Source organism: Kitasatospora sp. NPDC032121, assembly GCF_055580145.1.
Genome location: NZ_JBVILX010000004.1, coordinates 11,399 through 126,741, shown reverse-complemented (window position 1 = coordinate 126,741; position 115,343 = coordinate 11,399). Strand labels below are relative to the sequence as shown.

The 115,343-nt window shown below is 72.7% G+C and carries 88 protein-coding genes and 1 riboswitch (1 of these 89 cut by a window edge); of the genes, 53 read left to right on the top strand and 35 right to left on the bottom strand.

All coding sequences use genetic code 11. From position 1 onward, the window contains the following. The 3 genes from ACZ5OX_RS14555 to ACZ5OX_RS14545 form a co-directional block, all read left to right on the top strand. Positions 1-698, top strand: the 3' portion of a protein-coding gene (locus ACZ5OX_RS14555; RefSeq protein ID WP_465630200.1) for a 3-hydroxyacyl-CoA dehydrogenase family protein. The gene continues 172 nt to the left of window position 1, outside the view; the window shows 698 of its 870 coding nt (coding positions 173-870); its start codon lies off the left edge, out of view; the stop codon is at positions 696-698. Positions 699-1,051: 353 nt separating this feature from the next. Then, a complete protein-coding gene (locus tag ACZ5OX_RS14550) occupies positions 1,052-1,381 on the top strand; it encodes an STAS domain-containing protein (RefSeq protein ID WP_449791594.1) in 330 nt (109 codons plus the stop codon). Between the two features lie 248 nt (positions 1,382-1,629). Further along, positions 1,630-3,900: an ATP-binding protein gene (locus ACZ5OX_RS14545; RefSeq protein WP_465630199.1), complete on the top strand. Its 2,271-nt coding sequence runs from the start codon at positions 1,630-1,632 to the stop codon at positions 3,898-3,900. Positions 3,901-3,904: 4 nt separating this feature from the next. Here ACZ5OX_RS14545 and nucS read toward each other — a convergent pair whose 3' ends face one another. Continuing rightward, positions 3,905-4,564, bottom strand: a complete 660-nt coding sequence (gene nucS, locus ACZ5OX_RS14540; RefSeq protein ID WP_030057515.1) for an endonuclease NucS — start codon at positions 4,562-4,564, stop codon at positions 3,905-3,907. Positions 4,565-5,045: 481 nt separating this feature from the next. On the opposite strand from nucS, the gene ACZ5OX_RS14535 reads away from it, so the two are divergent. Continuing rightward, the gene (locus tag ACZ5OX_RS14535; RefSeq protein WP_392873067.1) at positions 5,046-5,438 is read left to right on the top strand and encodes an SCO5389 family protein; all 393 of its coding nucleotides are present in this window, start codon (positions 5,046-5,048) and stop codon (positions 5,436-5,438) included. An 82-nt stretch (positions 5,439-5,520) separates the two neighbouring features. Here ACZ5OX_RS14535 and ACZ5OX_RS14530 read toward each other — a convergent pair whose 3' ends face one another. Further along, a complete protein-coding gene (locus ACZ5OX_RS14530) occupies positions 5,521-6,813 on the bottom strand; it encodes an LLM class flavin-dependent oxidoreductase (protein ID WP_465630198.1) in 1,293 nt (430 codons plus the stop codon). Positions 6,814-7,042: 229 nt separating this feature from the next. Here ACZ5OX_RS14530 and ACZ5OX_RS14525 point away from each other — a divergent pair, with 229 nt between their 5' ends. Then, positions 7,043-7,366, top strand: a complete 324-nt coding sequence (locus ACZ5OX_RS14525; RefSeq protein ID WP_465630197.1) for an ATP/GTP-binding protein — start codon at positions 7,043-7,045, stop codon at positions 7,364-7,366. A 37-nt stretch (positions 7,367-7,403) separates the two neighbouring features. On the opposite strand, the gene ACZ5OX_RS14520 is transcribed toward ACZ5OX_RS14525, so the two are convergent. Both ACZ5OX_RS14520 and ACZ5OX_RS14515 read right to left on the bottom strand, forming a co-directional pair. Further along, positions 7,404-8,171 carry an ABC transporter permease gene (locus ACZ5OX_RS14520; protein ID WP_465630196.1) on the bottom strand — a complete coding sequence of 256 codons (768 nt, stop codon included), beginning with the start codon at positions 8,169-8,171 and terminating at the stop codon, positions 7,404-7,406. 1 nt (position 8,172) lies between these two features. Continuing rightward, positions 8,173-9,177: an ABC transporter ATP-binding protein gene (locus ACZ5OX_RS14515; RefSeq protein ID WP_465630195.1), complete on the bottom strand. Its 1,005-nt coding sequence runs from the start codon at positions 9,175-9,177 to the stop codon at positions 8,173-8,175. Between the two features lie 93 nt (positions 9,178-9,270). On the opposite strand from ACZ5OX_RS14515, the gene ACZ5OX_RS14510 reads away from it, so the two are divergent. Both ACZ5OX_RS14510 and ACZ5OX_RS14505 read left to right on the top strand, forming a co-directional pair. After that, on the top strand, positions 9,271-10,068 hold the full coding sequence (locus ACZ5OX_RS14510) for an alpha/beta fold hydrolase (protein ID WP_465630194.1): 798 nt from the start codon (positions 9,271-9,273) through the stop codon (positions 10,066-10,068). Further along, the gene (locus tag ACZ5OX_RS14505; protein WP_449791599.1) at positions 10,065-10,385 is read left to right on the top strand and encodes a hypothetical protein; all 321 of its coding nucleotides are present in this window, start codon (positions 10,065-10,067) and stop codon (positions 10,383-10,385) included. Before ACZ5OX_RS14510 ends, ACZ5OX_RS14505 begins: the two co-directional genes overlap by 4 nt. Positions 10,386-10,494: 109 nt before the next feature. Here the strand turns inward: ACZ5OX_RS14505 and ACZ5OX_RS14500 are convergent, their stop codons facing one another. From ACZ5OX_RS14500 to mce, 3 genes are all read right to left on the bottom strand, one after another. Further along, on the bottom strand, positions 10,495-11,424 hold the full coding sequence (locus ACZ5OX_RS14500) for a coiled-coil domain-containing protein (protein WP_316526249.1): 930 nt from the start codon (positions 11,422-11,424) through the stop codon (positions 10,495-10,497). Positions 11,425-11,541: 117 nt separating this feature from the next. After that, positions 11,542-16,530 carry a hypothetical protein gene (locus tag ACZ5OX_RS14495; RefSeq protein ID WP_465630193.1) on the bottom strand — a complete coding sequence of 1,663 codons (4,989 nt, stop codon included), beginning with the start codon at positions 16,528-16,530 and terminating at the stop codon, positions 11,542-11,544. A gap of 509 nt (positions 16,531-17,039) precedes the next feature. Next, positions 17,040-17,480, bottom strand: a complete 441-nt coding sequence (gene mce / locus ACZ5OX_RS14490) for a methylmalonyl-CoA epimerase (RefSeq protein ID WP_392873046.1) — start codon at positions 17,478-17,480, stop codon at positions 17,040-17,042. A 254-nt stretch (positions 17,481-17,734) separates the two neighbouring features. On the opposite strand from mce, the gene ACZ5OX_RS14485 reads away from it, so the two are divergent. Continuing rightward, on the top strand, positions 17,735-18,928 hold the full coding sequence (locus ACZ5OX_RS14485) for an acetyl-CoA C-acetyltransferase (RefSeq protein ID WP_449807443.1): 1,194 nt from the start codon (positions 17,735-17,737) through the stop codon (positions 18,926-18,928). Between the two features lie 91 nt (positions 18,929-19,019). Next, on the top strand, positions 19,020-19,976 hold the full coding sequence (meaB, locus tag ACZ5OX_RS14480; RefSeq protein WP_465630192.1) for a methylmalonyl Co-A mutase-associated GTPase MeaB: 957 nt from the start codon (positions 19,020-19,022) through the stop codon (positions 19,974-19,976). Between the two features lie 384 nt (positions 19,977-20,360). Here meaB and ACZ5OX_RS14475 read toward each other — a convergent pair whose 3' ends face one another. The 5 genes from ACZ5OX_RS14475 to ACZ5OX_RS14455 form a co-directional block, all read right to left on the bottom strand. Next, positions 20,361-20,876 (bottom strand): MarR family winged helix-turn-helix transcriptional regulator, encoded by a 516-nt coding sequence (locus ACZ5OX_RS14475; protein ID WP_465630191.1) that lies wholly within the window; start codon positions 20,874-20,876, stop codon positions 20,361-20,363. Positions 20,877-20,916: 40 nt separating this feature from the next. After that, positions 20,917-21,729 carry an AIM24 family protein gene (locus ACZ5OX_RS14470; protein WP_465630388.1) on the bottom strand — a complete coding sequence of 271 codons (813 nt, stop codon included), beginning with the start codon at positions 21,727-21,729 and terminating at the stop codon, positions 20,917-20,919. Positions 21,730-21,959: 230 nt separating this feature from the next. Beyond that, the gene (locus ACZ5OX_RS14465; protein ID WP_465630190.1) at positions 21,960-22,610 is read right to left on the bottom strand and encodes an AIM24 family protein; all 651 of its coding nucleotides are present in this window, start codon (positions 22,608-22,610) and stop codon (positions 21,960-21,962) included. Further along, a complete protein-coding gene (locus tag ACZ5OX_RS14460) occupies positions 22,610-23,248 on the bottom strand; it encodes an AIM24 family protein (RefSeq protein WP_402401147.1) in 639 nt (212 codons plus the stop codon). Before ACZ5OX_RS14460 ends, ACZ5OX_RS14465 begins: the two co-directional genes overlap by 1 nt. Before the next feature lie 128 nt (positions 23,249-23,376). Further along, the gene (locus tag ACZ5OX_RS14455) at positions 23,377-24,174 is read right to left on the bottom strand and encodes a DUF2127 domain-containing protein (RefSeq protein ID WP_449791712.1); all 798 of its coding nucleotides are present in this window, start codon (positions 24,172-24,174) and stop codon (positions 23,377-23,379) included. A 266-nt stretch (positions 24,175-24,440) separates the two neighbouring features. Between ACZ5OX_RS14455 and ACZ5OX_RS14450 the strand changes: the two genes are divergently transcribed. Continuing rightward, positions 24,441-24,752 (top strand): DUF3817 domain-containing protein, encoded by a 312-nt coding sequence (locus ACZ5OX_RS14450; protein ID WP_449791713.1) that lies wholly within the window; start codon positions 24,441-24,443, stop codon positions 24,750-24,752. A 91-nt stretch (positions 24,753-24,843) separates the two neighbouring features. On the opposite strand, the gene ACZ5OX_RS14445 is transcribed toward ACZ5OX_RS14450, so the two are convergent. Together ACZ5OX_RS14445 and ACZ5OX_RS14440 are read right to left on the bottom strand one after the other, a co-directional pair. Further along, positions 24,844-26,469, bottom strand: a complete 1,626-nt coding sequence (locus tag ACZ5OX_RS14445; protein ID WP_465630189.1) for a M4 family metallopeptidase — start codon at positions 26,467-26,469, stop codon at positions 24,844-24,846. Between the two features lie 463 nt (positions 26,470-26,932). Further along, positions 26,933-28,561 carry a M4 family metallopeptidase gene (locus tag ACZ5OX_RS14440; protein ID WP_465630188.1) on the bottom strand — a complete coding sequence of 543 codons (1,629 nt, stop codon included), beginning with the start codon at positions 28,559-28,561 and terminating at the stop codon, positions 26,933-26,935. Between the two features lie 500 nt (positions 28,562-29,061). Here ACZ5OX_RS14440 and ACZ5OX_RS14435 point away from each other — a divergent pair, with 500 nt between their 5' ends. The 3 genes from ACZ5OX_RS14435 (at position 29,062) to ACZ5OX_RS14425 (ending at position 31,985) form a co-directional block, all read left to right on the top strand. Then, positions 29,062-29,598 (top strand): MarR family winged helix-turn-helix transcriptional regulator, encoded by a 537-nt coding sequence (locus tag ACZ5OX_RS14435; RefSeq protein ID WP_465630187.1) that lies wholly within the window; start codon positions 29,062-29,064, stop codon positions 29,596-29,598. 76 nt (positions 29,599-29,674) lie between these two features. Beyond that, positions 29,675-30,016, top strand: a complete 342-nt coding sequence (locus tag ACZ5OX_RS14430; protein WP_392873015.1) for a DUF3817 domain-containing protein — start codon at positions 29,675-29,677, stop codon at positions 30,014-30,016. Positions 30,017-30,299: 283 nt separating this feature from the next. After that, positions 30,300-31,985, top strand: coding sequence for an acyl-CoA mutase large subunit family protein (locus tag ACZ5OX_RS14425; protein ID WP_465630186.1), 1,686 nt, complete (start codon positions 30,300-30,302; stop codon positions 31,983-31,985). Between the two features lie 90 nt (positions 31,986-32,075). Here ACZ5OX_RS14425 and ACZ5OX_RS14420 read toward each other — a convergent pair whose 3' ends face one another. Next, positions 32,076-32,717, bottom strand: a complete 642-nt coding sequence (locus tag ACZ5OX_RS14420) for a TetR/AcrR family transcriptional regulator (protein ID WP_465630387.1) — start codon at positions 32,715-32,717, stop codon at positions 32,076-32,078. Positions 32,718-33,145: 428 nt separating this feature from the next. On the opposite strand from ACZ5OX_RS14420, the gene ACZ5OX_RS14415 reads away from it, so the two are divergent. From ACZ5OX_RS14415 to ACZ5OX_RS14400, 4 genes are all read left to right on the top strand, one after another. Then, positions 33,146-34,147 carry a tetratricopeptide repeat protein gene (locus tag ACZ5OX_RS14415; protein WP_465630185.1) on the top strand — a complete coding sequence of 334 codons (1,002 nt, stop codon included), beginning with the start codon at positions 33,146-33,148 and terminating at the stop codon, positions 34,145-34,147. A gap of 732 nt (positions 34,148-34,879) precedes the next feature. Next, positions 34,880-35,542 carry a DUF6230 family protein gene (locus ACZ5OX_RS14410; protein WP_402401122.1) on the top strand — a complete coding sequence of 221 codons (663 nt, stop codon included), beginning with the start codon at positions 34,880-34,882 and terminating at the stop codon, positions 35,540-35,542. A gap of 133 nt (positions 35,543-35,675) precedes the next feature. Further along, positions 35,676-36,302 (top strand): DUF6114 domain-containing protein, encoded by a 627-nt coding sequence (locus ACZ5OX_RS14405; RefSeq protein WP_465630184.1) that lies wholly within the window; start codon positions 35,676-35,678, stop codon positions 36,300-36,302. Continuing rightward, complete coding sequence (locus ACZ5OX_RS14400) at positions 36,299-37,759, top strand: hypothetical protein (protein WP_465630183.1); 1,461 nt, start codon at positions 36,299-36,301, stop codon at positions 37,757-37,759. The genes ACZ5OX_RS14405 and ACZ5OX_RS14400 overlap by 4 nt, the downstream gene beginning before the upstream one ends. A 94-nt stretch (positions 37,760-37,853) precedes the next feature. Here ACZ5OX_RS14400 and pyk read toward each other — a convergent pair whose 3' ends face one another. The 7 genes from pyk to ACZ5OX_RS14365 all read right to left on the bottom strand — a co-directional run bounded on the left by pyk (position 37,854) and on the right by ACZ5OX_RS14365 (position 51,040). After that, entirely contained in the window at positions 37,854-39,281 is a 1,428-nt protein-coding gene (gene pyk, locus ACZ5OX_RS14395) for a pyruvate kinase (RefSeq protein WP_449791722.1), read from the bottom strand. A 94-nt stretch (positions 39,282-39,375) separates the two neighbouring features. Next, positions 39,376-40,599 (bottom strand): acetate kinase, encoded by a 1,224-nt coding sequence (locus ACZ5OX_RS14390; protein ID WP_465630182.1) that lies wholly within the window; start codon positions 40,597-40,599, stop codon positions 39,376-39,378. 150 nt (positions 40,600-40,749) lie between these two features. Then, positions 40,750-42,879: a phosphate acetyltransferase gene (pta, locus tag ACZ5OX_RS14385; RefSeq protein WP_465630181.1), complete on the bottom strand. Its 2,130-nt coding sequence runs from the start codon at positions 42,877-42,879 to the stop codon at positions 40,750-40,752. Between the two features lie 167 nt (positions 42,880-43,046). After that, a complete protein-coding gene (gene glgB, locus ACZ5OX_RS14380; RefSeq protein WP_465630180.1) occupies positions 43,047-45,476 on the bottom strand; it encodes a 1,4-alpha-glucan branching enzyme in 2,430 nt (809 codons plus the stop codon). Between the two features lie 155 nt (positions 45,477-45,631). Beyond that, a complete protein-coding gene (locus ACZ5OX_RS14375; RefSeq protein WP_465630179.1) occupies positions 45,632-47,113 on the bottom strand; it encodes a maltokinase N-terminal cap-like domain-containing protein in 1,482 nt (493 codons plus the stop codon). A gap of 250 nt (positions 47,114-47,363) precedes the next feature. Beyond that, complete coding sequence (gene treS / locus ACZ5OX_RS14370) at positions 47,364-49,088, bottom strand: maltose alpha-D-glucosyltransferase (protein ID WP_449807435.1); 1,725 nt, start codon at positions 49,086-49,088, stop codon at positions 47,364-47,366. Continuing rightward, positions 49,085-51,040, bottom strand: coding sequence for an alpha-1,4-glucan--maltose-1-phosphate maltosyltransferase (locus ACZ5OX_RS14365; protein ID WP_465630178.1), 1,956 nt, complete (start codon positions 51,038-51,040; stop codon positions 49,085-49,087). Before ACZ5OX_RS14365 ends, treS begins: the two co-directional genes overlap by 4 nt. A gap of 1,030 nt (positions 51,041-52,070) precedes the next feature. On the opposite strand from ACZ5OX_RS14365, the gene glgP reads away from it, so the two are divergent. Continuing rightward, on the top strand, positions 52,071-54,749 hold the full coding sequence (glgP, locus tag ACZ5OX_RS14360; RefSeq protein WP_465630177.1) for an alpha-glucan family phosphorylase: 2,679 nt from the start codon (positions 52,071-52,073) through the stop codon (positions 54,747-54,749). 190 nt (positions 54,750-54,939) lie between these two features. On the opposite strand, the gene ACZ5OX_RS14355 is transcribed toward glgP, so the two are convergent. Beyond that, positions 54,940-56,787: an ABC transporter ATP-binding protein gene (locus tag ACZ5OX_RS14355; RefSeq protein WP_465630176.1), complete on the bottom strand. Its 1,848-nt coding sequence runs from the start codon at positions 56,785-56,787 to the stop codon at positions 54,940-54,942. After that, on the bottom strand, positions 56,784-58,643 hold the full coding sequence (locus tag ACZ5OX_RS14350) for an ABC transporter ATP-binding protein (RefSeq protein WP_465630175.1): 1,860 nt from the start codon (positions 58,641-58,643) through the stop codon (positions 56,784-56,786). Before ACZ5OX_RS14350 ends, ACZ5OX_RS14355 begins: the two co-directional genes overlap by 4 nt. Before the next feature lie 232 nt (positions 58,644-58,875). Here ACZ5OX_RS14350 and ACZ5OX_RS14345 point away from each other — a divergent pair, with 232 nt between their 5' ends. After that, positions 58,876-60,303, top strand: coding sequence for a family 2B encapsulin nanocompartment shell protein (locus tag ACZ5OX_RS14345; protein WP_465630174.1), 1,428 nt, complete (start codon positions 58,876-58,878; stop codon positions 60,301-60,303). Positions 60,304-60,306: 3 nt separating this feature from the next. On the opposite strand, the gene glgX is transcribed toward ACZ5OX_RS14345, so the two are convergent. Next, positions 60,307-62,484, bottom strand: a complete 2,178-nt coding sequence (gene glgX, locus ACZ5OX_RS14340; RefSeq protein ID WP_465630173.1) for a glycogen debranching protein GlgX — start codon at positions 62,482-62,484, stop codon at positions 60,307-60,309. 180 nt (positions 62,485-62,664) lie between these two features. Between glgX and ACZ5OX_RS14335 the strand changes: the two genes are divergently transcribed. The 4 genes from ACZ5OX_RS14335 (at position 62,665) to ACZ5OX_RS14320 (ending at position 67,472) form a co-directional block, all read left to right on the top strand. Further along, complete coding sequence (locus ACZ5OX_RS14335) at positions 62,665-63,900, top strand: L,D-transpeptidase (protein ID WP_465630172.1); 1,236 nt, start codon at positions 62,665-62,667, stop codon at positions 63,898-63,900. A 173-nt stretch (positions 63,901-64,073) separates the two neighbouring features. Then, the gene (locus tag ACZ5OX_RS14330) at positions 64,074-65,324 is read left to right on the top strand and encodes a L,D-transpeptidase (protein WP_449791734.1); all 1,251 of its coding nucleotides are present in this window, start codon (positions 64,074-64,076) and stop codon (positions 65,322-65,324) included. Positions 65,325-65,532: 208 nt separating this feature from the next. Beyond that, on the top strand, positions 65,533-66,774 hold the full coding sequence (locus ACZ5OX_RS14325) for a L,D-transpeptidase (protein ID WP_465630171.1): 1,242 nt from the start codon (positions 65,533-65,535) through the stop codon (positions 66,772-66,774). Positions 66,775-66,974: 200 nt separating this feature from the next. Beyond that, a complete protein-coding gene (locus ACZ5OX_RS14320; RefSeq protein WP_465630170.1) occupies positions 66,975-67,472 on the top strand; it encodes an ATP-binding protein in 498 nt (165 codons plus the stop codon). Between the two features lie 320 nt (positions 67,473-67,792). Here ACZ5OX_RS14320 and ACZ5OX_RS14315 read toward each other — a convergent pair whose 3' ends face one another. Both ACZ5OX_RS14315 and ACZ5OX_RS14310 read right to left on the bottom strand, forming a co-directional pair. Then, positions 67,793-67,918 (bottom strand): hypothetical protein, encoded by a 126-nt coding sequence (locus ACZ5OX_RS14315; RefSeq protein WP_465630169.1) that lies wholly within the window; start codon positions 67,916-67,918, stop codon positions 67,793-67,795. Between the two features lie 72 nt (positions 67,919-67,990). Continuing rightward, positions 67,991-69,241 carry a chymotrypsin family serine protease gene (locus ACZ5OX_RS14310; protein WP_465630168.1) on the bottom strand — a complete coding sequence of 417 codons (1,251 nt, stop codon included), beginning with the start codon at positions 69,239-69,241 and terminating at the stop codon, positions 67,991-67,993. A gap of 479 nt (positions 69,242-69,720) precedes the next feature. Between ACZ5OX_RS14310 and ACZ5OX_RS14305 the strand changes: the two genes are divergently transcribed. Then, positions 69,721-70,581, top strand: a complete 861-nt coding sequence (locus ACZ5OX_RS14305; RefSeq protein WP_465630167.1) for a DMT family transporter — start codon at positions 69,721-69,723, stop codon at positions 70,579-70,581. Positions 70,582-70,675: 94 nt separating this feature from the next. Beyond that, positions 70,676-71,449, top strand: a complete 774-nt coding sequence (locus ACZ5OX_RS14300) for a class I SAM-dependent methyltransferase (protein WP_465630166.1) — start codon at positions 70,676-70,678, stop codon at positions 71,447-71,449. A gap of 55 nt (positions 71,450-71,504) precedes the next feature. Here ACZ5OX_RS14300 and ACZ5OX_RS14295 read toward each other — a convergent pair whose 3' ends face one another. Beyond that, a complete protein-coding gene (locus ACZ5OX_RS14295; RefSeq protein WP_465630165.1) occupies positions 71,505-71,687 on the bottom strand; it encodes a hypothetical protein in 183 nt (60 codons plus the stop codon). 57 nt (positions 71,688-71,744) lie between these two features. Beyond that, positions 71,745-72,485: a TetR/AcrR family transcriptional regulator gene (locus ACZ5OX_RS14290; protein ID WP_465630164.1), complete on the bottom strand. Its 741-nt coding sequence runs from the start codon at positions 72,483-72,485 to the stop codon at positions 71,745-71,747. Between the two features lie 145 nt (positions 72,486-72,630). On the opposite strand from ACZ5OX_RS14290, the gene ACZ5OX_RS14285 reads away from it, so the two are divergent. After that, the gene (locus ACZ5OX_RS14285; protein ID WP_465630163.1) at positions 72,631-73,224 is read left to right on the top strand and encodes an NADPH-dependent FMN reductase; all 594 of its coding nucleotides are present in this window, start codon (positions 72,631-72,633) and stop codon (positions 73,222-73,224) included. A 109-nt stretch (positions 73,225-73,333) separates the two neighbouring features. Here ACZ5OX_RS14285 and ACZ5OX_RS14280 read toward each other — a convergent pair whose 3' ends face one another. The 4 genes from ACZ5OX_RS14280 to gcvT form a co-directional block, all read right to left on the bottom strand. After that, positions 73,334-74,701, bottom strand: a complete 1,368-nt coding sequence (locus ACZ5OX_RS14280) for an L-serine ammonia-lyase (RefSeq protein WP_465630162.1) — start codon at positions 74,699-74,701, stop codon at positions 73,334-73,336. 170 nt (positions 74,702-74,871) lie between these two features. Continuing rightward, positions 74,872-76,152, bottom strand: coding sequence for a serine hydroxymethyltransferase (glyA, locus tag ACZ5OX_RS14275; RefSeq protein WP_449791747.1), 1,281 nt, complete (start codon positions 76,150-76,152; stop codon positions 74,872-74,874). A 78-nt stretch (positions 76,153-76,230) separates the two neighbouring features. Further along, the gene (gcvH, locus tag ACZ5OX_RS14270; RefSeq protein WP_449791748.1) at positions 76,231-76,605 is read right to left on the bottom strand and encodes a glycine cleavage system protein GcvH; all 375 of its coding nucleotides are present in this window, start codon (positions 76,603-76,605) and stop codon (positions 76,231-76,233) included. 100 nt (positions 76,606-76,705) lie between these two features. Continuing rightward, complete coding sequence (gene gcvT, locus ACZ5OX_RS14265) at positions 76,706-77,827, bottom strand: glycine cleavage system aminomethyltransferase GcvT (RefSeq protein WP_465630161.1); 1,122 nt, start codon at positions 77,825-77,827, stop codon at positions 76,706-76,708. Between the two features lie 230 nt (positions 77,828-78,057). After that, positions 78,058-78,159, bottom strand: a riboswitch (glycine riboswitch). Between the two features lie 305 nt (positions 78,160-78,464). Here gcvT and ACZ5OX_RS14260 point away from each other — a divergent pair. The 8 genes from ACZ5OX_RS14260 to ACZ5OX_RS14225 all read left to right on the top strand — a co-directional run bounded on the left by ACZ5OX_RS14260 (position 78,465) and on the right by ACZ5OX_RS14225 (position 87,687). After that, on the top strand, positions 78,465-79,268 hold the full coding sequence (locus ACZ5OX_RS14260; RefSeq protein ID WP_449807426.1) for an enhanced serine sensitivity protein SseB C-terminal domain-containing protein: 804 nt from the start codon (positions 78,465-78,467) through the stop codon (positions 79,266-79,268). A gap of 117 nt (positions 79,269-79,385) precedes the next feature. Further along, positions 79,386-80,309 (top strand): enhanced serine sensitivity protein SseB C-terminal domain-containing protein, encoded by a 924-nt coding sequence (locus ACZ5OX_RS14255; protein WP_402401025.1) that lies wholly within the window; start codon positions 79,386-79,388, stop codon positions 80,307-80,309. Between the two features lie 445 nt (positions 80,310-80,754). Continuing rightward, positions 80,755-81,744 (top strand): ABC transporter permease, encoded by a 990-nt coding sequence (locus ACZ5OX_RS14250; RefSeq protein ID WP_449791752.1) that lies wholly within the window; start codon positions 80,755-80,757, stop codon positions 81,742-81,744. Between the two features lie 90 nt (positions 81,745-81,834). Further along, complete coding sequence (locus ACZ5OX_RS14245; protein WP_465630160.1) at positions 81,835-83,598, top strand: ABC transporter substrate-binding protein; 1,764 nt, start codon at positions 81,835-81,837, stop codon at positions 83,596-83,598. Positions 83,599-83,696: 98 nt separating this feature from the next. Further along, positions 83,697-84,707 (top strand): ABC transporter permease, encoded by a 1,011-nt coding sequence (locus tag ACZ5OX_RS14240; protein WP_449791754.1) that lies wholly within the window; start codon positions 83,697-83,699, stop codon positions 84,705-84,707. After that, positions 84,704-85,774, top strand: a complete 1,071-nt coding sequence (locus ACZ5OX_RS14235) for an ABC transporter ATP-binding protein (RefSeq protein WP_465630159.1) — start codon at positions 84,704-84,706, stop codon at positions 85,772-85,774. Before ACZ5OX_RS14240 ends, ACZ5OX_RS14235 begins: the two co-directional genes overlap by 4 nt. A 34-nt stretch (positions 85,775-85,808) precedes the next feature. Next, positions 85,809-86,855, top strand: a complete 1,047-nt coding sequence (locus ACZ5OX_RS14230) for an ABC transporter ATP-binding protein (RefSeq protein WP_449791756.1) — start codon at positions 85,809-85,811, stop codon at positions 86,853-86,855. Between the two features lie 172 nt (positions 86,856-87,027). Then, positions 87,028-87,687 carry a trimeric intracellular cation channel family protein gene (locus ACZ5OX_RS14225; protein WP_449791757.1) on the top strand — a complete coding sequence of 220 codons (660 nt, stop codon included), beginning with the start codon at positions 87,028-87,030 and terminating at the stop codon, positions 87,685-87,687. Here ACZ5OX_RS14225 and ACZ5OX_RS14220 read toward each other — a convergent pair. Beyond that, positions 87,593-88,360 (bottom strand): IclR family transcriptional regulator, encoded by a 768-nt coding sequence (locus tag ACZ5OX_RS14220; protein WP_465630158.1) that lies wholly within the window; start codon positions 88,358-88,360, stop codon positions 87,593-87,595. The genes ACZ5OX_RS14225 and ACZ5OX_RS14220 overlap by 95 nt on opposite strands. A 215-nt stretch (positions 88,361-88,575) precedes the next feature. On the opposite strand from ACZ5OX_RS14220, the gene ACZ5OX_RS14215 reads away from it, so the two are divergent. Together ACZ5OX_RS14215 and mnmA are read left to right on the top strand one after the other, a co-directional pair. After that, the gene (locus ACZ5OX_RS14215; protein WP_465630157.1) at positions 88,576-89,757 is read left to right on the top strand and encodes a cysteine desulfurase family protein; all 1,182 of its coding nucleotides are present in this window, start codon (positions 88,576-88,578) and stop codon (positions 89,755-89,757) included. A gap of 35 nt (positions 89,758-89,792) precedes the next feature. Then, positions 89,793-90,929 carry a tRNA 2-thiouridine(34) synthase MnmA gene (gene mnmA, locus ACZ5OX_RS14210; RefSeq protein WP_392872879.1) on the top strand — a complete coding sequence of 379 codons (1,137 nt, stop codon included), beginning with the start codon at positions 89,793-89,795 and terminating at the stop codon, positions 90,927-90,929. Here mnmA and ACZ5OX_RS14205 read toward each other — a convergent pair. Beyond that, on the bottom strand, positions 90,919-91,182 hold the full coding sequence (locus tag ACZ5OX_RS14205) for a hypothetical protein (protein WP_465630156.1): 264 nt from the start codon (positions 91,180-91,182) through the stop codon (positions 90,919-90,921). The genes mnmA and ACZ5OX_RS14205 overlap by 11 nt on opposite strands. Positions 91,183-91,243: 61 nt before the next feature. Between ACZ5OX_RS14205 and ACZ5OX_RS14200 the strand changes: the two genes are divergently transcribed. The 17 genes from ACZ5OX_RS14200 to serA all read left to right on the top strand — a co-directional run bounded on the left by ACZ5OX_RS14200 (position 91,244) and on the right by serA (position 115,240). Next, positions 91,244-91,684 (top strand): NUDIX hydrolase, encoded by a 441-nt coding sequence (locus tag ACZ5OX_RS14200; protein WP_465630155.1) that lies wholly within the window; start codon positions 91,244-91,246, stop codon positions 91,682-91,684. An 84-nt stretch (positions 91,685-91,768) separates the two neighbouring features. After that, positions 91,769-92,293 carry an LOG family protein gene (locus ACZ5OX_RS14195; protein WP_465630154.1) on the top strand — a complete coding sequence of 175 codons (525 nt, stop codon included), beginning with the start codon at positions 91,769-91,771 and terminating at the stop codon, positions 92,291-92,293. Positions 92,294-92,306: 13 nt separating this feature from the next. Continuing rightward, the gene (locus tag ACZ5OX_RS14190) at positions 92,307-92,996 is read left to right on the top strand and encodes an SDR family oxidoreductase (protein ID WP_465630153.1); all 690 of its coding nucleotides are present in this window, start codon (positions 92,307-92,309) and stop codon (positions 92,994-92,996) included. A gap of 77 nt (positions 92,997-93,073) precedes the next feature. After that, on the top strand, positions 93,074-94,084 hold the full coding sequence (locus tag ACZ5OX_RS14185) for a methionine synthase (protein ID WP_465630152.1): 1,011 nt from the start codon (positions 93,074-93,076) through the stop codon (positions 94,082-94,084). Between the two features lie 18 nt (positions 94,085-94,102). Next, positions 94,103-96,391: an NAD-dependent DNA ligase LigA gene (ligA, locus tag ACZ5OX_RS14180; RefSeq protein WP_465630151.1), complete on the top strand. Its 2,289-nt coding sequence runs from the start codon at positions 94,103-94,105 to the stop codon at positions 96,389-96,391. A 322-nt stretch (positions 96,392-96,713) separates the two neighbouring features. After that, positions 96,714-98,534, top strand: a complete 1,821-nt coding sequence (locus ACZ5OX_RS14175) for a putative bifunctional diguanylate cyclase/phosphodiesterase (protein WP_465630150.1) — start codon at positions 96,714-96,716, stop codon at positions 98,532-98,534. A 249-nt stretch (positions 98,535-98,783) separates the two neighbouring features. Beyond that, entirely contained in the window at positions 98,784-99,080 is a 297-nt protein-coding gene (gatC, locus tag ACZ5OX_RS14170) for an Asp-tRNA(Asn)/Glu-tRNA(Gln) amidotransferase subunit GatC (protein ID WP_030057414.1), read from the top strand. A 5-nt stretch (positions 99,081-99,085) separates the two neighbouring features. Next, on the top strand, positions 99,086-100,579 hold the full coding sequence (gene gatA, locus ACZ5OX_RS14165; protein ID WP_392872847.1) for an Asp-tRNA(Asn)/Glu-tRNA(Gln) amidotransferase subunit GatA: 1,494 nt from the start codon (positions 99,086-99,088) through the stop codon (positions 100,577-100,579). After that, positions 100,576-100,836: a hypothetical protein gene (locus tag ACZ5OX_RS14160; protein WP_465630149.1), complete on the top strand. Its 261-nt coding sequence runs from the start codon at positions 100,576-100,578 to the stop codon at positions 100,834-100,836. The genes gatA and ACZ5OX_RS14160 overlap by 4 nt, the downstream gene beginning before the upstream one ends. Positions 100,837-100,919: 83 nt before the next feature. Next, positions 100,920-102,428, top strand: a complete 1,509-nt coding sequence (gene gatB / locus ACZ5OX_RS14155) for an Asp-tRNA(Asn)/Glu-tRNA(Gln) amidotransferase subunit GatB (RefSeq protein WP_449793138.1) — start codon at positions 100,920-100,922, stop codon at positions 102,426-102,428. Positions 102,429-102,687: 259 nt separating this feature from the next. Next, on the top strand, positions 102,688-102,846 hold the full coding sequence (locus ACZ5OX_RS14150; protein ID WP_158077676.1) for a hypothetical protein: 159 nt from the start codon (positions 102,688-102,690) through the stop codon (positions 102,844-102,846). 152 nt (positions 102,847-102,998) lie between these two features. Continuing rightward, positions 102,999-106,034, top strand: coding sequence for a helix-turn-helix transcriptional regulator (locus tag ACZ5OX_RS14145; protein WP_465630148.1), 3,036 nt, complete (start codon positions 102,999-103,001; stop codon positions 106,032-106,034). Between the two features lie 496 nt (positions 106,035-106,530). After that, a complete protein-coding gene (locus ACZ5OX_RS14140; RefSeq protein ID WP_465630386.1) occupies positions 106,531-109,482 on the top strand; it encodes a putative bifunctional diguanylate cyclase/phosphodiesterase in 2,952 nt (983 codons plus the stop codon). Between the two features lie 329 nt (positions 109,483-109,811). Next, positions 109,812-111,665: an acetolactate synthase large subunit gene (locus tag ACZ5OX_RS14135; RefSeq protein ID WP_449810245.1), complete on the top strand. Its 1,854-nt coding sequence runs from the start codon at positions 109,812-109,814 to the stop codon at positions 111,663-111,665. A gap of 85 nt (positions 111,666-111,750) precedes the next feature. Next, the gene (ilvN, locus tag ACZ5OX_RS14130) at positions 111,751-112,275 is read left to right on the top strand and encodes an acetolactate synthase small subunit (RefSeq protein WP_049657946.1); all 525 of its coding nucleotides are present in this window, start codon (positions 111,751-111,753) and stop codon (positions 112,273-112,275) included. A gap of 153 nt (positions 112,276-112,428) precedes the next feature. Further along, positions 112,429-113,427 carry a ketol-acid reductoisomerase gene (ilvC, locus tag ACZ5OX_RS14125; protein WP_449793135.1) on the top strand — a complete coding sequence of 333 codons (999 nt, stop codon included), beginning with the start codon at positions 112,429-112,431 and terminating at the stop codon, positions 113,425-113,427. Between the two features lie 232 nt (positions 113,428-113,659). After that, complete coding sequence (gene serA, locus ACZ5OX_RS14120; RefSeq protein ID WP_465630147.1) at positions 113,660-115,240, top strand: phosphoglycerate dehydrogenase; 1,581 nt, start codon at positions 113,660-113,662, stop codon at positions 115,238-115,240. Positions 115,241-115,343 lie beyond the last annotated feature (103 nt).

The following is a 115,343-nucleotide window of genomic DNA, read 5'->3' as shown; positions in this document are numbered from 1 at the left end:
CCAAGGGGAAGCTGAGCGCCGAGGACGCCGAGGCCGCGCTGGGCCGGATCACCACCACCACCGACCTGGGCGCCGTCGCCGAGGCCGACATCGTGGTCGAGGCCGTGTTCGAGAAGATGGAGGTCAAGGAGGGCGTCTTCCGGGAGCTCGACAAGCTCGCCAAGGACGGCGCCGTGCTGGCCTCCAACACCTCCGCCATCCCGATCACCCGGATCGCCGCCGCCACCGAGCGCCCGGAGTCGGTCGTCGGCGTCCACTTCTTCTCGCCGGTGCCGATGATGAAGCTGGTCGAGCTGGTCCGCGGCTACAAGACCAGCGACGAGACGCTGGCCGCCGCCCGCGCCTTCGCCGAGGGCGTCGGCAAGGAGGTCGTGGTGGTCAACCGCGACGTGGCCGGCTTCGTGACCACCCGCCTGATCACCGCGCTGGTCGTCGAGGCCGTCAAGCTGTACGAGTCGGGCGTGGCCACCGCCGAGGACATCGACACCGCCTGCCGGCTCGGTTTCGGCCACGCGATGGGCCCGCTCCAGACCGCCGACCTGACGGGCGTGGACATCCTGCTGCACGCCGCCCGCAACATCTACACCGAGACCCAGGACGAGAAGTTCGCCGCGCCGGAGATCATGGCCCGCATGGTCACCGCCGGTGACCTGGGCCGCAAGAGCGGCCGCGGCTTCTACCCGTACGAGGGCAAGTGAGCCTGCCGGGCTGAACGGCCGCCGGGCCGTGCGACCGGAGCGTCGTACGGCCCGCTCCACCGGGCCGGGTGAGTTTCCTCACGCCGGGTGCCGCAGACGGGTGATTTGGGCGGGAATCGAGCGTAGGTGTGGGGACGACCTGCGTATATTCCCTCGGACGGGTGAAGTTGCTTCAGATCTGGCCGGAACCAGCAACCTGTGGAGCCGGTTCACCGTCAGATGAAGGAACCCGGCATTCCGCCCGGGTCCGGGTGTGGGGCTGCGGCCCGCCCGGATGCACCCCCCGCTCCCGCACCCGGTACGGCCGGGGCGGGCCCGCCCCGCACCAGGCCGTCCAGGCGAAGGAGGAGAGCATGCGCATCACCGGCGACCACACGGCGCTGGCCATCGAAGGCCGCCTCGACGTGCGCACCGCCGCCGACGCGCGGGCCCGGCTGCACCAGGCGGTGGACGGCGGCCTCGGCGACCTCGTGCTCGACCTCGCCCGGCTGGAGTTCTGGGACGCCACCGGGCTCGGCGTGATCATGGGCACCCACCGGCGGGCCGGCCGGATCGGCCGCCGGCTGGTGCTGCGCTCCGTCCCGGCCCAACTCCAGCGGCTGCTGGTGGCCACCAAGCTGCACCGCATCCTGACCGTCGACGGCGTGACCGGCGTCGCCGAGGCGCACGGGATCGCGCTCTAGCCGCTCCGGCGCCGCGCGCCGGACCGCGCGCCCCCGCACCCCCGGGCCCCACCCGCGCAACGTCCCTGGTCAGCGCTACCGGCCGGTCGTACGCCGCGGACCGTCCTGCACGGGCGGGTCCGAATGTGCAAGAGTCTGCCCGTCAGAAGACGGCCGCCGGGGCTGCCTCCAGCCCGGCCGCGGCCGCTACCGGGACGTCAGCCGGGCGGCGCGGGGCGCCGACGGCCGAGCACGATGCGGAGCAGAACGTGGCACAGCCATCCGGGGACTTCCGGCAGGACGCCGTCCGCACCCGTGGCGGCGAACTGGTCTCCGGCGGCCTGCTGGTTGGCGTCGGTGCCCCGGACGGCTCCGAGGCCCGGCCCTGCCCCGCGGAGTGGCGGCCGCACCCGCGCCGGATCGAACGCAGCGAGCCCGCCCGCGGCCCGGTCGGCGGCGTCGGCCGCGCGGTCGGCCCGCTCGCGCTCGGCGCCGGGCCCGCCGACCTGCCGCTGCTGGACCGCGAGGCCGACATCGCCGAACTGCTCGGCCTGCTCGCCGAGGGCCGGTCGATACGCCTGGTCGGCCAGGCCGGCTCGGGCCGCAGCGCACTGCTGTCGGCCGTCGCCGAGGCCGCCGCCGACCTCGCCCCCGGAGGTGTGGTGCAGCTCTGCGGCCACCGCCGGACCGTCCCCGACCTGCTCCAGGACCTCTTCACGGCCACCCACCACGCCCCCGGCTACCGCCCCGACCCCGGGCAGCTGGCCGCCCACCTCGCCGAGGTCGGCGCGATCGTGGTGATCGACGCCGCCGAGCCCTCCGGCGCCGAGCTGGAGCAGCTGCTCGCCGCCGCCCCCGGCTGCGCCTTCCTGATCTCCGCCGCCCCGGACGGCCCGCCGCTGCCCGCCGGCTCCCGGCTCCAGGACCACCTGGTGGCCGGGCTCTCCCGCTCCGCCTGCCTCGCCCTCACCGCCCGGCTGGCCGGGCGGCCGCTGGACGTCGACGAGAAGGCCTGGGCGGTGGACCTCTGGTTCGAGTCCGAGGGCCTGCCGCTGCGCTTCGTCCAGGCCGCCGCGCTGCTGCGCCAGCGGGACCTCGCGGTGGACGCGCTGGTCGCCGCCGAGGACGACCGGATGGACGTCTTCGGAGCCGTCGAGGAGCCCGCCCACGACCAGGACCCGGCGATCCGGGAGAACGCGCTGCGCCGCACCGTCCCGCTGCCCTCGGTGGCGCAGACCGCCTCGCCCGCGGTCCGGCTCGCCGAGGGGTTGAGCGAGCCCGCCCAGGCCGTGCTGCGCCTGGCCGTGGCGCTCGGCGGCGAGTGCCCCACCGCGCCGCACCTGCCGGCGCTGATCGACGTCGGACAGGGCGAGGCCGCCCTCGCCGAACTCACCGACGCCGGACTGGCGGTGTCCATCGGCGGGCACCACCGGCTGACCGCCGGCGCGCTCGACCTGCTCGCCCCGCACTGGCCGCCCCGCGGCTGCGTCGACGGCGCCGCCCGGCACTTCGCCTGGTGGGTCGGGCACAGCTCGGTGACGCTGGAGCAGATCGCCGCCGAGGCGGAGGTGATGATCGGCGTGCTGCTCGCCGACCGCACCGCCGGGCGGCACGACGCGGTGGTCCGGCTCGCCCGCGCGGCGGCGCCCGCGCTGGCGCTGGCGCTGCGCTGGGGCGCCTGGGAGCGGGTGCTCCAGCTCGGTCTGGAGGCGGCCCGCCGCACCGGTTCGGCGGTCGACCAGGCCTGGTTCCACCACGAGGCGGGCGTGCACGCGATCTGCGTCCAGCAGCCCTCCCGGGCCGTCGCCGAACTGGAGACCGCGCTCACCCTGCGGAACACGGCGGGTGAGCAGCGCGGGGTGGCGGCCGCGCGCCGGATGCTCGACCTGCTGCGCGCCGACGGTCGGCAGCTGCCCGCCGCCGCGCCCGCGGCGGCGCCCGGCCGCGCCCCGGTGATCCGCAAGATCGCGGCCCGGGTGCCGGCCGGCCTGAAGTCCAGTCGGCGGCGCCGGGCGGCGGTGCTCTCCACGGCGGTGCTGACCCTGGGGGTGCTCGGCACGGCGGTGGCGATGAGCTTCAGCGGGCCGGAGGAGGTCAAGGGGAACGATCCGCACACCAGCCGGCCGGACCGCGGCAGCGGCAGCGAGGACCCGCCGTTCCCGCAGTCCTCCGGCAGCGCCGGGCCGGGGACGACCGGTGCCGGGCCGGGCAGCCCGGCGGGGCAGGTCGGCAGCCCGGAGCCGTCCGCGAGCGGCAGCGCCTCGCACTCGCCGAGCGCCTCGCCGACGAGGAAGCCGAGCTCCTCGCCGAGCGCGGGCGAGTCCCAGCCCGCGCAGCAGCCGCAGCCGCCCGCACCGGGCCAGCCGCAGCCGCCGGCCCCGCAGCCGGGTCAGTCCCAGTCGACCGGAGGGCCGTCGCAGCCGACGGAGCCGAGCCGCAGCCCGTCCTCCTCGCCGTCCACCCCGACGTCGCCTGTCACGTCGGGATCGCCGACGACCCCGGGCGGGACGACCAGTCCGGCCGCCCCGGGACCGTCCTGAGCGGTCAGAACAGCTTGAGCTTGTCGTCGTCGATGCCGCGCAGCTCGTCGTAGTCCAGCACCACGCAGCCGATGCCGCGGTCGGTGGCCAGGACGCGGGCCTGCGGCTTGATCTCCTGCGCGGCGAAGACGCCCTTGACCGGGGCCAGCAGCGGGTCCCGGTTGAGGAGTTCGAGGTAGCGGGTGAGCTGCTCGACGCCGTCGATCTCGCCGCGGCGCTTGATCTCGACGGCCACCGTGGCGCCGTCGGAGTCGCGGCAGAGGATGTCGACCGGGCCGATCGCGGTGGGGTACTCGCGGCGGATCAGCGACCAGCCGGCACCGAGCACCTCCATCCGGTCCGCGAGCAGCTCCTGGAGGTGTGCCTCCACGCCGTCCTTGATCAGGCCCGGGTCGACCCCGAGCTCGTGGGACGAGTCGTGCAGCACCTCCTCCAGCGTGATGATGAGCTTCTCGCCGGCCTTGTTCTCCACCGTCCAGACCCCGTCGGCCTCCTTGAGGGCGCACGGCGGGGACATCCAGTTGAGCGGCTTGTAGGCGCGGTCGTCGGCGTGGATGCTGACGCTGCCGTCGGCCTTGACCAGGATCAGCCTGGTGGCGGAGGGCAGATGGGCGGAGAGCCGACCGGCATAGTCGACTGAGCAGCGGGCAATTACGAGACGCACGGTCGACCACGCTAGCCCACCGGGGCCAGTTGATGCGATTCCGCGACGGCAGGGTGAAGAAGGCGCGAACCCGTCCACCATGGAGGGCCTGTGGTCCCGCTCCCCGCCCGTCGAGGTCTGGCGCCGCCCCCTTAGGGTCGCTACGGTGTGTGACGGCACGCTCGCGGGATCGCTGTCAACGGGGATGGAGACTTCAGATGAACGACCCGACGGGATCCGGCCAATCCCGTGCAGCGCAACATATTTCCGAAGCAATCCGCAGGAATGACCGGCCTGTCGCGCCGTTGACTGCCACGCTGTTCTGAGCGCGTTCGGTGTCCAGGACGTCACGTCCCGTGCTGCCGCCGCTGTCGCGAAGGTGCCGGAAACCCCTGTCCCTCGGTGTTCCGGACGTCCCGCGCGAATCAGCCACCCTCACTGTGAGCTTGACCTACGCACGACCACCCGGGCGCCGCGCGGGTGGACCGCGAGAGGAGAATCCATGTCGCTCGACGTCTCACCGGCCCTGCTCGAGAAGGCCGAGCGGGGCGAGGTCGACGAGCGGGAATTCGTCGACTGCGTCCGCGTCTCGCTGCCGTACGCCTGGGACCTGATCAGCTCGTTGGTCGCCCAGGCGAAGGTCGACGGCACCGACTTCGCCGACAACCAGGTACCGCCCCCCAGCGAGAAGGCCCGGGGCCAGCTGCTGCGCGCCCTCGCAAGCGACGCCATCCGGGGCGCCCTCCAGCGCCACTTCGGGGTCCGGCTGGCGTTCCAGAACTGTCACCGGGTGGCGGTGTTCCTGCCGTCGGAGGCCAACGAGGCGCGGTACGACCGCTTCACCTCGGTCCGGGAGCAGCTGCTCAACCAGTCCGAGGAACTGCGGGACTGCTGAGCCCCCGGCCGTACCGCGCCGCGGCGCCGGCCGCCCCGTCCCCGGGTGTGGGGGAGGGGCGGCGGTCCGGCCCGGACGGGACCTAGCCGAGCTGCGGCAGCACCTCGGAGCCGAGCCGGGCGATGTTGCGCAGGGTCGCCTCCTGGTCGCCGCTGCCCTCGGCGAGCAGGGCGAAGCGCCGGATGCCGGTGCGCTCGGTGGTGGCCAGCAGCCGGTCGGCGCACTGCCGCGGGGTGCCCACCGCGTGCAGGTCGCAGAGCAGTTCGGTGTACTGGCGCGGGTCGCGCATCTTGCGCTCGCGGCCGTCCACGGTGCGGTGCGCGCCGAGCCCGTACTCGAACCAGCCCGGCATCGCGTTCAGCAGGGTGGAGCGGGCCGCCGCGGCGCGGTCGTCGACCTGGGCCACCCCGGCCGCGACGTGCTGACGGCCGACCCGTCGCAGCTGCTCCTCACTGCGCCCGGCGGCCAGCCAGGCGGTCCGGTACAGCTCCAGCATCCGCAGCTTGTCGTCGTCCCCGGAGTGCATGCCGAGCAGCATCGGCAGGCCTCGCTCGGCGGCCAGCCGCACCCCGCCCGGTGAGGTGCAGGCGACCACCACGGGCGGGCCGGCCACCGGCCGTCCGTCGGCGGTGAGTTCCTCGCCGAGGCCCTCGTCGTCCCGGCGCTGGCGCGGGAAGCGCACCGGGCCGGACCGCTCGCCCAGGCCGAGCCAGCTGACCAGGCCCGGCCGTCGCAGCGGCTCGGTGGCCCGGGGCACCACGGCGACCTCGGGGAAGGCGAACTGCGGGCCGTCCGCGCCCACCCGGGCGCAGCGCAGCCAGCGCAGCAGCAGGTCCAGCCGCTCCGGGAACCCGGTCTCGAAGGCGTCCACGCCGCCACCGAACACGTCCAGGTCGATCCACGGCCCGCCGCGGCCCACTCCGAGCGTGAACCGTCCCCCGGAGGTGAGGTGCAGCAGCGCGGCCTGCTCGCCGAGCCCCACCGGGTGGCGGGTGGAGAGCACGCTGACCGCGGTACCGACGCCGATCCGGCGGGTGCGGCCGAGCAGCATCGCGGCCAGCGTGGCGGCGTCCGGGCACACCCCGTACGGCACGAAGTGGTGCTCGGCCAGCCAGACGCTGTCCAGGCCCGAGCGTTCGGCCTCGACGGCCGCGCTGACGGTGCGCTCCAGCACCTCGCCGTGGTCCTGTCCGGGGAACTGCGCGGACAGCAGGAACAGGCCGACCCGGACCGGACCGGTGGACGGCGGCACCGCGCCCGCCCGCAGGGTCGCCGGCAGCGGCTCGCCCGCGACGGCCGTCACCGGGGGGACGGAGGTCAGCGTCGGGCCGGGGGCGGGCCGACCGCTCTCGGCGCGGGCGCTGGTCTTGCTCATCGTTGGTCCTCCTCGGGTGCGCGCAGGGTCTGCGGGCCCCGCCTTCTCCCCTTGTGGGTATCCGATGTCATGTGCCAATGGCACGCGGAACCCTGGATTTCCCCGATGATCGGGTGGATCTCGGCAAAAACGCCGGAGTACCGGACAGAGCCGTGGTAGGAGCGGCGATGGGGTAGCCCGATCGGCCGTAGGCTGGACGACCCAGGCCCAGGAGGAGAGGGAGTCCGCCGTGTCGCCGCGCCGCAACCGGATCAAGAGCGCCGCCCCCCACGAGAGTGCGGAGCCGACCGCCCCGCTCGGCGGTTCGCTGCGCCGTACCGAGACCTACCAGGGCGACGAGTGGGTGGTCCAGACGGTCGCCGGGACGGCGGGGCGGTTCTACCGCTGCCCGGGCTGCGACCAGGAGATCCCGCCGGGGATGGGCCACGTGGTGGCCTGGCCGACGCACGGCGCGGGGGTGGACGACCGGCGGCACTGGCACCGGGCCTGCTGGGGGGCGCGGGAGCGCCGGGCCTCCAACCTGCTGCGGGGCCGCGGCGCTCCGCGGTACTGACGGCCCGCCGGGGGGCCGCCGCGCGTCGCGGGGCCGGCTACGCGTCGCGCTTCTTGAGCACCAGCACGCCGCCGACCAGGGCCGCCGCCGTCCAGGCGAGGCAGATCAGGAAGCCGGCCCACGGCCCGTACGGCTGGCCCTGCTGCTCGTACACCAGCGTCATCCGGGAGCCCGCGTAGTCGGGGAAGTAGTGGGCCAGGGTCTTGACCTTCGGCACCGCCGAGAGGATCGGCGAGAGCAGGAAGAAGAACGGCACCAGCACGCCGAGCGCGAGCGTCTGGTTGTGCAGCATGGTGGTGACGCCCGCCGCGAACAGGCAGAGCATCGTCAGGTACAGCGCGGCGCCGAACACCGCGCGCAGCACGTTCGGCTCGCCGATCGCGGTGGAGTGCGAGCCGAGCAGCGCCTGGCCGGCGAAGAAGGTGACGAAGGCCGTCAGCACCGAGACCGCCAGCGCGAGCGCGCCGAGCACCACCAGCTTGCCGGCGAGCAGGGTGGCGCGCTGAGGGACGGCGGCCAGGGTGAGCCGGATCATGCCGCTGCTGTACTCGTTGCCGATCGCCAGCACGCCGAACACGATGATCACCAGTTCGCCGAGCACGATGCCGGAGAAGGCGGTGCTGGTGGGGTCGAACGGGTTGGGGTCGTGCCGTCGGAACTCGGTGAAGTTGTCGTTGGTGAGCAGCGACAGCAGCGCGCCGACGCCGACCGTGACGACGAAGGTCAGCGCGAGCGTCCAGAGCGTCGAGCGGACGGTGCGGATCTTCGTCCACTCGGAGCGCAGGACCGCGGGGAAGGACGCCATCTCAGATCTCCTCCTGCCGTGCCGTGGTGGTCTGCCGGGCGCCGTCCGCCTTCCAGCCGGCGCCCCACTCGGCGGGCGCGCCGGCCGCGTCCCGGCCGGGCCCCTCGCCCGCGTGGTACTCCACCGCGTCGGCCGTCATCTGCATGAAGGCGTCCTCCAGCGAGGCCTGCTGCGGGCTGAGCTCGTGCAGCACCACGCCGTGCCCGGCGAACAGCTCGCCGAGGTGCGCGATGTCCCCGTCGACCACCTCGTAGGAGCCGTCCGGGCCCGGTTCGTGCGGCAGGCCGGCCCCGGCCAGGACGTCGAGCAGCCGTTGGGGCTCCGGGCCGCGCAGTCGTACGGCGGAGCGGGAGTTGCGCCGGATGAACTCCGGCATCGGCAGATCGGCGAGCAGGCGGCCCCGGCCGATGACCACCAGGTGGTCGGCGGTGACGGCCATCTCGCTCATCAGGTGGGAGGAGACGAAGACCGTGCGGCCCTCGGCGGCGAGGCGCTTCATCAGGTTGCGGACCCAGAGGATGCCCTCCGGGTCCAGGCCGTTGACCGGCTCGTCGAACATGATGATCTCCGGGTCGCCGAGCAGGGCGGAGGCGATGCCCAGGCGCTGGCCCATGCCGAGCGAGAAGCCGCGGGCCCGTTTGCGGGCGACCGGGGTGAGGCCGACCAGGGCGAGCACCTCGTCCACCCGGCGCTCGGGGATGCGGTTGCTCTGGGCGAGCCAGAGCAGGTGGTCGCGGGCGGTGCGGCCGGGGTGGACGGCCTTGGCCTCCAGCAGCGCGCCGATGTACTTGAGCGGCTCGCTGAGCTGGCCGTAGTGCCTGCCGTCGATGGTGACCCGCCCGGCGGTCGGGCGGTCGAGGTCGAGGATCATGCGCATCGTGGTGGACTTGCCGGCGCCGTTGGGGCCGAGGAAGCCGGTCACCACGCCCTGGGGGACCCGGAAGCTGAGGCGGTCCACCGCAAGGGTCTTGCCGTAACGTTTTGTCAGCTCGTGCAGCTCGATCATTCGTGCTCCCTCAGTTCCTTGCCAGGCTAGGACAAAGGGGGTATCGCGGCCCGCTGAGTGGGCCCGCCGGGCGTGCCGGAATAGGTTGGGCGCATGACCCAGAGTCCCTCCGCAGTGTCGGTCCGCGAGAGCGGTACCGGAACACCACTCGTGCTGTTGCACGCCTTTCCGTTGAACGCCTCGATGTGGTCCTCCCAACTGGACGAGCTGCCCGGGCTGACCGGGGACGAAGTGCGCGTGCTCGCCCCCGACCAGCGGGGGTTCGGCGGCACCGCGCTGGGGAGCGACGAGCCCTCGCTGGACCTGGTCGCGGACGACCTCGCCCTGCTGCTGGACGCGGCCGGGATCGAGCGCGCGGTGGTCGGCGGGCTCTCCATGGGCGGCTACGTGGCGCTGGCCTTCGCCCGCCGCCACCCCGGCCGGCTGTCCGGCCTGCTGCTGGCCAACACCCGGGCCACCGCCGACACCGACGCCGTACGGGCCAACCGGGAGCGGATCGCCGCCGCCGTCACCGCGCGGGACAGCGTGCAGCTGCTGCTGGACGAGCAGGTCGCGGCCGGGCAGCTCGGCCCGGACTCGCAGCACCTGGTGGAGCGGGTGCAGGAGCTGGTCGCCGCCGCGCCGCCGGCCGCCGTCGCCTGGGCCCAGCGGGCCATGGCGGCCCGCCCGGACGCCCTGGACGTGCTGGCCGGCCTGCGGGTGCCGGTCTCGATCGTGGCGGGCGCCCAGGACGCCCTGGTGGCGGCGGAGGAGGCCGAGGCGATGCTGCGGGCCAGGCCGGACGCCGAACTGACCGTCCTGCCGGGGGTGGGCCACCTGAGCGCCCTGGAGGCGCCCGGGGCCTTCGACGCCGTCGTGCGCGCCCTGCTCGCCCGGGTGGCCGTCGGATGAGCCAGGAGAGCCAGGACTCGGCGGCCTGGGACTTCTCGGCACTGGAGGTGACCGGCCGGATGCCCGTGACCAACCGGGGCGAGGGGCTGGTGGAGCTGACGCTGGAACCGCTCGGCGAGGACTACTGGATGCGCCCGGGGGAGACCTTCATCGTCACCTCGTACGGCGACTACGGGCCCGGGCACCCCTTCGAGGTGCAGTACTGGCCGGACTCGGTGTCGGTCTGGTGCACCTCCTGGTTCGGCACCGTCTCCGACGACGAGGGCAACCAGCTCAGCAGCGGGTACCAGCGGCCGGACGGCGCCTACCCCAGGTGAGGGCCCCGGCCCGACGGGCCCGGCAGAGCCGGCGGCGATGACGGCGCGAAAGCCGACGGGCCCTCACCCGCGGGGGTGAGGGCCCGTCGTGCCGTTCGGCCGGTGTGCGTCAGCGCGACTGCTGGGCGGGCACGCCCATGGTGTCGTCGGTCGGCAGCGAGGCGGCGGCCACGGCCGCGCCGGTCAGCGTGGCCAGCATCTCGCGGACGTTGGTCAGCTGGGCGTTGATGCTGTCGCGGCGGTTGGTGAGCGCCGCCAGCTCGCGCTCCGATTCGCTGCGGATCCGGTCGGCCTTGGCGTTGGCGTCGGCCACGATGTCCTCGGACTGGCGCTGGGCCGTCTCGACGGTCTGGCGGGCGCGGCGCTCGGCGTCGGTGCGCAGCTTCTCGGCCTCCAGGCGCAGCTGCTCGGCCCGGTGCTCGATCTCGGCCAGGCGCTTCTCGGCCTTGGCCTGACGGGCGGCCAGGTCGCGCTCGGACTGCTCGCGGCGCTTGGCCAGGTTGGTCTCGAACTCCAGCGCGGCCTGGGCGGCCTTGGTGCGGGTGTCCTCGAAGAGGGCGTCCGCCTCCTCGCGCTTGTTCTGGGCGTCCTTGTTGGCCTCGGCGCGCAGCTGGGCGGCGTCGCTCTTGGACTTGTCGACGATCCGCAGCCCCTCGTCCTCCGCCTTGGCCTTGCGGTCCTTGGCGTAGTTCTCGGCCTCGGTGCGGACCTGCTGGGCGGCGGCCTCGGCGAGCTCGCGGTGCTGCTCGGCGGCGCGGTGCGCCTCGTCGCGCAGGTCCTTGGCCTCCTCCTCGGCGAGTCGCAGGATCTTCTCGACCCGGGCGCCGAGGCCGGCGTAGGAGGGCTCCTGCTCCACGACCGCCGCCTGGGCGGACTGGGTCTCCAGGTGGAGCTCCTCGATGCGCTTCTCCAGCGCGCTGATCCGGGTCAAGGCACTGTCACGGTCGGCCACCAGCTTGGTGATCCGCTCGTCGACCTGGGCGCGCTCGTACCCACGGCGCACCAGGTCGAAGCCGTGAGGGGAGTGACTGTCGCTCATGGGGTTCTGGGCTTCCTGTCGTCAAACCGCTGAGGTGGTTGAGGGAATCCTGACACGGTACCGGAGTGTCGACGGCGATACGCCGTTCTCTCACGGACAATGACCGCCAATGTCCGCTCAATCGGGTGGTGAGCTCTTGGAGCGATTGCCACCCGCCCGGGGGGAGCCAACTCCGGCACCGGCCTTGGCGCCCCCGTCCTTCTTGTTGCTGCCCCCGTTGGCCTGGGCGACCGGTGACGGCGCCTCGAACGCCTCCAGGGCGGACAGGACGTCCTGGACCCTGGAGATCTCGGTGTTGATGTCCTTGCGGCGGCGCACCAGTTCGTCCAGCTCGCGGCGGCCCTCGTCGGTGACCCGCTTCGCCTCGGCCTTCGCCTCGGCGAGCAGCCGCTCGGCCTCCGCCTTCGCCAGTTCGATCTGCTCGTCCGCGGCCTCGTCGGCCTCCCGCAGCCTCTTCTCCGCCTCGGCGGCGGCCCGGTCCAGCCGCTCCTCGGCCTCCGCCTCCGAGGACCGCAGCTTGGCCTCGGCCTTCTCGATGAGCGACTCGGCCCGGTCGGTGGAGGTCGCGAGCTTGGTCTCCGCCTCCTTCAGCAGGCCCTCGGCCTTGCGGACGGCGGACAGCCGGACCTTGCTGGCCTCCGCGGAGGCCTCCGAGGTCAGCTCGGCCGCGCGGTCCTCGGCCGCGGCGACCAGGGCCGCCGCGCGGTCCTCGGCCTCGGCGACGGTGGACACCGCCTGCTCCTCGGCCTCGGTCAGCTGCTCCTGAGCGGCCGTCACCAGCGCGTCCACCCGCTCGCCGGCCGACTTCATGGCCGCCGCGTTCTCCTTGCGGGCGCGCTCGTGCAGGGCCTCGACCTCGGCGTCGGTGCGCTCGCGCAGCTCCTCGGCGCGCTCGCGGATCGCCGTCGCGTCCCGGCGGGCCTCGGCGAGCAGGGCGTCCGCGTCGGAACGGCCCTTCTCGACCGCGGCCTGACCGGCCGCCTCGCCCGCGGCGACCAGCCGGTCGGCCTCCTTGCGGGCGGCGGCCACCATCGCGTCCGCCTGCTCCTCGGCGGCGGCGGTGGTCGCCAGCGCCGTGGTCTGGGCGTCCTCGCCGAGTGCCTCGGCGTCCGCGAAGGCCTTCTCCAGGACGGACTTGGCCTGGTCGCGGGTGGCCTTGTCGAACTGCTCGGCGGCCTCCCGGGTCTGCGCGTCGTAGGCGTCGGCGCGGGAGTGGGTGGCGGAGTCGTACTCGTCGGCCAGGGTGCGGGTGGCGAGGGCGTACTCGTCGGCCTCGGCGCGCAGGCCGGCGGACAGCTCCTCGGCGTCGGCGATGCTGCGGGCACCCTGGGCCTCGGCCTCGGCCACCGTACGGGCGGCCTGTGCCTCGGCGTCGGCGCGCAGCTGCTCGGCGGCCTCCTGGGCGGCGCGCAGCTCGGCCTCGGCGTCCGCGCGCAGCTGCTCGTCGTAGGCCAGGGCCTCGGCGCGCTGCCGGCCGAGCTCGTTCTCGGCGGCCTCCCGCTCGGCGGCCAGCTCCAGCTCGGTCTGCTCGCGCAGGGCGGTGGTCTCGGCCTCGGTACGGGCCCGCAGGTCGGCGGTCTCGCGGTCGACGAGCTCGCGCTGCTCGGCGGCCTCGCGCTCGACCAGGGCGCGCAGCTCGGCGGCGTACGCGTCGGCGGCCTCGCGCTGCTCGGTGGTCTCGCGCTCGGCGAGGACGCGCAGCTCGGTGGCGTCCTGCTCGGCGGCCTCGCGGACCTCGGCGGCCTCCTCCTCGGCGGCGGCCTTGAGCGCGGCGATCTGCTCGGCGGCGGCCTCGTGCATGCCGGCCACCGACTGGCGGACCTCGGCGGCCTCCTCCTCGGCGACGGCCACCAGCTCGGCGCCCTCGGCCTTGGCGGCGGCGATCAGCTCGGCGCGGTCGGCCTTGGCCTGCTCCAGCTCGGCGGTCGCCTCGGCCCGGATGCCGTCGGCGGTGGCGCGGGCCTCGGACAGCTCGCGGCCGGCCTCGGCCCGGACGGTCGAGGCCTGTTCGTTGGCCAGGGCCAGCTCGGCGGCGGCCTTCTCGCGGGTGGCCTTGGCGTCCTTGACGGCCTCGGCGCGGCGCTGCTCGGCGGTGGCCTCGGCGCGCTCCAGCACCTCGTCGGCGGCGGTGTGCTGCTCGGTCGCGTAGGCGTCGGCCTGCTCGCGGGTTTCGGCGGCGTACGTGTCGGCGGCGGTGCGCTGTTCGCCGGCGTAGGCCTCGGCGGCCTCGCGGACCTCGGCGGCGTACGTGTTCGCCGCCTCGCGGACCTCGGCGGCGTGCTTGTTTGCCGCCTCGCGGACCTCGGCGGTCTCGGCGGCGGTGCGCTTGGTGAGGTCGGTGGCGTGCTGTTCGGCCTCGGTGCGGACGCGGTCGGCGTGGGCCTCGGCGGCTTCGCGCTGCTGGGTGGTCTCGCGCTGGGCGAGGGCGCGCAGCTCTGCGGCGGCCTGCTCGGCCTCCGCCCGGGTCTCGGCGGCGTACGTGTCGGCGGCGGTGTGCTGCTCGGCGGCGTAGGTGTCGGCGGCCTCGCGGACCTCGGTGGCGTGCTTGTTCGCCGCCTCGCGGACCTCGGCGGCGTGCTTGTTTGCCGCCTCGCGGACCTCGGCGGCGTGCTTGTTTGCCGCCTCGCGGACCTCGGCGGTCTCGGCGGCGGTGCGTTCGGTGAGGTCGGTGGCGTGCTGTTCGGCCTCGGTGCGGACGCGGTCGGCGTGGGCCTCGGCGGCTTCGCGCTGCTGGGTGGTCTCGCGCTGGGCGAGGGCTCGCAGCTCCGCGGCGGCCTGCTCGGCCTCCGCCCGGGTCCGCGCCGCGGCCTCCTCGGCCTCCTCGCGGGCGGCCTCGGCGGCGTCCAGGTGCTCGGAGGTCTCCTCGCGCTCCCGCCGCAGCCCCTCGGCGGCCTCCTCGCGCTCGCGCAGGCTCTCCTCGCGCAGCGCGTTCGCGGCGGCCTCGGCCTCGGCCCGGGCGCGGGCGGCCTCGGTGTCGGCCTCGGTGCGCACCCGCTCGGCGTCGGCCACCGCGGCGTCCCGGACGGCGTTCGCCTCGGCCTGCGCGTCGGTGGTCAGGGCCTCCGCCGCGGCGGTCGCCTCGGCACGCACCCGCTGGTCGAACTCGCTTGCGTCGCGCCGGAGTTCGGCGGTCTCGCGCTCGGCGGCGGCGCGGTTCTCGGCGGCCGCGGCCTTGGCGGCGGCGAGCGCGTCCTGGCCCTGCTGCTCGGCGGCCCGGGTGATCTTCTCGGCCTCGGCGCGGGCCCGGGTGAGGGTCTGCTCGGCCCGTCCCTGGGTCTCGGCGGCCTGCTCCTGGGCCTGCTCGCGCAGCCGCTCGATCTCCCCGGCGGCACCCGCGCGCAGCTCGTCCGCGTCGGCCTTGGCCTTGGTGAGGAGCTCCTCGGCGTTCTTCGCCGACTCCTCGATCTGGACGACGGCCTGCCGGCGGGCCTCGCCGCGCACCCGGTCGGCCTCGGCGGCGGCCTGGGCGCGCAGCTCCTCGGCCTCGGCCCGCAGCCGGGCCGCCTCGTCCTGCATCTGCTCGATCCGCTCGCGGATCGCGGCGGCGTCGTCCAGGGCGGCGTTCTGGGCCTGCTCGACGGCGGCCTGGGCCTGCTCGCGCAGCCGCTGCGCCTCGGCGGCGGCCTCGGCGCGGATCCGTTCGGCCTCGGCGGCGGCCTCGCCGCGCGCCGTCTCGGCGTCCTTGTTGGCCCGGCCGAGGATCTCCTCGGCGGTCTTGGCGGCCTTGGCGAGGTGGACGGTGGCGTCCTTGGCGCCGGCCGCCCTGCCCTCCTCCTCGGCTTCGCCGCGCAGTCGCCGGGCGTCGGCCTCGGCCTGCGCGCGCAGCTCGGCGACGTCCCGCTCGGCCAGGGCGCGCAGCTCGGCGATCGCCGCCTCGGCCTCGGCCTTCAGCTGGGTGGCCACCGACTCGGCGGTGGCCCGAAGCCGTTCGCTCTCCTCGGCCGCGGCGGCCTTGGCGGCGTCGGCCTCGGCCTGCTTGGTGATGGCTTCGGCGCGGACGGCCTCGGCCTCGGCGCGGATCGCCGAGGCTTCCTGGGTGGCCTGGGCGACCATCCGGGCCACCTCGGCCCGGGCGGTCTGCGAGCGCTGCTCGTTGGCGGCCTCGCCGTCGGCGACCCGGCGCTCGGCGGCGGCCTCGGCGTCGGCCTGGAGCCGCTCGGCGGCCTGCTCGGCCTGGGCGCGCAGTTCGGTGGCCTCGCGGCGGGTGCGCTCCGCCTCGGCGATCGCCTCGGCGCGCAGCCGGTCTATCTCGGCCTTGGCCGCGGCGAGCTGCTGCTCGGCCCGCTCCTGTTCGGCGGTGGCCTGCGCCTTGAGCCGGCCGATCTCGGCGTGGGCGGCGGCCAGCTGGCCCTCGGCGGCGGCGTGCGCGGCGGCCAGCTGCTGCTGGGCCTCGCCCCGGGCGGCGTCCACGTCGGCGGCGGCCTGGGCGCCGGCCTGCTGGGCCTGCTCGGAGGCGGCGCGCAGCAGGCGCTCGGCGTCGTTCTGGGCCCGCTGCAGGGCGGCCTCGGCGGCGGCCTGGGCCTCGCCGCGGGCGGCGTCCACGTCGGCGGCGGTCTGGGCGCGGGCCTGGTCGGAGAGGGCGACGGCCTCCGCGCGGGCGGCGGCGACCATCCGCTCGGCCTCGGCGCGGGCCTCCTGGAGCAGCCGCTGCGCCTCCTGCTCGGAGCCGGCCCTGGTCTGCTCGGCCCAGCCGTTGACGTGCTGCTCGGCGGAGCGGCGCAGCTCGGCGAGCTCGTCCTCCAGCTGGCGGCGGCGGGCGGCGAGGTCGGCCTCCAGCCGGGCGGTGCGCTCGGCGGCCTCGGCCATGATCCGCTGGGTGGCGGCCTGGGAGTCGCGCAGCTGGCGCTCGGCGTCGGCGCGCAGCTGCTGGGCCTGCATCTCGGCGGTGCGGAGCATCTGCTCGGCCTGGCCGGAGACGGCGTCGAAGGCGCGCGGCTGGGCGAGCATGCGGCGGGACTCGTGCAGCTTCGCCCGCAGCACCTCAACCTGGTAGGCGAGGTCCTCGGCGTGCTCGACTGCCTTGTCCCGCTCCTTCCGAGTCCGACCCATCTCGGCCTCGAACTGGGAGAGGTGATCGTCAACCTCGTAGCGGTCGTTGCCCCGCACTCCGCGGTCCCATCCATCTCCTGGTCGCGTCCTCGACCCGGCCGGTGCCGGGCTCCCGTATCCCGGGTGCCGGTCCGACTGGCTCCTTGCATCCGCAGCCGGTGGACGGTCCCCCGTCATGCCGGGGCCGCCCGCCGCGGTCGTCGGAGTCCGGGGCGTGGGAGCGCGGGGTTCCGCGTTCCCCCGTCCGGGTGGACTCCTGGGCGAACTCTTGCCTTGTGGAGAATGGTGACAGATCCGTCTTGCGACTGTTCAGCCGTGCCCGCGTAATGGACTCCCCTTGCGACGGGCCGCCCGCCGGCGGGCGGACTGGCCTGTCTTCGGCCGTGCCCGTCGCCTCCGTCCCCCGGAGCCTTCGCGCACCTGGGCATTGTAGTGGGAGCGCACTGCGGGGGAATGGCCGCAGGGGTGTTTTCCGGCTCTTCCGCCAGGTTACTGACGGGTCATGACCGACGAGGCGTCGGCTGCCCCCGGGGCGCAGGGCGCCCCGGGGGCGGTCCGGGAGGGGATCAGTGCTCGTCGTGGCCCTGCTGCGCGGAGGTCACCAGCTCGGTCAGCACGCCGCCGCAGTCCTTGGGGTGCAGGAAGGTGATCCGCGAACCCATCGAGCCGATCCGCGGCTGGTCGTAGAGGACCCGGATGCCCTTGTCCCGGATGGCCTCGGAGTCGCCGTCCACGTCGGCGGTGCCGAAGGCGATGTGGTGCACGCCCTCGCCGTTCTTCTCCAGCCACTTGGCCACGGTGGAGTCGGGCCGGGTGGGCTCCAGCAGCTGGAGGTAGGAGGCGCCGCCGTCGTCGGTGCCGTTGATCCGGAGCATCGCCTCGCGGACGCCCTGCTCCTCGTTGACCTCGGAGTGGAAGACCTCGAAGCCGTAGGTGGCGCGGTAGAACTCGACCGTCTTGTCGAGGTCTCGGCAGGCGATGCCGATGTGGTCGATGCGGGTCAGCACGACGGCCTCCGGTGGTGGGAGAAGGTGGTGGCGGGAAGGTGCACCCAGTGCAGCGCATGGCCCGCGACGGGCGCCAGTGCCGGGCGTGCGAGCCTGCTCACACGGGCGGTGGTTCACCCGGGGCGGGTCGGCACGGTGTTGACTGGATGGTGCCAGTGCGCTCGATCACACCGTCGCTCCGGTGACGGGCGGGTAACAGGTCAGTACATTGAGCGCATCCTCACCTGGCCACGACGTGCGAAGGGGCCCGTCCCATGACCAACACCACCTCTGTGATCGTTGCCGGTGCGCGGACCCCGATGGGCCGCCTGCTGGGTTCCCTCAAGGGCTTCTCCGGTGCCGACCTCGGCGGCGTCGCGATCAAGGCGGCCCTGGAGCGGGCCGGGATCACCGGCGAGCAGGTCCAGTACGTGATCATGGGGCAGGTGCTCCAGGCCGGCGCCGGCCAGATCCCGGCCCGCCAGGCCGCCGTCAAGGCCGGCATCCCGATGAACGTCCCGGCGCTGACCATCAACAAGGTCTGCCTCTCCGGCCTCGACGCCATCGCGCTGGCCGACCAGCTGATCCGGGCCGGCGAGTTCGACATCGTGGTGGCCGGCGGCCAGGAGTCGATGACCAACGCCCCGCACCTGCTGCCGAAGTCCCGCGAGGGCTTCAAGTACGGCGCGATCGCGATGCTCGACGCGATGGCCCACGACGGCCTCACCGACGCCTACGAGAACATCCCGATGGGCGAGTCCACCGAGAAGCACAACACCCGCCTGGGCATCCCGCGCGAGGCGCAGGACGAGATCGCCGCCGCCTCCCACCAGCGGGCCGCCAAGGCGCAGGCCGACGGGGTCTTCGACGCCGAGATCGTCCCGGTCGCCATCCCGCAGCGCAAGGGCGAGCCGGTCCTGTTCAGCCAGGACGAGGGCATCCGCGCGGACACCACCGTCGAGGGCCTGGCCAAGCTGCGCCCGGCCTTCACCAAGGACGGCACGATCACCGCCGGCACCTCCTCGCAGATCTCCGACGGCGCCGCCGCCGTGGTCGTGATGAGCAAGGCCAAGGCCGAGGAGCTGGGCCTGAGCTGGATCGCCGAGATCGGCGCCCACGGCAACGTGGCCGGCCCGGACAACTCGCTCCAGTCGCAGCCGTCCAACGCGATCAAGCACGCGCTGGCCAAGGAGGGCCTGGAGGTCGCCGACCTCGACCTGATCGAGATCAACGAGGCGTTCGCGGCCGTCGCCCACCAGTCGATGAAGGACCTGGGCGTCTCCTCCGACATCGTCAACGTCAACGGCGGCGCCATCGCTCTCGGCCACCCGATCGGGATGTCCGGCGCCCGCGTGGTGCTGACCCTGGCGCTGGAGCTGCAGCGCCGCGGCGGCGGGGTCGGCGCGGCCGCGCTGTGCGGCGGCGGCGGCCAGGGCGACGCGCTGATCGTGCGCGTCCCGAAGGCCTGACCGGCGGGATCTGATCCCCAGGGCTGCGGACCGCGTCACTGCGGTCCGCAGCCCCTTTCGGCATTCGACGGCATTGCGCTAGGAGCTCCTGATGATCGATGTCGCCACGCTGGTCGAGCAGGCCCGGGAGGGCCGGCCGCGGGCGGTCGCCCGGCTGATCACGCTGGTCGAGAACGCCGCGCCGCAGCTGCGGGAGGCGATGGCCGCGCTCGCGCCGTACACCGGGCGGGCGTACACGGTGGGCCTGACCGGCTCGCCCGGGGTCGGCAAGTCCACCTCCACCTCGGCCCTGGTCTCCGCCTACCGGCGGCTCGGCAAGCGGGTCGGGGTGCTGGCCGTCGACCCGTCCTCGCCGTTCTCCGGCGGCGCGCTGCTGGGCGACCGGGTCCGGATGCAGGACCACGCCACCGACCCCGAGGTGTTCATCCGCTCGATGGCCACCCGCGGCCACCTCGGCGGGCTCTCCTGGGCGGCGCCGCAGGCCCTGCGGGTGCTGGACGCGGCCGGCTGCGACGTGATCCTGGTCGAGACGGTCGGGGTGGGCCAGTCCGAGGTCGAGGTCGCCGCCCAGGCCGACACCACCGTGGTGCTGCTGGCCCCCGGGATGGGCGACGGCATCCAGGCCGCCAAGGCCGGGATCCTGGAGATCGGCGACGTCTTCGTGGTCAACAAGGCCGACCGGGACGGCGCCGACGCCACCGCGCGGGAGCTCAACCACATGCTGGGCCTCGGCGAGGCCCGGGAGCCGGGGGACTGGCGGCCGCCGATCGTCAAGACCGTCGCGGCCCGCGGCGAGGGCGTGGACGAGGTGGTCGAGGCGCTGGAGAAGCACCGCGCCTGGCTGGAGGAGCACGGCGAACTGGCCGCGCGCCGCCGCCGCCGGGCCGCCGAGGAGATCGAGGCGATCGCGCTGGCCGAACTGCGCGCCCGGATCGGCGACCTGCGCGGCGACCGCCACCTGGCCGCCCTGGCCGACCGCGTGGCCGAGGGCGCCCTGGACCCGTACGGCGCAGCCGACGAGCTGGTCGCGGGCCTCACCGCGGGCTGATCCCCCACCCACTCCGTCGCCGTTTCGGCCCAGCCGAAGCGGCGACGCCCTTTTCTGCGCAGGAAGTCGGCCGATCCGACTTCCTGCGCAGAACCGAGAGGGTCATTGGGTTCATCGCAGCTACTCTCCGCTGCCCCGCCGGATGAGTCCGGCGGGGCAGCGAAGCCCGAATGAATGACCCAAAACCGGGCGGGGCCGCGTGCAACCACGCGGGCCCGCCCCGGAACCCGACCGGGACTTCTTCGAGGTGTCGGTACTCTCCGCCCTCGCCCGGGTCGCTGGGGGAGCGGTCGGGCGAGCGCCCGGGCCTGCCTGTTCAACCGCATGCGGGTCCGCCCCGCCGCGATCGGGATCGCGGCGGGGCGGTCGTCGTGCGCGCGGGTGCTACGGCTTGCCGCGCAGGCCGCGGAGGTGTTCGGCGATGGGGGCGAGGGCCTGGTACATGTCGTCGAGCTGCTCCTGGCTGAAGCGGTCGATGAAGTGGGCCCGGACGCTGCGCACGTGGTCCGGGGCGACCCGCTGCATGGTCTCCCAGCCCTGCTCGGTGAGGTGGGCGTAGAGGCCGCGGCGGTCGCCCGGGCAGTCCTGGCGCAGGACCAGACCGGCGTTCTCCATCCGGGTGATCTGGTGGGAGAGGCGGCTCTTCGACTGGAGGGTGGCGGTCGCGAGGTCGGTCATCCGCATCCGGCGCTCCGGGGCCTCGGAGAGCACGACCAGGATCTCGTAGTCGTTGATCGCGAGGTTGTGCGGCTGGAGTTCGCGGCTGAGCTGGTACTCCAGGAGCTTGGCGACCTCCAGATGGGCGCGCCACATCCGCTGCTCCCTGGCGGTCAGCCAGGGAGTCTCCTCCTCGGGCTGCGACGGAGGGGTGTCCGCAGTGTCGATCGTGTGCGATTCCATGGCCACTAGCATAGCCGATTTAGTTCAATCTTGTACAAGTTTACAGGCCGAAACGTCGGCCGAGGTCGCCCAGGTTACCGAGGCCCGGCAGGTTCGGATTCCCGCCGCCGTGCGCGGCCGGCTGGGTCGGCACGCCGCCGACCGGCACTCCCGCCTCGGCCCCGACCTGCCCGACCGACCGCTCCGCCATCAGCTTCTCGCTCGACTGCAGCAGCACCTGCCCGGCGCCGATGAACTCGAACTGGTGCTCCTCGCCGGAGGCGCCGCCGATGCCGGTCAGCCGGCGCAGGCCGCCGATCAGCCCGTGCATGTAGTCGTGGTCGTAGTGGTGGCACGGCGCCGGGCAGTCCGCCCAGCCGACCAGCGCCTGCGGATCCACCCGGATCGGCGGCTCGACGAAGTGCACCGGGCCGTTGGAGGCGGCGACGAAGCGGCCGGTGCCGATCAGTGTCAGGAAGCCCGGGATGATCGACTGCTTGAGCCGCAGCGTCGGGTCGAAGGCCAGCAGGTTGCCGGAGCGGACAGTCAGGTTGCCGTCGTCCAGGTCGTAGGAGTTGAGGTCGAACGCCCGGTCGGCCAGCACCAGCTTGCCGCGGCCCTCGGCGACCACCCAGTCCGCCGCGTGCATCGGCGAGTTGAAGTGCTGCCCGAGTAGCCGGTCGACCGCCCCGGCGCCGACGCCCTTGAAGGTGATGTCGCCGTAGTAGGCGACCATCTTGCCCTTCTGCAGGAAGTACGAGCCGTTCAGCTCGACCGAGAAGGCGTACGGGTTGACGTTGTCGCCGGCCGGCAGGCTGTGGGCGTCCCACACCACCGGCCCGGCGCCGCCGTGGCCGGTCGGCAGCGGGGCCACCGGGCCGCCGAACTGCTCCTGGGCGTACGGCTGTTGCTGCGCGTACGGCTGCTGGTGGGGCGGCGGGGGCTGGTGGGCGGGCGGCGGGGGCGGGTAGCCCCCGGGCGGGGGCGGCGGGTAGCCCTGCCCCGGCTGCGGGCCGTAGTTCGGCGGGGGCGGCGGGACGGCGAAGCCGGGCTGGGTCGGCTGGTCGTGCGGCGAGCCGTACGGGGGCTGCGGCGGGTAGGACATCAGAGCTTCTCCTCGCTCGCCTGGACGTACACCGCGCCCTGCCCGGACAGTTCCAGCTGGAACGCCTCGCCCGAGCCGCGGCCGATCATGTCGCGCCAACCCAGCGCCGTTGACAGCTTGTTGCGCACGTCACCGCGGTGCGCCACGTACGCCTGCGGGTCGACGTGCACCGACTGGCCGGGGGCGATCGGCAGCTCGAAGACGCCGCCGTGGGCCATCACCGCGACCGAGCCCTGGCCCTCCAGCTTGGTGGTGAACAGGCCCTGCCCGGTGACCTGGCCGCGGACCATGCCCATCACCCCGCCCTGCGAGCCCATGAACATGGTGGACTGCCGCAGCGTGCCCTCGAAGGCGAGCAGCCGGTCCGCCTCGACGTACAGGGTGTCGCCGAACAGGTCGATCACGTGGACGTGGTGGCCGCCGTGGCCGAACATCACCCGGCCCTGGCCCTCGACGGTCATCAGCGGGGTGTCCTCGTTGGCCACCCGGCGGCCGATCATCGACATCACCCCGCCCTGCCCGCCGGTGATGTTCGGGGTGAAGCGGACGTCGCCGCTGTACGCGAGCATCGCGCCGCGCTGGCTGAACAGCCGCTGGCCGGGCACCACCTGGGCCTCGACCATCTTGCCGTTGATCTTCGTGAAGCCCATCAGACGTCGCCCCCGACCGTGACCTTCTCGGACGGCTGGACGTACACCAGGCCCTCGCCGGTGAACTCGATCTGGACGGCCTCGCCGCCGCCCTCGCCGATGAACGTGGTCCAGCCCGCGCCCGACTTCAGGCTGCGCTGCAGGGTGCCGGTGTGCGCCACGTACGCGCCCGGGTCCACCCGCAGCGGCATGCTCTTGTCGACCCGCAGGATGACGGCCGGGCCGTTGGAGGTGACGGCCGCCCAGCCGTGGCCCTCCACCTTGGTGGTGAACAGGCCGTTGCCGGAGGACATGCCGTTCAGCCCGGTGAAGCTGGTGCCGGTGTGCAGGGTGGCCTCGGTGCAGAGCAGGTTGTCCGACTCGACGTACAGCGTCTCGCCGTTCAGCCGGACCAGATTGATCTCGGTGGCCTTGTCGGCGAAGTAGCAGGTGCCCTGCCCCTTCACCTCCATGACCGTCATCTTCTCGCCGGTCAGCCGGCGGGTGACCATGCCGCGCAGGCCGTCCCCGCCGCCGGTCAGCTTCTTGAAGGCCATCTGCCCGGTGTAGGCGACCATCGAACCGTGTCGCGCCTTGACCGCGTCCCCGCCCAACTCGACGGCGAGTACGCGTGATCCCTGGAGTCTGAACTGTGCCACGGCCGCAATCTAGCCGCTGCGGCCGCGGCTGGGGGAGAGCGCGCGGGCCAACTGGTACCAGCCTGCGACAAACGCGCCGGTCGGACCGGCGCGCGCGCCCCCAGTCAGGCCCGGGCGTGCGCCCCCGGTCAGGCCCGGGCGTGCGCCCCGTGCCCGGGGCGCGGAACGGTGCCGGCCGCCTGCTCGACCTCCAGCAGCGAGGCCGAGTGGCGCTCCGCCTCGAAGGCGACCACGCCGCCGCGCAGCCCGAACAGCCGCTTGGAGAGCATGATCCAGAGCACCGCCGCGATGTTCAGCACCAGGGTGCAGATCTTCAGCGCGCTGACGTGGTGGCTCAGCTCGTAGCCCTCCAGCGGGAGGAAGGCCGCGGTGGCGACCACCGTCAGGTACTCGGCCCAGCGCTTGTTCAGCCAGAGGCCGACCGCCTCGACGATCTCGACCACCGCGTAGGCGACCAGTGCGCCCGCGACGATCAGCAGGGTGCTCTTCTTGAAGTCGAAGGTCTTGCGGATCGTCTCCACGATCGGGGCGTGTTCGAGGTCCCAGTGGAAGTGGTCGGTGACCGGCCGGAAGACCGTGAGGTTCTCGTCGAACACCCGGTGCACCGCGTCCTGGCTGTTGGAGAACTTCCACACCGCCCAGGCGATCACGATGATCAGCAGTCCGCGCAGTACCCGCTCGACGGCCAGGAAGCGCAGGATGAACAGGTCCCGCAGCGCCTTGCCGCGCGGCACCAGCGGCGCGTCCTCGGCCGGGCCGGAGCCGTGCGGGGCGCCCAGTGCGAAGTCGCCGCAGCGCAGGCAGCGCCAGGCGTCGCCGAGGGCGGTCGAGGCGTGCAGCCGGGAGGCGAGTTCGGGCTCCGTCGGCGCGTAGGTGATGTGCCCGCGCTTGGCGCAGGTCCTGCGGTCCCAGTCGCGCTTGAACATGTGGTGGCACCCCCGTGTGCGTTGCGTCGCGCGTCCGGATCGGTGGGCGCGCGGGCAGCAGGATAGGGGTTCCCGGGGGCGGGCGGTCGCGCTCGGTGGCGTTCCGGCACAGAGCTGTGACAGGGCGGCCGGAGCGCTGTGAGATCGGGCACGGTGGCCACCCCCGGCCGGGGGGCCGCACGTCCGCTCGGCGATAATGGCCGAATGCTTGTGAGTCGCTTCACAAGCGCGCCCGCGCCGCCCACCCCCGTATCGAGGTATCCATCGTGAACAGCAGCGCCGTCCACCGCCTGCGCCTGGTCTCCGGCCCCGAAGGGGTCTCGTTCATCCTGCTGCTGATCTGCTCGGTGCTGAAGCGGACCACCTCGTTCGACGCCGTCCCGGTGATGGGCATGGTCCACGGCATCCTGTTCATCCTGTACGTGGTCTTCTGGATCCAGGCCTGGCAGACGCAGAAGTGGGACGCCAAGCGCGGCGTCCTGCTGTTCGTGCTCGCGGTGCTGCCCACCGGCGGCTTCTTCGCCGAGCGGATGCTGGCCAAGGAGGAGCGGGGCGAGCCGAAGCCCGCCACCGCCTGATCCCGACCCCCTCGTGGACGGTCGACAGGCTGCCACGGCCTCCTCTCCCAAAGGGCCGCGGCAGCCTGTCGCCGTTTCTTACCGGGGATGGCTAGTTGACGCTCACCGCGCTCCAGGCCGCCGCGACCGTGTTGTACTCGGTGCTGGTCGCGCCGTACAGGTCGGAGGCCGCCTTCAGGGTCGCCGTGCGGGCCGCCTTGTAGTTGGTGGTGGAGGTCATGTAGACGGTCAGCGCGCGGTACCAGATCGCGGCCGCCTTGGTGCGGCCGATGCCGGTCACCGTCGAGCCGTTGGAGGTCGGGCTGTTGTAGCTGACCCCGTTGATGACCTTGGCGCCGCTGCCCTCGGCGAGCAGGTAGAAGAAGTGGTTGGCGACGCCGGACGAGTAGTGGACGTCCTTGTTGCCGACGGTGGAGGACCAGTAGTCGGCCGAGGCGCCGTCCTTGGACGGCTTGTCCATGTACCGCAGCGGGGTGCCGTTGCCGTTGATGTTGAGCTTCTCGCCGATCAGGTAGTCACCCGGGTCGACGGACAGGTTGGCGGACCACTCGACCATGGTGCCGAAGATGTCCGAGGTGGCCTCGTTGAGGCCGCCGGACTCGCCGGAGTAGATCAGGCCGGCGGTGGCGGAGGTGACGCCGTGGCTCATCTCGTGGCCGGAGACGTCGATCGCGGTCAGCGGGTGGGTGTTGCCGGAGCCGTCGCCGTACGTCATGCAGAAGCAGGAGTCGTCCCAGAACGCGTTGACGTAGTTGGTGCTGTAGTGGACCCGGCTCGCGGCGCCGACGCCGTTGTTCTTGATGCCGTTGCGGCCGAAGGTGTTCTTGTAGTAGTCCCAGGTGGCCGCCGCGCCGAACTGGGCGTCCACGCCGGCGGACTCGCGGTTGGACGGCAGGCCGTTGCCGAAGCTGTTGGTGGTGTTGGCGAAGAGCGTTCCGCTGCCCGAGGTGCCGCCCTTGAGGTCGGTGGTGGACTGGTTGCCCCGGGAGGCGTCCTTGAGCTGGTAGCTCGTGCCGCTCTGGGTGGTGGTCAGCGTGACGGTGCCGACGTTGACGCCCTTGCCGGTGCCGGTGGCGGTCTGCACCTTCTCGTCGGTGGCGAGCACCCGGCCGGTGGCGGCGTCGGTGATCACCTCCTGGCGGCTCGGGGTGCCGTCCGCGCGCTGGCCCTGGACCACCGTGCGGTGGGCCAGCCGGGGGCTGCCGTCGGCGGCCCAGACGACCAGCTCGGGCGCGCCGGCGCCGTCGACCCGGCTGAGCGCCGCCCCGTCCGCGTCGGCGGCGATGCCGACGGTCGCCCGCACCGCGGCGGTGGCCGCCTCGGCGGCCTGGGGTGCGGCGAGGCCCGGGGTCAGGCTGGGCACCGACAGCTGCCCGGCGAAGGCCCGGTCGACGGACTTCACCGAGCCGTCGGCCTTCTGGTGGACGACCAGGTCGCCGCCGATCACCGGCAGGCCCGCGAAGGTCCGGTCGTACCGCAGGTGCCGGGTGCCGTCCTTGTCGACCACCACGTCCTTGGGCACCAGCTGCTCCTGGCCGCCGAGGGCGAGGGCCCGGGCGACCGGGGCGCTCTGCCCGGAGGCCAGCGCGAGCAGCGCGGACTGCTGCTGCGCCGGCGAGGGGGCGGCGGCCTGGGCGGGGGCGGCGGCGATCTGGATGACGCCGGCCAGCAGGGCGGTGGCGGAGAGTACGGCTCCGACAGTCAGCTTTCGCTTCACGTACGGGGTTCCTTCCACGAGACCCGCGGGTGCGTGCGGGTGCGCCGCGTACCGGGGCGCCGGGGTTGGCGCCTTGGGGGCGGTAGGGCGCGGACGTGCCGGTCCCGCGCGGTTCCTGACGCTCCGCCGGAAGTGGGTGGGGCGGCGACGCGTCGGACGGGACTTGGTCAGAAGCATGACAATTGTTGGCAGGGATGGACAGGCGTCTTCGGGGATTGGCCAGGAACCGCCAGTCCCGGTACGGATGGTTCGGTTGCCGCCCGCTGCCGGGTTTGGGCGGTTCGTCCCCCTGGCGGGACTCCGCCAGCCGGACGGCCTTGACAGCGGTCCGCCCCCGCGCGTTCGCCCCGCCCGTCGGCCCCTGCCCGTCCGCCTCGGCCGTCCGCCCCGGCCGTCCGGAACGGGCGGGCGCCCGGGCCCTCCGGCAGGAGGACCCGGGCGCCCGATGCGCCTGCGCGGTGCGTCAGTTGACGTTGACGCCGCTCCAGGTCGCGGCGACGGCGTTGTACTCGGCGCTGGTCGCGCCGTACAGGTCGGCGGCGGCCTTCAGGGTGCCGGTGCGGGCGCCCGCGTAGTTGGTGGTGGAGGTGAAGTAGGTGGTCAGCGCGCGGTACCAGATGGCCGCGGCCTTGTCCCGGCCGATGCCGGCGAGGGTCGAGCCGTTGGAGGTCGGGCTGTTGTAGCTGACGCCGTTGACGGTCTTGGCGCCGCTGCCCTCGGCGAGCAGGTAGAAGAAGTGGTTGGCGACGCCCGAGGAGTAGTGGACGTCCTTGCTGCCGACGGTGGAGGACCAGTAGTCGGCCGAGGCGCCGTCCTTGGAGGGCTTGTCCATGTAGCGCAGCGGGGTGCCGTCGCCGTTGATGTTGATCTGCTCGCCGATGAGGTAGTCCGGCTTGTCGGCGGGCAGGTTGGCGTACCACTCGACCATGGTGCCGAAGATGTCCGAGGTGGCCTCGTTGAGGCCGCCGGACTCGCCGGAGTAGTTGAGGTTGGCGGTGGCCGAGGTGACGCCGTGGCTCATCTCGTGGCCGGCCACGTCCAGCGCGGTCAGCGGGTGGGTGTTGCTCGTGCCGTCGCCGTACGTCATGCAGAAGCAGGAGTCGTCCCAGAACGCGTTCACGTAGTTGGAGCCGTAGTGGACCCGGCTCGCGGCGCCGACACCGTTGTTCTTGATGCCGTTGCGGCCGTAGGTGTTCTTGTAGAAGTCCCAGGTCGCCGCCGCGCCGTACTGGGCGTCCACCGCGGCGGACTCCGCGTTGGAGGCCAGGCCGTTGCCGAAGCTGTTGGTGGTGTTGGCGACCAGCGTGCCGGAGCCGGAGGTCTTGCCCTTCAGGGTGTAGGTCGCCTGCCCGCCGCGGGTGGCGTCCTTCAGCTGGTAGGAGCTGCCGCTCTGGGTGGTGGTCAGCGGGACGGTGCCGACGAAGACGCCCTTGCCGGTGCCGGCGGCGGTCCGCACCTGCTCGTGGCTGGAGAGCACCTCGCCGCTCGCCGCGTCGGTGACCAGCAGCTGGCGGCTCGGGGTGCCGTCGGCGCGCTCGCCCTCGACGGTGGTGCGGTACGCCAGGCGCGGGTTGCCGTCGGTGGCCCACACGACCAGCTCGGCCTTGCCGGTCTGGTGGACGGCGGTCAGCGGGGACTCGTCCTCGTCGGCGGCGATGCCCACGGTGGACTGCACGGCGCCGGTCGCCTGGGCGGCGGCCTGGTCGGCCGGGATCTGCGGGGCGAGGCTCGGCAGGGCGATGGTCGCGCCGGTGGCCTTGTCCACGGAGGTGGTCGTGCCGTCGGCCTTCTGGTGCACCACCAGGTCGCCGCCCAGGACGGGGAGGCCGGCGAAGGTGCGCTCGTAGCGGAGGTGGCGGGTGCCGTCGGCGTCCACCTGCGCGTCCTTGACCACCAGTTGCTCCTGGCCGCCCAGGGCCAGGGCGTGCGCGACCTTGCCGGCCTGCCCGTTGGCGAGGGCCAGCAGGTCGGCGCGCTGCGCGGCGGAGGAGTGCGGGGCGGGGTCCGCGACGGCCACGGTGCTCACCTGGACGACACCGGTGAGCAGGGCGGTGGCGGAGAGTACGGCGACTGCGGCGAGCTTTCGCTTCACGAACGAGTCCTTCCGGGAAACCGCGAGCGGACGCGGTCGCGCCGCGCTCCGGGGGGCCGGGATCGGCACCTGCGGGGCGGAACGGGCGCTGACGTGCGGGTCCCGTGCGGTCGGGGCGGCTGCGCCACCGGTGGGTGGGGGTGGTGGCTACCGAACGGGGTTGGCCGAAAGCATGACAATCAAGCAATTCAAATGACAGGTCTTGCTCATGAATTGGCCAAGTCCCGCCAGGGTGAAGGATTGTGAACGGACGGACAAAGGGGTCGGATCGCCCGTTCCCGCAATGGGTTACCGTCCGAACCGACGCCTGCCGGCGGGGGTGGCGGAGCGATCGGAGGCCAACCCCGGTACGCCGGGGGGCGGGTGCCGCGCGTTCACACCGGCGCAATGTCCTGGTATGGACCTGGCCGTCCCATTGGCGGGTTCCCGCCACGTGCTGCGCTTGTCCACCATCAGGGACGCCTGGTAACGCGCGCCCCGTCCGCCGGTACGGTAAGGAGGTGGCCAAGCCCCTCGCTCTCGACTTCGACCCGATCGCCCGCGCCGACGAGTTGTGGACCCGCCGCTGGGGCGGAGTCCCCTCGATGGCGGCGATCACCTCGATCATGCGCGCCCACCAGATCCTGCTCTCCCGGGTGGACGCGGTGCTCAAGCCGTACGGGCTGACCTTCGCCCGCTACGAGGCGCTGGTGCTGCTGACCTTCAGCCGGACCGGCGAGCTCTCGCTCTCCAAGATCGGCGAGCGGCTCATGGTCCACCCGACCAGCGTCACCAACACCGTCGACCGCCTGGAGCGGGCCGGCCTGGTCGCCCGCCGCCCCAACCCGCTGGACGGCCGCGGGGTGCTGGCCACGATCACCCGGCGCGGCCGCGAGGTGGTCGAGGAGGCGACCCGGGAGCTGATGGCGATGGAGTTCGGGCTGGAGGGGTACGGCGCCGAGCAGTGCCGGGAGGTCTTCGACCTGCTCCGGCCGCTGAGGGTGGCCGCCGGCGACTTCATCGAGTCCGACGAGGGGGCTGCGAAGGGGAGCGCGTGAAGGCGGCTACCCTCGTGTGAGCGGTGCGCGGATCCGGGCGTACCGGCCGATACTGCCGAGCGAGTCGAGGAAGATCATGAAGGCGACCCCCCTGCTGGGCTGGTACCGGGCCCTGGCCGTCGCGACCGGTGTGGCACTGCTGGTGTTCTGCGGCTTCATGGTCGCGAAGTACGGCTTCGACGCCGCCCAGGACGTGACCACGTACGTCGCGATGCTGCACGGCTACCTCTACATCGGGTACTTCGTGGTGACCTTCATGCTCGGGCAGAAGCTGAAGTGGCCGATGGGCCGGCTGGTGCTCACCCTGGCCGCGGGCTGCATCCCCTTCCTCTCCTTCGTCTTCGAGCGCAAGGTGGCCCGCGAGGCCGCCGGGAAGCTCCCGGCGGGCGACGGCGCCCGCCAGCCGGCCGGGGTCTGATCCCGACCGTCCGCGCGTTCCGAGAGCGCCCCTTCCCCTGCCAGGGGGGAGGGGCGCTCCGGCGTTCCCGGGCCTCCTTGGGCCTCCCGGGCCCCGGGGCCTCGAAGGCCTTCCCGGCCGTCCGAGCGGTTTCCGGATGCCTTCCGGGTGCTTTCCGGCGCTTTTCGGGCCACGCGGGCGATCATCCATCGACAAGTACTAGGACGTCCGAGTAAATTGTTAGGACGTCCTACTAGCTGTGCCGCCCGTCGCAGTGGCGGCCGTACGGAGCGGAGTTCGGGTCATGGACGCCGAGGAGATCGAGCGCGGCCGGCAGCGCTGGCAGCAGCGCTACGACAAGGCCCGCAAGCGCGACGCGGACTTCACCACCCTCTCCGGCGACGAGGTCGAGCCGGTCTACGGCCCGCCCGCCGGGCAGGCCTACGAGGGGTTCGAGCGGATCGGGTGGCCGGGCGAGTACCCGTACACCCGCGGTCTGCACCCGACCGGTTACCGGGGCCGCACCTGGACCATCCGCCAGTTCGCCGGTTTCGGCAACGCGCAGCAGACCAACGAGCGCTACCGGATGATCCTGGACGCGGGCGGCGGCGGCCTCTCGGTCGCCTTCGACATGCCCACCCTGATGGGCTACGACTCGGACGACCCGAAGTCGCTCGGCGAGGTCGGCCACTGCGGCGTGGCCATCGACTCGGCCGCCGACATGGAGGTGCTGTTCGACGGCATCCCGCTCGGCGAGGTCACCACCTCGATGACGATCAGCGGCCCGGCCGTGCCGATCTTCTGCATGTACCTGGTCGCCGCCGAGCGCCAGGGCGTGGACCCGGCGGTGCTCAACGGCACCCTCCAGACGGACATCTTCAAGGAGTACATCGCGCAGAAGGAGTGGCTCTTCGCCCCCGAGCCGCACCTGCGCCTGATCGGCGACCTGATGGCCTACTGCGCCGAGGGCATCCCCGCGTACAAGCCGCTGTCGGTCTCCGGCTACCACATCCGCGAGGCCGGGGCTACGGCCGCGCAGGAGCTGGCGTACACCCTGGCGGACGGCTTCGGCTACGTCGAGCTGGGCCTGTCCCGCGGCCTGGACGTGGACGTCTTCGCGCCCGGCCTGTCCTTCTTCTTCGACGCGCACGTGGACTTCTTCGAGGAGATCGCCAAGTTCCGCGCCGCGCGCCGGATCTGGGCCCGCTGGATGCGCGAGCGCTTCGGCGCCAAGACCGACAAGGCGCAGTGGCTGCGCTTCCACACCCAGACCGCCGGCGTCTCGCTCACCGCGCAGCAGCCGTACAACAACGTGGTCCGCACCGCCGTCGAGGCGCTGGCCGCGGTGCTCGGCGGCACCAACTCGCTGCACACCAACGCCCTGGACGAGACCCTGGCGCTGCCCTCCGAGCAGGCCGCCGAGATCGCCCTGCGCACCCAGCAGGTGCTGATGGAGGAGACCGGCGTCGCCAACGTGGCCGACCCGCTGGGCGGTTCCTGGTACGTGGAGGCGCTGACCGACCGGATCGAGGAGCAGGCCGAGGCGATCTTCCGGCGGATCCTGGACAAGGGCCGCGAGGACCACGAGATCGGCCCGATCACCTCCGGCATCCTGCGCGGCATCGAGGAGGGCTGGTTCACCGGGGAGATCGCCGAGGCGGCCTTCCAGTACCAGCAGTCGGTGGAGAAGGGCGACAAGCGCGTGGTCGGCGTCAACTGCCACCCGCGCAGCGTCACCCCGGAGCTGGAGATCCTGCGGGTCAGCCACGAGGTGGAGCGCGAGCAGGTCCGGGTGCTGCGGGAGCGCAAGGCGGCCCGGGACGAGGCGGCCGTGCGGGCCGGGCTGGACGCCATGCTGGCGGCGGCGCGCTCGGGCGAGTCGATGATCCCGCCGATGCTGGACGCGGTGCGCGCCGAGGCGACGCTGGGCGAGATCTGCAACGCGCTGCGCCAGGAGTGGGGGACGTACCAGGAGAACGCGGCCTTCTGAGGGCCCCGGCGGTGGCCTTCCGAGGCCGCGGCCGACGAGCGGCCGCCCGTACGGAACCCGTACGGGCGGCCGCGCCGTGCCCGGGCGTCCTCAGCAGGTGGTGAGCGGCCCGAGCAGCAGGTCGGTGAAGCGGCGGGTCCACTCCGGGGTGATCGGCTCACCGCTGACCAGGACGCGGTGCTCGACGGCGCCCGCGATGGTGTCGAAGATGATGTCGACCTCCTCGCGGGCCGTCGCGCTGTCGGTGTCCCCGTCCAGCTCGCCGCGCGCCTGGGCGGCCGCCCGGCCCTGGCGGACCAGCCGCTTCTGCGGGTCCACGATGGACTCGCGGATCCGGCACCGCAGTTGCCGGTCGCGGGTGCCCTCGGCGAACAGCGCGAGCAGCGCGGTCTGGGTCTCCGGGCGGGCCAGCAGGTCGGCGAACTGGGCGACCACGGCCTCGATGTCGGCCCGCAGGCTGCCGAGGTCGGGCATCACCAGCTCGTCGAAGAGGCTGGCGACGGCGTCCACCACGAGCTCGTTCTTGGAGGGCCAGCGGCGGTAGAGGGTGGTCTTGGCGACCCCGGCGCGGCTCGCGACGTGGCCCATGGTCAGTCCGCCCCAGCCGAGTTCGGCCAGTGCCTCGCGGGTGGCGTCGAGGATGGCGAGGTCGGCGGCGGCGCTGCGCGGGCGGCCCTTGGCCCGGGCGGTGCCCGCCGTTTCGGGGACCCGGCCGGCCGGGTCGGGCCGCACCCGGCCCGTGCTCTCCGTGCTCTCCGTGCGGTCCGGGGTCGCTGGGGGCTGGGCGGCCGGCACCGGGCCTCCTTGCGCTTTACTGGTAAGTAACTTGGGTGGGGCTGGTAACGGTAGCGACTGTTCGCCCGTTCGGGCAGCGGGGCGGCCCGGGAAAGTGGGGCAGCTCACGTCCCCGAACCGCCGGTGGGGCTTGCGGGCGGGGCACCGCCTCCAGTTACGCTACGACTCGTAGCGAAAGCAGCGACAACCAGGCGCCGCGTCCCGTGGGACGGGAGCGGCGCGGGCGCGGGTGGGGATCCGCGCCGAACGGTCCAGGCTACCGGGGGACGAGCGCGAGGCCAGGGAACCAGCACCGCGCGCCCCGCGCGGGGCGACTTTCCGGAGGTTGGTGCCCGCGAGCAGTGCGGACGGGGGAGGATGGTGCCATGCAGCCACGGAATTCGCGTCTCAACAGCTCCGCCCTGCGCGGCGCGGTCGACCTCGCCGCAGTGAAGGCGGCCGGCGAAGCCGCCCAGAAGGCCGAGCAGGCCAGGGCCGAGCGGGCCCGCCAGGCCGCCGCCGCCGAGTCGGGCGGAGCCGCCCCGGCCCCGTCCGCCCACCAGCTCGTCATCGACGTCACCGAGGACACCTTCGAGACCGAGGTCGTCCAGCGTTCCACCGAGGTGCCGGTCGTCATCGACTTCTGGGCCGAGTGGTGCGGGCCCTGCAAGCAGCTGAGCCCGGTCCTGGAGGGCCTGGTCGAGGAGTACGCCGGCCGCTTCGTGCTCGCCAAGATCGACGTGGACGCCAACCCGCTGCTCTCCCAGCAGTTCGGCATCCAGGGCATCCCGGCCGTGATGGCCGTGGTGGCCGGCCAGCTGGTGCCGCTGTTCCAGGGCGCGGAGAGCGCCGCCAACATCCGCAAGATCCTGGACCAGCTGATCCTGGTCGCCGAGCAGCGCTTCGGCGTGGCCGGCGTGGCCGGCGGTGCGGCCGCCCCGGGCGAGGCCGGGGCCGCCGCCCCGCAGCGCCCCGAGGACCCGGCGCTGTCCGCCGCCCACGAGGCGCTGGACGCCGGCGACCTGGGCGGCGCCATCCAGGCGTACAAGAACGTGCTGGCCGAGCAGCCGGGCAACACCGAGGCCAAGCTGGGCCTGGCCCAGGCCGAGCTGCTGAAGCGGATCGAGGGTCTGGACCTCCAGGCCGTCCGGGCGGCGGCCGCGGCCGACCCGAAGGACGTCGAGGCCCAGCTCAAGGCGGCCGACCTGGACCTGGTCGGCGGTCACGTCGAGGACGCCTTCGGGCGTCTGGTGACCACCGTCGGGCGGACGGCCGGCGAGGACCGGGACACCGCCCGGCTGCGCCTGCTGGAGCTGTTCGAGGTGATCGGCCCGGAGGACCCGCGGGTCGTCGCGGCCCGTACGGCGCTGGCGCGCGTGCTGTTCTGACGCCGGTTCAGGCCGGGCCCGGGTCCGCTCGGCGCCCGGCCGGGGCGCGCCGTCTGGCACGGCGGATGACCTGCGGTGTCGCCTGGTGATTTGGCGACAATCCGGTCAACCGGACAGAGGTTTACCAAATCTTGATTTCACCCGCGGATAGTCACCATGTGTGACCATCCGCGGGTGTTTCGCTTCTGTTTCCGGTGGATTCAGCCGTCACGATTCCTTCAAGGCGTCACGCAGGGTGCAACTGGGGCCGATCCCATGATCAACGCCACCTGATGTTGCATTACCCGTCAGTAAGGAACCTCTTGTGCTTCGCCCGGGATTCAAGCACGATCGGCCACGCCCGGTCCCAGACTCCACACCCGCCGACCCGGTCGGCCACGCGGAGCGCGGGATCCCCACCGGGTGATCCGCCGGCCCCGGCCGGCGGGAGGGAGGGCAGGGGGGTATCCGCGGTCCCACGGCGGTTCCTGTCCTTCGACCGGCCGCGCGGCCCTGCGCGGTCGCTGGTTGTCGCTCGGGGGTGATCGCCGATGTCGTCGGTCCTGCCCGCCGCCCCGCAAGGACGGCCGGTGCTTGGACGGGAGGCCCGCCGCAGGCAGGCCGTTCCCGCGTCCGACGACGCCCAAGGCGCTCTCCGCTACCGAGGACGTAGCTCTCTCCCATCCCAGGCCCCCACCGGTGCGGGACGCACCGCCGGGAGCCGGAGATGTACGTCCTAGAAGGAGGACTCGCATGTCCCAGACCTACGGCAAGACCCGCTGGAAGCGCTTCGCACTGGTGATGGTCCCGAGCGTCGCGGCCACCGCGATGGTCGGCATGTCGATCGCCAACAACGCGCTGGCGGCTTCGTTCAGCGTGTCCGGCCAGAGCTTCAAGGTCACCACGCCGGAGCTGCACGGCAAGAACTTCGCCCAGTTCGGCTCGATCGACGCGGAGCAGAACGGAACCCCGCACCCGGTCGCCGTCTCGGCCTTCGACGAGGCCACCATCAAGGGCCTGTGCCAGTCCGTGGTGACCGACCCCAACGTCATCCCCGGCCTGCCGTGGAAGCTGCCCAAGATCATCCTGCGCCTGGAGGCGGGCAACAGCGACGACGTCAAGAAGCAGGTCTACGCCAAGAACCTGCTGATCGACCTCGACCAGCTGAACGCGGACGCCGAGTTCAGCAACATCAACATCGGCCAGGACGCCTCGACCCTCAAGGGCGAGGCCACCCAGGGCTGGAAGTCCAAGCTCGGCGGCCTGCCCACCGGCGCGACCGGCTTCGCCCAGGCCGCCGAGAAGGCCGACCTGTACAACGTGCAGCAGACCGCCTGGGCCACCTCGGCCGGCACCTTCCGGCTCTCCGGCCTGAAGCTCGCGCTGCACACCGACGGTACCGGCGAGTGCTACTAGGCCGTTGACGGCGGGCGGACCGAACCCGGCCCGCCCGCCGTGACGGCACCTGCGGGACCGGGGGCGGCGCGTACGCCGTCCCCGGATCCCGCGTCTCGTCCATCCCTCGTTCACACCATCGAGGAGCTGCACCGTGTCCAGCGCCCTTGCCTCCTACCGGCCCGCCGAGCACGAGAACCCCGCCCAGTGGCTGCGCCGGGTGTTCCGTACGTTCCGCCGGACGCGGCCGTACTACGGCGGTCTGCTGGCCATGATCGCCGGCGTCCCGATCATGTACTTCCCTTACGCCCACCTCTCCTTGGGCGGCATGACGGTGGCCATGGCCACCACGGGGGGCGCCGGGGCGCTGATCATCGGCGTGCTGCTGATCGTGCTCGGGCTGACGGCCTGGTTCCAGCCGGCCGTGCGGGTCTTCGCCGGCATCGCCACCACCCTGCTGACGCTGGTCTCGATCCCGGTCTCCAACCTGGCGGGCTTCGGACTGGCCCTGCTGCCGGGCCTGATCGGCGGCGGGCTGATGGTCTCCTGGGCGCCGCTGCCCGAGACGGCGCAGGCGGAGGCCGCCAGGGGCCGGCGCCGACGCCGCGGCAAGGGCGGCGCCGAAGACGCGGCGGCCGACAACGCCGTGGCACAGAGCGTCGCTGCCGAGAACGCCACCGAGAACGCCACCGGGCCCGCCGTCGAGGCGCCCACCGCCGAGCTGCCCGCCCAGGCCGCGCCGCGGCAGGCCGGCACCGTGGACCAGGAGGAGGCACGGTGACCGGGCCGGCCGAGCAAGCCGACGGTACGACCGTCCCCGCGCAGCGCTCCGGCCGGCACGCGGCCCCGCGCACGCCCGTACGGGCCCGGTTGAGAGGCCGGGCGCTGGCCATGGCGGCGGTGCCGACCGCACTGCTGATGGCCGCCGCCTACACGCCCAACCCGGCGGTCGCCGAGTCCGCGGCGGGCAAGCCCTGCGGCACCGCTCCGGCCGCGGTGCCGGACGTGGCGCCGGTCGAGACGCCGGTGCCCAAGAGCGAGCTGCCCGAGCCGCCGCCCGGTCCGTCCGGCGCGCCGGGTTCGGCCCCGGCCACCACGCCCCCGGCCACCGCGTCCCCGGCCGGCCCGTCGACCGACCCGGGCTCGGTGCCGGGCCAGGTGCCGAGCGCCGCGCCGACCGGGCAGCCCACCTCGCCGGTCAAGCCGTCGGCCACCGGCACGCCCGCCCAGCAGTCCGCCGTCCGTTCCGCCGCCACCGGTGGCGCGGGCGCGTCGAGCGCGGTCCTCCAGGGCAGCGGCACCGGAACCGGCAGCGGCACCGGAACGGCGGCCCAGGCCGGGCTGATCGACGACCTCGTCGGCGGCGTCAGCCGGCTGCTCAACCCGAACGGTTCGCCGAGCCAGAGCCCGAGCGGTGCCCCCACCACCCCGGCGGCGCCCGGCGGCCCGGCCGCTCCGACCACCCCGACCGCCCCGACCGCCCCGGCCCAGGCCACCCAGCCGCGGGCCAAGGCCGCCGCCCCGCAGGCCGCGCCGTCCACGGCCCCGCCCGCCGCCGACGAGCCCTCGCCCGCCGCCACGTCGAGCGGCGGGGCGGGCGGCAAGCCGGCGCCCTCCGCGAAGCCGTCCGCGGACGCCCCGGCGACGCCCTCCGAGGGCGCCTCCGGCACCCCGTCCGCCACGCCGACCGAGGACCCGAACTGCGATGTGGACACCCGGGGTCTGACCGCCGCCGCGGCCGCCCCCGGACACGTCGTCCCGGAGCAGAACTGGACCCTGAAGACCAGCCGGCTCGCCCTGCACGGCGCGGCCTTCCACGGCGTCTACGACGTGCGGACCCCGACCGGCACCAAGCGCGTCCTGAAGTTCGTGGTCGACAGCGTGGACATCGACAACCTCGACATGTCCACCCTGGAGGGCAACGGCGTGACCTTCCACGTCCAGGGCGCCCCGGGTTCCACCTCGACCATGCGCAACGGCCCGGTCACGATGTACGTGGAGCGGCTGTCCGGCCACCTCTCCAAGGTGCTCGGCATCCCGGTGTTCGACCTGGGCGAGATCACCCTCACCCCGGACACCCTGCCGCGCTGGCTGTACGACCTGATCGGCGCCATCCCGATCCCGCTGGAGCTGGAGCTGACCGGCGTCACCGCCAAGCAGGCCGGTCAGTTCGGCGGCACCCTGCGCATCCCCGGGATGCGCCTGTTCAACGACGACGCCCCCTACAGCGACAAGTAGTCCGGGCGGCAGTGCGTACCCGGCGCCACAAGGCCCGCGGGGCGGCCCTCCGGGAAGGAGGACCGCCCCACGGGCGTTCGGGCCGTACGGGTGCTCACTCGCTCCGGGTGCCCAGGTGGTGCACCTGCACCATGTTGGTGGTGCCGGGAACGCCGACCGGGACACCGGCGGTGACGATGACGGTCTCGCCCTCGCCGAGCCGGCCCATCTTCAGCAGCTCCCGGTCGACCTGCGCGACCATCGCGTCGGTGGTGGCCACCTGCTCCGTGACGTACGCCTCGACGCCCCAGCTCAGCGAGAGCTGGTTGCGGGTGGCGGAGTCCGGGGTGAAGGCGATCACCGGGATCGGCGAACGGTAGCGGGACAGCCGGCGGGCGGTGTCACCGGACTTGGTGAAGGCGACCAGCGCCTTGCCGTCCAGGAAGTCGCCCAGCTCGCACGCGGCGCGGGCGACGGAGCCGCCCTGCGTGCGCGGCTTGCGGCCCGGGTTGAGCGGCTGGAGGCCCTGGGAGAGCAGCTCCTCCTCGGCCTTCTCGCAGATCCGGCTCATGGTGCGGACGGTCTCGACCGGGTACTTGCCGACGCTGGACTCGGCGGACAGCATGACCGCGTCGGCACCGTCCAGGATGGCGTTGGCGACATCGGAGACCTCGGCGCGGGTCGGGCGCGAGGCGTGGATCATCGACTCCATCATCTGGGTGGCGACGATGACCGGCTTGGCGTTGCGGCGGGCCAGGGTGACCAGCTGCTTCTGGACCAGCGGCACCCGCTCCAGCGGGTACTCGACGGCCAGGTCGCCGCGGGCGACCATGATGGCGTCGAAGGCGAGGACGATCTCCTCCATGGCCTCGACGGCCTGCGGCTTCTCGATCTTGGCGATGACCGGCACCCGGATGCCGACCTCGTCCATGACCTCGTGGACGTCCTTGATGTCGTCCGCGTTGCGGACGAAGGACAGGGCGATCATGTCGACGCCCAGGCGCAGCGCGAAGCGCAGGTCGTCCTTGTCCTTCTCGGACAGGGCGGGCACGTTCACGGCCGCGCCGGGCAGGTTGATGCCCTTGTTGTTCGAGAGCACGCCGCCCTCGACCACCACGGTCTTCACCCGCGGGCCGTCGACGCTGACGACCTCCAGGGCGATGACGCCGTCGTTGATCAGGATCGGGTCGCCGGGCTTCACGTCGCCGGGCAGGCCCTTGTAGGTGGTGCCACAGATGTACTGGTCACCGGGGACGTCCTCGGTGGTGATGGTGAACTCGTCGCCGTTGTCGACGGTCACCGGGCCGTTGGCGAAGGTCGCCAGACGGATCTTCGGACCCTGGAGGTCGGCCAGGACGCCGATGGCCTTGCCGGTGTCCTCCGAGACCTGGCGGACCTTGCGGTACCGCTCCTCGTGGTCCGCGTGGTTGCCGTGGCTCATGTTCAGTCGGGCGACGTTCATGCCCGCCTCGACGATGGCCTTCAGCTGTTCGTAGGAGTCCGTCGCCGGACCCAGGGTGCAGACAATTTTCGCTCGGCGCATATGGATCAGTCTATCCGTTCGTGTTATACGTGCATTCGGCATGCACCGGGAGGAATCGCCGACGAGATGTTCCGAGGAGTGGGACAGATCCGTATCAGTCCTCGGACACCCGGCGTTCCCGGTGCACCAGCGCGAAGGCCTGTCGGGCGATCTCCAGCTCCTCGTCGGTGGGCACCACGGCGACCGCCACCCGGGCGTACTCGGGGGAGATGATCCGGGCCTCGCCGGACCGCACCGAGTTCAGCTCAGGGTCGACGGCGATGCCCAGTTCCTCCAGTCCCGCGGTGGCCGCCGCGCGCACCGGCGCGGCGTTCTCCCCGACACCGGCGGTGAACGCGATCGCGTCCACCCGGCCGAGCACCGCGTAGTAGCCGCCGATGTACTTGCGCAGCCGGTGGACGTACGAGTCGAACGCCAGCTTGGCGTCCTCGTCCCCCTCGTCGGCCCGGCGCATGATCTCGCGCATGTCGTTCTCGCCGCACAGCCCGCGCAGGCCGCTGCGGCGGTTGAGCAGGTCGTCGATCTCGTCCACGGACAGCCCGCCGACCCGGTGCAGGTGGAACACCACGCCGGCGTCGATGTCGCCCGAGCGGGTGCCCATGACCAGGCCCTCCAGCGGGGTCAGGCCCATCGAGGTGTCCACGCAGTGGCCGCCGCTGACCGCCGAGGCGGAGGCGCCGTTGCCCAGGTGCAGCACGATCACGTTGACCTCGGCCGGGTCCCTGCCGAGCAGCCGGGCGGTGGCCCGCGAGACGTACTGGTGCGAGGTGCCGTGGAAGCCGTAGCGGCGCACCCGGTGCTGGTCGGCGACGGCCCTGTCGATCGCGTACCGGGCCGAGTACTCGGGCATCGAGGCGTGGAAGGCGGTGTCGAAGACGGCCACCTGGGGGAGGTCGGGGCGCAGCGCGCGGGCCACCTCGATGCCGGTGATGTTGGCCGGGTTGTGCAGCGGGGCGACCGGGATCAGCCGGCGGATCTCCTTGAGCACGTCGTCGGTGATCACGGTCGGTTCGGTGAACCGCAGGCCGCCGTGGACGACCCGGTGGCCGATCGCGGCCAGCTCGGGGGAGTCCAGCCCGAGGCCGTCGGCGGACAGCTCCTCGGCGACGGCCTTGAGCGCGGCGGAGTGGTCCGGGAAGGCCTGGACGCTCTCGCGCGCCTCGCCGCCGCGCGGGGTGTGCACCAGCCGCCCGCCGGTCTCGCCGATCCGCTCGACCAGGCCGGAGGCGAGCTTGGCCCCGTCCAGCATGTCGATCAGCTGGTACTTCACCGACGAGGAGCCGGCGTTCAGCACGAGAACGCGGGTACCTTCGCTCATGCGCCCACCTCGCTGCGCTCGGCAGTCGCTTCGCGAGACGCGCACCTTCTGATCGTTCGCTCGCTTCGCTCGCTCATGCGCCCACCTCGCCGCGCTCGGCAGTCGCTTCGCGGAACACGCACCTTCTGATCGTCAGCTCGCTTCGCTCGCTCATGCCTGGGGCTCCTTGTGGTCCTGCGACTGGATCGCGGTGATCGCGACGGTGTTGACGATGTCCTGCACCAGCGCCCCGCGGGAGAGGTCGTTGACGGGCTTGCGCAGCCCCTGGAGCACCGGGCCGACCGCGACGGCGCCGGCCGAGCGCTGGACCGCCTTGTAGGTGTTGTTGCCGGTGTTGAGGTCCGGGAAGATCAGCACGGTGGCCCGCCCGGCGACCGCGGAGCCCGGCAGCTTGGTGGCCGCGACGTGGGCGTCCACCGCCGCGTCGTACTGGATCGGGCCCTCGACCAGGATGTCCGGCCGCAGTTCGCGGACCAGCTCGGTGGCCTTGCGGACCTTGTCGACGTCGGCGCCGGAGCCGGAGGTGCCGGTCGAGTACGAGAGCATCGCGACCCGCGGCTCCACCCCGAACTGGGCGGCGGTGGCGGCGGACTGGATGGCGATGTCGGCCAGTTGCTGGGCGTCCGGGTCGGGGTTGACGGCGCAGTCGCCGTACACCAGCACCTTGTCGGCCAGGCACATGAAGAAGACCGAGGAGACGATCGAGGCGCCCGGCGAGGTCTTGATCACCTCGAAGGCGGGCCGGATGGTCGCGGCGGTGGAGTGCACCGCGCCGGAGACCATGCCGTCCGCGATGCCCTCCTGGACCATCAGGGTGCCGAAGTACGAGACGTCGGTGACCACGTCCAGGGCCAGTTCGACGGTCATCCCCTTGTGGGCGCGCAGCTTCGCGTACAGCTCGGCGAACTGGCGGCGCAGCGGGCTGGTGGCCGGGTCGACGATCCGCACCTGCGCGCGGTCGGCGGTCGGCGGCTCGGTCGGGAGGTCGATGCTCAGGCCCGCGGCCTTGCGGCGGACGGCGTCCACCTCGCCGAGGAGGGTGAGGTCGCAGATGTTGCGGCGCAGCAGGATCTCGGCGGCGCGCAGCACCCGCTCCTCGGTGCCCTCCGGCAGCACGACGTGCCGGCGGGCGCCCCGGGCGCGCTCCAGCAGCTCGTGCTCGAACATCATCGGGGTGACCCGCTCGGACCGGCCGACCTCGATCAGGTTGGTCAACTCGGCGGTGTCGACGTGGAGTTCGAACAGGCCGAGGGCGATCTCGGCCTTCCGGGGGCTGGCCGAGGTGAGCTTGCCCTCCAGGTGGGTCAGGTGGGCGGCGGTGGGCCAGCTGCCCTCGGGGACGACCGCGACCGGGGTGCCGGGGGCGAGCCGGGCGGCCAGCGCCATCACGTTGGGGCCGGGGTGCTGGCCGAGCGTCAGCAGCACGCCGGCGATCGGCGGGGCGCCGGCGGCGTGCGCGGCCAGCGAGCCGATCACCAGGTCGGCGCGGTCCCCGGGGGTGACGACGAGGGCGCCCTCGGTCAGCGCGTCCAGGAAGGTGGGCAGCATGGCGCCGCCGAAGACGTAGCCGCGCACGTCCCGGGCGAGGCCGGCGGCGTCCCCGATCAGCACCTCGGCGCCGGTCGCCTCGACCAGCTGCGCGACGGTGGGCGCGGCCAGGGCCGGTTCCTCCGGGATGACGTAGGCGGGGATCGGCAGCTTCTCGGTGAGGGTGCGCTGGATGCGCTGCTTGGCGCCGGGGGCGACCCGGTTGGCGACCATCGCCAGGGTCTGGCAGCCGAGGTCGGTGTACGCCCGGTGGGCGTTGCGCACCTCGGCGATCACCGTCTCGGCGTCCGCGCCGTGCCCGCCGACCACGGGCAGCACGGCGGCGCCGAACTCGTTGGCCAGGCGGGCGTTGAAGGCCAGTTCGTCCGGGATGCCGGTGTCGGCGAAGTCGGTGCCGAGCACCAGCACCGCCTGGCAGCGCCGCTCCAGCGCGTGGAAGCGGTCGACCAGGACGGAGACCAGCTCGTCCTGCCCCAGGGCGGCCCTGAGCGCGGCGGCCTCCTCGTAGGTGAGGCCGTACAGCTCGGTGCTCGGCAGGTCGAGCCGGTAGCGGCCGCGCAGCAGCTCGACCACGTGGTCCGTGCCCGGCTTCCCGGGCGCGGCGGCGTGCACCAGCGGGCGGAACACCCCGACCCGGTCCACCTGGCGGGTGAGCAGTTCCATGACCCCGAGTTCGACCGCCTGTCGGCCGTCCCCCCGGTCGATGCCGGTCACGTACACGCTGCGCGCCACGTGGGTGTCTCCGTCCCGTCGTCTCGGAAAGTGGTCATATCGACCATACCTTCGCACCCCGAACGGCCGTCCGCGAGCAGAACGGCGGGGTTCGGGCAAGGGACGGAGGTCCCGCCCTGGTGCCCGCCGGGAAGGGCGGACACCGGGGCGTTCGGCGGGGTGCGCCCTCAGCGGGCGGGACGGAACCAGACGGTGGCGAGCGGCGGGAGGACCAGTTCGGCGGACCGGGGCTGGCCGTCCCACTCCACCGGCTCGGCCTTGACCGGGTGCGAGTTGCCGACGCCGCTGCCGCCGTACTCCTCGGCGTCGGTGTTCAGCACCTCCTCCCACAGCTGCTCGCGGCCCGCCAGCCGGGGCAGGCCGACCCGGTGGCCGTGCCGGACGACCGGCGAGAAGTTGCAGACCGCGACCAGCGGGGAGCCGTCGGTCGCGTACCGGACGAAGGAGAGCAGGTTGTCCTCGGCGGCGCCGCCGTCGAGCCAGCGGAAGCCGTCCGGGACGCTGTCCAGCTCCCACAGCGCCGGGGTGTCGAGGTAGCACCGGTTGAGGTCGCGGACCAGCCGGCGCACCCCGAGGTGGTCCCCGTGGGCCGGCCACTGCTCGTCGAGCACCCACCACTGCGGGCCCTGCTCGTGGTCCCACTCCGCGCCCTGGGCGAACTCCTGTCCCATGAACAGCAGTTGCTTGCCCGGGTGGGACCACATGAAGCCGAGGTAGGCGCGGTGGTTGGCGCGCTGCTGCCACCAGTCGCCCGGCATCTTGGAGACCAGCGCCTGCTTGCCGTGCACCACCTCGTCGTGCGAGATCGGCAGCACGTAGTTCTCGGAGTAGGCGTACACCATCGAGAAGGTGATCTCGTTGTGGTGGTACTTGCGGTGCACCGGCTCCTTGGACATGTAGACCAGCGAGTCGTGCATCCAGCCCATGTTCCACTTCAGCCCGAAGCCGAGGCCGCCGGCGTCGGTGGGGCGGGTGACCCCGTCCCAGGCGGTGGACTCCTCGGCGATGGTGATCACGCCCGGGCAGCGCCGGTAGACGGTGGCGTTCATCTCCTGGAGGAAGGCGGCCGCGTCCAGGTTCTCCCGGCCGCCGTACCGGTTGGGCGTCCAGTCGCCGCCCTCGCGGGAGTAGTCGAGGTAGAGCATCGAGGCGACGGCGTCCACCCGCAGGCCGTCGATGTGGAACTCCTCGCACCAGTACACCGCGTTGGCGACGAGGAAGTTGCGCACCTCCTTGCGGCCGTAGTCGAACTCCAGCGTCCCCCAGTCCGGATGCTCGGCGCGCAGCGGGTCGGCCGGCTCGTACAGCGGCTCGCCGTCGAAGCGGGCGAGCGCGAAGTCGTCCTTGGGGAAGTGCGCGGGCACCCAGTCGACGATCACGCCGATGTCGTGCCGGTGCAGGGTGTCCACCAGGTACCGGAAGTCGTCGGGGCTGCCGAGCCGGGCGGTGGGGGCGTAGTAGCCGGACACCTGGTAGCCCCAGGAGCCGCCGAAGGGGTGCTCCATCACCGGCATGAACTCCACGTGGGTGAAGTTCAACTCCTTCAGGTAGCCGGGCAGTTCCTCGGCGATGGCGCGGTAGTCGGTGAGCTCGGGCCGCCAGGACGGCAGGTGCAGCTCGTACACCGACATCGGTGCCCGGTGGTGCGCGGCGCGGGCCCGGCGGGCCATCCACTCGCCGTCCCGCCACACGTGGCCGGAGGAGGTGACCACCGAGGCGGTGCCGGGCGGGCACTGGGCGGCCCGGGCCAGCGGGTCGGCCTTGTCCAGTACCCAGCCCTGCCGGGTGTGCACCTCGTACTTGTAGGTGGTGCCCTCGGCCAGGCCGGGGACGAACAGCTCCCAGATCCCGGACGAGCCGAGCGAGCGCATCGGGTGCCCGGTGCCGTCCCAGTGGTTGAAGTCGCCGATCAGCCGCACCCCGACGGCGTTCGGGGCCCAGACCGCGAAGGCGGTGCCCGGCACCCCGTCGACGGTGCGCACGTGCGAGCCGAGCGCCCGCCACAGCTGCTCGTGCCGGCCCTCGGAGATCAGGTGCAGGTCGAGTTCGCCGAGGGTGGGCGGGGTGCGGTAGCCGTCGTACTGGCGCAGCGGCTCGCCGCCGGGGTACGTCACCAGCAGGGTGTACTCGGGGAGGTCGCCGCCGGCCACCAATCCGGTGAACAACCCGCCCTGCTGGTGGGTGAGTTCGGCCGGCCCCTGGGAGGTCTCGACGACCACCCGCTCGGCGAACGGGCGCAGCACCCGGATCGCCGTGCCGCCGTGCACCGGGTGCGCGCCGAGCAGGGCGTGCGGGTCGTGGTGCTGCCCGCCCACCAGCCGGTCGACCTCGGCCGGCGGCAGCGGCGCCTCGGGCAGCCGCAGCGCCCCGCTGGGGGCCGGACGCCCGGGCCCCAGGGGGTCCGCGGCTGCGGATGGGACGGCTGCCGGGGGCTCCGCGCCGGTGCCGGCACCCCCCTCCTCCTCGGCCGCCCGGTGCGCCCCGCGCCCGCGGCCGGCGCGCCCTTCGGCTGCCCGCCCTTCGGCTGGGAGCGGTCCGGCCAGGAAGGTGGCCGGTACGGGGCGGGTGGGGCGGCCGGTCGGGTCGATCGGCGTCACGGCGGGGTCCTCCTGCGGCGGGGGTGGGCGAACTCCTGCGGGCGGAACAGGAAGCGGTGGTCAGGAAGCGGTGGTCAGGAAGCGGGACTCGGAAAGCAGTGGTGAAGAGGTGATCGGAAGCGGCGGTCGGGAAGCGGGACTCGGACGGACGGGACTCAGACGGACAGGGCCAGCCGGCTGATCGCGGCCAGCGGGATCGGCAGCCAGCTCGGCCGGTGCCGGGCCTCGTACACCACCTCGTACACCGCCTTGTCGATCTCCAGCGCCCGCATCAGCTCCGGCGAGGCGGCCGGGTCGGCGCCCCCGCCGGCGGTGTAGCCGGCGCAGTAGGCGGTGCGGTTGCGCTGGGCCCAGGCGGCGGCGAGGTGGGCCAGTTCCGGGTCGACCGGGCCGCCGGCCAGCAGGTGGGCGGCCGCGTAGTCGAAGGAGCGCAGCATCGCGGCGACGTCGCGCAGGGCCGGCTGGGGCTCGCGGCGCTCGTTGACCGACTTGGCCGGCTCGCCCTCGAAGTCCAGCAGCACCCAGCCGTGCGGGGTGCGCATCGCCTGGCCGAGGTGCAGGTCGCCGTGGATGCGTTGGACCGGCAGGCCGTCCGGGTGGGCGTCGGCGAGCTGTTGGAAGGCGGTGCGCAGCGCGGCCCGGAAGCGCAGCAGCCCGGGGACGGCGGCGACGGCGCTGTCCAGCCGGTCGGCCATCGCGCCGGCCAGCCGCCCGGTCTGGGTGCGGTCGAGCCGGGCGACCGGCATCGAGCGGGCCAGCACCCGGTGCACCTCGGCGGTGGCCCGGCCGAGCCGGTGGGCCTCGATGGCGAAGTTGCCGGGGGAGCGGTCGCCCTTGAGCCGGCCGACCTGGTCGAGGGCCAGCTCCCAGCCGTCCTCGGCGTCCGGCAGGTAGCGCTGCAGCAGTCCGAGGGTGGCGGGCTCGGCGCGCTCCATCCGGCTCTCGAACCAGGCGGCGACCCGGGGGATGCGGGTGGAGCCGGCCCGGGAGAGCGCGAGCGAGAGTTCGAGGTCGGGGTTGGTGCCGGGGTGGATGCGGCGGAACAGCTTCAGGATGTACGAGGTGCCGTAGATGACCGAGCTGTTGGACTGCTCGGCGGTGGAGGCGCGGCCGGGGAGGTTGGTGGGCAGTCCGGAGCCGGGGGTGCGGCGGAAGGACAGCGCGCCGAAGCGGTCGCCGGTGGCCAGGTGCTCCAGCAGCCGCCCGGTGAGCTCGGGGTCGTGCACCGCGTCGTAGAGGGTCGCGCCGTCGTACGGGCCCTGGGTGAGCCGGCCGAGCACGGGGCCGGGCCCGATGTCCCCGAGCCCGCCGGAGCGGATGCCGAGCAGCAGCTGGTAGATGTCGCCGTGCGGGGCGCCGGCCGTGGTGGCGTGCTCGACCCGCAGCAGCAGGTGCAGCAGGGCCGGGTCGCCGACCTGCAGCGGGGTGCCGACCACCGGGGTGAGGCCGGTGATCGGCCGCCCCTTGCCGGCGTACCAGCGCTGGGTGGGCAGCCACGCGGCGATCAGTGGCAGGGCCGCCTGGACGAGTTCGCTGACGCCCAGGGTGGTTCTCCGGGCCCCGGTGCCCCGGGGGCCCGCCGCGCTGGCGGGGGCGTCGCCCGGGAGGTGGGCTTGAGAACGGGAGGTTTCGGACATGGCTCCCTTTCCCCGGAAGCACGCGGACTGCCCGACGGGTCGTGGCCGGGTCCGTCAGTCTTCCGGATTGCGGCGGCGCGGCGGTCGCGGCACGCGAGCACGGCTCGGGTGTCACGCCTTCGTGTGGGTGGCCGTTGGGCTGTTCTCCGTACGCGGTGGTGCAGAGAACACCGGGGGCGCGGGGGTCAACTCGCGCCCCCGGAGGGTCTGGTGGTGCTGTCCATGCTGGTGTGCGGCGTGCGACGGATCGTTACTTCGACCGCCTGGTCCCGCTCAGGCGCGGGGGCTGCCGGAGCTGGAACCAGTAGAAGCCGTGCCCGGCCAGGGTGAGCAGGTAGGGCCACTCGCCGATCGACGGGAAGCGCACCCCGCCGATCAGCTCGACCGGGTACCGCCCGCCGTACTGCCGCAGGTCCAGCTCGGTCGGCTGCGCGAACCGCGAGAAGTTGTTCACGCACATGACCAGGTCCCCCTCGTACTCGCGCACGAACGCCAGCACGGCGGGGTTGCTGGAGGGCAGTTCGGCGTAGCTTCCGAGGCCGAACGCCGGATTGAGCTTGCGGATCTCGATCATGCGACGCGTCCAGTGCAGCAGTGAGCTCGAACTGCTCTGCTGCGCCTCGACGTTGGTCACCTGGAAGCCGTACACCGGGTCCATGATGGGCGGCAGACTGAGCCTGCCCGGGTCGGCGGAGGAGAAACCCGCGTTGCGGTCCGGGGTCCACTGCATCGGGGTGCGCACGCCGTCCCGGTCGCCGAGCCAGATGTTGTCGCCCATGCCGATCTCGTCCCCGTAGTAGAGCACCGGGGAGCCGGGCAGGGAGAGCAGCAGGGCGGTGAACAGCTCGATCTGGTTGCGGTCGTTCTCCAGCAGCGGGGCGAGCCGGCGGCGGATGCCCACGTTGGCGCGCATCCGCGGGTCCTTGGCGTACTCCGCGTACATGTAGTCGCGCTCCTCGTCGGTGACCATCTCCAGGGTCAGCTCGTCGTGGTTGCGCAGGAAGATGCCCCACTGGCAGCCGCCGGGGATCTGCGGGGTCTTGGCGAGGATCTCCGAGACCGGGTAGCGGGACTCGCGGCGCACCGCCATGAAGATCCGCGGCATCACCGGGAAGTGGAACGCCATGTGGCACTCGTCGCCGCCCGAGCCGAAGTCGCCGAAGTAGTCGACGACGTCCTCCGGCCACTGGTTGGCCTCGGCCAGCAGCACGGTGTCCGGGTAGTTGGCGTCGATCTCCTTGCGGACCCGCTTGAGGAACTCGTGGGTCTCCGGCAGGTTCTCGCAGTTGGTGCCCTCTCGGGCGAACAGGTACGGCACCGCGTCCAGCCGGAAGCCGTCGATGCCGAGGTCGAGCCAGAACCGCAGCCCGGCGATCATCTCGTCCTGGACCCGGGGGTTGTCGTAGTTGAGGTCCGGCTGGTGCGAGAAGAAGCGGTGCCAGTAGTACTGCTTGCGGACCGGGTCGTAGGTCCAGTTGGACGTCTCGGTGTCGACGAAGATGATCCGGGCGTCCGGGTACTGCTTGTCGTCGTCGGCCCACATGTAGAAGTCGCCGTACGGCCCGTCCGGGTCGGAGCGGGAGGCCTGGAACCATGGGTGCTGGTCGCTGGTGTGGTTCATGACGAAGTCGATGACGATGCGCATGCCGCGGGCGTGGGCGGCGTCGACGAACTCCATGAAGTCGGCGAGGTCGCCGAACTCAGGCAGCACCGAGGTGTAGTCGGAGACGTCGTAGCCGCCGTCGCGCAGCGGCGAGGCGAAGAACGGGGGGAGCCAGAGGCAGTCGATCCCGAGCCACTGGAGGTAGTCGAGCTTGGCCGTGAGCCCCTTGAGGTCCCCGACCCCGTCGCCGTTGCTGTCCTGGAAGGACCGCACCAGCACCTCGTAGAAGACCGCACGCTTGAACCACTCGGGGTCGAGCTTCTTCTTCGAGGTCTCGGGGAAGGTGTCGGGGACGGGCTCGTTCACTGTCACGCTGGGTTCCTCCGAACCGTGAGGAGGTGAGCCGGCTCGGCTGAGGGGTCGAGCCGGACGTAGTTGTGCCGGCCCCAGGTGTAGACGGCGCCGGTGAGCTCGTCGTGCACCGCGTACGGGCCGTCGCCGTCCAACGTGACGGTGGCCTCCTGGACGTGGTGCGGGTCGAGGTTCACCACGGTGATGACCTGGTCGGTGAGCCCCTCGGGGGTGGTCGCGGTCTTGGAGTAGGCGAGCACCTGGTCGTTGTCGGTGGGGTGGAAGCGCAGGTCGCGCAGCTGCTGGAGGGCGGGGTGGCGGCGGCGCAGCCGGTTCAGCACCGTCAGCAGCGGGGCCAGGGTGTCGGTGCGGCTCCAGTCGCGCGGGCGCAGTTCGTACTTCTCCGAGTGCAGGTACTCCTCGGAGCCCGGGTGGGCCGGCTCGTTCTCGTACAGCTCGTAGCCGGCGTAGACGCCGTAGCTGGGGGAGAGGGTGGCGGCGAGCACCGCGCGGACCGCGAAGGCGGCCCGGCCGCCGTGCTGGAGGTACGCGTGGAGGATGTCCGGGGTGTTGACGAAGAAGTTGGGCCGCATGTGGGCGGCGGCGTCACCGGTGAGCTCGGTGAGGTACTCGGTGAGTTCCGGTTTGGTGGTGCGCCAGGTGAAGTACGTGTACGACTGGTGGAATCCGATCTTCGCCAGGGTGTGCATCATCGCCGGGCGGGTGAAGGCCTCGGCCAGGAACACGACGTCCGGGTCGGTCCTGGCGACGTCGGCGAGCACCCTCTCCCAGAACACCACGGGTTTGGTGTGGGGGTTGTCGACCCGGAAGATCCGCACCCCGTGGGACATCCAGAACCGGAGGATCCGGATTGTTTCCTTGACGATTCCGTCCATGTCCTGGTCGAAGTTGATCGGATAGATGTCCTGGTACTTCTTCGGCGGATTCTCGGCGTACGCGATGGTGCCGTCCGTGCGATGGCTGAACCATTCCGGATGCTTGTTCACCCAGGGGTGGTCGGGGGAGCACTGGAGGGCGAAGTCCAGCGCCACCTCCAGGTGCAGCGCCTGCGCCTCGGCGACGAAGTGGTCGAAGTCCTCGATGGTGCCGAGGTCCGGGTGGACGGCGTCGTGGCCGCCCTCGGGGGAGCCGATCGCCCAGGGCGAGCCGACGTCGTGCGGACCGGCCGTCAGGGTGTTGTCCGGGCCCTTGCGGAAGGCTCGGCCGATCGGGTGGACCGGCGGCAGGTAGACCACGTCGAAGCCCATCGCGGCGACGGCCGGCAGCCGCTCGGCGGCGCTGCGCAGGGTGCCGGAACACGGCGGCTCGACCCCGGTCGGGTCGACCACGGCGCCCTCCGAACGGGGGAAGAACTCGTACCAGGAGCCGAACAGCGCGCGCTCGCGGTCGACCTGGAGCGGCAGCGGGCGGGAGGCGCTGAGCAGCTCGCGCAGCGGGTGGCGGGTCAGCGCGTCGAGCACCTCGGGCGCGAGCGCGGCGGCCAGCCGGGACAGCGGCGGCAGGGACGGGTCGCGCAGCGCGTCGGCGGCCGCGAGCACGTCGGCGCGGCCCTCCTTCTTGGGCACCCCGGCTGCGGCCTGCTCCAGCAGCCGGGCGCCCTCCTCCAGCACCAGCGCGGTGTCGATCCCGGCGGGCAGCTTCACCGAGGCGGTCCTGCGCCAGGTGGCGACCGGGTCGCTCCACGCCTCCACCAGGTACGACCAGCGGCCGGGCGCCGTCGGGGTGACGTACGCGCCCCAGCGGTCGGTGCCCTCGGCGAGTTCGCGCATCGGCGTCCACGGGCCGCTGCGGCCGCGCGGGTCGCGCAGCACCACGTTGGCGTTGACGGCGTCGTGGCCCTCGCGGAAGACGGTCGCGGTGACCAGGAAGGTCTCGCCGACGACGGCCTTGGCCGGGCGGCGGCCGGAGTCGACGAGGGGACTGACGTCCAGGACGGGGATGCGGCCGATCACGGTGTCGCTCTCTGTCGTCTTGCGGGCGGCGGGCTTGCGAGCGGGGGACTTGCGAGCGGGCGCCCTGGTGGCCGGGGGCTGCGCGGCGGCGGACTCGACGCCGGGCTTCGCGGTGCCGGCCCTCGGGGCGGTGGCGGTGGTGCGGCGCGTGGTGGTGGTGCGCCTGCGGGGTGCCGCCGTCCGGTCCTCCTCGACCCCGGGGTGTCGAGTCGCTGGGGAGGCTTCGGATTCGGAGGATCCGCCAGGGACCGCTCCGGACGTCCTCGGCGCCGGCATCGCCGGATCTGTCCGAGTGTCAGAATCCATCCGTCCGGCGGATTCCGCGACCGCTGCGTCGAGGCCTTCGGCCACCGGTGTGGACTGGTCCCGCGTGTCGCCGTGCATGCCAAGCTCCTGCCCGAGATCGGCGGCAGCTCCCCGCGGGCCGGGGTCGGGCCGGGGGAGTACCGGAGGACTGCTGGGTGGGGAGGACGTGCGACCGGAAGCCTGCCCGCGCCGCTGTTCCCGGCAACCTGCCCGACGCCCGCCGAGCCGGCGGCGGGGCGCCCCGGAGCCCGTGCGCGTCCCGGCGCACGCCTGCACGGGGCGCGTCCCCGGCCGACCCGGTCCACCCGTGAACGAGCGGGCCGGGCGTGAGGACACGCGTCCGTGCGCGGTGAGCGCCGAATGGGCTAAGAAGGGCGGGAACGGTCAACGCGAAAAGGATTCGGACGTGCTGCTTCGCGGGGGACGCCACCCGTCGTCGTACTCCCCACAGCATCAACGGCCTTCGGTCATCCTCGCACCGGTGACAAGGTTTTTGCAGCGGTACGACAGTAGTTTCGGGCCTTCTCCCGGCCGGATGAGTGGTCGGAAATGGAACCGTACCGAAGAGTTCACGTATTGGTAGCGCGGGCCCCCGAAATGTGCGCCTCGCGCGCCCCCCGTGCAGACCAATGCGCCGAATGCGATCTCATCAATAGCCCGAACGGATGCCCAATAGCCCACTTGACGCGCTGTCGGGCCGACCGCCGAGGCTACGCTTCACGCCGTGAAGGCAATCCGCAGATTCACCGTCCGCACCGTCCTGCCCGAACAACTCCAGCCGTTGCACGAGCTGGCCCTCAACCTGCGCTGGTCCTGGCACCCCGAGACCAGGGACCTCTTCCGGTCCGTGGACCCGGAGGTCTGGGCCGCGACCGGCGAGGACCCGGTACGGCTGCTCGGGGAGGTCCCGGCCGCCCGGCTGGCCGCGCTCGCCACCGACCGGCGCTTCCTGCGCAGACTCGGCGACCTCGCCGACGACCTGCGCGAGTACCTCACCGGCCCCCGCTGGTACCAGAACCGGCAGCACTCCGAGGCCGCCCCGCTGCCCGCCGCGATCGCCTACTTCTCGCCCGAGTACGGCATCGCCGCCGCGCTGCCCCAGTACTCCGGCGGGCTCGGCATCCTGGCCGGCGACCACCTCAAGGCCGCCAGCGACCTCGGCGTGCCGGTCGTCGGAGTCGGCCTGTTCTACCGGCACGGCTACTTCCGCCAGTCCCTCAGTCGGGACGGCTGGCAGCAGGAGCGCTATCCGCTGCTCGATCCGGACGAACTCGCGGTCAGCCTGCTACGCGAGGCCGACGGCACCCCGAGCCGGGTCGACCTCGCCCTGCCCGGCGGCCGCACCCTGGCGGCCCACATCTGGAAGGCCCAGGTCGGGCGGGTCCCGCTGCTGCTGCTCGACTCCGACATCGAGGCCAACTCGCCGGCCGAGCGGGAGATCACCGACCGGCTGTACGGCGGCGGCAGCGAGCACCGGCTGCTCCAGGAGATGCTGCTCGGCATCGGCGGCGTCCGGGCCGTGCGCGCCTACTGCCGGCTCACCGGCCACCCCGCCCCCGACGTCTTCCACACCAACGAGGGCCACGCCGGCTTCCTCGGCGTGGAACGCATCCGCGAACTGATCGCCGACGACCGCACCGGCCTCGACTTCGCCGCCGCCCTGGAGGCCGTCCGGGCCGGCACCCTCTTCACCACCCACACGCCCGTCCCGGCCGGCATCGACCGCTTCGACCGCGAGCTGGTCGCCCGCCACTTCGGCGGCGACGCCGCGCTCCCGGGCGTGCCGGTCGACCAGGTGCTCGCGCTCGGCGCGGAGAGCTGGTCCGACGGGGACCCGAAGCTCTTCAACATGGCCGCCATGGGCCTGCGGCTGGCCCAGCGCGCCAACGGGGTCTCCACCCTGCACGGCGAGGTCAGCCGCTCGATGTTCAACGGCCTGTGGCCCGGCTTCGACCCCGCCGAGGTGCCGATCACCTCGGTCACCAACGGCGTGCACGCCGCCACCTGGATCGACCCGGCGGTGGTGCGGCTCGGCGCCGCCGAGATCGGCGCCGAGCGTACCGAGGAGGCGATGACCACCGGCGAGACCAAGCGCTGGACCGGCCTGGAGAGGATCGGCAACACCGAGGTCTGGGAGCTGCGGCGCACCCTGCGGGCCCAGCTGGTGGAGGAGGCCCGCCGCCGGCTGCGCGCCTCCTGGCGCCGGCGCGGGGCCGGCGAGGCCGAGCTCGGCTGGGTCTCCTCGGTGCTCGATCCCGACGTGCTCACCATCGGCTTCGCCCGCCGGGTGCCCTCGTACAAGCGGCTCACCCTGATGCTGCGCGACCAGGAGCGGCTGCGGGCCCTGCTGCTGCACCCCACCCGGCCGGTGCAGATCGTGGTGGCCGGCAAGGCCCACCCGGCCGACGACGGCGGCAAGCGGCTGATCCAGCAGATGGTCGCCTTCGCCGACGACCCGGCGGTGCGGCACCGGATCGTCTTCCTGCCGGACTACGACATGGCGATGGCCCAGCGCCTCTACCCGGGCTGCGACGTCTGGCTGAACAACCCGCTGCGCCCGCTGGAGGCCTGCGGCACCTCCGGGATGAAGGCCGCGCTCAACGGCTGCCTCAACCTGTCCGTCCTGGACGGCTGGTGGGACGAGTGGTACGACGGCCGCAACGGCTGGGCGATCCCCACCGCCGACGAGAGCGGCGGGGCGCTCGACCCGGACAGCGGCGAGGCCGAGCGGCGCGACGACATCGAGGCGGCCGCGCTCTACGACCTGATCGAGAACCAGGTCGCCGCCCGCTTCTACGACCGGGACGCGGACGGGCTGCCGCAGCAGTGGATCGCCATGGTCCGGCACACCCTCGTCACCCTCGGGCCCAAGGTGCTGGCCGGCCGGATGGTCCGGGAGTACGTCGAACGGCTGTACGCGCCGGCGGCGCAGGCCCAGCGGGAGCTGGCGGGGCAGCAGGCGGGCGGCCGGTTCACGGGCGCGCGCGAGCTGGCGGCCTGGAAGGCGAAGGTCCGGGAGGCGTGGCCGGCCGTCCGGGTCGAGCACGTGGAGGCGGACTGCCCGGCCGAGGCGCAGGAGCTGGGCAGCTCGCTGGCGCTGCGGGTGCAGGTCGCGCTCGGGACGCTGGAGCCGGGCGACGTCGAGGTGCAGGTGGTCTCCGGCCGGGTGGACGAGCGGGACCGGATCTCGGAGGCCTGCCTGCTCGCCCTCAAGCCGGTCGGCGGGCCCGACCTGGACGGCCGCACCCGCTACGAGGGCTCGCTGGAGCTGTGTCGGACGGGCCCGTTCGGCTACACCGTCCGGGTGCTGCCCGCGCATCCGCGGCTGGCCTCGCCGGCCGAGCTGGGGCTGGTCGCCCTGCCGGCCGAGTCGGCCGGGATGGACGCCGGGCTGCTGCGCTGAGCCCGGGGCCGTCCCCCGGACGGCCTCCACCCGTCCGTCCGCGCGGGCGGAGGGCGGCCGTCCGGTCGTGAACCGCGCGGACGGCCGCGCCCGTACTCCTGTTCGGGAAGTGGGGTGGCCCGGCCGGGTGCGTGACGGCGCACCCGGACGGGCACATTCGTGGGGCCCTGGAGCCGGGCCCGGGCTGACCCTAGACCAGGCTGTCCCGCCAGGCCCGGTGGAGGGCGGCGAAACGGCCGGAGCCGTCGATCAGCTCCCGTGGGGAGCCATCCTCCACGATCCGGCCCTGATCCATCACCAGGACACGGTCGGCGATCTCCACGGTGGAGAGCCGGTGGGCGATGATCACGGCCGTCCGGCCGGCCAGCACGGTGCGCATCGCCCGCTGCACGGCCTGCTCCCCGGGGACGTCCAGCGAGCTGGTCGCCTCGTCCAGGATCAGCACCGCGGGGTCGGCCAGCAGGGCGCGGGCGAAGGCCACCAGCTGGCGCTGGCCGGCCGAGATCCGGCCGCCGCGCTTGCGCACGTCGGTGTCGAAGCCGTCCGGCAGGGCGGCGATGAACTCGTACGCGCCGATGTCGCGGGCGGCCTGCTCGACCTCCTCGCGGGTGGCGCCGGGGCGGCCGATCGCGATGTTCTCGGCGACGGTGCCGGAGAACAGGAAGGACTCCTGGGTCACCATCACCACCCCGCGCCGCAGCTCGGGAGTGGCCAGCTCGCGCAGGTCCACGCCGTCCAGCCGGATCCGGCCGTCGGTCGGGTCGTAGAAGCGGGCCAGCAGCTTGGCGACCGTCGACTTGCCCGCGCCGGTCGCGCCGACCACCGCGACCGTCTGCCCGGCCGGGATCAGCAGGTCGAAGACCGGCAGCACCTCCTTGCCCGTCCGGTAGGCGAAGCGGGTGCCCTCGAAGGAGACGGCGCGGCCCTTGCCGGAGGACTCGGGCAGCCCGGTGGGCTCGGCCGGCTCGGCGACGGTCGGCTCGTGGGCGAGCAGGCCGGAGATCTTCTCCAGGGCCGCGGCGGCCGACTGGTAGCTGTTGAGGAACATCGCCAGCTGGTCGATCGGGTCGAAGAGCCGGCGCAGGTAGAGCGCGAAGGCGGTGAGCACGCCCAGCTCCAGCGCGTCGTCCACGACCAGGTACGCGCCGAGCAGCACCACGCCGGCGGTCCACAGGTTGGCGGTGGCGCGGGAGAGGCCGACGTAGCGGGCGATCTCCAGCAGGCCGTCCGCCGTCGCGGTGGCGGACTGCTTGTTGACCACGGCGAAGGCGGCGTCGTTGGCCTTCTCCCGGCGGAAGGCCTGCACCGGGCGGATGCCGTTCATGGTCTCGGTGAAGCGGACGATCAGTGAGGCCGCCGAGGTGCGCGAGCGCCGGTAGACCCGGCGCGAGCGGCGTCGGAAGGAGCGGGCGATCAGGGCCAGCGGCAGGAAGGCCGCCAGCGAGACCAGGCCGAGCTGCCAGTCCAGCACCAGCAGCAGCACCGAGATGTAGCAGACCGACAGGAAGACCGTCAGCAGCTCCTGCAGGCCCTCGGAGAGCAGCTCGCGCAGCGCGTCGATGTCGCTGGTGGCGCGGGAGATGATCCGGCCCGAGGTGTAGCGCTCGTGGAAGTCCAGGCCGAGCCGCTGGGCGTGCCGGAAGATCCGGCCGCGCAGCTCCAGCACGATGTCCTGGTTGACCCGGGCGCTGATCTTGATGAACGCCCACTGCAGCACCGGGCTGAGCAGCGCGCAGAACAGGTAGGCGGCGACCACCGCGATCAGCGGGCCGGAGTCGTGTTCGCGCAGCGCCGGGATGCCGCGGTCCATCGCCACCGCGACCAGCAGCGGGCCGGACTGGAGCGCGGCCTGCTGGACCAGGATCACCACCATCGCGACGGCGATCCGGGCCCGGTGCGGGCCGAGCAGCGAGCGCAGCAGCGCCCGGGGCGCGCCCGGCGGGACGGGGATGTCCTCCTCGTCGGCGGGCGGCGGGGGCAGCTCCTCCTCGGGCGGCTCGGCGGGCCCGGCCTGCAGGGGTTCGGCGGTGGTGGTCATGCGCTGCTCCGTTCGGGCACCGGGGCGGCCTCGCCCGACATCAGTTCTCGGTAGTGCGCGCAGTCGCGCAGCAGCTCCTGGTGGGTGCCGACGGCCACGATCCGGCCGTCCGCCAGCACCGCGACCCGGTCGGCGAGCAGCACGGTGCTGGGGCGGTGGGCGACCACCAGGGCGGTGGTGGTGCCGAGGACCTCGCGCAGTGCCCGTTCGACCAGCGCCTCGGTGTGCACGTCCAGCGCGGAGAGCGGGTCGTCCAGCACCAGGAAGGCCGGGTCGCCGACCACCGCGCGGGCCAGCGCGAGGCGCTGGCGCTGGCCGCCGGACAGGCTCAGGCCCTGCTCGCCGACCTCGGTGTCCGGGCCCTGCGGGAGCTTCTCGACGAAGCCGGCCTGGGCGGTGGCGAGGGCGGTGCGCAGCTGCTCCTCACCGGCGCCGGGGGCGCCCATCAGGACGTTCTCCCGGACGGTGGCGGAGAACAGGGTGGGCTCCTCGAAGGCGACGGCGACGAGTTCTCGCAGCCGCTGCCGGGGCAGTTCGCGGATGTCCCGGCCGTCCAGGGTGATGGTGCCGGCGGTGGCCTCGTACAGCCGGGGGAGCAGCGCGGTGAGCGTGGTCTTGCCGCTGCCGGTGGCGCCGACCAGGGCCATGGTCTCGCCGCTGCGGACGTGCAGGTCGATGCCGGCCAGCAGGTCGGGGCCGTCCTCGGGGGCGTCGGGGTAGCGGAAGCGGACGCCGGTGAAGCGGATGCCGTCCGGGGCGGCGAGTTCGGTCGCGGTGCCGGGGTCGGGGCTTTCGGGCTCGTCCAGCACCTCGAAGAAGCGGTCGGTGGCGGTGGCCGCCTCGTTGGCGTAGGCGAGCAGCCAGCCGAGCGACTCGACCGGCCAGCGCAGCGCGAGCGCGGTGGAGAGGAAGGCGACCAGGGTGCCGGCGCTCAGTTCGTCGTGGGCCACCAGGTAGGCGCCGACGGCGAGGGCGCAGCCGAGCGCGATCTCCGGCAGGCCGACGATGACCGCCCAGAGGTTGGCGAGCAGGTGCGCCTTGCGCAGTTCGGTGCCGCGCAGCTCCTGGGACTGGGCGCGGAAGCGCTCGGCCATCGAGCGGTGGCGGCCGAAGGCCTTGAGGATGCGGATGCCGAGGACGGACTCCTCGACCACGGTGGCGAGGTCCCCGTTCTGGTCCTGGGCGAGCCGGGAGACGTCGGAGTAGTGGGCCTCGAACCGTCGGGTGAGCACGAACAGCGGGACGGCGGGGACGAGGGCGATCAGTGCGAGCCGCCAGTCCTGGGTGAACATCACCACCGTGCCGGCCAGGAACATCACCGAGTTGACGACCAGGAAGACCAGCGGGAAGGCCAGGAACAGCCGCATGGTGTACATGTCGGCGGTGGCCCGGGAGAGCAGCTGGCCGGAGCCCCAGCGGTCGTGGAAGGAGACCGGCAGCCGCTGGAGCTTGGCGAAGAGGTCCCCGCGCATGGCCGTCTCCAGCCCGGCCAGCGGGCGGGCCAGCACCACCCGGCGGGTGAAGAACAGCGCGGACTCGACCAGGCCGAGGACCACCAGCAGGCCGACCAGCGGCCAGAGGCCGGCCAGGTCGTGCTCGGCGAGCGGGCCGTCCACGATCAGGCCGAGGACCACCGGGACGGCGAGGGTGCTCAGCATGCCGAGCGAGGCGGCCGTCACCGAGACGGCCAGCCGGCCGCGGACGGCGCGGGCGTACGGCCACAGGCGGAGCAGGGAGCGGACCGTGGAGTGGCGCGGTGCGGTCCCGGCCGGGCCGGCCGCGGTTCTCGCGGTGTCCGTGTCGGTTCGGGGGGTTGCCGGGGTCGGGTCGTCGGGGTCTTGTCTGTTCTCGGCCATCGCGGTGAGGGTAGGCAGAGAGACCGTCACTTCTCATCCGGTTTTTCGCCCCTGTCGGTGACGTCAGGCGAGAACCGGCCACCCGAACGGGTGGTGCGGGCGCGAACATGGGGCGCGCGCATCCGTTCGTGCGGGGGCGAGTGCGCCGCGCGCGTCTTGCGAGCGCCTGCTCGTCGGCCGATTACATCTCCTGACGGATGCTCATGAACACGCAGGCGACAGGAGTGCGCGGATGACGGTCGAAACCGAGCCCACCCCCGGTCACGGTTCCGCAACCGTGCGGGTACGGGCCCAGCTCAGCCTCAGCACGACCGCGGCGCGGAACCTGGCGACGACGACCAAGTCGAAGCCGCAGATGCAGGAGATCACCTCCCGCTGGCTGCTGAAGATGCTGCCGTGGGTGCAGGTCAGCGCGGGCACCTACCGGGTCAACCGGCGGCTGAGCTACGCCCCCGGGCAGGGCCGGGTGAGCTTTGCCAAGACCGGCTCCGCGGTGACGGTGATCGCTCCCTCGCTGGCCGAGATGCCGGCGCTGCGCGGCTTCGAGGACGAGGAGGTGCTCGACGAGCTGGCCCGCCGGTTCGTGCAGCGGGACTTCGCGCAGGGCGACGTGCTGGTGCAGGAGGGGGCGCCGATCGACGAGGTGTTCCTGATCGCGCACGGCAAGGTGGACCGGATCGGCACCGGCAAGTACGGCGAGCAGACCGTGCTGGGCTCGCTCGCCGACGGCGACCACCTCGGCGACGAGGCGATCACCGAGGGCGGCGGCACCTGGCCGTACACCGTGCGGGCGAGCACCTCCGGGGTCGCGATGGCGCTGTCCTGGCCGGTGCTCCAGGAGCTGGTCGGCCGCTCCGAGTCGCTGCGCGAGCAGCTGCTGGGCTTCGCCGCCGACGCCGCGCAGGCGCAGAACGAGCACGGCGAGGCGAGGATCGACCTCTCGGCCGGCCACCGGGGCGAGTACGAGCTGCCCGGCGCCTTCGTGGACTACGAGTTGACGCCGCGCGAGTACGAGCTGAGCGTCGCGCAGACCGTCCTCAAGGTACACACCCGGGTCGCGGACCTCTACAACAAGCCGATGAACCAGACCGAGGAGCAGCTGCGGCTGACCATCGAGGCCCTGCGGGAGCGGCAGGAGCACGAGATCATCAACAACCCGGAGTTCGGGCTGCTCAGCAACGCCGACTTCGACCAGCGGATCCAGACCCGCACCGGGGCGCCCACCCCGGACGACCTGGACGAGCTGCTGAGCATGCGCCGTGACACCGACTTCCTGTTCGCCCACCCGCGGGCGATCGCGGCCTTCGAGCGGGAGTGCAACCGGGCCGGCGTCTACCCGTCCACGGTCGACGTCCTCGGCAAGCACCGGCCGACCTGGCGCGGGGTGCCGATCTTCCCGTGCAACAAGATCCCGGTGTCCGGCCAGCAGACCAGCGCGTTCATCGCGATGCGCGTCGGCGAGGACAACCAGGGCGTGGTCGGCCTCACCCAGGTCGGCATCCCGGACGAGGTGGAGCCGGGTCTGAACGTCCGGTTCATGGGCATCGACGAGAAGGCGATCGCCTCGTACCTGGTCAGCACCTACTACTCGGCGGCGGTGCTGGTGCCGGACGCGATCGGTGTGCTGGAGAACGTCGAGGTCGGGCACGCCGGCAGCTGATGCCTACGTCTCCTGGGCGGGGGAGCGGAGCAGGCGCAGCGAGCGCCCGCCCAGGACGACGGTGCCGCCCGGAGCGACGGTGCCGCCCGGGCCCGGGTCCGCGGTGTCGACCACGCTCTCGTACGGGGCCGCCGGCGCCGCCCAGGGTTCGCCGGGCAGGGTGAACACCACCGGTTCGTGGCCCGCGTTGAGCATCAGCAGGAAGCTGTCGTCGCCGGGTGCCGGCCCGTCCTCGTCCCGTTCGGGCAGCGCGGTGCCGGAGAGCAGCATGCCGAGGCAGGCGGTCGGTGCGAACCAGTCGGCCTCGGTCATCTCGGTGCCGCGCGGGGTGAACCAGGTGAGGTCGGGCCGGCCGCCCGGGGTGGTGGCCCGGCCGGAGAAGAACGCCCGCCGGCGCAGCACCGGGTGGGCCCGGCGCAGCCGGACCAGCCGGGCGGTGAACGCGCACAGCTCCTGCCAGCCGGGCTGCTCCAGCAGTGACCAGTCCAGCCAGCCGACCTCGTTGTCCTGGCAGTAGGCGTTGTTGTTGCCGCCCTGGGTGCGGCCCAGTTCGTCCCCGGCGGTGAGCATCGGGACGCCGGCGGAGAGCAGCAGGGTGGCGGTCAGGTTGCGCAGTTGGCGCAGCCGCAGCGCGTTGACCGCGGGGTCGGTCGTCTCGCCCTCGGCGCCGTGGTTCCAGGAGCGGTTGTCGTCGGTGCCGTCGCGGTTGTCCTCGCCGTTGGCCCCGTTGTGCTTGCGGTCGTAGGAGACCAGGTCGCGCAGGGTGAAACCGTCGTGCGCCGTCACGTAGTTGACGGAGGCGTACGGGCGGCGGCCGGCCCGCTGGTAGAGGTCGGAGGAGCCGGAGAGGCGGTAGCCGAGCTCGCGCACGTCCGGGCGGGCGCCGCGCCAGAAGTCCCGTACGGTGTCGCGGTAGCGGTCGTTCCACTCGGCCCACAGCGGGGGGAAGCCGCCGAGCTGGTAGCCGCCCGGGCCGACGTCCCAGGGCTCGGCGATCAGCTTCACCCGGCCGAGCAGAGGGTCCTGGGAGACGGCGGTGAGGAAGGGGTGGTCCATGTCGACGGCGTCGCCGCCGCTCGGGCCGCCGCGGGCCAGGGCGGCGGCGAGGTCGAAGCGGAAGCCGTCCACGCCCATCTCGGTGACCCAGTAGCGCAGCGAGTCGGTGATCAGCCGGACCACCTGCGGGCGGCGGGTGTCCAGGGTGTTGCCGCAGCCGGTGTAGTCGGCGTAGCCGCGCGGGTGGTTCGGCGGGAGGCGGTAGTAGGCGGCGTTGTCGATGCCGCGCAGTGAGAGTGACGGGCCGAGGGCGCCGCCTTCGGCGGTGTGGTTGAACACCACGTCGAGGATCACCTCGATCCCGGCGGCGTGCAGGGCGCGGACCATCCGCCTGAACTCGCCGACCTGGCCGCCGCGGGAGCCGGAGGCGGAGTAGCCGGCGTGCGGGGCGAAGTAGCCGATCGTGTTGTAGCCCCAGTAGTTGACGAGCCCCCGGGCCTGGAGGTGGTCCTCGCTGGCGTACTGGTGCACGGGCAGCAGCTCGACGGCCGTCACGCCGAGGCGGGTGAGGTGGGCGAGGGCGGCGGGGTGGGCGAGGCCGGCGTAGGTGCCGCGCAGGTGCGGGGGGACCTCCGGGTGGCGCATGGTGAAGCCGCGCACGTGGAGCTCGTAGAGGACCGTCTCGGACCAGGGGGTGTTCGGGCGGTCGCCGTCCTCGTGGCGTTCGTCGTCGTGGACGACCACCGATCTCGGGACGTACGGCGCGGAGTCGCGGTTGTCCCGGACGGTGTCGGCGACGTCCGCCTCGGGCCAGTTGCGGACGGCGGCGCAGGCGGCGTCGTGGGAGGTGTAACAGCCGTCGACGGCGCGGGCGTACGGGTCGAGCAGCAGCTTGGCGGGGTTCCAGCGGGCGCCGGTCCACGGGTCCCAGCGGCCGTGCACGCGGAAGCCGTAGCGGGTGCCCGGGAGCACGCCGGGGAGGAAGCCGTGCCAGACCTGGGCGTCCTGCTCGGTGAGGGGGTGGCGGGTCTCGTGGCCCTCCTCGTCGAACAGGCAGAGCTCCACGGCTTCGGCGCCGGCGGCCCAGAGGGCGAAGTCGGTGCCCCGGCGGCCTCGGTGGTCGGTGTGGAGGCGGGCGCCCAGGGGTTGCCAGTTGCCGGGGTTCAGGTGCGGTGCCGACGCCATGGCGGTGGCCTTCCTGGGCGGGGTGTTCCGGGTCCATTCACCTTCTCTTTCCCGGATTGCTGCCGGCAGAAGCGGTGGGGGTTTCCGTGGGTCGGGGGATTCCGGGTGATCGGCGTGTCCCCGTGTCGAGGGCCATCGTTGTTCCGGGCGTCGGTTGTGAACAGTGGGAGGGGCCCCGGGATGCGGCGCCGAGGACGGGTGTGGGCGCGGGGCGTGGCGGCGGTGGTCTGCTGTCTGGTCGTCCTGGCGGGTTGTGGCGGTCCGGTGAGGGTGTCGGAGGGGGACGCGGCCGAGGGCGGTGCGCGGGCGGTGCCGCCGGTGCCGTCCCGGGCGGTGCTCGCCGTGCAGCCGGCCGACGGGGCGCAGGACGTGCAGCCGGAGGGCGCCGTCCGGGTGGGGGTGACGCAGGGGCGGCTGGTGTCCGTGCGGCTGGCGGACGGCAAGGGCACCGAGGTGCCGGGGACGATCGCGGCCGACGGCGGCGGGTGGGTGCCGGACGGGCCGTTGCCGCTCGGGACGGCGTTCACGCTGGACTCCGTCGCGGAGGACGACCAGGGGCGCAGGGCGGCCTGGCACTCGGCGTTCACGACCGTCGCGCGGGCGCACACCTTCGCGGCGTTCTTCACCCCGGAGGACGGCTCCACGGTCGGCGTGGGCATGCCGGTCTCGCTGCGCTTCAGCCGTCCGATCACCGACCGGGCGGCGGTGGAGAAGGCCGTCCAGGTCGTCGCGGACCCGCCGGTGCCGGTGGCCGCGCACTGGTTCGACGGGCAGCGGCTGGACTTCCGTCCGCAGCAGTACTGGGCGGCGGGCACCCGGGTGACGGTGGCGTTGCGGCTCAAGGACGTGCAGGGGGCGCCGGGGGCGTTCGGGACGCAGAGCCGGGACCTGCACTTCACCGTCGGCCGGGCGCAGGTCTCCACCGTCGACCTGGACGCCCACACGATGACCGTCCGGGCGGGCCGGGGCGGCCAGGTGGTCCGGGTGCTGAAGATCTCCGGCGGCAGCCCCGACCACTCCACCTACCGGGGGGTGATGGTGGTGTCGGAGAAGTACAAGGTGACCCGGATGAACTCGCAGACCGTCGGCATGGGCGACGAGTACGACATCCAGGACGTCCCGCACGCGATGCGGCTGACCACCTCCGGCACCTTCGTGCACGGCAACTACTGGGCGGATCCCGGGGTGTTCGGCACCGCCAACACCAGCCACGGCTGCATCGGGCTGGCCGACGCCAAGGGCGGGGCGAGCAAGGACTCGCCGGCGGGCTGGTTGTTCGAGCACACCGTCCCGGGGGACGTGCTGGAGGTGAAGGCCTCCTCCGGGGACTTCGTGCCGCCGCAGAACGGGCTCAACGGCTGGAACGTGCCGTGGGACCAGTGGGTGGCCGGGAGCGCGCTGCGGCCGGTTCCGTAGGCCTCCTCCGAACCTTCACCTCTCGTCAACCCGACTCCTCTCAGGTTTCACTCGGACGGCTTAGCTATCCTGCTCCGGCGCGTCCGGGATCCGGCCGGAAAGATCGGCCGGACGGTGCAACTCATGGGGGCACTCAACGCGTCAAGTGAGTGGATACCGGGAGGGGAGAAACCGTGAAGACGGGTAAGACGGTCGGCGCAGCGATACGCACCACCAACCGCTACGGGCGCAGGAGTGCGATGGCGCTGGTCATGGGTGGGGTGCTGCTGCTGACGGCTGCCTGCAACGACGACAAGGGCGGCGGCTCGGGGGGTTCCGGCGGCGGCAACGCGGCCTCCGCGCCGGCGGCGGACGCGGGCGGTGGCTCGGCGACGCCGAAGCCCTCGGCCGCGGTGCTCGCCGTCCAGCCGGCCGACGGCGCCCAGGACGTCGCGCCGAACGGGCTGGAGGTGGCCGTCTCCAACGGCAAGCTCAGCACGGTCGAGGTGACCGACAAGGACGGCAAGCCGGTCGAGGGTGCGATCACCCCGGACGGCGCCGGCTGGAAGCCCACGGGGGCGCTCGCCGTCGGCATGGCGTACAAGGTGAACGCGCAGGCCAAGGACGCGGAGGGGCTGGTGGCCGCGTCCACCACCACCTTCACCACGCTGACGCCGGAGAAGAAGGTCTCCACCAACGACAACATCAGCGACGGCGCCACCTACGGCGTCGGCATGATCGTCTCGGTGAACTTCAACAAGGACGTCAAGAACAAGGACGCCGTCCTCAAGGGCATCACGATCGAGTCCAGCAACGGCACCGTGGTGAAGGGCCACTGGTTCGGCGACCGCCGGGTGGACTTCCGTCCCGAGAAGTACTGGGCGCCGGGCACCAAGGTGACCGTCAAGTACCGGCTGAAGAACGTCGAGGTCGCCCCCGGCATCTACGGCGACGTGGACAAGGACGAGCCGTTCACCATCGGCCGGTCGATGGTCTCCACGGCGGACGCCAAGTCGCACCAGATGACCATCGAGCGGGACGGCCAGAGCACCACCGTGCCGGTCACCCTGGGCGCGGACGCCACGCCGTCCTGGGGCGGGACGATGGTGGTCATGTCCAAGGAGAAGGTCACCCGGATGAACTCGCAGACCGTCGGTCTCGGTGGCGAGTACGACATCAAGGACGTCCCGCACGCGATGCGGCTGACCACCTCCGGCACCTTCGTGCACGGCAACTACTGGGCCAGCCCGTTCGGCAAGACCAACGCGAGCCACGGCTGCGTGTCGATGCAGGACGTGAAGGGCGGCAGCGACTCCTCCGTCGCCGGCAAGTTCTTCAACGACTCGATGGTCGGCGACCCGATCAAGGTCGTGAACACCAAGGAGAAGACCGTCTCGCCCTCCAACGGGCTGGGCGGCTGGAACGTGGACTGGGCCGCCTGGTAGGCCCTTCCCGGTAGCGGGCCCGGCTGTTCCGGGCCTTCCGGCGAGTTCGCCGTCGTGCGGCCCGATCCTCACCCGTTGGGGTCGGGCCGCCGCGGTTTCCGGGGCGACGAGCCCCACGAATGGCGCAACCTTTCCGATGGCCCGGAGCGTGTGACGTTCGGGTCCGCCGGATTCACGGGGATCACGGGGTTCTGAGGGAGGATCGACGTTGAGGTCGATACGCAGAGTGGTGGCGGTCGGTCTGGTCGGCGGCGCGATGGCGCTGACGGCCGCCTGCGGCGGGGGCGGTGGGAGCACGGCGGGCGGCGCGGCCAAGGCCGACCTGGGGGCGGGTGCGGCCGGTGCCAAGCCCGCGGCGGCGCCCAGCGCGGCGGCGTCCACCGGCACGGTGCCGAAGGTCTCCAAGGCGGCCGTGAGCATCGAGCCCAAGCCGGGCTCGGTGGACGTGGCGCCGAACGCGCTGAAGATCGGCGCGACCGGGGGCAAGCTCACCACCGTCAAGGTGAACGACAAGGCGGGCAAGGAGGTCCCCGGCACCATCTCCGCCGACGGCTCCTCCTGGACGCCCACGGCCGGCCTGGAGGTGGGCACCGCCTACCAGGTCAGCGCGATGGCCGCGGACGCCGACGGCGCGGTCGCCACGGCGGACAGCGACTTCTCCACACTGACCCCGACGGCGCTCGCCAAGGCCTCGGACAACGTGGACAACGACGCGACGTACGGCGTCGGCATGATCGTCTCGGTGAACTTCAGCAAGGACGTCGCGAACAAGGACGAGGTCGCCCGGGGCATCAGCTTCGAGACCAGCAACGGCACCGTGGTGAAGGGCCACTGGTTCGGCGACCGCCGGCTGGACTTCCGCCCGGAGCAGTACTGGACGCCCGGGACGAAGGTGGTCGTGCACTACCGCCTCAAGAGCGTCGAGATCGCCCCCGGGGTGTACGGCGGGGACCGGGACGAGCCCTTCACGATCGGGCGGTCCCAGATTTCGACGGTTGACGCCGCGACGCACAAGATGACGGTCGTATCGGCAGGTCAGACGAGCGAGATCGACATCAGCGCCGGCGCGCCCGAACACCCCACCTGGAACGGGACGATGGTGGTCATGTCCAAGGAGGGCGTGGTGCGGATGCAGTCCAGCACCCTGCCCGGCATGACCGGTGCGCCGTACGACCTCCAGGTCCCGCACTCGATGCGGCTCACCGACTCCGGCACGTACGTGCACGGCAACTACTGGAGCAGTAGCAGCACCTTCGGCGAGGACAACGTCAGCCACGGCTGCGTGGGCCTCAAGGACGTCCAGGGCGGCGGCGCCAACACTTCGATGGGCAAGTTCTACGACGGCTCGCTGGTCGGCGACGTGATGGTCGTGAAGAACTCGACGAGGAAGGAGACGCTCGACCCGTCGAACGGGCTGAGCGGCTGGAACGCGCCGTGGAGCACCTGGTGACCGGTCGCTGAGGTGGGGGAGGGGTCAACCCGGGATTGACGGAATTCGGCCCGGGTCGACCCTTTCTTGCATCCGGCATATGCCGACGCGACGTGATCGTTTGCTCATTGTCCGTACGCGGCTGCTTGCGTTCCGCAATGATGGTCCGCATGGCGGGTTGGGGCGAAGCAGATCAGTCAGTGGTTCCCGGGGTCGGAGTGGTGGCCGAGGCATCCTGGATCGACGTCCGGGGCGGTGGGCTCTCGGCACTGGAGCGGCTCACCTCCGAGGAGCTGGAGGAGCTGTACTCCGGCAGACTCCGTGACCCGTCGGCCCCCAACGAGGTACGGCTGCCGTCCCGGCCGGAGTCGGGCCCGGTGGCCCGCAGGCTGGTGCTCTCCGTCCTGGAGTCGTGGGAGCTCCACCAGCACCTGGAGGCCGGGGAGTTGCTCACCAGCGAGCTGGTCGGCAACGCGGTCCGGCACGCGGCCGGGCGCACCATCGGCCTGCACGTCAGCCGCAAGCCCGGGTGGCTGCGGATCGAGGTCCGGGACTCCTCGCGGGCGCTGCCGTGCATGATCCTCGCCGAGTCCAAGCCGGTGAACGAGCGCGGGCGGGGGCTGAGGATCGTCGACGACCTCGCCGACCGCTGGGGAGCGGACCTGCTGCCGCGCGGCAAGGGCGTCTGGTTCGAGCTGAAGGTGCGCGAGCGGCCCTGAGGGCGGGTGAACCGCTGTTCCGTGCATTCCCCGGGAAACACGCAGGGCCCCCGGATTCGCCGTGGTCCGGCGGATGGGGGCCCCTGCAAGTCATCGCGCCGGCCAAGGGGGTGCGTGCCGCGCGATGGGCGTCGGCAGTGCCAGGTCGGGCCCGCCGAAGTCATCGGCCCAGGGCGGCGTGCTGTGTCGCCCGCCGTTGGGTTGCTCCGACTATCGCACGGATCTCAGCATGCGGGCAAACCGGATGACTTGGAATGCAAGGTGTGTTACCTAGTTCACCTTTGGATTCCGCATAGGTTCACGCTGATGCCTGTGAATATTCATGATCCAGGGAGCCGCACGTGCCGGGCCGCCGCCCAGGGGTTGCGCAGCGAGAGCATCGGGGTGTCGACTCCGAGCTTCGCCGCGGTGCTGTGCGGCGACTCGCGGAGGTACGGATAGAGCACGGTGACGCCGATGAGTTCGAAGAACCCCCGCTGGAGTTCCGAGTCCGGCTCGAGCAGTGAAGGGCCCCCGGGTCAGGACAGTGAGAAGCCCATCTGGTTGACCACCGGCGTCATCGGCACGTACAGCACCTGCGAGTAGCACTTGGCCGGGTGCGCCGTGGATCCGGCCGGGCAGCCGACCTCGGACCTCGCCGCCACGATCACGCCGCGGGCCTCCATGTCGCCGTTCGGGCCGGACGGGTTCGCCACCGCCGGGCCGCCGCTGTCGCCCTGCGCGGCGATCGCCCGGCGGTCGCCGCCCTTCGACTCGGCGACGTCCACCGGCCTGATCTTCGTGCCCTCGTCGTTCGTCGTCTCCACGTCGACCCGCTTGATCTGCACGTCGCACTTCCACCCCGACTGGGCGCCGCTCAGGCAGACCAGGTCCCCGACGTTGTTCCGCCCGGCCCCGTACGTGTGCCGGGACGAGCCGCCGTTGTCCGACCAGGCGCCGTCGTAGAACCGGCCGCCGCCGCTGCCGTTGACCGCGATCATGCCGACGTCCAGGCCGTCGCCGACCGAGGACAGGTCGCCGATGTAGCCGCCGGTGCCGTTGTAGTACCGGCCGCCGCCGCAGTGCGCGGCGGTCAGTACCACCTTCGTCCCGCCCTTCCAGCCGCTGAACGCCGTCGAGCAGAACGACGCCTTCGCCGTGCTCACCTCGGCCCCCGCGTAGTACGGCGCGCTGTCGGAGTGCCGGTTGCCGGACAGCGCCACCGGGGTTCCCTCGACGCTGGCCGTCACCGGCATCCCGGCGATCTCGGCGGCCCGTGAGGAGTACGCCTGCGCGTCCGCGTCACCGCCGGTGAGCCGCTTCGCCGCCGCCGGCGCGTACGTGATCGCGATGGCGGCGCCGTCCTCCTGGGGGCCGATCGACGTCCAGGCGTCGCGGGCCACGGCGGCGGTGAAACGGTCGATCGCGGCGCGCATCTCCGCGCGGGAGTACGGGCTCCGGTGGACGTCGACGGTGTAGCCGGGCCGGGTGTTCGCGTCGAGCAGGGAGCGGACCGTGGCCGGGGCCGCGCCCTTCCAGTAGACGTCGGCGTGCCGGTCGGACGCGTCGATCACCGTCCCCGCGTAGCCGGCCGCCGCCGGATCCCCGGACTCCACCCAGTCCTGCACCGGGTCCGTCATGCGGTGGAGCAGCTGCTGGGCGTCCGGATCGCGGAGCACCGGCAGACTCACGGACAGGTACGGTTCCTCCTGCGCCACATCGGCGGCGACCAGGCCGGAGCCGACCACGACGGCCAGCACCATGGGCAGCACGAGGCGGGAGCGGCGCATGAGCGGGTCCTTCCGGTGAGCCGATGGGCCGACACTCAGCGTAGGGATTCGTTGACGGTCCGCCACGGGGGAAAGCCGAACGGGAGGCCGCCAACGGGTGTGCGCGAGCGGCAACGCGCCCCCGGGAGGGGCGGGGCGACCCCCCGGAGGCGGGTGGGGCGCCTGCGCGGGAAGTCGGCTCTGTCGACTTCTCGTGCAGGCGGATAGCATCGGGCCCGTGAACCTGTACTGGCACGTCGTGCTGCCACCGCTCAGCGCCTGATCGGGCGCGCGCTTCGGTGGCTTGATCCCCTGCGACCCCGGCACGGCCCGATGGCGGCCGCCGTGGGCCGATGGCGTGCGCCCGTTCTCGGAACCCCTCTCCTGACGGTCTTCGACGACGGAAGTTCACGACTGTGCCGAATCGCTTGTCCTCCCCTGCCCGTACCGTTCCCTCCGCTCCCAAAGCCCCTCGCCGCGCCCGCCCCCGCGGTGGCGCGGTGCCGATCCTGATCGCCGCCGTCCTCTGGGGCACCACCGGCACGGCCGGCTCGCTGGCGCCCTCCGGCGCCCCGGCGGCCGGGATCGGCGCCGCCGGGCTGGTGCTCGGCGGACTGCTGCTGTTCCTCACCGACCGCACCGCCCGGGAGTTGCCCCGGGTGTGCGCGCCGCGCGAGCGGTGGCTGCTCGCGGCAGGAGCCGTCGCGGTGGCCGGGTACCCGCTGACCTTCTACCCGGCGGTGAGCCGTACCGGCGTGGCCGTCGCCACCGTGATCGCCCTCGGCAGCGCGCCGGTGTTCACCGGACTGCTCGGCTGGCTCGCCCGGCAGGGCCGGCCCGGCGGGCGGTGGGCCGGGGCCACGGCGCTCGCCGTACTCGGCTGCGCGGTGCTCGTGCTGGGCCCCGAACTCGCCGGGGGCGGCACGGCGGTGGACCCACTGGGCGTGCTGCTGGCGGCGCTCTCGGGGCTCTCGTACGCCGTCTACTCGCTGATCGGCGGACGGCTGATCAACGCCGGGCACCCCTCGGGCGGGGTGATGGGCGCGATGTTCGCCGGCGGGGCGCTGATCGTCCTGCCGGTGCTGCTCACCGGTGACCTGGCGTGGCTCGCCTCGGCGCGCGGAGCGGGCGTGGTGCTGCACCTCGCGGTGGTCACCACCTTCCTCGCGTACTGGCTGTTCGGCCACGGCCTGCGCCACACCACCGCCCAGACCGCCACCACCCTGACCCTCGCCGAACCGGCCGTCGCCGCCGTCCTCGGCGTGGCCGCCCTCGGCGAGCGCCTCCCCGCCGTCTCGTGGTGCGGCCTCGCCGTCCTGGCCGGCGGCCTGGCCTTCCTCGCCCTCCCCGCCCGCCGCTAACCGCCCGCCCCGCACGGGAAGTCGGCCCGGCCGACTTCCCGCGCGTCGGGGCGAACCGGTTGTCGGCAGGGGCGCCGTCTGTTGGGCTGGCCGGATGGGACACCTGGAAGAGCAGAGCGGGTCGGCGGCGTATGACCGCATCGGCGTCGGGTACCGGCGGATCCGGCGGCCGGATCCACGGCTGCACGCGTTGATCGGGTCCGCGCTGCGGGGGGCGCGCACGGTGGTCAACGTCGGTGCGGGGGCGGGGTCGTACGAGCCGGAGGGCGCCGAGGTCACGGCCGTCGATCCGTCGCAGGTCATGCTCGACCAGCACCCCGGGCGGCGGAAGATCAAGGCATCGGCCTCGCAACTCCCCTTCACGGACGGGGCGTTCGACACGGCGATGGCCGTGCTGACCGTCCACCACTGGCCGGACCCACAGCAGGGGCTCGCCGAGCTGAGGCGGGTCGCGCGGCGGCAGGTGGTGTTCACCTGGGATCCGGCGCACCGGCCGCAACTGTGGCTGCTGGAGGACTACCTGCCGGAGATCCGGGAGCTGGAGGACGGCCGCTTCACCCCGCTCGCCGAGGTGGTGGAGGCCCTGGGTGCCCACACCGTGCTGCCGTTCCCCATCCCGCACGACTTCACCGACGGCTACCAGGCCGCCTACTGGCGGCGGCCCGAGCTCTACCTCGACCGGGCCGTCCGGCAGGCCAGTTCGACCTTCGCGACGCTGCCGCCGGAGGTGGTGGAGCCGGCGGTCGAGCGGCTGCGGGCCGACCTCGCCTCGGGGGAGTGGCACCGGCGGTACGCCGACCTGCTCGACCGGGAGAGCGTGGACTACGGCTACCGCCTGATCATCGCGGGCGAGCAGGAGGCCGGGTAGCGGCCGCGGCCGCCGCACGGGAAGTCGGACCGGCCGACTTCCCGTGCCGTGTCGGTCACTTGACGAACACGCCGGCGCCGAACTCCTGGGTCGTCTGCTCGCCGGGCGGGACCACCGCGATCACGTGGCCGGTGCGGTTCCGGCCGTCGGGCACGAGGGCGTGGTCGTCGGTCTGGTTCCGTAGGATCACCGGAACGGTCGGGGCGTTGTACCAGCCGCTCGGGTGCTCGACGACCATGTCGGGGGAGGCGTGGAGCGCCCCCGTCGGCCGAGGGGGTCCGCGCGGCGCGGCCGGTCAGAGGCCGAAGTGGGCGGCGATGCCGTCGAGGACGCAGTCGAGGCCGGTCTCGAACTGCCAGTCGGGGTCGTCCTTGCGGGTGGCCTCGTGGAGGTAGCGCTGGTAGCGGGGGTAGCGGCCGGTGTTCATCAGCCAGCTCATCCGGGGGGCCAGGCCGGCCCGGGTCTGGTCGCCGTCGGACCAGCCGCGTTCGCGGCGCAGGGCCGCGAGGGTGATTTCGGTGGTGACCGAGCCGTGGACGTAGCCGGTGACGGTGCGGAACACCGCCATGGTGGTGTCGGCGTCCAGGCCGTGCTCGGCGAGGGCGGCGAACGCGTGCTCGGGGACGGCCAGTTGGTTGGGGCTGAGGGAGAACGGGGTGGCCGCCCGGACGGTCCAGGGGTGGGCCAGGTGCATGGCCCGCAGGTGGACGGCCAGGGTGCGCATGGTGTCCCGCCAGTCCTCGGCGGGGGCGTCCAGGGGGAGCCGGCCGTAGGCGAAGTCGACCATCAGCTCGATGAGTTCGTCCTTGCCGGAGACGTACCGGTAGGCGGCCATCGGGGCGACGCCGAGTTCGGCGGCCAGCCGGCGCATGGTGACGGCGTCCAGGCCCTCGGCGTCGGCGATGGCGACCGCGGTCTCGGCGATCCGGTGCGGGGTCAGGGTGGTGCGCGGCGCGGGGGCCGGGCGGGCCAGGCGCTCCCAGGGCGGGACCTGGATTCTGTCGCTGTCACCACTGGGGGCCTGCTGGGCGGGCATGGGGCGGGCTCCTTCCGGCCGGGTTCGTTCTCACCGTAGCACTTCCGGTGTACGGCGTATCCACAGTGGACGGCGTACACATCGATGTGTACGTTGTATCCGACGGATACGCCGTGCCCAGTGCCCATCCCGGAGGGGGATCCCCATGTCCACGGAGCAGAACCTGAAGGTCGCCGTCCTCGTCGGCAGCACCCGCGAGGGCCGTTTCGGCCCGGTGGTCGCCGACTGGCTGCTCGGCCACCTCGAAGCGCGCGGCGACCTGACCGCCGACCTGATCGACCTGGTGGAGACCCCGCTGCCCGTCACCTTCCCGTCCTTCGGCGGCGAACCGGCGCCGGGCGACGCCGAGTTGCTGGCCGCCGTGTCGCCCCGGCTGGAGGCGGCCGACGCGTTCGTGATCGTCACGCCCGAGTACAACCACAGCTTCCCGGCCCCGCTGAAGAACGCCATCGACTGGCACAACCGGCAGTGGCACGGCAAGCCGGTCGGCTTCGTCTCGTACGGCGGCCTGTCCGGCGGCCTCCGTGCTGTCGAGCAACTCCGCGTGGTGATGGCCGAGTTGAACGCCGCGACGATCCGCAACACGGTCAGCTTCCACAGCGCCGCGCAGTGCTTCGACGCCGACGGCAGGGCGGTCGACCCGGCCGCCGACGCGGCCGCCAAGACCATGCTCGACCAACTCACCTGGTGGGCCCAGGCGTTGCGGGACGCCCGCCGGGCCCGCCCGTTCGCGGCCTGAGCCGGGGGAGTCCCGAGCCAGGGGAGTCCTGAGCCGGGGAAGGCCCGGGGAAACGCGAAGGCCCCCGGGTGGAGGGGAACTCCGCCCGGGGGCCGTCAGGCCGCCGCGATCAGCACTCGATGACGTTCACGGCGAGGCCGCCGCGCGAGGTCTCCTTGTACTTGATCTTCATGTCGGCGCCGGTCTCCTTCATCGTCTTGATCGCCTTGTCCAGCGAGACGTGGTGCCGCCCGTCGCCGCGCAGCGCCATCCGGGCCGCGGTGACGGCCTTGACCGAGGCCATGCCGTTGCGCTCGATGCAGGGGATCTGGACCAGGCCGCCGACCGGGTCGCAGGTGAGGCCGAGGTTGTGCTCGATGCCGATCTCGGCGGCGTTCTCGACCTGCTCGGGGGTGCCGCCGAGGACCTCGGCGAGGCCGCCCGCGGCCATCGAGCAGGCGGAGCCGACCTCGCCCTGGCAGCCGACCTCGGCGCCGGAGATGGAGGCGTTCTCCTTGAAGAGCATGCCGATGGCGCCGGCCGCGAGGAGGAAGCGGACGATGCCGTCCTCGTCGGCGCCCGGGATGAAGTTCAGGTAGTAGTGCAGGACGGCCGGGATGATCCCGGCGGCACCGTTGGTCGGCGCGGTGACCACCCGGCGGCCGGAGGCGTTCTCCTCGTTGACCGCCATCGCGTAGAGGGTCACCCACTCCATCGCGTTGGCCGGCCCGATGCCCTCGGCGCGCAGCGTCCGCGCCGCGGCGGCCGCCCGGCGGCGGACCTTCAGGCCGCCCGGCAGGATGCCCTCGCGGGTCATGCCGGCCCGCACGCACTCCTGCATCACGGACCAGATCTCCAGCAGCCCGGTGCGGATCTCCTCCTCGCTGCGCCAGGCCTTCTCGTTCTCCAGCATCAGGCCGGAGATGGACAGGCCGGTCTCCCGGGTGAGGCGCAGCAGCTCCTCACCGGTGCGGAAGGGGTAGCGCAGCGCGGTGTCGTCGGGCTTGACCCGGTCCGCGCCGATGGCGTCCTCGTCCACCACGAAGCCGCCGCCGACCGAGTAGTAGGTCTTCTCCAGCAGGGTCGAGCCGTCCGCCGCGTACGCCCACAGGGTCATGCCGTTGGCGTGGTACGGCAGCGAGCGGCGGCGGTGCAGGACCAGCTGGGTGTCCGGGTCGAAGTCGATGGTGTGCTCGCCGAGCAGGCTGATCCGCTTCTCGGCGATGATCCGCTCGACGTCCTTGTCGGCCTGGTCGACGTCGACGGTGCGGGGCGAGGCGTCCTCCAGGCCCAGCAGGACGGCCTTCGGGGTGCCGTGGCCGTGGCCGGTGGCGCCGAGCGAGCCGTACAGTTCGGCGCGCACGCCGGTGACCCCGTCCAGCAGGCCCTCGGAGCGCAGTCGGCGGGCGAACATCCGGGCGGCGCGCATCGGGCCCACGGTGTGGGAGCTCGACGGGCCGATGCCGATGGAGAAGAGGTCGAAGACGCTGATGGCCACGGGGGACGTCCTTGTCTGGTCTCGTGGAAGGACTTGCAGGCAGGGGAGGGCTGACACGGGACGGGGCACCGCACGCACTGTCCAGTGTGCGCGGTGCCCCGGGGTCCCCAGGTACGCCGGCGGGGTGAGGCCGGTCACCTGATCCTGAGCCCGACCGGGCCCTGGAAGGACTACTCCTGGTTGGCCAGGTTGGGGTACAGCGGGTACTTGTCGGCCAGGGCGGTGACCCGGGCCTTGAGGGCGGCGGCGACGGTCTCGTCGAAGGCGGGCTTGAGCGCCTCGGCGATGATGTCGGCGACCTCGCGGAAGTCCTCGGCCTGGAAGCCGCGGGTGGCCAGGGCCGGGGTGCCGATGCGCAGGCCCGAGGTGACCATCGGCGGGCGCGGGTCGTTCGGGATCGCGTTGCGGTTGACGGTGATGCCGACCTCGTGCAGCCGGTCCTCGGCCTGCTGGCCGTCGAGCTGGCTGTTGCGCAGGTCGACCAGGACCAGGTGGACGTCGGTGCCGCCGGACAGCACGCTGGCGCCGGCCTCGGCCACGTCGGCCTGGAGCAGGCGCTCGGCGAGGATGCGGGCGCCGTCCAGGGTGCGCTGCTGGCGCTCCTTGAACTCCTCCGAGGCCGCGATCTTGAAGGCGACCGCCTTGCCGGCGATCACGTGCTCCAGCGGGCCGCCCTGCTGGCCGGGGAAGACCGCGGAGTTGATCTTCTTGGCGAGCTCGGCCTTGGACAGGATGACGCCGCCGCGCGGGCCGCCCAGGGTCTTGTGGGTGGTGGTGGTGACCACGTCCGCGTACGGCACCGGGTTCGGGTGCAGCCCGGCGGCCACCAGGCCGGCGAAGTGCGCCATGTCCACCATGAGCAGCGCGCCGACCTCGTCGGCGATCCGGCGGAACGCGGCGAAGTCGAGCTGGCGCGGGTAGGCCGACCAGCCGGCGATGATCAGCTTCGGCTGGTGCTCCTTGGCGAGGCGCTCGACCTCGGCCATGTCGACCTGGCCGGTCTTCTCGTCCACGTGGTACGCGGCCACGTTGTAGAGCTTGCCGGAGAAGTTGATCTTCATGCCGTGGGTCAGGTGGCCACCGTGGGCCAGGCTCAGGCCCAGGATGGTGTCGCCCGGCTGGATCAGCGCGAACATCGCGGCGGCGTTGGCCTGCGCGCCCGAGTGCGGCTGGACGTTGGCGTGCTCGGCGCCGAACAGGGCCTTGATGCGGTCGATCGCGATCTGCTCGACCACGTCGACGTGCTCGCAGCCGCCGTAGTAGCGGCGGCCGGGGTAGCCCTCCGCGTACTTGTTGGTGAGGACCGAACCCTGCGCCTCCATGACCGCCACCGGGGCGAAGTTCTCGGAGGCGATCATCTCCAGGGTGGTCTGCTGGCGGTGCAGCTCGGCGTCGACCGCGGCGGCGATCTCCGGGTCGAGGGCGTGCAGGGACTGGTTGAGAACCGTCATGGTGTGGTCTTCCCGGTGGAGGAGAGCGGAGGGACGGTAGGGGCGGGCCGACGAGCGGCCCGCCCGGTCACGGGCTGGTCAGCCGCCGATGAAGGCGGTGTACTCGTCCGCGCTGAGCAGCGTGTCGGTGGCCTCGACGCGCACCTTGAACAGCCAGGCGCTCCCGAACGGGTCCGCGTTCACGGAGGCCGGGTCGTCGATGACGTCCTGGTTGATCTCGGTGACCTCGCCGGTGGCCGGGGAGAACAGGTCGCTGACCGACTTGGTGGACTCCAGCTCGCCGCAGGTCTCACCGGCGGTCACGGTGTCGCCGACCGCGGGCAGCTGCACGTAGACGATGTCACCGAGCGCGGTGGCGGCGTGCTCGGTGATGCCGACCGTGGAGACACCGTCCTCGGCGGCCGTCAGCCACTCGTGCTCCTTGGTGTACTGCAGGTGCTGGGGGTTGCTCATGGCGTCATTCTCCAGGATGGGAAGCGGGCACGACGAAGCGGGCCGCCGCGCGGACGGCTGCGACGTGCGTGTATGGGAAAAACGGGGGCGGGACGAAGGCTCAGCGGGCGCGCTTGTAGAACGGCAGCGCCACGACCTGGACGGGCTCGTGCTTGCCGCGGACGTCCACCGCGACGGTGGTGCCGGGCTCCGCGTGGGCGGCGTCGACGTAGGCCATCGCGATCGGCCGGCCGAGCGTCGGGGACGGCGCGCCGGAGGTGATCCGGCCGATCGGCTCGCCCTCGGTGGAGACCACGGTGTAGTCGGCGCGCGGCACCCGCTTGCCCTCGGAGACCAGGCCGACCAGCTTCTTCGGCGGGTTGGTCTCGGCCGCGGCGGCGGCCTGCTCCAGCGCCTTGCGGCCGATGAAGGCGCCCTCGTTGGTGGTCTTGTCGAAGCGGACGACCCGGCCCAGGCCGGCGTCGAACGGGGTCAGGTCGGTGGACAGCTCGTGCCCGTACAACGGCATGCCGGCCTCCAGGCGCAGCGTGTCGCGGCAGGACAGGCCGCACGGGATCAGGCCGTGGCCCTCGCCGGCGGCGGTCAGCGCCTGCCAGACGGGCTCGGCGTCGACCGGGTGGCAGAAGATCTCGAAGCCGTCCTCGCCGGTGTAGCCGGTGCGGGCGAGCAGCACGTCGCGGCCGGCCACCCGGGCCGGGAGGATCGCGTAGTACTTCAGGCCGGGCAGGTCGGCGTCGGTGGTCTTCGCCAGGATGCCGGTGGCCTCCGGGCCCTGGACGGCGATCAGCGCGTAGGTGTCGCGGTCGTCGGTGACGACGGCGTCGAAGCCCTTGGCGCGGGCGATCAGCTCGTCGAGGACCAGCTGGGCGTTCGAGGCGTTGGCGACGACCAGGAAGGCGTCCTCGCGCAGGCGGTAGACGATCAGGTCGTCCAGGATGCCGCCGTCCTCGGCGCAGATCATGGTGTAGCGGGCGCGCAGCACGCCGAGCGCGGAGACGAAGCCGACCAGCGCGTGGTCCAGCATCTCGCCGGCCTGCGGGCCGGTGACGGTGATCTCGCCCATGTGCGAGAGGTCGAACAGGCCGGCCTTGGTGCGGACGGCGAGGTGCTCCTCGCGCTCGCTGCCGTAGCGCAGCGGCATGTCCCAGCCGGCGAAGTCGGTCATGGTCGCGCCGAGGGCGCGGTGCAGCGCGTCGAGCGCGGTCAGGCGGAGGGACGACATGGCCAGGAACTCCTCGGTCGGGGCACTCAGGGGTGCACGCACCGGATCGGACCCGCTCGGGGGCCGACCCTGCGCGCGGGCATGCGGCGGCGTGGGTCTCCCCATCTGTCGTCGAACCTGAGAGCTTCACCGCCCCGCCGCCCGCAGCCGTTTCCAGCTTGGGGGACAGCATGGCGGCTTGCACCGTGGGTGGGCGTACGACAGGGCCGTGCGCCGCTTTCCAGATGTGCCTAACCCGTGCGGTAGGGGTGCCTGAGAGATTCCGGGGAGGACTTGCTCCTTCGGCGCCGGCTGTGCCTGAGCGGCACTCCGGGCTCTCCCGCGCGGGTTCGAGCGGCCGGTGTGGAGTTGTAGGGGCCCGCGGCGCATGCCGTCGGACGGGCACATCATGGCACGTCCCGGGCGACGAGGGGAGGGGGGACCCGGTCACACCGCGTGGTATCCGGACACGGGCCCCGGACGGCACCCGGACACGAGGCCGGGCGGGCCCGAGGCCGGGCCCCGGACGGCACCCGAACACGAGCCCTAAAACGGCACCCGAACACGAGCCCTAAAGAGGAAGGCCCCGGGGCCCTAGACTGCTGCGCGTCGGCGCAGCAGTGGGCGGCCGACCGGCAGAGGGCGGAATCGGCGGCGCATGGGGTACCCGGTGGAGCAGCAGCAGGGGTGGGGCGGTCCGGAGGAGGCGCCGGCGGGCGGCTCCTGGCCGGCCAACGAGCTGGAGCAGGTGCTGACCGCGGCCCTGGGGGACCCGGGCGCGACGCCGCGGGTGATCGAGGTGCTGGCGCGCAGCCAGGTGTGGGTGCCGCTGCCGGCCGGGGCCGACCCGCAGGGGCAGTCGCTGGACCTGCCGACCATCGAGCTGGGCGGCGACCCGTACGTGCCGGTGTTCTCCTCGCAGGAGGTGTTCCTCCAGCAGGCGCCGGGGATGGCCTTCGCGATCGCGCCGGTGTGGGAGTTCGCCCGCGGGTTGCCGCTGGGCCTGGGCATCGCGGTGAACCCGGAGGCGGCGGTGGGCATCCCGGTGCCGCCGCAGGGGGTCGCCGAGCTGCGCCGCGGTCCGCGCGCGGACCGCTGGGAGGGCGCCGGCGACGCGTCGGAGCCGACCGGCGGGCGGGTGGCGTTGCGCGAGCCGGTGCCGGGCGAGGACCCGGAGCACTTCCTGGCCGCCTGCCGGAGCGAACTGTCCGCGCTGCCCGGGGTGCTGACCGCCCGCAGGGCGCTGGCCAGCATCGAGGGCGAGCCGACCGTGATGTTCGTGGGCGTCCAGCTGGACCCGGCGGCACCGGCCGATCCGGCCGCGGTGAACGAGGCACTCGGGCGAGCCCTGGGAACCGCGCCGCTGCCCGGCGGCGTCCACCTCGTACTGCTCGACCTCGCCGACGACCCGGTGGTCGAGTGGCTGCTCACCCGGGTGCAGCCGTTCTACGCGCGGGTCTGAGCGGGGTCCGTATCAAAGGCACGTCGCCGTGGCGGTGGCCGGTGCCGCGCCATAGGGTGCGTGCAGACGGCCGACGGGTCGGCGGGTTGAGGGAAAGAGGCGCGGCGAGGTGGGCGCATGAGTGCGGGAACGGGAGCGGGCGGTGTGCCGGGGCCCTGGGGCCAGGCACCGGCCGGGCGCCCGGGAGCTGATCCCGGCGCGTTGGAGCGCGCCCTGCGCGATGTCGCGCCGGAGCGCTACGACGCGTACGAGCGGCTGCTGCACGCGCTGGCGGACGGTCAGGTCTGGATGCTGCTGTGGCACGGCACGCCGGGCAGCCCGGACGCCCAGTACGGGAACATGGAGATCAGCGGCCACGGCTACGCGCCGGCCGTCACCTCGTCCGAGCAGCTGACCGCCTCCGGCTGGGCGCGGGCCCACGAGGTGGTCTCGGGCCGGGAGATCGCGGCCTCGCTGTACCGCACCCGCTGGGGCCTGTGGCTCAACCCGCACGCGCCCGGCGGCGGCGTCGGGGTGCCCTGGGCGGACCTCCGGCGGATCGCCGCGGGCCTGGACCGGCTGCCGGCGGGGCCGTTGAAGCTGAGCGAGCCACAGCTGAACGCCCAGCCGTTCTTCGCGCTGCTGGAGCGGCAGGCCGTCGAGGTGCGTCCGGTGCGGGCGCTGCGCCGGGCCTGGGTGCAGCCCGCGGTGGGGGAGCCGTACCTGGCCATCGGCCTTGACCTGTACGAGAGTTCGCCGCCGGCCGTGGAGGCGGTGCGGGCGCTGATGCAGCGCGCGATCGCGGTGGCCCCGGAGGGGCTCGCGGTGTCCACGGTGGCGATGTCGGACGAGTACGACCCGGTGGCGCTGTGGATGCGCGCCAACGCGCGGCCGTTCTTCGACCGGGAGGCGGGGCGCCCGCCGACCGGCCCGTACCCGCCGGTGCCCCCGCCGCCGTACCCCGGGCAGTCGATGCCGGGTTACGCGTACGGCACCCAGCCGCCGGCCCAGGGCTGGCAGCAGCAGCCGCAGCGGCCGTGGCCCGGCTACCCCGGGCGCTGATCCCCAAAACCCATTCCGCGAAGCCGACTTGATTGTCCATCAAGTCGGCTTCGATGCTTTCCGGACGAATTTCCGGATGTGTGCTCAGATCATCTTGACATGGCAGTAACAGCTATGTGAAGAGGTATATGCCGAAGATCGGGGAAGTGCATGTGCGCAGATCACAGTTGGGCATCTGTCGGTTGGCAGGGCTGGCGCAAGTCAGTTCGGATGGCAGAGAGTTCTGCGCAACGCACCGCGCGTGCTGGAACCCCACAAAGGTGAGCGCGCACGCCGACAGCCCCGCCCACGCGACGCCCATCCCGCGTGGTGGCAGTGCCCGTGCACCACGCACTGCCGTCAAGACCGCTCCTCCACAGCACTTCCGCACGTCCGCAGCCGCACCGCCGAAGCCGGCGACCGGCACCCGTGGGCCGGCCACCGTCGGCGAGGGGACCAACTGACCATGACCGCATCCGTGACCACCGCCGGGAACGAACCGGAGGCACCAGCCGCCGAGAGCCCGGCCAAGAAGATCGAGGGCCGCTCCCTCGGCCAGATCGCCTGGACCCGCTTCAAGCGGGACAAGGCCGCCGTCGCCGGCGGCGTCGTGGTGATCCTGCTGATCCTGCTCGCCCTGCTGGCGAAGCCGATCGAGTCGTTGTTCGGGCTCGACCCGGACGCCCTCCACCAGGACCTCCTGGACGCCGACCTCGGTGGCCTGCCGTTCGGCGACTGGGGCGGCATGAGCGCGGACCACCCGCTCGGCATCGACCCGCTGCAGGGCCGTGACCTGCTCACCCGCGTCATCGAGGGCTCCTGGGTCTCCCTGCTGGTCGCCTTCGGCGCGACCGTCCTGTCCAACACCATCGGCACCGTGCTCGGCATCATGGCCGGCTACTACGGCGGTTGGGTCGACACCGTGATCAGCCGGGTGATGGACGTCTTCCTGGCGTTCCCGCTGCTGCTGTTCGCCATCGCGATCTCGACCTCGCTCCAGGGCGGCGCGTTCGGCCTGCACGGCCTGCCGCTGCACATCCTGGTGCTGATCTTCGTGATCGGCTTCTTCAACTGGCCCTACATGGGCCGGATCGTGCGCGGCCAGACGCTCTCGCTGCGCGAGCGCGAGTTCGTCCACGCGGCCCGCAGTCTGGGCGCCCGCGGCCCGTTCATCCTGTTCAAGGAACTGCTGCCCAACCTGGTCGGTCCGATCCTGGTCTACTCGACCCTGCTGATCCCGACCAACATCCTCTTCGAGGCCGGGCTGAGCTTCCTCGGCGTCGGCATCCAGCCCCCGCAGGCCTCCTGGGGCGGGATGCTCCAGGACGCGATCCGGTACTACCAGGTGGACCCCCAGTACATGGTGGTCCCCGGCCTGGCGATCTTCGTCACCGTGCTCGCCTTCAACCTGCTCGGCGACGGCCTGCGCGACGCCCTCGATCCCAAGAGCAACTGACCGAGCGTCATCGAACACCGCTGAACGATCGACTGACTCCACGTCAGGACCCTCCACCGCCTCCACATCCCCAAGGGGTTGATCTCACCCATGCGTAGGTCCCGTACCGTCGCCCTGACCGCGGCGGCTGCCGCCGCGGTCCTGGTCGTGACCGGTTGCACCAGCTCGTCGAAGAGCGGCGGCTCCTCCTCGGCCTCCGGCTCCGCCGGGGGCGGCGCCAACGCGGCCACCAAGAGCATCGTCAACGCCTCGGACAAGAAGGGCGGGACGGTGACCTTCGAGATGAAGGGCACCCCGGACTCGCTCGACCCGGGCAACACGTACTACGCGTACATCTACAACTTCTCGCGCCTGTACGCCCGTTCGCTGACCACCTTCAACCCGGCGCCGGGCGAGGAGGGCAACAAGCTCGTCCCGGACCTGGCCGAGTCGGAGGGCAAGCCGAGCGCGGACGGTCTGACCTGGACGTACAAGCTGCGTCCGGGCCTGAAGTACGACGACGGCACCCCGATCACCTCGAAGGACGTCAAGTACGCCGTCGAGCGCTCCAACTTCACGGACGTGCTCACCAACGGCCCGACGTACTTCCGCAACCTGCTGGTGGACAACCCGACGCCGTACCAGGGTCCGTTCAAGGACAAGGAGGGCGGCCTCGACTCGATCCAGACGCCCGATGACCTCACCATCGTCTTCCACCTCCAGCACCCGTTCGCGGACTTCGACTACCTGGTCGCCACCCCGCAGACCGCTCCGGTCCCGCAGGCGAAGGACACCGGCGCCGACTACGTCAAGCACATCGTGTCCTCGGGCTCCTACAAGTTCGAGTCCTACGAGGACGGCAAGCAGGCCGTCCTGGTGCCGAACCCGACCTGGGACAAGAGCACCGACCCGATCCGCAAGCAGCTCGGCGACAAGATCGTGCTCCGGTTCAACATCGACCAGGCCACCATCGACAAGGACCTGCTGGCCGGCAACGCCCAGGTCGACCTCGGCGGCACCGGCGTCGACCCGCAGACCCAGGCGCAGATCCTCCAGGACCCGAAGCTCAAGGCCAACACTGACAACGCCTACGGCGGCCGGCTGGTCTACCTGGCGATGAACTCCAAGCTCGCGCCGTTCGACAACGTCGAGTGCCGCAAGGCCGTCCAGTACGCGATCGACAAGGTCTCGGTGCAGACCGCCGTCGGCGGCCCGATCCGCGGCCAGATCGCCAACACCGTCCTCCCGCCGGACATCCCGGGCCACCAGGACTTCAACACCTGGGAGACCAAGGACAACAAGGGCGACGAGGCCAAGGCCAAGAGCGCCCTGAAGGCCTGCGGCAAGGAGGGCGGCTTCAACACCGTCATCTCGGCCCGCACCGAGCGCTCCACCGAGATCGCCGCCGCGACCTCGATCCAGGCCGCGCTGAAGAAGATCGGCATCAACGCCGAGATCCAGCAGTACCCGTCGTCCAAGTACCTGACCGACAACGCCGGTTCGCCGAAGTTCGCGGCGGAGCACAACATCGGCCTGATGATGATGCAGTGGGGCGCCGACTGGCCGACCGGCTACGGCTTCCTCCAGCAGATCGTCGACGGCCGCGCGGTCAAGGACACCGGCAACAACAACCTGGCCCAGCTGGACGACCCGGCGGTCAACAAGCTGATCGACGACGTCGCCGTCAACCCGGACAAGGCGGCCCGCGAGAAGATCTACGCGGACATCGACAAGAAGGTCATGGACCAGGCGGTCTACGTCCCGCTGACCTACTTCAAGGTCTTCCTGTACCGCCCGTCCAACGCCACCAACCTGGCCTCCACGTCGGCGTACTCGGGTCAGTACGACTACCTGAACATCGGCACCACCAAGTAAGAGCCTGGCTCCGCATCCCTGAAGGCAGGTGAAGGCAGCGGCGCCCGCCGCCGTCCGGAAGATCCCGGACGGCGGCGGGCCGCCGGAGCCGCCCAACTGTGTTTGCCTACATCATCCGCAGGATCCTCGCGGCCCTGGTGCTGCTGCTGGTCGTCAGCGCCGTCACCTTCGCGATCTTCTTCCTGCTCCCGCGCATCGCCGGTGAGACGGCCGACCAACTGGCCGCCCAGTTCATCGGGAAGAGCCCGTCCCCCGAGACGATCGCGGCGGTCAAGCAGAACCTCGGCCTCGACCAGCCGCTGTACGCCCAGTACTGGAAGTTCCTCAAGGGCCTGGTCGCCGGCGCCGAGTACAACTTCGGGCCGGAACCGGCCACCTGCCACGTGCCCTGCTTCGGCTACTCCTTCAAGAACCACCTCGAAGTCTGGCCCGAGCTGTCCAAGCGGATCCCGACGACCATCTCGCTCGCCGCCGGCGCGGCCGTGCTCTGGCTGGTCTCCGGCGTCGCCACCGGCGTCGTCTCCGCCCTCAAGCCGAAGTCGATCTTCGACCGGCTCTCCATGGGCATCGCGCTCGCCGGCGTCTCGCTGCCGGTCTTCTTCACCGGCGCGCTGCTGCTCACGCTGTTCAGCTACGAGTGGCCGATCCTGGACAACCTGCAGTACGTGGACTTCACGGACAACCCGCTGATGTGGGCCCGCAACCTGATCCTGCCGTGGATCTCGCTGGCCTTCCTCTACTCCGCGCTCTACGCCCGGCTCACCCGCGCCGGGATGCTGGAGACGATGAGCGAGGACTACATCCGCACCGCCCGGGCCAAGGGCCTGGCCGAGAGCAAGGTCGTCGCCCGGCACGGGCTGCGCGCCGCGCTCACCCCGATCGTCACGATCTTCGGCATGGACCTCGGGCTGCTGCTCGGCGGCGCGCTGATCACCGAGCAGGTCTTCTCGCTCCAGGGCGTCGGCCAGTTCGCCGTCCAGGCGATCACCGACAACGACCTGCCCAAGATCCTCGGCGTCACCCTGCTCGCCGCCTTCTTCATCGTCGTCTGCAACCTCGTGGTCGACCTCCTGTACGCCCTCGTCGACCCCCGGGTGAGGCTCTCGTGACCGACCTCCAGAAGACCCCGGCGGACGCCGCGCAGAGCCCGTCCGGCGACCCCTTCCTCTCCGTGCGCGACCTGCGGATCCACTTCGACACCGACGACGGCCTGGTCCGCTCGGTGGACGGGGTCAGCTTCGACCTGCACAAGGGGCGCACCCTCGGCATCGTCGGCGAGTCCGGCTCCGGCAAGTCCGTCACCTCGCTGGGCATCATGGGCCTGCACCGCTCCAAGCGGGCCCGGATCAGCGGCGAGATCCGGCTGAACGGCGAGGACCTGATCGCGGCCGGCCCGGACCGGGTGCGCCAACTGCGCGGCCGCGAACTGGCGATGATCTTCCAGGACCCGCTGACCGCGATGCACCCCTACTACACGGTGGGGCAGCAGATCGTCGAGGCCTACCGGGTGCACCACCCCCAGGCCTCCAAGAAGCAGGCCCGGGCCCGCGCCGTCGAGATGCTCGACCGGGTCGGCATCCCGCAGCCCGACCGCCGGGTGGACGACTACCCGCACCAGTTCTCCGGCGGCATGCGCCAGCGCGCGATGATCGCCATGGCGCTGGTCAACGACCCCTCGCTGCTGATCGCCGACGAGCCCACCACGGCCCTGGACGTCACCGTCCAGGCGCAGATCCTGGACCTCATCCGCGACCTCCAGGAGGAGTTCGGCTCCGCCGTCATCATCATCACCCACGACCTCGGGGTGGTCGCCGAACTGGCCGACGACATCCTGGTCATGTACGGCGGCAAGTGCGTCGAGCGCGGCCCGGCCGAGACCCTCTTCGACGCGCCCGAACACCCCTACACCTGGGGCCTGCTGGGCTCGATGCCGCGACTGGACCGGGAGCTCCAGGACCGGCTGGTGCCGGTCAAGGGCACCCCGCCCAGCCTGATCAACGTGCCGTCCGGCTGCGCGTTCCACCCGCGCTGCCCGTACGCCGCCCTGACCGACGGGCGCTCCACGCGCGAGACCCCGGTGCTGGCCGAGGCCGCGCCCGGGCACTTCGCGGCCTGCCACCTGGCGGCCGGCGAGCGGCACCGCATCTTCGCCGAAGAGATCGCGCCCCGGCTGTGAGCCCGGCCTCGTACCACCTTTCTGGAGAGAACCGATGACGGACACTCAGGCGGCTTCGATCCCGTCGCCGGCCCCCGCCCCCGGCCGCGAGCCGCTGCTGAAGGTGGCCGGTCTGACCCGGCACTTCCCGATCCGCAGCGGACTGATGCGGCGCCAGACCGGCGCGGTGCGGGCCGTCGACGGCATCGACTTCACGGTCAACGCCGGCGAGACCCTGGGCGTCGTGGGCGAGTCCGGCTGCGGCAAGTCGACCATGGGCCGACTCGTCACCCGGCTCGACGAACCGACCGGCGGGACCATCGAGTTCGAGGGCACCGACATCACCCACCTGAGCGTCGGGGCGATGCGGCCGCTGCGCCGCGACATCCAGATGATCTTCCAGGACCCGTACTCCTCGCTGAACCCCCGGCACACCGTCGGCACCATCGTCGGCGCGCCGTTCAGGCTCCAGGACGCGGTGCCGGAGGGCGGCCTCAAGAAGGCCGTCCAGGAGCTGCTGGAGCTGTGCGGGCTCAGCCCCGAGCACTACAACCGCTACCCGCACGAGTTCTCCGGCGGCCAGCGCCAGCGCATCGGCATCGCCCGGGCGCTCGCGCTGAAGCCGAAGATGATCGTCGCGGACGAGCCGGTCTCCGCGCTGGACGTCTCGATCCAGGCCCAGGTGGTCAACCTGCTGGACGACCTCCAGGAGGAGCTCGGGCTGACCTACCTGATCATCGCGCACGACCTCTCGGTGGTCCGGCACGTCTCGGACCGGGTCGCGGTGATGTACCTCGGCAAGATCGTGGAGATCGCCGACCGGGACTCGCTCTACCGCAGCCCGAAGCACCCGTACACCACCGCGCTGATGTCCGCCGTGCCCGTCCCCGACCCGCGCCGCCGCCAGCGCGCGGGCCGCGAGCGCATCCTGCTCAAGGGCGACGTCCCCTCGCCGATCAACCCGCCCAGCGGCTGCCGCTTCCGCACCCGGTGCTGGAAGGCGCAGGACGTGTGCGCGAGCCAGGAGCCGCCGCTGGTGACGCTCGGGACCGGGCACCAGGTGGCGTGCCACTTCCCCGAGCGCAGCGAGGGGAACGACTAGCACAGCCCGGAGAACGCCCCCGAGAACGCGGCGGACGCCACGGCCTGAGGCCTTCGACGCGAAGAGACCGCCCACCCGGGACTCCGGGGCGGGCGGCCTCCTCGTCGAGACGGCCGCATCCGGATCATGAGCGTTTTCCGGAGCACTCCGGGACATCGGGTACACATGGACGGTGACATCCCAGCTCTTCCCGTCCGACGTGCAGCAGTCGCTGGACCTCGTCGGCATATTCGTCTTCGCCCTCTCCGGGGGCCTGCTCGCCGTCCGCAAGAACATGGACATCTTCGGGATCTGTGTGCTGGCCGAGGCCACCGCCCTCGGCGGCGGGGTGATGCGCGACCTGGTCATCGGGGCCACCCCGGTCGCCGCGTTCACCAACCTCGGCTACTTCCTGACCCCGCTCGCCGCCGGGCTGGTGGTGTTCTTCCTGCACCCGGAGGTCGAGCGGATCAACCGGGCCGTGCAGACCCTGGACGCGCTCGGGCTCGGGCTGTTCTGCGTGACCGGCACCGCCAAGGCGCACGACTTCGGCCTCGGCGCGGTCGCGGCGATCGCGCTCGGCATGGTGACCGCGGCCGGCGGCGGCGTGATCCGCGACGTGCTGGCCGGGGAGATCCCCTCGCTGCTGCGCTGGGACCGCGAGATCTACGCCGTCCCGGCCCTGGTCGGCGCCACCGTGGTCGCGCTGCTGATCGGCGCGAACCGGCTCACCGGCGTGACCGGCACCGCGGCCGCGCTCACCGCCTTCGGGCTGCGGATGCTCGCGCTGAAGTACGGCTGGCGTGCCCCGCGGGCCTGGCACCGCAACGGTTCTCGCACCAGCGAGGAGTAGGCGAGCCGCCGTACGCGAGCGAGATCGCCTCGGCGGTGCAGAGCAGTTCCGGCACCATCCGGGCCAGTTCGGCCGGCGGCACCTCGCTCGCCGGGGCGCTCAGCGCGCAGGCCGCCACCGTCCGCCCGCCGCTGCCCGCGACCGGCGCGGCCACGCAGGTCACCGGCTCCCGGTGCTCGTAGGACTCGGCCGCCCAGCCCCGGCGGCGCACCGCCGCCAGCTCGGGCTCCTCGCGCCCGCCGTCCGCGGCCAGCCCGGCGAGCAGCACCCGGCCGACCGCCGTCCCGTCGACCGGGGCCCGGCGCCCGATCCGGGACGGCTCCGCACCCGGCGGCCCGGCCACCTCGTCCAGGTAGAGCACCTCGCCGTCGTGCAGCACGGCCAGCCGGACGGTGTAGCCGCAGCGGGCGTTGAGCGCGGCCAGGTACGGCGCGGCGACCTGCCGGACGTCGAAGTCCTCCAGCGCGCGGTGGGCCAGCGAGAGCACCCGGCCGCCGATCCGGTAGCGCAGGTCCGGCTGGCGGCGGGCGAAGCCGTGCTCCTCCAGGGTGCGCAGCAGCCGCAGGGCGGTGGACTTGTGCACCCCGAGGCTGCTGGCGGCCTGCTCCAGCGAGAGCGGCGCGTCGCCGAGTGCGTCGAGCAGGGTCAGCGCGCGGTCGACCGACTGCGACATGGCGTTCCCCGTGGATCCGGCTGACTGGTGGCGTCAGGCTAACCGCTGGGTGGCGCAGTGGTGCAAACCAGTGCCGGACGCGGCCGTCCGGCAGTGGTGCGGCGGCCGTCCGGCAGTGGTGCGCCGGCGCCGGCCCGGGGCGTGCGCGGCCGGTGGCCTGATCGGTCCGTAGGGCTGGAGGACCGCGCGACGGGGCGCTCTACAATCGGATGGTTATGCCATACCTGGACCATGCGGCGACCACGCCGATGCTGCCCGAGGCGATCGCCGCGATGACGGCGCACCTGGGGGTGGTCGGCAACGCCTCGGCCCTGCACGCGGCCGGCCGCCGGGCCCGCCGGGTGGTCGAGGAGTCCCGGGAATCGCTGGCCGATTCGCTGGGCGCCCGCCCCAGCGAGATCGTGTTCACCGGCGGCGGCACCGAGTCCGACAACCTGGCGGTCAAGGGCCTGTACTGGGCCCGCCGGGACGTCGACCCGGCCCGCACCCGGGTGCTGTGCAGCCCGGTCGAGCACCACGCGGTGCTGGACGCGGTGCACTGGCTCTCCGAGCACGAGGGCGCCGACGTCGAGTACCTGCCGGTGGACGAGTACGGGCGGGTGCACCCCGAGGCGCTGCGCGAGGCGATCGAACGGGACCCGGCCGCCGTGGCGCTGGTCACCGTGATGTGGGCCAACAACGAGGTCGGCACCGTCCAGCCGGTCCGCGAACTGACCGCCGTGGCGGCCGAGTACGGCGTCCCGGTGCACGCCGACGCGGTGCAGGCGCTCGGTCAGGTCCCGGTCTCCTTCGCCGAGTCCGGCCTCACCGCGCTCACCGTCACCGGGCACAAGATCGGCGGCCCGTTCGGCATCGGCGCGCTGCTGCTGTCCCGGGGCGCCTCACCCGTACCGCTGCTGCACGGCGGCGGGCAGGAGCGCGACGTGCGCTCCGGCACCCTGGACGCCCCCGGCTCGGCCGGCTTCGCGGCCGCCGCGGCGCTCGCCGTGGAGCGGCGGGCCGAGCACGCCGTCACACTGGGCGCGCTGCGCGACGAGCTGGTGGCCTCGGTGCTGGCCGCCGTCCCGGACGCGATCCTCAACGGCGACCCGACGGCCGAGGGCCGGCTGCCCGCCAACGCGCACTTCTCCTTCCCCGGCTGCGAGGGCGACGCGCTGCTGATGCTGCTCGACGCCCAGGGCATCGAGTGCTCCACCGGCTCGGCGTGCTCGGCCGGGGTGCCGCAGCCCAGCCACGTGCTGCTCGCCATGGGCGTCGACCCGCTGCTGGCGCGCGCCTCGCTGCGGTTCTCGCTCGGGCACACCTCGGTGCGCGAGGACGTCACGGCGCTGGCGCGGGCCATCGGGCCCGCGGTGCAGCGGGCGCGCAACGCGGGGCTGGCCTCGGTCCGGCGGTAGGGCATGTACGGGAGCCCCGTACGCTTGTAGTCACCATGACTGACTTCCCTGGGGCCCCGACCACTCCGTCCACCGGCCGCCTGCGGGTGCTCGCGGCGATGTCCGGCGGAGTCGACTCCGCCGTCGCCGCCGCCCGCGCCGTCGAAGCCGGGCACGAGGTGACCGGCGTCCACCTGGCGCTCTCCGCCAACCCGCAGTCCTTCCGGACCGGCGCCCGCGGCTGCTGCACCATCGAGGACTCCCGGGACGCCTGGCGGGCGGCCGACGTGATCGGCATCCCCTTCTACGTCTGGGACCTCGCCGAGCGCTTCCGCGAGGACGTGATAGACGACTTCGTCGCCGAGTACGCGGCCGGGCGCACCCCCAACCCGTGCCTGCGCTGCAACGAGAAGATCAAGTTCGCGGCGCTGCTGGACAAGGCGATCGCGCTGGGCTTCGACGCCGTCTGCACCGGCCACTACGCCCGGATCGTCGACCTGCCCGACGGCTCGCGCGAACTGCACCGCGCCGTCGACGCCGCCAAGGACCAGTCCTACGTGCTCGGCGTCCTCGACGCCGACCAGCTCGCCCACTCGCTGTTCCCGCTCGGCGACACCACCAAGGAAGCCATCCGCGAGGAGGCCGAGCGCCGCGGCCTGGCCGTCGCGAAGAAGCCCGACAGCCACGACATCTGCTTCATCGCCGACGGTGACACCCAGGGCTTCCTGGCCAAGCACCTCGGCACCGCGACCGGCGACATCCTCGACGTCGACGGCACCAAGCTCGGCGAGCACGACGGCGCGTACGGCTTCACCATCGGCCAGCGCAAGGGCCTGCGGATCGGCCGCCCGGCGGCCGACGGCAAGCCGCGGTACGTCCTGGACATCTCCCCCGTGAACAACACCGTGACGGTCGGCCCGGTCGAGGGCCTCGACGTCACCGGGCTGACCGCCATCCGGCCCCGCTGGTGCGGCACCGAAGCGCTGGCCGACGGCCGCTACACCGCCCAGCTGCGGGCCCACGGCGAGGAGGTGCCGGTGAGTGCCTCGGTGGTCGACGGCGAGCTGCGGGTCCGGCTGGACACCCCGGTGCGGGGCATCGCCCCCGGCCAGGCCGTGGTGCTGTACGACGGCACCCGCGTCGTCGGCTCGGCCACCATCGCCACGACGGAGCGCCCGGCCGTCACCGCCTGAGCGGAAGCACCTGGGCGGGCCGGTCCAGCCAGGCCCACTGCGCTTCCTCGGTGACGGTCAGCCCGAAGCGCTCGGGGCCGGGGCAGCCGCGCTCCTCCCACCAGCGGTGGGCGGCCTCGACCTCGTCCCAGAGGCGGCGGGGGCCGTACTGCCAGACGGTGGGGTGGTCGCCGTCGGTGTCGACGGCGGCCCAGGAGCGGGCGTCGGTGGTCGCGACCCAGAGCCGCTCGTCGTCCCAGGCGTCCGGCTCCAATAAGTGATGATCAGATGCCGACCCAGTGCGCCATGCTGCTGAGCGAAGGACGGTCCGGTTCGTGAGTGACAGCGTTGGTCGAGCCGCGCTCCACTCGGTGTCCGTCGCCGGGGTGGTGGTCCGTGAGGACGGGCGGGTGCTGGCGATCCGCCGAGTCGACAACGGGACTTGGGAGCCGCCAGGTGGGGTCCTCGAACTGGCGGAGGCCGTCGAGGACGGCGTGCGCCGGGAGGTCTACGAGGAGACCGGGATCAAGGTCGGCGTGGAGCGGCTGGCCGGCGTGTACAAGAACATGAGCCGCGGAATCGTCGCGCTGGTCTTCCGCTGCCGACCGGAGGGCGGCGCCGAACAACTCTCGGACGAGTCGGCCGAAGTGGCCTGGCTCACCCCGGCCGAGGTCTCCGACCTGATGGCCGACGTTTACGCCGTGCGCGTGCTGGACGCGCTCCGGGACGACACGACACCGGCCCTGCGCGCCCACGACGGCCAGCACCTGCTCTGACCCGGCGGCCTGCTCGTCGAGCAGGCCGCCGGACCGTAATGCCGGTGAAGTGGTGCCGCGGGGCGTGATAGACCAGACGACATTATGAATATCTGTGTCTTCTGCTCCGCGTACTCCCTCGACGACCGCTACTCCGCCCCCGCCGCGGAGTTCGCCCGGCTCCTCGGGGAGGGCGGGCACACGCTCGTCTGGGGCGGCTCGAACGCCGGGCTGATGGGCCTCCTCGCCGACGAGGTGAAGGCCGCCGGTGGCCGGACCGTCGGGGTGATGGTCGAGATGCTGCGGCACAAGGCGTACGTCGGCGCCGACGAGCTGGTGTGGACCGCCGACCTCCCCGAGCGGAAGGCGGAGCTGGCCTCGCGGGCGGACGCGATCGTCGTGCTCGTCGGTGGGCTGGGCACCATGGACGAGGTCACCGAGGTACTGGAGCTCAAGAAGCACGGCCGCTTCGACAAGCCGGTGGTCGTCCTGGACACCGAGGGCTTCTACACGGGCCTGCGCACCCAGATGGAGCGGATGGACACCGAGGGCTTCCTGCCCCGCCCGCTCGCCGAGCTGATCACCTTCGCGGACACGCCCGCCGAGGTCTTCGCCCAGCTCAAGGCCTGATTAGATCAAGACCATGGCTGCACATCTGATCACCGGCGCCGGCTCCGGCATCGGCGCCGTCCTCACCGAGAAGCTCGCCGAGCGCGGGGACGAGCTCTGGCTGCTGGCCCGCGACGCCCGTCGGGCCGCCGAACTGCGCGAGCGCTTCCCCGGGGCGAAGACCCTGGCGGGCGACCTGGGGAACCCGGGCAAGCTCTCCTGGGCCTTCGGCCACCAGCAGCTGCCCGTCGAGCTGGACTCGCTGCTGCACGTCGCGGGCGTGGTCGAGCTCGGCACGGTCGGCGACCTGACCCCGAAGGCCTGGCAGGAGACGCTCAACGTCAACCTGATCGCCCCCGCCGAACTCACCCGGCTGCTGCTGCCGTCCCTGCGGCTCGCCAAGGGCCACGTGCTGTTCGTCAACTCCGGCGCCGGCCTGAACGCCCACGCCGAGTGGTCGGCGTACGCGGCCAGCAAGCACGGCCTGAAGGCGCTCGCCGACTCGCTGCGCCAGGAGGAGCACGCCAACGGCGTCCGGGTCACCTCGGTCTACCCCGGCCGCACCGCCACCGCGATGCAGGTCAAGGTGCACCAGCAGGAGGGCAAGGAGTACGACGCCGACCGCTGGATCGAGCCGCAGTCCGTCGTCAGGGCGATCCTCGCCGCCCTGGACGCCTCGCGGGACGCGGAGATCACCGACATCACCGTCCGCCCCGGGCGGTAGTGCGCCGCGTGGGAAGTCGGCCCGGCCGACTTCCCACGCGTTCAGCCCGGCCCGTCCGGCTGAGTAGGCTCGGACGGGTGAGCACCCCACACCCCTTCCCCGACCTGCGCGGCGCCGCCACCGGCGTCGGCTCGCTGCCCGGCACCGACGCCCGGGAGGCGGCCAAGACGTCCACCGGCGCCCTGGAGCACCTGCCGTTCCTCCCCGAGCTGCCCGCGCGCGGACCGGGCGCCGACATGATCGGCCGCGGCGCCGGCCTGCTGGTCGAGCTGTTCGCGCAGACCGAGCCGAGCGGCTGGCGGTTCACCGACCGTCCCGGTCGGGACACCCGGCGCGCCCACTCCTGGCTCGGCGAGGACCTGGACGCGCTGGAGGAGTTCACCCAGGGCTACCAGGGCGCGCTCAAGGTCCAGGCCGTCGGCCCCTGGACGCTCGCCGCGAGCATCGAGCTCAAGTACGGCGAGAAGGCGCTCTCCGACCCCGGCGCCTGCCGTGACATCGCCGGCTCGCTCACCGAGGGCCTGCGCCGCCACCTCGCGGACGTCCGCAAGCGGGTGCCCGGCGCCGAGGTCGTGCTGCAGCTGGACGAGCCCTCGCTGCCCGCCGTGCTGGCCGGGTCGGTGAAGACCGCCAGCGGCTTCCAGCGGCTGCGCGCCGTCGACCGGCAGGTCGCCGAGGAGGTGCTGCGGGAGACCGTCCGCGGTATGGACGCGCCCGTGGTGGTGCACAGCTGCGCGCCGGACGTCCCGGTCCCGCTGCTGCGCCGGGCCGGGGTCGCCGGGATCTCCCTCGACTTCTCCCTCCTCACCGAGCGCCAGGACGACGACCTCGGCGAGGCCGTGGAGGGCGGCACGATGATCCTCGCTGGTGTCGTCCCCGCCACTGACCAGGCAGTGTCCGACCCTGCCGGTAGTGTCCAGGGGGTCAGGACCCTGTGGCGCAGGCTCGGGTTCGCCCCGGAGCTGCTGGGCCGTCGCGTACTGGTGACGCCGACCTGCGGGCTGGCCGGGGCCTCCCCGGCGTACGCGCGCAGGGCGCTGTCGTCCGCGGTGCGGGCGGCGCAGAGCCTGGTGGACAACCCGGAATGAGAAGGTAGGAGGCTTGCGGTGACGGCTGTCGAGGGCTGGGAGGACGTCCCGGCGGAGGTGCGCAGGCGGCACGCCGAGCTGTCGCAGGAGATCACCGACCACCGGGCCCGGTACTACGAGCAGGACGCGCCGGTCGTCAGCGACGCCGAGTTCGACGCGCTGATGCGGGAGCTGGAGTCTCTGGAGGCCGAGCACCCGGCCCTGGTGACGCCGGACTCGCCGAGCCAGAAGGTCGGCGGGGCCGCCACCGGTCTGTTCGCCGAGGTCGAGCACCGCGAGCGGCTGCTCAGCCTGGACAACGCGATGGACGACGAGGAGCTGGCCGCCTGGGCCGAGCGGGTCGCCACCGAGCTGCACGGCATCGACTACCACTACCTGTGCGAGCTCAAGGTGGACGGTCTGGCCGTCAACCTCACCTACGAGAACGGCCAGTTGGTGCAGGCGGCGACGCGCGGCGACGGCCGGGTCGGCGAGGACATCACCGCCAACGTCCGCACCATCAAGGAGATCCCGCACCAGCTCAAGGGCGACGACATCCCGGAGCTGGTGGAGATCCGCGGCGAGGTCTACTTCCCGACCGAGGCCTTCGACGCGCTCAACGCGTCCTTCTCGGAGGAGAATGAGCGCCGCCGGCAGGAGAACGAGGAGCGCGCCAAGGAGGGCAAGCGGCCCCGGGCGATGATCCGGCTGTTCATGAACCCCCGCAACGCCGCCGCCGGTTCGCTGCGCCAGAAGGACCCGCACGTCACCGCCTCCCGCCCGCTGCACATGGTGGTGCACGGCATCGGCGCCCGGGTGGGCTTCGACATCGACAACCAGTCGCACGCGTACCGGTTGCTGCACGACTGGGGACTGCCGACCGCCCGGCACAACAAGGTGGTGGGGACGCTCGCCGAGGTGCGGGCCTTCATCAAGCACTTCGGCGAGCAGCGGCACTCGGTCGAGCACGAGATCGACGGCGTCGTGGTGAAGGTGGACGAGATCGCCCTGCAGGGCCGGCTCGGCGCCACCTCCAAGTCCCCGCGCTGGGCGATCGCCTGGAAGTACCCGCCGGAGGAGGTCACGGGCAGGCTCGCCGAGATCCGGGTGGGCATCGGCCGCACCGGCCGGGCGACGCCGTTCGCGGTGCTCGCCGAGCCGGTGAAGGTGGCCGGCTCGATGGTGCAGTACGCGACGCTGCACAACCAGGAGATCGTCAAGGCCAAGGACGTCCTGCTCGGGGACACCGTGGTGCTGCGCAAGGCCGGCGACGTCATCCCGGAGATCCTCGGCCCGGTCTACGACCTGAGGGACGGCACCGAGCAGGCCTTCGTGATGCCCTCGCACTGCCCGGAGTGCGGCACCGAGCTGCGGCCGATGTCCGAGGGGGACATCGACCTGCGCTGCCCCAACGCGCAGCACTGCCCGGCGCAGATCAGGGAGCGGATCGCCTTCCTCGGCGGGCGGTCCTGCCTGGACGTCGAGGGGCTCGGCTACGTCGCGGCCACGGCGCTGACCCAGCCGCTGGAGCCGGCCGAGGCGCCGGTGCGGAACGAGGCCGACATCTTCCGGCTGACGGAGGAGAAGCTGCTGCCGATCAAGGTGCTGGTCCGGGACCCGAAGACGGGCATGCCCAAGCTGGACGACCGGACGGGCAAGGAGAAGGAGGTCTTCTTCTTCGCCACGACCAAGGGCGAGCCGAAGAAGTCGCTGCAGCTGCTGCTCGACAACCTCGCGGCGGCGAAGGAGCGGCCGCTCTGGCGGTTCGTCAACGGCCTGTCGATCCGGCACGTCGGCCCGGTGGCCGCGCAGGCGCTGGCCCGCGAGTTCCGCGACCTGACGAAGATCTTCGAGGCGAGCGAGGAGCGGCTGGCGGCCGTCGAGGGGGTCGGCCCGACCATCGCCCGCTCGATCCGGGAGTGGTACGCGGAGGAGTGGCACCGGGAGATCCTCGCGAACTGGGCGGCCGACGGCGTCCGCTTCACCGAGGAGTTCGCCGAGGAGGAGGGGGCGGAGCGCCCGTTGGAGGGCCTGACCGTGGTGGTGACCGGCACCCTGGCCGGCCACACCCGGGACGGCGCCAAGGAGGCGCTGACCACGCGCGGAGCGAAGGTGACCGGTTCGGTTTCGAAGAAGACCGACTTCGTGGTCGCAGGTGACAACCCAGGGTCCAAGTACGACAAGGCCGTTCAGCTCGGCCTGCCGGTCCTGGACGACGCGGGGTTCGCCGTGCTGCTCGCCGACGGGCCGGCCGCCGCCCGCGCCCACCTGGGACTTCCGGAGCCGGAGGAGGCCGTGGAGGTGGAGAAGAAGCCCGTCGAGGACTGATCCCGAGCCGACCCGAGCGGTCCGTGACCGCATCGGTGTTGTTATCGTCCTGATGCAGCGTCACCGGGTGCCACACAGTGAAAGCGGGCATTGTGTCACTGTGCGACACCCGAGCGCGGTGGCGCGTTTCCGGTTGTCCGAAAGTCTGCCCACCGGGTGGAGCCCGGCATACCCTGGAGCGCAACAGAGTGTCAGCAGGGGTGGGGGCACCGGCTGGGCCGGTGCTCCTCGGGGTCGCTCCATGCCCGGCAGCTGTCGGTACCGGCACGGTGCCTCACCGTAAGGCGGCCTGACGGGGCGGGCCCGACGGAGGACAGGGCTTATGGATCGTACGACCGGCGGTGCGCCCACACGCCCGCCGCAGGGGGTGGCGGGTGCGGTCCTGCTGCTCGGCGTGCTGCTGGCCGGAGCCGCGCCGCTCATCCCGCTGGCCGTCCTGGTCTACCGGTACGAACCCGAGTTGCTGCCGCTGTTCGCCGTGCCCCTGGCGGTGCTGGTGGCGGCCTGGCGGATCGCCCGGGACCGCGCCCGGGACCAGCTGAGCGACCCGCTGACGGATCTGCCCAACCGTCAGGCCCTGCTGCTGGCCGCCCAGGAGGCGATCGCGGAGTGCGAGCAGGGCTACAGCGTCGGTCTCATCCTGCTCGACCTCGATCGATTCCGATCACTCAACGACACACTCGGTCATACGGCCGGTGACCGGCTGCTGGTTCACATCTCCCGCCGGCTGCACCGGGCCCTGCGCTCCGGCGGCCCGGCCGGCAGCGCCACCCGGGAGTCCATCGACGACGTCTTCGCCGGCCTGCCCCGGCACTACCGCCGCGGCCGCCCGATGGTGGCCCGGATGGGCGGCGACGAGTTCGCCGTCCTGCTGCCCGGCATCAACTGCCCGGACAGCCTGGAGCGGGTCGCCAAGGCGCTGATCGCCGAACTGGCCGCCCCCATCCGGCTGGACGGGCTGCTGCTCGTCCTGGAGGCCAGCGCCGGCGTCTGCGTCTACCCGCAGCACGCCCAGGACGCCGAGGCGCTGCTGCGCCGGGCCGACGTCGCGATGGGCCACGCCCAGCGCGGGTGCAGCGGCGTCGCCCAGTACGACGAGACCCAGGACGCCGACACGCCGTACCGGATCGGACTGCTGGGGGACCTGCGCCGGGCGCTGGAGACCGGCGAGGTGCAGCTGCACTACCAGCCGAAGGTGGCCTTCGACGGCCGGGTGGTCGGCCTGGAGGCGCTGCTGCGCTGGGAGCGGCCCGGCCAGGGGAAGGTCTCGCCGGACGAGTTCGTCGGGCTCGCCGAGTCCAGCGGACTGATGCCCCGGCTCACCGACTACGTGCTGGAGGCCGCCGTCGGCCAGCTCGCGTACTGGCGCGACCAGGGCCTCCAGGTGCAGGTCGCGGTCAACGTCTCGCCGCGCGACGTGCTCAACCCGGGCTTCGCCCAGCGGGTGGCCGGCCACCTCGTGCGCCACCAGGTGCCGGCCCACGCGCTCCAGCTGGAGATCACCGAGCGGCTGCTGCTGGACGACTCCCGGCGGGCCGCCGACACCCTGGCCGAGCTGCGCGGCTACGGCGTCGGGATGTCCCTGGACGACTTCGGCACGGGGCACTCCTCGCTGGTGCGGCTGCGCAGTCTGCCGGTCGGCGAGCTGAAGATCGACCGCTCCTTCGTCTCCCGGATGGTCGCCGACGACCACGACGCGGCGGTGGTCCGATGCTCGGTGGAGCTCGCCCACTCGCTGGGCCTGACGGTGGTCGCCGAGGGCGTCGAGGACGACGAGACCTGGGAGCGGCTGCACTGCATGGGCGTGGACGCCGTCCAGGGCTGGCTGGTGTCGGCGGCGCTGCCGGCCGAGCAGGCCACCGCCTGGCTGCGGGTGCACCGCACCGGCGCCCCGCCGGTGGAGCGGCTCGGCGTGCCGCCCCAGCTGCACGCCGGCTTCCGACCGGGCCAGGGCGCCCAGTCGGCCGGGCCGCCGGTGCTGCCGCCGACGCTCCCGCCCGTCCGGCCGCCGGTCGCCCCGCCCCCGCTGCCGCCGGTGGCGCAGATGGTGCAGGCCGCGCACCGGGAGGTCGAGCAGCAGGGGTGCGCCGCCGCCCGCACCCAGCCGCAGCAGCGCCCGCCGGACGCCGCCGTCCGGCGGTGACGGCGGCCGGTGGGCGAACCGGTGGAGGAGGCGGTGGACGAACGGGTGGAGCAACCGGTGGACGCCCCGGTGGACGACCGTTGACGGGGGCCTCGGCTCACTCGTTGGCCGGGGTGGGGGACGGGCCCCATAGGATGGGGTCCAAAGACCATGAGGACGGAGCGCCGAACCCGGCTGCTCCTGCCCGGGCCCGGCACCGCCCGCAAGGCACCGCCGGGTCTCACCAGAACTCACCCTGAGGATCGCTGCATGCCTGGCATCACGCGCGAGGAGGTCGCCCACCTCGCCCGGCTGTCGCGTCTTGAGCTGAAGCCCGAAGAGCTGGACCACTTCGCCGAGCAGCTCGACGTGATCATCGGCGCGGTCGCCCGCGTTTCCGAGGTCGCCGGACAGGACGTCCCGCCGACCTCCCACCCGCTGCCGCTGACCAACGTCATGCGTGCGGACGAGGTGCGGCCGTCGCTCACCCCGGAGCAGGCGCTGTCCGGCGCCCCCGCCGCCGAGGAGCAGCGTTTCCGTGTGCCGCAGATCCTCGGGGAGGACTGACCGAGATGACCGAGCTGATCCGTTTCACCGCCGCCGAGACCGCGAGCGCCATCGCCAAGGGCGAGGTGTCCGCCGTCGAGGTCGCGCAGGCCCACCTGGACCGCATCGACGCCGTCGACCAGAAGGTCAACGCCTTCCTGCACGTCGACACCGAGGGCGCGCTGGCCGCGGCCAGGGCCGTCGACGAGAAGCGCGCCAAGGGCGAGGAGCTGGGCCCGCTGGCCGGCGTCCCGCTCGCGCTCAAGGACGTCTTCACCACCAAGGGCATCCCGACCACCTGTGGCTCGAAGATGCTCGAGGGCTGGATCCCGCCGTACGACGCCACGCTGACCAGCCGTCTCAAGGACGCCGACGTCGTCATCCTCGGCAAGACCAACATGGACGAGTTCGCGATGGGCTCCTCCACCGAGAACTCCGCGTACGGCGTGACCGGCAACCCGTGGGACCTCTCCCGCATCCCCGGCGGCTCCGGCGGCGGTTCGGCCGCCGCGCTGGCCGCCTTCGAGGCCCCGCTGGCGATCGGCACCGACACCGGCGGCTCGATCCGCCAGCCCGGCGCCGTCACCGGCACCGTCGGCGTCAAACCGACCTACGGCTCGGTGTCCCGCTACGGCCTGGTGGCGTTCTCCAGCAGCCTGGACCAGGGCGGCCCGTGCGCCCGCACCGTGCTGGACGCGGCCCTGCTGCACGAGGCCATCGCCGGGCACGACCCGCTGGACTCCACCTCGATCGACGCGCCCGTCCCGGCCGTGGTCGAGGCCGCGAAGATGCGCGACATCCGCGGCATGCGGATCGGCGTCGTCAAGGAGTTCGCCGGCGAGGGCTACCAGGCCGGCGTGATGCAGCGCTTCAACGAGTCGGTGGAGCTGCTGCGCGAGCTGGGCGCCGAGGTCGTCGAGGTCTCCTGCCCGTCGTTCACCCTGGCGCTGCCGGCGTACTACCTGATCGCGCCGAGCGAGTGCTCCTCCAACCTGGCCCGCTTCGACGCGATGCGCTACGGCCTGCGGGTCGGCGACGACGGCAGCCGCTCGGCCGAGGAGGTCACCTCCCTGACCCGCGAGGCCGGCTTCGGCCCCGAGGTCAAGCGCCGCATCATCCTGGGCACCTACGCGCTGTCCTCGGGCTACTACGACGCCTACTACGGCTCGGCCCAGAAGGTCCGCACGCTCATCTCGCGCGACTTCGACGCCGCCTTCGCGGGCGTGGACGTCCTGGTCTCGCCGACCACGCCGACCACCGCCTTCCCGATCGGCGAGCGCGCCGACGACCCGATGGCGATGTACCTGGCCGACCTGTGCACGATTCCGTCGAACCTCGCGGGCAACGCGGCCATGTCGCTGCCGGTCGGCCTGGCGCCGGAGGACAATCTCCCGGTCGGCCTGCAGATCATCGCACCCGCGATGGCGGACGACCGCCTGTACCGCGTGGGCGGTGCCGTCGAGGCCGCGCTCAACGACAAGTGGGGGCACACCCTGCTGGAGGAGGCACCGGCACTGTGAGCAAGATCGAGAAGGCCAAGTCCCAGTCCGCTTCGCTCAAGGGCTTCAAGCACAGCAAGCCCGGCCTGTGGCTGTCCATCGGCACCAGCGCGTTCGGCGCGATCTCCGTCGTCAAGGACGTCCGCAGGGCGCACGAGGAGAGCGACACCCTCAAGCTGGTCAACGCCCTGGTCAGCGCGGCCGCGCTGGTCACCGGCACGGCCCTGCTGGTGCGCGAGCTGCGCCGGCTGGGCTCCGACGACGTGCTGCTGGGCTGAGCCGAGCTGAGCGCCCCGGCCCGGCCCCGCGCGATGCGGCGGCCGGGCCCGTACCTCCCAAGCTTCAAGTGAGAAGGGACGCTGTGAGCGTCATGAACCTGGTCTCCTACGAGGACGCTCTCGCGTCGTACGACCCGGTGATGGGCCTTGAGGTCCACGTCGAGCTGGGTACCAAGACCAAGATGTTCTGCGGTTGCTCGACCGAGCTGGGCGCCGAGCCGAACAGCCAGACCTGCCCGACCTGCCTGGGCCTGCCGGGTTCGCTGCCGGTGGTCAACGCGGTCGGCGTGGAGTCGGCCGTCAAGATCGGCCTGGCGCTGAACTGCGAGATCGCCGAGTGGTGCCGGTTCGCGCGGAAGAACTACTTCTACCCGGACATGCCCAAGAACTTCCAGACCTCGCAGTACGACGAGCCGATCGCCTTCAACGGCTACCTCGACGTGCAGCTGGAGGACGGCTCGACCTTCCGGGTGGAGATCGAGCGCGCCCACATGGAGGAGGACACCGGCAAGTCCAGCCACGTCGGCGGGGCCACCGGCCGCATCCACGGCGCCACCCACTCGCTGCTCGACTACAACCGGGCCGGCATCCCGCTGATCGAGATCGTCACCAAGCCGATCGTCGGCGCCGGCGAGCGCGCCCCCGAGGTGGCCAAGGCGTACGTCGCCGAGCTGCGCGAGGTCATCCGCTCGCTCGACGTCTCCGAGGCCCGGATGGACAAGGGCCAGATGCGCTGCGACGTCAACCTGTCGCTGCGCCCGAACGGCACCGAGACCTTCGGCACCCGCTCGGAGACCAAGAACGTCAACTCGCTGCGCAGCGTGGAGCGGGCCGCCCGGTTCGAGATCCAGCGGCACGCCACGGTGCTGACCGACGGCGGCACCATCGTCCAGGAGACCCGCCACTTCCACGAGGACAACGGCACCACCACCTCGGGCCGGATCAAGGACAACGCCGAGGACTACCGCTACTTCCCCGAGCCGGACCTGGTGCCGGTGGCCCCCGCCCGCGAGTGGGTCGAGGAACTGCGCGCCGCCCTGCCCGAGCTGCCGCGGGTGCGTCGCGCCCGGCTGCAGGCCGAGTGGGGCCTGTCCGACAAGGACATGCAGTCGGTGCTCAACGCCGGTGCGGTGGGCCCGATCCAGGAGACCATCGCGGCCGGTGCCCCGGCCGACCAGGCCCGCAAGTGGTGGATGGGCGAGCTGGCCCGCCGCGCCAACGAGACCGGCACCGAGCTGAGCGAGCAGCCGATCACCCCGGTGCAGGTCGCCCGGGTCGCCGCGCTGGTCGCCGAGGGCAAGCTGAACGACAAGCTGGCCCGCCAGGTCATCGAGGGCGTGCTGGCCGGCGAGGGCGAGCCGGACGAGATCGTCGAGAAGCGCGGCCTGGCCGTGGTCTCGGACGACTCCGCGCTGGGCGCCGCCGTCGACCAGGCCATCGCCGAGAACGAGGCGATCGCCGCCAAGATCCGCGACGGCAAGGTCCAGGCCGTGGGCGCGCTGGTCGGCGCGGTCATGAAGGCGACCCGCGGCCAGGCCGACGCCGCCCGGGTGAAGGACCTGATCCTGGAGAAGCTGGGCGTCTCCGCCTGAGCAGCCTCTGAGCGCCCCCTGGCTTGTCAAGCCTGCCTTCCTAAGGCATCTAAGGCATCTAAGGCTCTCTAAGTAAGGCCTAAGGCCCTGCCTCACCTATGTATCTAGGTGAAGCGGGGCCTTAAACCTTTCTTGGCCACCGATCTAAGGCAGCTGGGCCCCGGAAGATGCGGCAGGCTCCCGATGCGGCACCCCCCACTGGCGGAGGAAGCTCTTACCTGTCAGCAAGACGGAGTGAGAACCCGAGGGGGAACCGGAAATGATCGAGTACCAGACCTTCCAGCAACAGGCCCACGAACTCGTGGCCCGCGCCGAGCACGAGCGCCTGGTGCGCGAGGCCAAGGAGGCCCGCCGACTGCGGCAGCGCCCGGTGGCCGCCCGCTTCCAGCGGCGCCCCGTGCGTCGGCCCGAATGCTGACGGTACGGCACCACGACGGTGCCGAAGGAGCTCCGGAGGGGGAGACGCCGCGAACGGGCGTCTCCCCCTCCGGGCGTTCGGGCCCGGAACCCCGTTCGCCTGGGGAGATAACCCCTCGGCCGGGCCCCACCGGCTATGGCATGCTCGCCTCCATGCAGCAGACATCGGTCAGCCCCGTCTTCGTCGGCCGCGGCAGCGAGATCACCGAGCTGACCGACGCGCTGCGCCGCGCGGGCACCGGCAGTCCGCAGGCCGTCCTGGTCGGCGGCGAGGCGGGGGTCGGCAAGACCAGGCTGCTGGAGGAGTTCCTGGAGCGGGCCGCGGCCCAGGGGGCGGTCACCACGCTCGGCAGCTGCCTGGAGGTCGGCGCCGAGGGCCTGCCGTACGCGCCGCTGGCCGCAGCGCTGCGACGGCTGCACCGCTCGTACGGCCCCGAACTGGAGGCCGCCGCGGCCGGCAGCGAGAGCCATCTCGCCCTGCTGCTGTCCGAGTTCGGCGAGGTGGACGGCGAACCCAACGACGAGTACAGCCGGGCCCGGCTGTTCGAGCACACCGCGAGGCTGTTCGAGCGGCTCGGCGCGGAGCGTACCCTCGTCCTCGCCGTCGAGGACCTCCACTGGGCCGACCGCTCCACCCGCGAGCTGCTCGCCTTCCTGGTGCGCACCCTGCACCGTTCCCGGGTGCTGCTGGTCGCCACGTACCGCACCGACGACCTGCACCGCCGGCACCCGCTGCGCCCCTTCCTGGCCGAACTCGAACGGCTGCGCACCGTCCAGCGGCTGGAGCTGGCGCGGTTCGGCCGGCGCGAGGTGGCCGCCCAGCTGGCCGGCATCCTCGGCACTGCCGCCGACCGCCAGCTGGTGGACCGGATCCACCGCCGCTCGGAGGGGAACCCGTTCTTCGTCGAGGAGCTGGCCACCGCCTTCGAGGACGGCTTCGGCGCCGGGCTGACCGACTCGCTGCGGGACATCCTGCTGGTGCGGGTCGAGGGCCTGGACGAGGAGGCCCAGCGGGTGGTGCGGATCGCCGCCGAGGGCGGAACGCACGTCGAACACGCTTTGCTGGCCGCCGTCCTGGACGACGAGGAGGCGCTGATCGAGGCGCTGCGGGTGGCCGTCGGCGCCAACATCCTGCGCCCGGACAGCGAGGGCGAGGGCTACCGGTTCCGGCACGCGCTGGTCCGCGAGGCGGTCTCGGACGACCTGCTGCCCGGCGAACGGCACCGGATCAACCGCAAGTTCGCGCTCGCGGTGGAGGCCCAGCCGCAGCTGGTCCCCGGCGACGCGCTGGCCGCCCGGCTGGCCAACTACTGGTACCACGCGCACGACCCGGCCCGCGCCCTGTCGACCGCCCTGGACGCCGCCCGCGCGGCCCGCCGCCGCAACGCCTTCGCCGAGCAGCTCGGCATGCTGGAACGGGCCCTGGAACTGTGGGACCTGGTCTCCGAGGAGGTGCTGGCGCACACCCTGCGCCCGTACGACTGGGCCGAGACCTATCCGCCCGGCTCCCGGGACCACGACGCCGCGGACGGGGACCGCGACCGGATCCAGCTGGAGGACGTGCTGGCCGAGGCGGTGGTCGCGGCCCGGCGCAGCGGCGACCGTGAGCGCGGCCTGAGCCTGGCCAAGCGCGGCATCCGGCTGGTCGACGAGGTGGAGCACCCGGTGCGGGCGGCCTGGTTCCGGATCAACCGGGCCCGGATGCTGGGCAGCCTGCGCCGCTCCGGGGACGAGGAGGAGATCGCCCACGCCCACCGGCTGGTGGAGCACCTGCCGCCGTCCGCCGTGCAGGCCGAGGTGTTCGCGCTCAGCGCCAACTCCGCCATGCTCAAGACCCCGGGGCCCGAGCACATCGAGCTGGCCGAGCGGGCGATCCGGATCGCCCAGGAGGTCGGCGCCCACTCGGTCGAGGTGCACGCCCGGATGACCCTCGGCGGCCTGCGCTACGACGTGCAGGGCGACGCCGAGGGCGGGCTGGCCGAACTCGCCGGCGCGGTCGAGCGGGCCCGCCTGCTGGGCGTGCCCGACCTCCTGCTGCGCGGCATCAACAACCTGGCCAGCATGCAGCGCGGGCTGGGCCGGCCCGAGGCGGCCGTCCGGCTGGCCAGGGAGGGGCTGGAGTTCGCGGACGGCAACGGCCTGCTGCGCAACATCGGCGCCATCCTGACCGGCAACCTGGTCGAGGCGCTGACCGACCTCGGGCGGGTGCGGGAGGCCACCGAGGTGCTGGCCGGCTACGAGTCGACCAGCCTGACCGGCACCCACGCCGAGTTCCTGGACCGGATGCGCGGCGACCTCGCCCTGCTGGCCGGGGACCTCACGACCGCGGCGGCCATGCTGGCGCAGGCCCGGGCGGCCAACCGGATCGGCCAGGTCCAGCACAGCGTGCCGATCAGTCGGCTGGCGATCCGGATCGCGGCGCTCGGCGGGCGGCCGCTGGAGGCCCGGGACGAACTGCTCGCCGTGCTCGCGGAGGACGGCAGGACCGGCACCGAGTCCGACGTCTACCCGCTGCTGGCCGAGGCGGCCGCGGTGGAGGCGGACAGCCGGGGCCTGCCGCAGGCCGAGGCGGGCCGGCCCGGGGTGCTGGCCGCGATCGCCGCGGCCGCCGCCGAGCTGCGGCCCAGGGCGCCGCTGCACCACGGTTGGGCCCGGCTGCTGGAGGCCGAACTGGCCCGGGCCGAGGGCGCCGACACCCCGCGGGAGTGGGCCGCCGCGGTCGAGGCGCTGCGGCCGACCGGCCTGCCGTACCCGCTGGCGCTCGCCCTGCTGCGGGCCGGCGAGGCCGAGGTGCAGGCCGGCCGGCGCGAGGCCGGCGCCGAACTGCTGCGCGAGGCGGCCGAACTGGCGGCCGTCCGGGACGACCGGCCGCTCGGCGGGCAGATCTCCGCGCTGGCCGAGCGGGCCGGGCTGAGCCTCGCCCCGGCCGAGCGGGCGGCCTCGGTGCCGGCCCAGGCCGCCGGGGACTCCTTCAACCTCACCCCCCGTGAGCGGGACGTGCTGCGACTGCTGGCCCGCGGCTGGACCAACCGGCAGATCGCCGAGGAGCTGTACATCTCTCCGAAGACCGCGAGCGTGCACGTCTCCAACATCCTCGGCAAGCTCGCGGTCGGCGGCCGGGGCGAGGCGGCGGCGCTGGCGCACCGGCTGCGGCTGTTCCCGGACGACCTGGCCTCCTCCGGCCGTTGAACGGGGCGCCGGCACGGGCCCGGACCGGCTCCGGCCGCTCCGGGCCCGCCGTTCGTCCACCCTGGCACCGGTGTTCGGGCGCCTCCCCGTGCTCCCGTGCGCGCCGCGTGAGCCCCCGCCCGCGCGCCGCCGCCAACCGGGCCGATCCGTAGGAATCGGGGGCATTTCCCCACCCTTCCGCCATTACTCTAAGTTGAGTGTGTGTGTCATTGAGTGACGGAATTGGTGTAGGGTCCATTTTGGGAGCATCGGTACGGTGTGGCGACCGGCAGGCCGCCCACCCCCTGGGCCACCGTCCTGACGGGGCGCCAGGCCATCGCGCACGTCCGAGAGGTGCGCGGCCGGTGGTCCGTGGCCGGGGCGCGAGGCCCCGGGCCGGAGGGGGAGAGGCCGAGTGAGCTCCACCGAAACGGTGCTGCGCGGAACCGGACGGCCGGACGCACCGCGCGCCGACACGTCCGCCGTCGACGCGCCCGCAGCCGTCCGCTGCAGACGGCTGTGCCGGATCCGGGACAGCCGCGCGCTGCCCGGCTTCGTCCTGGGCGCGCTCTGCGCGGCCTACGCCGCGGGCGCCGCCGCGGGCTGGGGATCGCACCAACTGTCCGTCTTCATGGGAGACTTCGGGCTGGCCGCGGCGGCCCTGGCGGCCGCGCTGTCCTGCCTGGTGTACGGCTGCACCGTCGGCGGGCACGCCCGCCCGGCCTGGCTGCTGTTCGGCCTCTCCTCGGTCATGGTCGCCTTCGGCAACGGCACCTGGGGCTGGTACGAGCTGGTCCTGCGCTCCCCGCTGCCCCAGGACTCGCTCGCCGAGTACGCCTTCCTGCTGTTCGCCCCGCTCGCCATCACCGGCGTCCTGGTGCTCGCCCAGCACCCGCGCACGGCGGCCGGCTGGCTCTGCCTGCTGCTCGACGGCTGGCTGATCGCCGGCTCGCTGTTCACCCTCAGCTGGAGCCTGGCGCTCGGCCGGATCGCGGCCGGGGAGGACGGCTCACCGCTGCGCCTGGCCCTCAACCTGGCCTACCCCGTGCTGGACATCCTGCTGGTCAGCCTGGTGGTCGGGCTGCGCTTCCGGGGCCGGGACGGCAACCGGGCGGCGGTGCACACGGCCATGCTGGCGCTCGCCGTCACCGTCACCTGCGACGCCCTGTTCACCTCCCCGGAACTGCGCAGCAGCTACCACTCGGGCGAACTGCTGGACGCCGGCTGGTTCGCCGGCAGTCTGCTGCTGGGCTGGGCGCCGTGGTCGCCGCGCTGGCGCCGTCCGCTGCGCGACCACCCCTCGGCCGGCGGCCTGCCGCACCGCCGGGTGGCCACCACCTTCAGCGCGCTGACCCCGTACGCGGCCGCCGCGGTCTGTACCGCCGGAATCCTCTACAACGCCCTCGGCGGGCGGGAGTTGGACCGGGTGGTGGCCGCCGCGGCCTGCACCGTCGGGCTGGCGCTGATCCTGCGGCAGGGCGTGATGCTGCTCGACAACCTGTCGCTGGCCCAGGAACTCGCCCACAAGGAGGCACACTTCCGCTCCCTGGTGCAGGGCTCCAGTGACGTCATCATGATCGCCGGCGCCAACGGCGTGCTCTCCTACGTCTCCCCGGCCGCGCTCGGCGTCTACGGGCGGGACCCGGAGGAGCTGGTCGGCGGCAACCTGCTGGACCTGGTGCACCCCGAGGACGTCGGCCGGGTGCTCTCCGAGGTCCGCCGCTACCTCGCCAGGGTCCGGCTCGCCACCCACCGCAGCCCCGGCACCGCCGTGCCCTCCGCCCGGGTCGAGTGCCGGATCAGCTCGGGCGCGGGGGAGTGGCTGCACGTCGAGTCCAGCGTCAGCAGACATCGCGACGGCCTGCTGCTCAACAGCCGGGACGTCACCGAACGCGTCATGCTCCAGGCCCAGTTGCACCACAACGCCTTCCACGACCCGCTCACCGACCTGCCCAACCGGGCGCTGTTCACCCAGCAGCTGCGGGCCGCCCTCGGCGCCCGCGGCCAGCAGGGCGAGACCGGGGCCGGGATCGCGGTGCTCTTCCTCGACCTGGACGGCTTCAAGGCGGTCAACGACACCGCCGGACACCAGGTCGGGGACGAGCTGCTGGTGCAGGCCGCCCGCCGGCTCCAGGGCGCCGTCCGCTGCGGGGACACCGTCGCCCGGTTCGGCGGCGACGAGTTCGCCGCACTGGTCTGCGGCCCGCTCGGCCGCCTCCAGGTCCAGGAACTGGCCGAGCGGCTGCGCCTCGCGCTCTCCGAGCCGTACTGGATCGGCGGCGCCGAACTCAGTGTCGCCGCCAGCATCGGCATCGCCTTCGGCACCCCCGAACGCGGCCCGGCGGCCGACCCCAGGGCCGCCGCCGACGAGCTGATGCGCAACGCCGACCTCGCGATGTACCGGGCCAAGTCCGAGGGCAAGGGCCGGGTGGTGCTCTACACCCCCGCCATGCGGGCCGACCTGGAGCGCCGCACCGAACTGGAGGAACGGCTGCGGCTGGCCGTCCGGGAGGGCGGCTTCACGCTGCTCCACCAGCCCGTGGTGGACCTCGGCAGCGGCGCGGTGACCGGCGTGGAGGCCCAGGCCCGCTGGCGCTCGGTGGGCGGCCTGCTGCTCACCCCGGCCGAGTTCCTGCGCTCGACCGAGCACGGCGACGCGGCGACCAGGTTCTCCCGCTGGCTGGTCCTGGAGGCGGTCAGTGCGGCCGCCGAGCGGCGCGGCCTGCCGGGCCGGGGCCGCGGGCTGCCCGAGCCCGTCCCGGTGGCCGTCCGACTGTCCGTCGAGCGGCTCTGCTCGCCCGGCCTGTACGAGACGGTGGCCGCGGCGCTGCGCGACAGCGGGCTGCCCGCCGACGAACTGGTGATCGAGGTGGCCCGGATGGGCCCGGACTCGCTCGCCGACGAGCTCGGCCGCCGCCTCTCCGCCCTGCGCGGCCTCGGCGTCTCCACCTGGCTGGCCGGGTACGGCGCCGGCGGCGGCTCGCTCGGCGCCCTCGCCCGGCTGCCGCTGGACGGGCTCAAGCTCGACCGCACCCTCGTCCAGGACCTCGGCGAGTCCCCGCTCAGCCGCACCCTCGCCGGGCACGCGCTGCGGCTCGGCCGCGACCTCGGGATGGTCACCGCCGCCGAGGGGGTGGACCTGCCGCGCCAGGTCGCCGCGCTGCGCGACCTGGGCTGCGGACAGGCCCAGGGCTCGGCCTTCGCCCCGCCCCTGGACGAGCCCCGGCTGCGCCGGGCGCTGGCCCGCCGCGACTACCCGCTGCCCACGTCGACGGGGCCGCTCCCGGCCCGCCGCCCGTACCCGTCGGCCGTCGACGACACCCGGACGAGTGGCCGCCCGAACGGCCGGACGGACGCCACGCCGGGACGTGGCGCACATCACCATGGCGGCTCTGACCTGCCCGAACACCGTGCCGTTACTGGTCCGTCGGGGGGTCCGCATGGCGAGACGGTCGTCCCACCTGCTTGACACGTTGCCCCGCACGGGAGGAAGGTCGTTGCCATGCGCACCCGAATTCTCGTACTTGGCGGGCGCGTCGGCTGAGTGGGCTCGTACGCCCTGCTCGTGACAGACCGACGCGCCACCCCTCGCATGCCCTTGGGCACGAGGGGTTTTTTGTTGCACTGACGCTGTTCCACCTCCGCAAGACCCCTGGCCTCGACCGCCGAGCAAGTCCGACCTGTCGGATAAAGCGGGACGATTGAGGCAGAGCCGGCGATCGACCCGGACCGGGACCCCACCCTCGCAGCACCGGGGCCCGCACACCGGGTCGGCAAAACCCGAGAAGAGACAGGCAGATGACCGAGCACGCCGCATCCCCCCGCCGCGGGGACAACCCGGCCGCCAACGCTCCCGCTCCCCAGCACGTCGTCGAGACCATGACCGGCGCCCAGTCGCTCATCCGCTCCCTGGAGGCCGTGGGCGCGGACACCGTCTTCGGCATTCCGGGCGGGGCCATCCTTCCCGCGTACGACCCCCTGATGGACTCCGTCAAGGTGCGCCACATCCTGGTCCGTCACGAGCAGGGCGCCGGTCACGCCGCCACCGGCTACGCGCAGGCCACCGGCCGGGTCGGGGTCTGCATGGCGACCTCGGGGCCGGGAGCGACCAACCTGGTCACCCCGATCGCCGACGCCTACATGGACTCGGTGCCGGTCGTCGCCATCACCGGCCAGGTCTCCTCCAAGGCGATCGGCACCGACGCCTTCCAGGAGGCGGACATCTGCGGCATCACGATGCCGATCACCAAGCACAACTACCTGGTCACCGACCCGGCCGAGATCCCCCGGGTGATCGCCGAGGCCTTCCACATCGCCGCCACCGGCCGCCCCGGCCCGGTCCTGGTCGACATCGCCAAGGACGCGCTCCAGGCGACCACCACCTTCCGCTGGCCGGTCGAGACCGCGCTGCCCGGCTACCGCCCGGTGACCAAGCCGCACGCCAAGCAGATCCGCGAGGCCGCGAAGCTGCTGGTCAGCGCCAAGCGCCCGGTGCTGTACGTCGGCGGCGGCGTGCTCAAGGCGCAGGCCACCGCCGAACTGCGGATCCTCGCCGAGCTGACCGGCGCCCCGGTCGTCACCACTCTGATGGCGCTCGGCGCCTTCCCGGACAGCCACCCGCAGCACCTGGGCATGCCCGGCATGCACGGCTCCGTCCCCGCCGTCACCGCGCTCCAGAAGTCCGACCTGCTGTTCACCCTCGGCGCCCGCTTCGACGACCGCGTCACCGGCAAGCTGGACGGCTTCGCCCCCAACGCCAAGGTCGTCCACGCCGACATCGACCCGGCCGAGATCGGCAAGAACCGCCCGGCCGACGTGCCGATCGTCGGCGACGCCCGCGAGGTCCTCGCCGACCTGATCGTCGCCGTCCAGGCCGAGTTCGACGCCGGCCACAGGGGCGACTACACCGAATGGTGGGAGCGGCTCGACGAGTGGAAGAAGACCTACCCGCTCGGCTACGAGCCGGCCCCGAACGGGCAGCTCTCGCCGCAGCAGGTCATCGAGCGGATCGGCCGGATGGTCGGCTCCGACGCGATCTACGCCGCCGGCGTGGGCCAGCACCAGATGTGGAGCTCGCAGTTCATCCAGTTCGAGAAGCCGGGTACCTGGCTCAACTCGGGCGGCGCGGGGACGATGGGCTACGCCGTCCCCGCGGCGATGGGCGCCAAGGCCGGCCGGCCGGAGACCGCGGTCTGGGCCATCGACGGCGACGGCTGCTTCCAGATGACCAACCAGGAGCTGGTCACCTGCGCCCTGAACGACATCCCGATCAAGGTCGCGGTCATCAACAACGGCTCGCTGGGCATGGTCCGGCAGTGGCAGACGCTGTTCTACAACCAGCGCTACTCCAACACCGTGCTGCACTCCGGCCCCGGCCACGACGGCGTCGAGCCGCCGGCCCAGGGCACCCGGATCCCCGACTTCGTCCGGCTGTCCGAGGCGATGGGCTGCGTCGGCCTGCGCTGCGAGCGCCCCGAGGACCTCGACGCCGTCATCAAGCAGGCGATGGAGATCAACGACCGCCCGGTCGTCATCGACTTCATCGTCCACCAGGACGCCATGGTCTGGCCGATGGTCGCGGCCGGCACCAGCAACGACGAGATCCAGTTCGCCAGGGGCGTGCGCCCCGACTTCGGCGACGATCTCGACTGATGTCCCTGCCCGCCCGCCCGTCGCCCACCACCGCCCTTCTCGGGACCGGCTGCGCCGGACCCCTCCTGTGCGACTGAGGAACCCCATGTCCAAGCACACCCTCTCCGTCCTGGTCGAGAACAAGCCCGGCGTGCTCGCCCGCATCGCCGCACTGTTCTCCCGACGGGGCTTCAACATCGACTCCCTCGCCGTCGGCTCGACCGAGCACCCGGACGTGTCCCGGATGACGATCGTGGTCAACGTCGAGGACCTCCCGCTGGAACAGGTCACCAAGCAGCTCAACAAGCTCGTGAACGTGATAAAGATCGTCGAACTCGACCAGTCCGCTGCGATCCAGCGGGAACTGGTCCTGGTGAAGGTCCGCGCCGACAACGAGACCCGGTCGCAGATCGTCGAGATCGTCCAGCTGTTCCGTGCCAAGACCGTCGACGTGTCGCCCGAAGCGGTGACCATCGAGGCCACCGGCAGTTCGGACAAGCTGGAGGCCATGCTCCGGATGCTGGAGCCTTACGGCATCAAGGAGTTGGTCCAGTCCGGCCTGGTCGCCATCGGCCGCGGCGCGCGCTCCATCACGGACCGCTCGCTGCGCGCCCTGGACCGCAGCGCCTGACCGGCGTCATCGCACCATCCGTCGCCCGCCACCGCCCTTCCAAGGGCGCGCCGGCGCGCGGCACCCCTTTGAGCAAAGACCCAAACCACCCGCCGGTGCGCATACGGTGAACACCGCGTACCCGGCAACCACCACGCAAGGAGATGTGCCCCCGTGGCCGAGCTGTTCTACGAAGACGACGCCGACCTGTCCATCATCCAGGGCCGCAAGGTCGCGGTCATCGGTTACGGCAGCCAGGGCCACGCCCACGCGCTGTCGCTGCGCGACTCCGGCGCCGACGTCCGGGTCGGTCTGAAGCCGGAGTCCAAGTCCCGCGCCAAGGCGGAGGAGGCCGGCCTGCGCGTCGTCACCCCGGCCGAGGCGGCGGCCGAGGCCGACGTCATCATGATCCTGGTGCCGGACCCGATCCAGGCCGACGTCTACGAGGCCGACATCGCCCCGCACCTGAAGTCCGGCGACGCCCTGTTCTTCGGCCACGGCCTGAACATCCGCTTCGGCTTCATCAAGCCCCCGGCGGACGTCGACGTCTGCATGGTCGCCCCGAAGGGCCCGGGCCACCTGGTCCGCCGCCAGTACGAGGAGGGCCGCGGCGTCCCCGCGATCGTCGCGGTCGAGCAGGACGCCTCGGGCAACGCCTTCGCCCTGGCGCTGTCGTACGCCAAGGGCCTGGGCGCCACCAAGGCCGGCGTCATCAAGACCACCTTCACCGAGGAGACCGAGACCGACCTGTTCGGTGAGCAGGCCGTCCTCTGCGGTGGCACCGCCGCCCTGGTGAAGGCCGGGTTCGAGACCCTGGTCGAGGCCGGCTACCAGCCGGAGATCGCCTACTTCGAGTGCCTGCACGAGCTGAAGCTCATCGTCGACCTGATGTACGAGGGCGGCCTGGAGAAGATGCGCTGGTCGGTCTCCGAGACCGCCGAGTGGGGCGACTACGTCACCGGCCCGCGGATCATCACCGACGCCACCAAGGCCGAGATGAAGAAGGTCCTCGCCGAGATCCAGGACGGCACCTTCGCCAACACCTGGATCGCCGAGTACAAGGCGGGTCTGCCCAAGTACAACGAGTACAAGAAGGCCGACGAGGACCACCTGCTGGAGACCACCGGCAAGAAGCTGCGCTCGCTGATGAGCTGGGTCAACGAGAAGGCCTGACCCCCTTCAGGGCCGGTTCCGGACCCGATTTTGTAACTCCGTTGTACAAGTAGGCTGCTCTCGTCCGAGTGATTTCGCCGGACGGGAGCAGCCCGCCATCCAGCCCGTCGATACACTCCGAGTGCGCGTCAGGCCCACAGCGTCGTGCGTCTACCTACGCGGCATGCCACCTTTCCCCGCCCTCCACGCCACCCACGTGCTCGGGGGAACCGGACAGTTAAGGACCACTGTCGTGAGCAAATCCGTAGTTCTGATCGCCGAAGAGCTCTCGCCCGCCACCGTCGACGCCCTCGGCCCCGACTTCGAGATCCGCCACTGCAACGGCGCGGACCGCAACGAGCTGCTCACCGCGATCGCCGACGTCGACGCGATCCTGATCCGCTCCGCCACCAAGGTCGACGCCGAGGCGCTGGCCGCCGCCCGCAAGCTCAAGGTCGTCGCCCGGGCCGGCGTCGGCCTGGACAACGTGGACGTCTCCGCCGCCACCAAGGCCGGCGTGATGGTCGTCAACGCGCCGACCTCCAACATCGTCACCGCCGCCGAGCTCGCCTGCGGCCTGCTGATCTCCGTCGCCCGCAACATCGCGCCGGCCAACGCCGCGCTCAAGCAGGGCGAGTGGAAGCGCAACAAGTACACCGGCGTCGAGCTGAGCGAGAAGATCCTCGGCGTCGTCGGCCTCGGCCGGATCGGCGTCCTGGTCGCCCAGCGGATGTCCGCGTTCGGGATGAAGATCGTCGCGTACGACCCCTACATCCAGGCCGCCCGCGCCGCGCAGATGGGCGTCAAGCTGGTCTCGCTGGAGGAGCTGCTGGAGGTCTCGGACTTCATCACCGTCCACCTCCCCAAGACCCCGGAGACCATCGGCCTGATCGGCGACGACGCGCTGCACAAGGTCAAGCCGACCGTTCGCATCGTGAACGCCGCCCGCGGCGGCATCGTGGACGAGGAGGCGCTGGCGAACGCGCTGCGCGACGGCCGGGTGGCCGGCGCCGGTCTGGACGTGTACGCCAAGGAGCCGTGCACCGACTCCCCGCTGTTCGCCTTCGACAACGTGGTCGCCACCCCGCACCTGGGCGCCTCCACCGACGAGGCGCAGGAGAAGGCCGGCATCGCCGTCGCCAGGTCGGTGCGCCTCGCGCTGGCCGGCGAGCTGGTGCCGGACGCGGTGAACGTCCAGGGCGGCGTGATCGCCGAGGACGTCCGCCCGGGCCTGCCGCTGGCCGAGAAGCTCGGCCGGATCTTCACCGCGCTGGCCGGCGAGGTGGCCGTCCGCCTCGACGTCGAGGTCCGCGGCGAGATCACCCAGCACGACGTCAAGGTGCTCGAACTGTCCGCGCTGAAGGGCGTGTTCGAGGACGTGGTGGCGGAGACGGTGTCCTACGTCAACGCCCCGCTGTTCGCCCAGGAGCGCGGTGTCGAGGTCCGCCTGACCACCTCCAGCGAGAGCCCCGAGCACCGCAACGTGATCACCGTTCGCGGCACGCTCGCGGGCGGCGAGGAGATCGCCATCTCCGGCACGCTGGCCGGCCCCAAGCAGACCCAGAAGATCGTCGGCGTGGACGCCTTCGACGTGGACGTGGCGCTCACCGACCACATGGCCTTCTTCAAGTACGAGGACCGCCCCGGCGTGGTCGGCGTGCTCGGCCGCCACCTCGGCGACGCGGGCATCAACATCGCCGGCATGCAGGTCGCCCGCGACGGCGGCAGCGCGCTGGCCTCCATCACCGTGGACACCGAGATCCCGCAGGAGGTGCTGTCGGCCATCGCCGCCGAGATCGGCGCCCACTTCGCGCGCTCGGTCGACCTGGGCTGATCCACCGGCTCCGGCGGGGGGGGGGGGGGGGGGGGGGGGGGGGGGGGGGGGGGGGGGGGGGGGGGTGGGGGGGGGGGGGGGGGGGGGGGGGGGGGGGGAGGAC

Excerpts from the sequence above, each read along its gene's own strand:
- ACZ5OX_RS14355 (WP_465630176.1), bottom strand. The coding sequence starts at position 56,787 with ATGACCACCACCGCCGAACCCCTGCAGGCCGGGCCCGCCGAGCCGCCC.
- ACZ5OX_RS14150 (WP_158077676.1), top strand. The coding sequence starts at position 102,688 with ATGATCGAGTACCAGACCTTCCAGCAACAGGCCCACGAACTCGTGGCC.
- ACZ5OX_RS14230 (WP_449791756.1), top strand. The coding sequence starts at position 85,809 with ATGACGGACACTCAGGCGGCTTCGATCCCGTCGCCGGCCCCCGCCCCC.
- ACZ5OX_RS14220 (WP_465630158.1), bottom strand. The coding sequence starts at position 88,360 with ATGTCGCAGTCGGTCGACCGCGCGCTGACCCTGCTCGACGCACTCGGC.
- ACZ5OX_RS14245 (WP_465630160.1), top strand. The coding sequence starts at position 81,835 with ATGCGTAGGTCCCGTACCGTCGCCCTGACCGCGGCGGCTGCCGCCGCG.
- ACZ5OX_RS14515 (WP_465630195.1), bottom strand. The coding sequence starts at position 9,177 with ATGATCGAGCTGCACGAGCTGACAAAACGTTACGGCAAGACCCTTGCG.
- ilvN (WP_049657946.1), top strand. The coding sequence starts at position 111,751 with ATGTCCAAGCACACCCTCTCCGTCCTGGTCGAGAACAAGCCCGGCGTG.
- ACZ5OX_RS14145 (WP_465630148.1), top strand. The coding sequence starts at position 102,999 with ATGCAGCAGACATCGGTCAGCCCCGTCTTCGTCGGCCGCGGCAGCGAG.
- ACZ5OX_RS14510 (WP_465630194.1), top strand. The coding sequence starts at position 9,271 with ATGACCCAGAGTCCCTCCGCAGTGTCGGTCCGCGAGAGCGGTACCGGA.
- gcvH (WP_449791748.1), bottom strand. The coding sequence starts at position 76,605 with ATGAGCAACCCCCAGCACCTGCAGTACACCAAGGAGCACGAGTGGCTG.
- mnmA (WP_392872879.1), top strand. The coding sequence starts at position 89,793 with ATGACTGACTTCCCTGGGGCCCCGACCACTCCGTCCACCGGCCGCCTG.
- meaB (WP_465630192.1), top strand. The coding sequence starts at position 19,020 with ATGATCGATGTCGCCACGCTGGTCGAGCAGGCCCGGGAGGGCCGGCCG.
- ACZ5OX_RS14485 (WP_449807443.1), top strand. The coding sequence starts at position 17,735 with ATGACCAACACCACCTCTGTGATCGTTGCCGGTGCGCGGACCCCGATG.
- ACZ5OX_RS14135 (WP_449810245.1), top strand. The coding sequence starts at position 109,812 with ATGACCGAGCACGCCGCATCCCCCCGCCGCGGGGACAACCCGGCCGCC.
- ACZ5OX_RS14285 (WP_465630163.1), top strand. The coding sequence starts at position 72,631 with ATGTCCACGGAGCAGAACCTGAAGGTCGCCGTCCTCGTCGGCAGCACC.
- ACZ5OX_RS14465 (WP_465630190.1), bottom strand. The coding sequence starts at position 22,610 with ATGGGCTTCACGAAGATCAACGGCAAGATGGTCGAGGCCCAGGTGGTG.
- ACZ5OX_RS14260 (WP_449807426.1), top strand. The coding sequence starts at position 78,465 with ATGGGGTACCCGGTGGAGCAGCAGCAGGGGTGGGGCGGTCCGGAGGAG.
- ACZ5OX_RS14255 (WP_402401025.1), top strand. The coding sequence starts at position 79,386 with ATGAGTGCGGGAACGGGAGCGGGCGGTGTGCCGGGGCCCTGGGGCCAG.
- ACZ5OX_RS14175 (WP_465630150.1), top strand. The coding sequence starts at position 96,714 with ATGGATCGTACGACCGGCGGTGCGCCCACACGCCCGCCGCAGGGGGTG.
- ACZ5OX_RS14505 (WP_449791599.1), top strand. The coding sequence starts at position 10,065 with ATGAGCCAGGAGAGCCAGGACTCGGCGGCCTGGGACTTCTCGGCACTG.
- ACZ5OX_RS14375 (WP_465630179.1), bottom strand. The coding sequence starts at position 47,113 with ATGTCCGAAACCTCCCGTTCTCAAGCCCACCTCCCGGGCGACGCCCCC.
- ACZ5OX_RS14300 (WP_465630166.1), top strand. The coding sequence starts at position 70,676 with ATGGGACACCTGGAAGAGCAGAGCGGGTCGGCGGCGTATGACCGCATC.
- pyk (WP_449791722.1), bottom strand. The coding sequence starts at position 39,281 with ATGCGCCGAGCGAAAATTGTCTGCACCCTGGGTCCGGCGACGGACTCC.
- ACZ5OX_RS14430 (WP_392873015.1), top strand. The coding sequence starts at position 29,675 with ATGAAGGCGACCCCCCTGCTGGGCTGGTACCGGGCCCTGGCCGTCGCG.
- gatA (WP_392872847.1), top strand. The coding sequence starts at position 99,086 with ATGACCGAGCTGATCCGTTTCACCGCCGCCGAGACCGCGAGCGCCATC.
- ACZ5OX_RS14535 (WP_392873067.1), top strand. The coding sequence starts at position 5,046 with ATGTCGCTCGACGTCTCACCGGCCCTGCTCGAGAAGGCCGAGCGGGGC.
- ACZ5OX_RS14250 (WP_449791752.1), top strand. The coding sequence starts at position 80,755 with ATGACCGCATCCGTGACCACCGCCGGGAACGAACCGGAGGCACCAGCC.
- ACZ5OX_RS14500 (WP_316526249.1), bottom strand. The coding sequence starts at position 11,424 with ATGAGCGACAGTCACTCCCCTCACGGCTTCGACCTGGTGCGCCGTGGG.
- ACZ5OX_RS14415 (WP_465630185.1), top strand. The coding sequence starts at position 33,146 with ATGCAGCCACGGAATTCGCGTCTCAACAGCTCCGCCCTGCGCGGCGCG.
- ACZ5OX_RS14455 (WP_449791712.1), bottom strand. The coding sequence starts at position 24,174 with ATGTTCAAGCGCGACTGGGACCGCAGGACCTGCGCCAAGCGCGGGCAC.
- ACZ5OX_RS14295 (WP_465630165.1), bottom strand. The coding sequence starts at position 71,687 with ATGGTCGTCGAGCACCCGAGCGGCTGGTACAACGCCCCGACCGTTCCG.
- ACZ5OX_RS14475 (WP_465630191.1), bottom strand. The coding sequence starts at position 20,876 with ATGGAATCGCACACGATCGACACTGCGGACACCCCTCCGTCGCAGCCC.
- ACZ5OX_RS14390 (WP_465630182.1), bottom strand. The coding sequence starts at position 40,599 with ATGAGCGAAGGTACCCGCGTTCTCGTGCTGAACGCCGGCTCCTCGTCG.
- ACZ5OX_RS14350 (WP_465630175.1), bottom strand. The coding sequence starts at position 58,643 with ATGGCCGAGAACAGACAAGACCCCGACGACCCGACCCCGGCAACCCCC.
- ACZ5OX_RS14215 (WP_465630157.1), top strand. The coding sequence starts at position 88,576 with ATGCCATACCTGGACCATGCGGCGACCACGCCGATGCTGCCCGAGGCG.
- ACZ5OX_RS14310 (WP_465630168.1), bottom strand. The coding sequence starts at position 69,241 with ATGCGCCGCTCCCGCCTCGTGCTGCCCATGGTGCTGGCCGTCGTGGTC.
- ACZ5OX_RS14335 (WP_465630172.1), top strand. The coding sequence starts at position 62,665 with ATGCGGCGCCGAGGACGGGTGTGGGCGCGGGGCGTGGCGGCGGTGGTC.
- ACZ5OX_RS14345 (WP_465630174.1), top strand. The coding sequence starts at position 58,876 with ATGACGGTCGAAACCGAGCCCACCCCCGGTCACGGTTCCGCAACCGTG.
- glgX (WP_465630173.1), bottom strand. The coding sequence starts at position 62,484 with ATGGCGTCGGCACCGCACCTGAACCCCGGCAACTGGCAACCCCTGGGC.
- ACZ5OX_RS14410 (WP_402401122.1), top strand. The coding sequence starts at position 34,880 with ATGTCCCAGACCTACGGCAAGACCCGCTGGAAGCGCTTCGCACTGGTG.
- gcvT (WP_465630161.1), bottom strand. The coding sequence starts at position 77,827 with ATGTCGTCCCTCCGCCTGACCGCGCTCGACGCGCTGCACCGCGCCCTC.
- ACZ5OX_RS14425 (WP_465630186.1), top strand. The coding sequence starts at position 30,300 with ATGGACGCCGAGGAGATCGAGCGCGGCCGGCAGCGCTGGCAGCAGCGC.
- ACZ5OX_RS14190 (WP_465630153.1), top strand. The coding sequence starts at position 92,307 with ATGGCTGCACATCTGATCACCGGCGCCGGCTCCGGCATCGGCGCCGTC.
- ACZ5OX_RS14520 (WP_465630196.1), bottom strand. The coding sequence starts at position 8,171 with ATGGCGTCCTTCCCCGCGGTCCTGCGCTCCGAGTGGACGAAGATCCGC.
- ACZ5OX_RS14550 (WP_449791594.1), top strand. The coding sequence starts at position 1,052 with ATGCGCATCACCGGCGACCACACGGCGCTGGCCATCGAAGGCCGCCTC.
- gatC (WP_030057414.1), top strand. The coding sequence starts at position 98,784 with ATGCCTGGCATCACGCGCGAGGAGGTCGCCCACCTCGCCCGGCTGTCG.
- glyA (WP_449791747.1), bottom strand. The coding sequence starts at position 76,152 with ATGACGGTTCTCAACCAGTCCCTGCACGCCCTCGACCCGGAGATCGCC.
- ACZ5OX_RS14290 (WP_465630164.1), bottom strand. The coding sequence starts at position 72,485 with ATGCCCGCCCAGCAGGCCCCCAGTGGTGACAGCGACAGAATCCAGGTC.
- ACZ5OX_RS14195 (WP_465630154.1), top strand. The coding sequence starts at position 91,769 with ATGAATATCTGTGTCTTCTGCTCCGCGTACTCCCTCGACGACCGCTAC.
- ACZ5OX_RS14530 (WP_465630198.1), bottom strand. The coding sequence starts at position 6,813 with ATGAGCAAGACCAGCGCCCGCGCCGAGAGCGGTCGGCCCGCCCCCGGC.